Annotated in this window: 96 protein-coding genes, 1 tRNA gene and 17 pseudogenes (2 of these 114 running past the window's edge); 62 read left to right on the top strand and 52 right to left on the bottom strand. The window is 66.4% G+C overall.

Translation table 11 applies throughout. The features are described 5' to 3' along the window. Window positions 1-502 carry the final stretch of a CitMHS family transporter gene (locus QP164_RS02205; RefSeq protein WP_333921974.1) on the top strand. Its footprint begins 800 nt before the window's first position, so the window shows 502 of its 1,302 coding nt (coding positions 801-1,302); the start codon falls outside the window, past its left edge; it ends in the stop codon at window positions 500-502. A 40-nt stretch (window positions 503-542) separates the two neighbouring features. After that, window positions 543-1,202 carry an alpha/beta fold hydrolase gene (locus QP164_RS02200; protein ID WP_333921973.1) on the top strand — a complete coding sequence of 220 codons (660 nt, stop codon included), beginning with the start codon at window positions 543-545 and terminating at the stop codon, window positions 1,200-1,202. Window positions 1,203-1,211: 9 nt separating this feature from the next. Here QP164_RS02200 and QP164_RS02195 read toward each other — a convergent pair whose 3' ends face one another. Genes QP164_RS02195 through QP164_RS02185 form a run of 3 tightly spaced genes read right to left on the bottom strand, consistent with a single transcriptional unit; the run spans window position 1,212 to window position 3,698 of the window. Then, a complete protein-coding gene (locus QP164_RS02195) occupies window positions 1,212-2,225 on the bottom strand; it encodes an endonuclease/exonuclease/phosphatase family protein (RefSeq protein ID WP_333921972.1) in 1,014 nt (337 codons plus the stop codon). A gap of 40 nt (window positions 2,226-2,265) precedes the next feature. Next, the gene (locus QP164_RS02190) at window positions 2,266-2,772 is read right to left on the bottom strand and encodes a DUF2141 domain-containing protein (protein ID WP_333921971.1); all 507 of its coding nucleotides are present in this window, start codon (window positions 2,770-2,772) and stop codon (window positions 2,266-2,268) included. Further along, window positions 2,769-3,698, bottom strand: coding sequence for a hypothetical protein (locus QP164_RS02185; RefSeq protein WP_333921970.1), 930 nt, complete (start codon window positions 3,696-3,698; stop codon window positions 2,769-2,771). The genes QP164_RS02190 and QP164_RS02185 overlap by 4 nt, the downstream gene beginning before the upstream one ends. Window positions 3,699-3,937: 239 nt before the next feature. On the opposite strand from QP164_RS02185, the gene QP164_RS02180 reads away from it, so the two are divergent. From QP164_RS02180 to QP164_RS02170, 3 genes are read left to right on the top strand one after another with little or no spacing between them, the layout of a single operon-like run. After that, window positions 3,938-4,750: a polysaccharide deacetylase family protein gene (locus QP164_RS02180; protein ID WP_333921969.1), complete on the top strand. Its 813-nt coding sequence runs from the start codon at window positions 3,938-3,940 to the stop codon at window positions 4,748-4,750. Then, window positions 4,747-5,946 carry a glycosyltransferase gene (locus QP164_RS02175; RefSeq protein ID WP_333921968.1) on the top strand — a complete coding sequence of 400 codons (1,200 nt, stop codon included), beginning with the start codon at window positions 4,747-4,749 and terminating at the stop codon, window positions 5,944-5,946. The genes QP164_RS02180 and QP164_RS02175 overlap by 4 nt, the downstream gene beginning before the upstream one ends. Next, window positions 5,943-6,179 carry a hypothetical protein gene (locus QP164_RS02170; RefSeq protein WP_132897865.1) on the top strand — a complete coding sequence of 79 codons (237 nt, stop codon included), beginning with the start codon at window positions 5,943-5,945 and terminating at the stop codon, window positions 6,177-6,179. Before QP164_RS02175 ends, QP164_RS02170 begins: the two co-directional genes overlap by 4 nt. Here the strand turns inward: QP164_RS02170 and QP164_RS02165 are convergent. Then, window positions 6,157-6,921 carry a COG4705 family protein gene (locus tag QP164_RS02165; protein ID WP_333921967.1) on the bottom strand — a complete coding sequence of 255 codons (765 nt, stop codon included), beginning with the start codon at window positions 6,919-6,921 and terminating at the stop codon, window positions 6,157-6,159. The two genes, QP164_RS02170 and QP164_RS02165, sit on opposite strands and share 23 nt — an antisense overlap. Before the next feature lie 194 nt (window positions 6,922-7,115). On the opposite strand from QP164_RS02165, the pseudogene QP164_RS02160 reads away from it, so the two are divergent. The 9 genes and pseudogenes from QP164_RS02160 to QP164_RS02125 all read left to right on the top strand — a co-directional run. Next, window positions 7,116-7,322, top strand: a pseudogene (locus QP164_RS02160) (RNA polymerase sigma factor); the annotation flags it as partial. A gap of 227 nt (window positions 7,323-7,549) precedes the next feature. Further along, window positions 7,550-7,687, top strand: coding sequence for a sigma factor-like helix-turn-helix DNA-binding protein (locus tag QP164_RS02155; protein WP_333921966.1), 138 nt, complete (start codon window positions 7,550-7,552; stop codon window positions 7,685-7,687). Window positions 7,688-7,716: 29 nt separating this feature from the next. Beyond that, window positions 7,717-8,106, top strand: coding sequence for a FecR/PupR family sigma factor regulator (locus tag QP164_RS19695; RefSeq protein ID WP_443027407.1), 390 nt, complete (start codon window positions 7,717-7,719; stop codon window positions 8,104-8,106). Next, the gene (locus QP164_RS02150) at window positions 8,027-8,644 is read left to right on the top strand and encodes a FecR family protein (RefSeq protein WP_443027406.1); all 618 of its coding nucleotides are present in this window, start codon (window positions 8,027-8,029) and stop codon (window positions 8,642-8,644) included. Before QP164_RS19695 ends, QP164_RS02150 begins: the two co-directional genes overlap by 80 nt. Window positions 8,645-8,852: 208 nt before the next feature. After that, window positions 8,853-9,698 carry a TonB-dependent receptor plug domain-containing protein gene (locus QP164_RS02145; RefSeq protein ID WP_333921964.1) on the top strand — a complete coding sequence of 282 codons (846 nt, stop codon included), beginning with the start codon at window positions 8,853-8,855 and terminating at the stop codon, window positions 9,696-9,698. Next, complete coding sequence (locus tag QP164_RS02140; RefSeq protein WP_333921963.1) at window positions 9,695-11,014, top strand: TonB-dependent receptor; 1,320 nt, start codon at window positions 9,695-9,697, stop codon at window positions 11,012-11,014. The genes QP164_RS02145 and QP164_RS02140 overlap by 4 nt, the downstream gene beginning before the upstream one ends. 88 nt (window positions 11,015-11,102) lie before the next feature. Next, a complete protein-coding gene (locus QP164_RS02135) occupies window positions 11,103-11,930 on the top strand; it encodes a hypothetical protein (protein WP_333921962.1) in 828 nt (275 codons plus the stop codon). Then, the gene (locus tag QP164_RS02130; protein ID WP_333921961.1) at window positions 11,927-12,580 is read left to right on the top strand and encodes a hypothetical protein; all 654 of its coding nucleotides are present in this window, start codon (window positions 11,927-11,929) and stop codon (window positions 12,578-12,580) included. The genes QP164_RS02135 and QP164_RS02130 overlap by 4 nt, the downstream gene beginning before the upstream one ends. Before the next feature lie 2 nt (window positions 12,581-12,582). Further along, window positions 12,583-13,026: a glycosyltransferase gene (locus QP164_RS02125; RefSeq protein ID WP_333924164.1), complete on the top strand. Its 444-nt coding sequence runs from the start codon at window positions 12,583-12,585 to the stop codon at window positions 13,024-13,026. Between the two features lie 280 nt (window positions 13,027-13,306). On the opposite strand, the gene QP164_RS02120 is transcribed toward QP164_RS02125, so the two are convergent. Continuing rightward, entirely contained in the window at window positions 13,307-13,660 is a 354-nt protein-coding gene (locus tag QP164_RS02120) for a glycosyltransferase family 2 protein (protein WP_333924163.1), read from the bottom strand. A 92-nt stretch (window positions 13,661-13,752) separates the two neighbouring features. Here QP164_RS02120 and QP164_RS02115 point away from each other — a divergent pair, with 92 nt between their 5' ends. Then, entirely contained in the window at window positions 13,753-13,935 is a 183-nt protein-coding gene (locus QP164_RS02115) for a hypothetical protein (protein ID WP_333921960.1), read from the top strand. A gap of 224 nt (window positions 13,936-14,159) precedes the next feature. Here the strand turns inward: QP164_RS02115 and QP164_RS02110 are convergent, their stop codons facing one another. Then, window positions 14,160-16,262, bottom strand: coding sequence for an HAD-IIB family hydrolase (locus QP164_RS02110; protein WP_333921959.1), 2,103 nt, complete (start codon window positions 16,260-16,262; stop codon window positions 14,160-14,162). A gap of 97 nt (window positions 16,263-16,359) precedes the next feature. Between QP164_RS02110 and QP164_RS02105 the strand changes: the two genes are divergently transcribed. Further along, a complete protein-coding gene (locus tag QP164_RS02105) occupies window positions 16,360-17,634 on the top strand; it encodes a glycosyltransferase family 4 protein (RefSeq protein ID WP_333924162.1) in 1,275 nt (424 codons plus the stop codon). On the opposite strand, the gene QP164_RS02100 is transcribed toward QP164_RS02105, so the two are convergent. Together QP164_RS02100 and QP164_RS02095 are read right to left on the bottom strand one after the other, a co-directional pair. Continuing rightward, window positions 17,550-18,404 (bottom strand): hypothetical protein, encoded by an 855-nt coding sequence (locus tag QP164_RS02100; RefSeq protein WP_333921958.1) that lies wholly within the window; start codon window positions 18,402-18,404, stop codon window positions 17,550-17,552. The genes QP164_RS02105 and QP164_RS02100 overlap by 85 nt on opposite strands. A 266-nt stretch (window positions 18,405-18,670) precedes the next feature. Continuing rightward, a pseudogene (locus QP164_RS02095) lies at window positions 18,671-20,334 on the bottom strand (inorganic phosphate transporter). Between the two features lie 405 nt (window positions 20,335-20,739). Here QP164_RS02095 and QP164_RS02090 point away from each other — a divergent pair. Then, window positions 20,740-21,275, top strand: a pseudogene (locus QP164_RS02090) (superoxide dismutase family protein). A gap of 326 nt (window positions 21,276-21,601) precedes the next feature. Here the strand turns inward: QP164_RS02090 and QP164_RS02085 are convergent. The 3 genes from QP164_RS02085 to QP164_RS02075 form a co-directional block, all read right to left on the bottom strand. Continuing rightward, window positions 21,602-23,107: a spinster family MFS transporter gene (locus tag QP164_RS02085; RefSeq protein ID WP_333921957.1), complete on the bottom strand. Its 1,506-nt coding sequence runs from the start codon at window positions 23,105-23,107 to the stop codon at window positions 21,602-21,604. A 292-nt stretch (window positions 23,108-23,399) separates the two neighbouring features. Further along, the gene (locus tag QP164_RS02080; protein WP_333921956.1) at window positions 23,400-24,218 is read right to left on the bottom strand and encodes a hypothetical protein; all 819 of its coding nucleotides are present in this window, start codon (window positions 24,216-24,218) and stop codon (window positions 23,400-23,402) included. Then, window positions 24,215-25,426, bottom strand: coding sequence for a TIGR04063 family PEP-CTERM/XrtA system glycosyltransferase (locus QP164_RS02075; protein ID WP_333921955.1), 1,212 nt, complete (start codon window positions 25,424-25,426; stop codon window positions 24,215-24,217). Before QP164_RS02075 ends, QP164_RS02080 begins: the two co-directional genes overlap by 4 nt. 98 nt (window positions 25,427-25,524) lie before the next feature. On the opposite strand from QP164_RS02075, the gene QP164_RS02070 reads away from it, so the two are divergent. The 3 genes and pseudogenes from QP164_RS02070 to QP164_RS02060 form a co-directional block, all read left to right on the top strand. Then, window positions 25,525-25,680: a hypothetical protein gene (locus QP164_RS02070; RefSeq protein ID WP_165911482.1), complete on the top strand. Its 156-nt coding sequence runs from the start codon at window positions 25,525-25,527 to the stop codon at window positions 25,678-25,680. Further along, a pseudogene (locus tag QP164_RS02065) lies at window positions 25,673-27,036 on the top strand (putative O-glycosylation ligase, exosortase A system-associated). The gene QP164_RS02070 and the pseudogene QP164_RS02065 overlap by 8 nt, the downstream one beginning before the upstream one ends. After that, window positions 27,033-28,022 (top strand): annotated as a pseudogene (locus tag QP164_RS02060) (acyltransferase family protein); the annotation flags it as partial. The pseudogenes QP164_RS02065 and QP164_RS02060, both read left to right, overlap by 4 nt. A 146-nt stretch (window positions 28,023-28,168) precedes the next feature. On the opposite strand, the gene QP164_RS02055 reads toward QP164_RS02060, so the two are convergent. After that, window positions 28,169-28,732 carry a type 1 glutamine amidotransferase domain-containing protein gene (locus QP164_RS02055; RefSeq protein ID WP_333921954.1) on the bottom strand — a complete coding sequence of 188 codons (564 nt, stop codon included), beginning with the start codon at window positions 28,730-28,732 and terminating at the stop codon, window positions 28,169-28,171. Between the two features lie 161 nt (window positions 28,733-28,893). Here QP164_RS02055 and QP164_RS02050 point away from each other — a divergent pair, with 161 nt between their 5' ends. The 5 genes from QP164_RS02050 (at window position 28,894) to QP164_RS02030 (ending at window position 33,831) form a co-directional block, all read left to right on the top strand. Next, entirely contained in the window at window positions 28,894-29,862 is a 969-nt protein-coding gene (locus QP164_RS02050) for a DNA topoisomerase IB (protein ID WP_333924161.1), read from the top strand. A gap of 11 nt (window positions 29,863-29,873) precedes the next feature. Further along, complete coding sequence (locus tag QP164_RS02045; RefSeq protein ID WP_333921953.1) at window positions 29,874-31,040, top strand: mechanosensitive ion channel family protein; 1,167 nt, start codon at window positions 29,874-29,876, stop codon at window positions 31,038-31,040. 154 nt (window positions 31,041-31,194) lie between these two features. Next, window positions 31,195-31,629, top strand: coding sequence for a MaoC family dehydratase (locus tag QP164_RS02040; RefSeq protein WP_435368402.1), 435 nt, complete (start codon window positions 31,195-31,197; stop codon window positions 31,627-31,629). Window positions 31,630-31,768: 139 nt separating this feature from the next. Continuing rightward, the gene (locus tag QP164_RS02035; protein ID WP_333921951.1) at window positions 31,769-32,947 is read left to right on the top strand and encodes an acetyl-CoA C-acyltransferase; all 1,179 of its coding nucleotides are present in this window, start codon (window positions 31,769-31,771) and stop codon (window positions 32,945-32,947) included. Between the two features lie 401 nt (window positions 32,948-33,348). Next, a complete protein-coding gene (locus tag QP164_RS02030; protein WP_333921950.1) occupies window positions 33,349-33,831 on the top strand; it encodes a pyridoxamine 5'-phosphate oxidase family protein in 483 nt (160 codons plus the stop codon). Window positions 33,832-33,976: 145 nt separating this feature from the next. On the opposite strand, the pseudogene QP164_RS02025 reads toward QP164_RS02030, so the two are convergent. Further along, window positions 33,977-35,208: pseudogene (locus tag QP164_RS02025) on the bottom strand (polyhydroxyalkanoate depolymerase). A 151-nt stretch (window positions 35,209-35,359) separates the two neighbouring features. Here QP164_RS02025 and QP164_RS02020 point away from each other — a divergent pair. Next, window positions 35,360-37,135 carry an ABC transporter transmembrane domain-containing protein gene (locus QP164_RS02020; protein ID WP_333921949.1) on the top strand — a complete coding sequence of 592 codons (1,776 nt, stop codon included), beginning with the start codon at window positions 35,360-35,362 and terminating at the stop codon, window positions 37,133-37,135. A gap of 223 nt (window positions 37,136-37,358) precedes the next feature. On the opposite strand, the gene QP164_RS02015 is transcribed toward QP164_RS02020, so the two are convergent. Continuing rightward, entirely contained in the window at window positions 37,359-37,739 is a 381-nt protein-coding gene (locus tag QP164_RS02015) for a TfoX/Sxy family protein (RefSeq protein WP_333921948.1), read from the bottom strand. 66 nt (window positions 37,740-37,805) lie between these two features. Here QP164_RS02015 and QP164_RS02010 point away from each other — a divergent pair. Beyond that, a pseudogene (locus tag QP164_RS02010) lies at window positions 37,806-38,962 on the top strand (saccharopine dehydrogenase family protein). Between the two features lie 159 nt (window positions 38,963-39,121). On the opposite strand, the gene QP164_RS02005 reads toward QP164_RS02010, so the two are convergent. After that, window positions 39,122-39,418 (bottom strand): hypothetical protein, encoded by a 297-nt coding sequence (locus QP164_RS02005; RefSeq protein ID WP_132738725.1) that lies wholly within the window; start codon window positions 39,416-39,418, stop codon window positions 39,122-39,124. A 51-nt stretch (window positions 39,419-39,469) separates the two neighbouring features. Further along, a pseudogene (locus QP164_RS02000) lies at window positions 39,470-41,777 on the bottom strand (ribonuclease R family protein). A gap of 53 nt (window positions 41,778-41,830) precedes the next feature. On the opposite strand from QP164_RS02000, the gene glpD reads away from it, so the two are divergent. Both glpD and QP164_RS01990 read left to right on the top strand, forming a co-directional pair. Then, a complete protein-coding gene (gene glpD / locus QP164_RS01995) occupies window positions 41,831-43,306 on the top strand; it encodes a glycerol-3-phosphate dehydrogenase (RefSeq protein ID WP_333921947.1) in 1,476 nt (491 codons plus the stop codon). Between the two features lie 65 nt (window positions 43,307-43,371). Next, a complete protein-coding gene (locus QP164_RS01990) occupies window positions 43,372-43,641 on the top strand; it encodes a hypothetical protein (RefSeq protein ID WP_132738734.1) in 270 nt (89 codons plus the stop codon). Between the two features lie 604 nt (window positions 43,642-44,245). Here QP164_RS01990 and QP164_RS01985 read toward each other — a convergent pair. The 4 genes and pseudogenes from QP164_RS01985 to QP164_RS01970 all read right to left on the bottom strand — a co-directional run bounded on the left by QP164_RS01985 (window position 44,246) and on the right by QP164_RS01970 (window position 50,151). Continuing rightward, on the bottom strand, window positions 44,246-44,965 hold the full coding sequence (locus QP164_RS01985; RefSeq protein ID WP_132738737.1) for an SPOR domain-containing protein: 720 nt from the start codon (window positions 44,963-44,965) through the stop codon (window positions 44,246-44,248). Then, window positions 44,965-46,689 (bottom strand): arginine--tRNA ligase, encoded by a 1,725-nt coding sequence (gene argS, locus QP164_RS01980; RefSeq protein WP_333921946.1) that lies wholly within the window; start codon window positions 46,687-46,689, stop codon window positions 44,965-44,967. The genes QP164_RS01985 and argS overlap by 1 nt, the downstream gene beginning before the upstream one ends. A gap of 668 nt (window positions 46,690-47,357) precedes the next feature. After that, complete coding sequence (locus tag QP164_RS01975; RefSeq protein WP_333921945.1) at window positions 47,358-48,512, bottom strand: DUF1501 domain-containing protein; 1,155 nt, start codon at window positions 48,510-48,512, stop codon at window positions 47,358-47,360. Window positions 48,513-48,514: 2 nt separating this feature from the next. Then, window positions 48,515-50,151: pseudogene (locus QP164_RS01970) on the bottom strand (DUF1800 domain-containing protein). 143 nt (window positions 50,152-50,294) lie between these two features. Between QP164_RS01970 and QP164_RS01965 the strand changes: the two are divergent. Then, window positions 50,295-50,588: a hypothetical protein gene (locus QP164_RS01965; protein ID WP_333921944.1), complete on the top strand. Its 294-nt coding sequence runs from the start codon at window positions 50,295-50,297 to the stop codon at window positions 50,586-50,588. Window positions 50,589-50,781: 193 nt separating this feature from the next. Here QP164_RS01965 and QP164_RS01960 read toward each other — a convergent pair. The 20 genes and pseudogenes from QP164_RS01960 to QP164_RS01860 all read right to left on the bottom strand — a co-directional run bounded on the left by QP164_RS01960 (window position 50,782) and on the right by QP164_RS01860 (window position 75,927). Then, window positions 50,782-51,947: pseudogene (locus tag QP164_RS01960) on the bottom strand (deoxyguanosinetriphosphate triphosphohydrolase). Continuing rightward, window positions 51,944-54,145: an SPOR domain-containing protein gene (locus QP164_RS01955; RefSeq protein ID WP_333921943.1), complete on the bottom strand. Its 2,202-nt coding sequence runs from the start codon at window positions 54,143-54,145 to the stop codon at window positions 51,944-51,946. Before QP164_RS01955 ends, QP164_RS01960 begins: the two are co-directional and overlap by 4 nt. A 352-nt stretch (window positions 54,146-54,497) precedes the next feature. After that, complete coding sequence (gene ftsZ / locus QP164_RS01950; RefSeq protein WP_132897833.1) at window positions 54,498-56,093, bottom strand: cell division protein FtsZ; 1,596 nt, start codon at window positions 56,091-56,093, stop codon at window positions 54,498-54,500. A gap of 113 nt (window positions 56,094-56,206) precedes the next feature. After that, window positions 56,207-57,469 carry a cell division protein FtsA gene (gene ftsA, locus QP164_RS01945; protein WP_132738761.1) on the bottom strand — a complete coding sequence of 421 codons (1,263 nt, stop codon included), beginning with the start codon at window positions 57,467-57,469 and terminating at the stop codon, window positions 56,207-56,209. Between the two features lies 1 nt (window position 57,470). Next, window positions 57,471-58,437, bottom strand: a pseudogene (locus QP164_RS19690) (cell division protein FtsQ/DivIB). Further along, window positions 58,434-59,357 (bottom strand): D-alanine--D-alanine ligase, encoded by a 924-nt coding sequence (locus QP164_RS01930; protein WP_443027465.1) that lies wholly within the window; start codon window positions 59,355-59,357, stop codon window positions 58,434-58,436. Before QP164_RS01930 ends, QP164_RS19690 begins: the two are co-directional and overlap by 4 nt. Window positions 59,358-59,507: 150 nt before the next feature. After that, a pseudogene (gene murB / locus QP164_RS01925) lies at window positions 59,508-60,437 on the bottom strand (UDP-N-acetylmuramate dehydrogenase); the annotation flags it as partial. Between the two features lie 50 nt (window positions 60,438-60,487). Beyond that, complete coding sequence (murC, locus tag QP164_RS01920; RefSeq protein ID WP_133018789.1) at window positions 60,488-61,906, bottom strand: UDP-N-acetylmuramate--L-alanine ligase; 1,419 nt, start codon at window positions 61,904-61,906, stop codon at window positions 60,488-60,490. Then, the gene (gene murG, locus QP164_RS01915) at window positions 61,903-63,045 is read right to left on the bottom strand and encodes an undecaprenyldiphospho-muramoylpentapeptide beta-N-acetylglucosaminyltransferase (protein ID WP_056486645.1); all 1,143 of its coding nucleotides are present in this window, start codon (window positions 63,043-63,045) and stop codon (window positions 61,903-61,905) included. The genes murC and murG overlap by 4 nt, the downstream gene beginning before the upstream one ends. Beyond that, window positions 63,042-64,223, bottom strand: a complete 1,182-nt coding sequence (locus QP164_RS01910; protein WP_435368401.1) for an FtsW/RodA/SpoVE family cell cycle protein — start codon at window positions 64,221-64,223, stop codon at window positions 63,042-63,044. The genes murG and QP164_RS01910 overlap by 4 nt, the downstream gene beginning before the upstream one ends. Window positions 64,224-64,288: 65 nt before the next feature. Then, complete coding sequence (gene murD / locus QP164_RS01905; RefSeq protein ID WP_333924157.1) at window positions 64,289-65,416, bottom strand: UDP-N-acetylmuramoyl-L-alanine--D-glutamate ligase; 1,128 nt, start codon at window positions 65,414-65,416, stop codon at window positions 64,289-64,291. A 267-nt stretch (window positions 65,417-65,683) separates the two neighbouring features. Next, entirely contained in the window at window positions 65,684-66,754 is a 1,071-nt protein-coding gene (mraY, locus tag QP164_RS01900) for a phospho-N-acetylmuramoyl-pentapeptide-transferase (RefSeq protein ID WP_332797461.1), read from the bottom strand. After that, window positions 66,755-68,146, bottom strand: coding sequence for a UDP-N-acetylmuramoyl-tripeptide--D-alanyl-D-alanine ligase (locus QP164_RS01895; protein WP_333921942.1), 1,392 nt, complete (start codon window positions 68,144-68,146; stop codon window positions 66,755-66,757). 125 nt (window positions 68,147-68,271) lie between these two features. Beyond that, window positions 68,272-69,687: a UDP-N-acetylmuramoyl-L-alanyl-D-glutamate--2,6-diaminopimelate ligase gene (locus QP164_RS01890; RefSeq protein WP_333921941.1), complete on the bottom strand. Its 1,416-nt coding sequence runs from the start codon at window positions 69,685-69,687 to the stop codon at window positions 68,272-68,274. 10 nt (window positions 69,688-69,697) lie between these two features. Continuing rightward, entirely contained in the window at window positions 69,698-71,416 is a 1,719-nt protein-coding gene (locus QP164_RS01885; RefSeq protein ID WP_333921940.1) for a peptidoglycan D,D-transpeptidase FtsI family protein, read from the bottom strand. Continuing rightward, window positions 71,413-72,102 (bottom strand): hypothetical protein, encoded by a 690-nt coding sequence (locus QP164_RS01880; RefSeq protein ID WP_056060249.1) that lies wholly within the window; start codon window positions 72,100-72,102, stop codon window positions 71,413-71,415. The genes QP164_RS01885 and QP164_RS01880 overlap by 4 nt, the downstream gene beginning before the upstream one ends. Then, window positions 72,099-73,048, bottom strand: a pseudogene (gene rsmH, locus QP164_RS01875) (16S rRNA (cytosine(1402)-N(4))-methyltransferase RsmH). The gene QP164_RS01880 and the pseudogene rsmH overlap by 4 nt, the downstream one beginning before the upstream one ends. After that, a complete protein-coding gene (locus QP164_RS01870) occupies window positions 73,035-73,544 on the bottom strand; it encodes a division/cell wall cluster transcriptional repressor MraZ (RefSeq protein ID WP_333921939.1) in 510 nt (169 codons plus the stop codon). The pseudogene rsmH and the gene QP164_RS01870 overlap by 14 nt, the downstream one beginning before the upstream one ends. A 1,085-nt stretch (window positions 73,545-74,629) precedes the next feature. Further along, the gene (locus tag QP164_RS01865) at window positions 74,630-74,899 is read right to left on the bottom strand and encodes a hypothetical protein (RefSeq protein ID WP_243693430.1); all 270 of its coding nucleotides are present in this window, start codon (window positions 74,897-74,899) and stop codon (window positions 74,630-74,632) included. A gap of 59 nt (window positions 74,900-74,958) precedes the next feature. Then, window positions 74,959-75,927 carry a cysteine synthase A gene (locus QP164_RS01860; RefSeq protein WP_277982334.1) on the bottom strand — a complete coding sequence of 323 codons (969 nt, stop codon included), beginning with the start codon at window positions 75,925-75,927 and terminating at the stop codon, window positions 74,959-74,961. A 155-nt stretch (window positions 75,928-76,082) separates the two neighbouring features. Here QP164_RS01860 and QP164_RS01855 point away from each other — a divergent pair, with 155 nt between their 5' ends. The 4 genes from QP164_RS01855 to aat all read left to right on the top strand — a co-directional run bounded on the left by QP164_RS01855 (window position 76,083) and on the right by aat (window position 78,305). After that, a complete protein-coding gene (locus QP164_RS01855; protein WP_333921938.1) occupies window positions 76,083-76,334 on the top strand; it encodes a hypothetical protein in 252 nt (83 codons plus the stop codon). Window positions 76,335-76,354: 20 nt separating this feature from the next. Then, entirely contained in the window at window positions 76,355-76,759 is a 405-nt protein-coding gene (locus QP164_RS01850) for a hypothetical protein (RefSeq protein WP_333921937.1), read from the top strand. 107 nt (window positions 76,760-76,866) lie between these two features. Beyond that, complete coding sequence (locus QP164_RS01845; RefSeq protein ID WP_333921936.1) at window positions 76,867-77,577, top strand: ParA family protein; 711 nt, start codon at window positions 76,867-76,869, stop codon at window positions 77,575-77,577. Then, window positions 77,574-78,305 carry a leucyl/phenylalanyl-tRNA--protein transferase gene (gene aat / locus QP164_RS01840; RefSeq protein ID WP_333921935.1) on the top strand — a complete coding sequence of 244 codons (732 nt, stop codon included), beginning with the start codon at window positions 77,574-77,576 and terminating at the stop codon, window positions 78,303-78,305. The genes QP164_RS01845 and aat overlap by 4 nt, the downstream gene beginning before the upstream one ends. Before the next feature lie 35 nt (window positions 78,306-78,340). Here aat and QP164_RS01835 read toward each other — a convergent pair. The 5 genes and pseudogenes from QP164_RS01835 to QP164_RS01815 form a co-directional block, all read right to left on the bottom strand. After that, window positions 78,341-78,574: pseudogene (locus tag QP164_RS01835) on the bottom strand (DUF2155 domain-containing protein); the annotation flags it as partial. Between the two features lie 197 nt (window positions 78,575-78,771). Continuing rightward, on the bottom strand, window positions 78,772-79,164 hold the full coding sequence (locus QP164_RS01830) for an NADH:ubiquinone oxidoreductase subunit NDUFA12 (RefSeq protein ID WP_132738795.1): 393 nt from the start codon (window positions 79,162-79,164) through the stop codon (window positions 78,772-78,774). Between the two features lie 342 nt (window positions 79,165-79,506). Beyond that, window positions 79,507-79,932, bottom strand: coding sequence for a DUF192 domain-containing protein (locus tag QP164_RS01825; protein WP_332755404.1), 426 nt, complete (start codon window positions 79,930-79,932; stop codon window positions 79,507-79,509). After that, on the bottom strand, window positions 79,925-80,713 hold the full coding sequence (locus tag QP164_RS01820) for a cold-shock protein (RefSeq protein WP_333921934.1): 789 nt from the start codon (window positions 80,711-80,713) through the stop codon (window positions 79,925-79,927). The genes QP164_RS01825 and QP164_RS01820 overlap by 8 nt, the downstream gene beginning before the upstream one ends. Before the next feature lie 93 nt (window positions 80,714-80,806). Next, window positions 80,807-81,502: a regulatory protein RecX gene (locus QP164_RS01815; protein ID WP_333921933.1), complete on the bottom strand. Its 696-nt coding sequence runs from the start codon at window positions 81,500-81,502 to the stop codon at window positions 80,807-80,809. Between the two features lie 96 nt (window positions 81,503-81,598). Between QP164_RS01815 and QP164_RS01810 the strand changes: the two are divergent. Together QP164_RS01810 and QP164_RS01805 are read left to right on the top strand one after the other, a co-directional pair. Then, window positions 81,599-83,363, top strand: a pseudogene (locus QP164_RS01810) (fatty acyl-AMP ligase). Window positions 83,364-83,483: 120 nt separating this feature from the next. Beyond that, entirely contained in the window at window positions 83,484-85,841 is a 2,358-nt protein-coding gene (locus tag QP164_RS01805) for a putative bifunctional diguanylate cyclase/phosphodiesterase (protein ID WP_333921932.1), read from the top strand. Window positions 85,842-85,908: 67 nt separating this feature from the next. On the opposite strand, the pseudogene QP164_RS01800 reads toward QP164_RS01805, so the two are convergent. Beyond that, window positions 85,909-87,233, bottom strand: a pseudogene (locus QP164_RS01800) (M20/M25/M40 family metallo-hydrolase). Window positions 87,234-87,541: 308 nt separating this feature from the next. Between QP164_RS01800 and QP164_RS01795 the strand changes: the two are divergent. Further along, the gene (locus QP164_RS01795) at window positions 87,542-88,093 is read left to right on the top strand and encodes a hypothetical protein (RefSeq protein ID WP_333921931.1); all 552 of its coding nucleotides are present in this window, start codon (window positions 87,542-87,544) and stop codon (window positions 88,091-88,093) included. Between the two features lie 61 nt (window positions 88,094-88,154). Here the strand turns inward: QP164_RS01795 and QP164_RS01790 are convergent, their stop codons facing one another. After that, window positions 88,155-88,610, bottom strand: a complete 456-nt coding sequence (locus QP164_RS01790) for a universal stress protein (RefSeq protein ID WP_132738806.1) — start codon at window positions 88,608-88,610, stop codon at window positions 88,155-88,157. A gap of 122 nt (window positions 88,611-88,732) precedes the next feature. Between QP164_RS01790 and QP164_RS01785 the strand changes: the two genes are divergently transcribed. The 13 genes from QP164_RS01785 to QP164_RS01725 all read left to right on the top strand — a co-directional run bounded on the left by QP164_RS01785 (window position 88,733) and on the right by QP164_RS01725 (window position 100,244). Next, entirely contained in the window at window positions 88,733-90,076 is a 1,344-nt protein-coding gene (locus QP164_RS01785) for a pyruvate dehydrogenase complex dihydrolipoamide acetyltransferase (protein ID WP_333921930.1), read from the top strand. Window positions 90,077-90,191: 115 nt separating this feature from the next. Then, window positions 90,192-90,404, top strand: a complete 213-nt coding sequence (locus QP164_RS01780) for a hypothetical protein (RefSeq protein WP_333921929.1) — start codon at window positions 90,192-90,194, stop codon at window positions 90,402-90,404. Window positions 90,405-90,448: 44 nt separating this feature from the next. Next, window positions 90,449-90,790 carry an acyl-CoA thioesterase gene (locus QP164_RS01775; RefSeq protein WP_333924156.1) on the top strand — a complete coding sequence of 114 codons (342 nt, stop codon included), beginning with the start codon at window positions 90,449-90,451 and terminating at the stop codon, window positions 90,788-90,790. A 15-nt stretch (window positions 90,791-90,805) separates the two neighbouring features. Further along, window positions 90,806-92,200 (top strand): dihydrolipoyl dehydrogenase, encoded by a 1,395-nt coding sequence (gene lpdA, locus QP164_RS01770; protein ID WP_333921928.1) that lies wholly within the window; start codon window positions 90,806-90,808, stop codon window positions 92,198-92,200. A gap of 392 nt (window positions 92,201-92,592) precedes the next feature. Further along, entirely contained in the window at window positions 92,593-93,975 is a 1,383-nt protein-coding gene (locus QP164_RS01765; protein WP_333921927.1) for a hypothetical protein, read from the top strand. 249 nt (window positions 93,976-94,224) lie between these two features. Continuing rightward, on the top strand, window positions 94,225-94,383 hold the full coding sequence (locus QP164_RS01760) for a hypothetical protein (RefSeq protein ID WP_333921926.1): 159 nt from the start codon (window positions 94,225-94,227) through the stop codon (window positions 94,381-94,383). 300 nt (window positions 94,384-94,683) lie between these two features. Beyond that, window positions 94,684-95,856 (top strand): glycosyltransferase, encoded by a 1,173-nt coding sequence (locus QP164_RS01755; protein WP_333921925.1) that lies wholly within the window; start codon window positions 94,684-94,686, stop codon window positions 95,854-95,856. Between the two features lie 44 nt (window positions 95,857-95,900). Next, a complete protein-coding gene (locus QP164_RS01750; protein WP_333921924.1) occupies window positions 95,901-96,848 on the top strand; it encodes a glycosyltransferase family 2 protein in 948 nt (315 codons plus the stop codon). Next, entirely contained in the window at window positions 96,845-97,879 is a 1,035-nt protein-coding gene (locus QP164_RS01745; protein ID WP_333921923.1) for a glycosyltransferase, read from the top strand. The genes QP164_RS01750 and QP164_RS01745 overlap by 4 nt, the downstream gene beginning before the upstream one ends. Continuing rightward, window positions 97,876-98,454 (top strand): acyl-CoA dehydrogenase family protein, encoded by a 579-nt coding sequence (locus QP164_RS01740; protein ID WP_333921922.1) that lies wholly within the window; start codon window positions 97,876-97,878, stop codon window positions 98,452-98,454. Before QP164_RS01745 ends, QP164_RS01740 begins: the two co-directional genes overlap by 4 nt. Beyond that, window positions 98,451-98,975 carry an acyl-CoA dehydrogenase family protein gene (locus QP164_RS01735; protein WP_333921921.1) on the top strand — a complete coding sequence of 175 codons (525 nt, stop codon included), beginning with the start codon at window positions 98,451-98,453 and terminating at the stop codon, window positions 98,973-98,975. The genes QP164_RS01740 and QP164_RS01735 overlap by 4 nt, the downstream gene beginning before the upstream one ends. Next, window positions 98,969-99,655, top strand: a complete 687-nt coding sequence (locus QP164_RS01730) for a PIG-L deacetylase family protein (RefSeq protein ID WP_333921920.1) — start codon at window positions 98,969-98,971, stop codon at window positions 99,653-99,655. The genes QP164_RS01735 and QP164_RS01730 overlap by 7 nt, the downstream gene beginning before the upstream one ends. Continuing rightward, the gene (locus QP164_RS01725) at window positions 99,645-100,244 is read left to right on the top strand and encodes an SAM-dependent methyltransferase (RefSeq protein ID WP_333921919.1); all 600 of its coding nucleotides are present in this window, start codon (window positions 99,645-99,647) and stop codon (window positions 100,242-100,244) included. Before QP164_RS01730 ends, QP164_RS01725 begins: the two co-directional genes overlap by 11 nt. Window positions 100,245-100,357: 113 nt before the next feature. Here the strand turns inward: QP164_RS01725 and QP164_RS01720 are convergent. Next, window positions 100,358-100,442: transfer RNA gene (locus QP164_RS01720), tRNA-Leu, on the bottom strand. Window positions 100,443-100,508: 66 nt separating this feature from the next. Further along, complete coding sequence (locus QP164_RS01715) at window positions 100,509-102,017, bottom strand: YifB family Mg chelatase-like AAA ATPase (protein WP_277982351.1); 1,509 nt, start codon at window positions 102,015-102,017, stop codon at window positions 100,509-100,511. 180 nt (window positions 102,018-102,197) lie between these two features. Between QP164_RS01715 and QP164_RS01710 the strand changes: the two genes are divergently transcribed. The 9 genes and pseudogenes from QP164_RS01710 to dapE all read left to right on the top strand — a co-directional run bounded on the left by QP164_RS01710 (window position 102,198) and on the right by dapE (window position 109,328). After that, window positions 102,198-102,449, top strand: a complete 252-nt coding sequence (locus QP164_RS01710; RefSeq protein WP_333921918.1) for a hypothetical protein — start codon at window positions 102,198-102,200, stop codon at window positions 102,447-102,449. An 87-nt stretch (window positions 102,450-102,536) separates the two neighbouring features. Beyond that, window positions 102,537-102,671 (top strand): 50S ribosomal protein L34, encoded by a 135-nt coding sequence (gene rpmH / locus QP164_RS01705; protein ID WP_031393806.1) that lies wholly within the window; start codon window positions 102,537-102,539, stop codon window positions 102,669-102,671. Between the two features lie 56 nt (window positions 102,672-102,727). Next, complete coding sequence (gene rnpA, locus QP164_RS01700) at window positions 102,728-103,066, top strand: ribonuclease P protein component (RefSeq protein WP_435368393.1); 339 nt, start codon at window positions 102,728-102,730, stop codon at window positions 103,064-103,066. Between the two features lie 180 nt (window positions 103,067-103,246). Continuing rightward, window positions 103,247-103,494, top strand: a pseudogene (yidD, locus tag QP164_RS01695) (membrane protein insertion efficiency factor YidD). Further along, window positions 103,491-105,197 carry a membrane protein insertase YidC gene (gene yidC / locus QP164_RS01690; RefSeq protein WP_132738839.1) on the top strand — a complete coding sequence of 569 codons (1,707 nt, stop codon included), beginning with the start codon at window positions 103,491-103,493 and terminating at the stop codon, window positions 105,195-105,197. Before yidD ends, yidC begins: the two are co-directional and overlap by 4 nt. Window positions 105,198-105,256: 59 nt before the next feature. Continuing rightward, on the top strand, window positions 105,257-105,874 hold the full coding sequence (gene yihA / locus QP164_RS01685; protein WP_132739574.1) for a ribosome biogenesis GTP-binding protein YihA/YsxC: 618 nt from the start codon (window positions 105,257-105,259) through the stop codon (window positions 105,872-105,874). A 156-nt stretch (window positions 105,875-106,030) separates the two neighbouring features. After that, window positions 106,031-107,458, top strand: a complete 1,428-nt coding sequence (locus tag QP164_RS01680) for a S41 family peptidase (RefSeq protein ID WP_243643333.1) — start codon at window positions 106,031-106,033, stop codon at window positions 107,456-107,458. A gap of 69 nt (window positions 107,459-107,527) precedes the next feature. Next, window positions 107,528-108,199 carry a glutathione S-transferase gene (locus QP164_RS01675; protein WP_333921917.1) on the top strand — a complete coding sequence of 224 codons (672 nt, stop codon included), beginning with the start codon at window positions 107,528-107,530 and terminating at the stop codon, window positions 108,197-108,199. A 13-nt stretch (window positions 108,200-108,212) separates the two neighbouring features. Beyond that, a complete protein-coding gene (gene dapE, locus QP164_RS01670; protein WP_132738845.1) occupies window positions 108,213-109,328 on the top strand; it encodes a succinyl-diaminopimelate desuccinylase in 1,116 nt (371 codons plus the stop codon). Window positions 109,329-109,526: 198 nt separating this feature from the next. Here the strand turns inward: dapE and QP164_RS01665 are convergent, their stop codons facing one another. The 3 genes from QP164_RS01665 to QP164_RS01655 form a co-directional block, all read right to left on the bottom strand. Further along, on the bottom strand, window positions 109,527-110,171 hold the full coding sequence (locus QP164_RS01665; RefSeq protein ID WP_333921916.1) for a Smr/MutS family protein: 645 nt from the start codon (window positions 110,169-110,171) through the stop codon (window positions 109,527-109,529). After that, entirely contained in the window at window positions 110,146-111,318 is a 1,173-nt protein-coding gene (mltA, locus tag QP164_RS01660; RefSeq protein ID WP_443027464.1) for a murein transglycosylase A, read from the bottom strand. Before mltA ends, QP164_RS01665 begins: the two co-directional genes overlap by 26 nt. A gap of 202 nt (window positions 111,319-111,520) precedes the next feature. Then, window positions 111,521-112,165, bottom strand: a complete 645-nt coding sequence (locus QP164_RS01655; RefSeq protein ID WP_333921914.1) for a Tim44/TimA family putative adaptor protein — start codon at window positions 112,163-112,165, stop codon at window positions 111,521-111,523. Between the two features lie 164 nt (window positions 112,166-112,329). Here QP164_RS01655 and secB point away from each other — a divergent pair, with 164 nt between their 5' ends. The 3 genes in view from secB to trpS are tightly spaced (at most 25 nt apart) and all read left to right on the top strand, a layout consistent with a single transcriptional unit that may run on beyond the window. Continuing rightward, entirely contained in the window at window positions 112,330-112,842 is a 513-nt protein-coding gene (gene secB / locus QP164_RS01650) for a protein-export chaperone SecB (RefSeq protein ID WP_333921913.1), read from the top strand. 25 nt (window positions 112,843-112,867) lie between these two features. Further along, window positions 112,868-114,433 (top strand): murein biosynthesis integral membrane protein MurJ, encoded by a 1,566-nt coding sequence (murJ, locus tag QP164_RS01645; RefSeq protein ID WP_333921912.1) that lies wholly within the window; start codon window positions 112,868-112,870, stop codon window positions 114,431-114,433. An 8-nt stretch (window positions 114,434-114,441) separates the two neighbouring features. Next, window positions 114,442-115,343, top strand: partial view of a tryptophan--tRNA ligase gene (gene trpS, locus QP164_RS01640; RefSeq protein WP_333921911.1) — the 5' portion only. The gene runs 106 nt beyond the window's last position; only the first 902 of its 1,008 coding nucleotides appear in the window; it begins with the start codon at window positions 114,442-114,444; its stop codon lies beyond the right edge, outside the window.

Genomic DNA, 115,343 nt, shown 5'->3' with positions numbered 1-115,343 from the left:
CAACTATCCCGGCGTGGCCGACCAGAAGGAGCGCATCTCCGCGCATGCCGGCAACGTGCTGGCGGTGGTGTCGCTGATCTTTGCAGCTGGCATCTTCACCGGCATTCTCGGCGGCACCGGCATGGTCGAGGCGATGAGCAAGGCGGTGGTCGGCGTGATCCCGCCCGCGCTCGGGCCGTACATGGCACCGATCACCGCGGTGCTGAGCATGCCGTTCACCTTCTTCATCTCGAACGACGCGTTCTATTTCGGGATGCTGCCGATCCTTGCCGAGGCCGGCGCGCATTACGGCGTCGCGCCCGAGGCGATCGCGCGCGCGTCGCTGATGGGCCAGCCGGTCCATCTGCTCAGCCCGCTGGTGCCGTCGACCTATCTGCTGGTCAGCCTAGTCGGCATCGACCTCGCCGATCACCAGCGCTTCACCCTCGTGCCCGCGATCGCCGTCTGCGTTGTGATGACCATCGTTGGCATGATCGCGCTTGCCTTCCCGTTCGTCGCCTGAGGTGAGCATCCCCGCAACCCGCCGCTACCGGAGCTTCCGCATGATCCGACCGCGTACACCGTTGATGCTGCTCCCCGCGATGGGCTGCGACGGGCAGCTCTGGGCGCGCCAAATCGTCGACCTCGCCGGGATCGCACAAGTCGAGTTCGGCGACCTCTCCCGGGACGATACGCTCTCCGAAATGGCCGCGCGCGTGCTCGCCAGCGCACCGCCGCGGTTCGCGGTCGCCGGCGTCAGCCTCGGCGGCTACGTCGCGATGGAGATGGTCCGCCAGGCGCCCGATCGGATCGAGCGGATCGCGCTGTTCGGCACGCGCGCATCGATGGACGTCCGGCCTCGTACCGTCGCGGGACAGGGCATGCTCGCCACCGCCCCGCACGCCGATCCGCTGCTGAGCACGATCGTCAGTGGCCCCGCGCAGGCGATGGCGGACCGCGTCGGCCCGGTGGTGTTCGAACGCCAGCAGCGTGCGCTGCTCGCTCGGCCGGATATCAGCGAGGCGATCGCCGCGATCCATGTCCCGACCCTGGTCGCGGTTGGCGATCGTGACCGGATCTGCTCACCCGACGACGCACTCTCGCTCTCGCTGCAAATCCCCGAGGCGCGATTCCACCTGTTGCGTGCCTGCGGCCATCTTGCGCCGCTCGAACGCCCGGGCGAGGTCACCGCCGTACTGCGCCAGTGGCTCAGGGCCGGCTGATCCCTCAGCCTAGCGGCTCGCGGTGGTCATCACTGTGGCCTGCGGCACCAAGCGCCGTTCGATCCGGTATTGCGCGACGATGCCAATGTGATCGGACAGCATCGAGCCATCCGCACGACGGCCGAACGGCGCTGCCAAGGCGATCGGTGTAATCGCGACGGTTGGCGACGAGCGGTACATCAGCCAGTCCTTTGCGCGACCAAGCGACTCCGCCATCGCCAGCGGCTCGGCAATTGGACACGCAGGCGCGGTTCGGCATGTCACGGCGGCGGCCTGGAGCAAATCGTTCCCCCCGAACATCCGCAGGTCGAACTGCGCCCGCCGCGCCAGATCGCGCCCGACGTTGAAGTCCCCCGCGACGAGCACCGGCCGATCGCCCGCGCCCATCGAGGCGATGAAGCGCGAAAGCAGGTCGAGCTGCCGGCGATACGCGTAGATCGCCCTCGCGTTGGGGGCGCCCGATGCGCCGTTCGAATTCAGATGCGTGTCGACCACCAGGATCGGCGTGGCGATGCCGGGCACCGCGATCAGCGCCGCCAGCGCGCCCTTATTGGCGAGGCAGTCGTAACCGGCACATACCGGGTAGGCCATCCTCCGGACCGCGAGGATCGGATAGTCGGAGAAGATCGCCAGTCCGCTGTCGACATGCTTGCCGAGCCGCTCGCCGACCAGCCGGCTGCCGTCCGCGACGAAGCCGTCGTCGCCGGGGGCGCGTGCGCCATCCGCATCCTCGGCGGGGCCGAACGCGACGTAGCGATAGCCCGCGGTCCGGCCGATCGCCTTGGCCTCGGGCACGAAAGCCTCCTGCACCGCGACGATGCTAGGCTGGACATGCCGCTCGCGCATGACCTTCAATTGGTCGCCGATCGCCTGCAATTCGGTCGAGCGGTCCTCGACGATCGGCCAGGGCAGACCGTGCACGTTATAGGTCATCAGCGTGATGTCGTGCGCCGCCGGGATGGCGGCGGCGGGAGCGATGGTCAGCGTTACGGCGGCAGCGGCCACCATCAGATATCGAAGCATGATATCGTCCTCTTGAAGACAGGTAGAAAAAGCGGCGCGGCTAGCGCTTGAGCGGCGCGAACGAGAACAGCCCGCTGCGATAGTTCATCACGACATGCGTGGTGGTCAGGCCGTCATGGACGACGACCGTCGCCTGATCGGCATGCGGCTTCGAATGGCCGAGTCGGGGATTGCTCGCAAAGCCGATGCCGTCGTGCAGCAGGCTGAACCCGTGCCCGCCGTCACGCGCATGGACGACGCTCAGCGCATACGCGCCCGGCGTGGGCACGCGCAGGCACAGCGACACGCCTCCCGATGCCGGTACCGTCAAGACGGCGCGGCGGAATACCTTGCCCTGCCCGATCAGCACATTGTCGTCGGCGAGAAAATCGCCGTCCTTCGCCGGGTAGAGTTCGGCCCGCAGCACGCCGACGCGATCCTTCAGTCCATCGACGTCGACGATCAGCGCCGGGCCTTGTTCGTGCGGGCGACAGCGCGCGTCGGCGGTGCCGAGCGCCGGGGTCGAGGGCGGCGTAGCGGCCAGCGCCAGCAGGGCAAGCAGGATCACTTGGTACGCTCCATGGTCACGAGTTCGACGGCGGTCAGCGCAGCGCCGAGCAGCAGATGGGTGATGAGCCAGAGGCCGGCGATCATCGTCAGCACCGCGGTCACGTCCGACGTCCGCCCGACGGTGAACGCGACCAGCCCGGCGAACACGATGTCCTTGTTGGGCAGCAGCGGCAGCCGCGATACGAGCAGGCGCAGTGTCGCGAGCGCGAGCCACCAGGCGAGCGGCGCGGCGGGCATCACCGCCGCCCACAGCAATGCGGCGAGCAGCGTGGTCGCGACGATCCGAAGGAAATGGATGACCGCGATCCGGCTCAGTTCGGGACGCGGCAGGGTCAGCAGCTTCTTGCGCAGGACGAGCGTGACGAGCGACGGAATCGCCATGCTGGCCGCCGATATCGTCATCACCTTGGCGTCGGTGCCGAGGTGCAGCGCGCCCAGCGCCTGCCAACTGACCACGGCCAACGCCAAGGTGCAGACGTTGGCGACCACCGCGGACAGGATCGAGACGTCCTTGATCGCGCCGAACGGCGTGCCGACCATCGTCGCGTGTTTCCGCGCCCAGCCGTAGAAATACAGTTCGCCCGAATAGCCGAGCACGATCTCGTTGCTGATCCGCTTGCGTAGCAGCGCGAGGATTCCGCTGGGCGGGAGCTGCCAGAGGCGACGATAGATCACCCATTCGCTGAACGGCGTCACCAGATAGCCGAGCGCGAAGATCGTCCAGAACAGTGGCGAGTGCGGCACCATCCGCAGCATCTCGCGAACGTCGATCCCGCGCAGCTGCCACAAGGCGGCGATCAGGATCGCGGCGGACAATAACGGCGCGAGCCAGCGGCCGAGGAAATTCTTGCGGACGGTCGTCGGCGTCAACTGCGGCAGTTGCACGCGCGTCAACGGTGTCATCGTCAGCGGCATGTCGTTCATGCGGCGTTCCTTCGAACGATACGGGGTCTGGGAAGTCTCGCGAATCGCGCATCGGCGGGACGGGAGACGGGCAGGCAAACCATGATCATGGCCCAACGACGCCGCCGTGCGCGGCCCCCACAGCCCTGGCTGTCGCTGCAATGAAATAAATTTTTGACACACACGAGGTCAGGACTGCGGACGCAGATCCGCGGTGCCGTCCCGTCAACAGCGATGCCATGACGAACGAGAGCTATACGATGGTACAGACCCAATTCGCCGATCCGGCCCCATTGCGGGCGCCTCCTGCCGACAAGCGCCTGGTCGTGTCGATCCACGATGTCTCGCCAACTTTCGCGCTGCCGATCGCGATGCTCGCCGAACGGATCGAGGCGATCCTGGGCGGGCCGCGGTTCGCGATGCTGGTGGTGCCCGATCACTGGGGCAGCGCGCGGATCGATCAGTCGCCGGCGTTCGTCCGGCGGCTGCGCGACTGGGCGGATGCGGGCGTCGAGATGTTCCTCCACGGCTGGTTCCACCGCGATTCCAGCGCACACCGGGCCGGCGCCAACGCGTTGAAGGCGCGCTATATGACCGCGGGCGAAGGCGAATTTCTCGGGCTCGATGCGGTCGAGGCGGAACTCCGGATGCGCGCCGGCCGCGACATGGTCGAACAGGCGATCGGCCGGTCGGTCGCGGGGTTCATCGCCCCCGCCTGGCTCTATGGTCCGGACGCGCATGCCGCGTTGAAAGCCTGCGACTTCGCGCTCGCCGAGGATCATTTCCGCGTCTGGCAGCCGCGGACCGGCGCGATCGTCGCGCGCGGCCCTGTGGTGACCTGGGCCAGCCGCTCGCCGGCGCGTACCGCCAGTTCGCTCGCGGTCGCTGCGATCGCGCGCACAATGCCCGACTGGATGCCGACGATGCGCGTTGCGGTCCATCCCGGCGACGTCACCAAGGAATCGCTGCTGACCAGCATCGACCGCACGCTCCGCACGCTCGCCGAACGCCGCACCGTGTCGCGCTATGCCGATCTGGTCGCCGAGCCGGTCCCGTTGGCGATAGCGGCATGAAGATCGTCGACGTCTGCGCGTTCTACACCCCGACCGGCGGCGGGGTGCGGACCTATATCGACCGGAAACTCGTCGCGCTCGCCGATCGCGGTCACGAAATCGTCGTGATCGCGCCCGGCGAAGAGGATCGCGAGGAACAGCGCGGCCCCAATGCGCGGGTCCGCTGGCTGCGCTCGCCCCGCTTCCCGCTCGACCGCTCCTATCGCTATTTCGCCGATCGCGAGGCGCTGCACGCAATGCTCGACGAAGAGGATGCAGATGTCGTCGAAGTGTCGTCGCCGTGGCGCAGCGCCTCGATGGTCGCGGACTGGCGGACGCGGTCGGGATCGCGCGCGCGGCTATCGCTAATCGCGCATGCCGACCCGCTGTCCGCCTATGCCTATCGCTGGTTCGGCAACGTCGCCTCGACGCAGGCGATCGATCGCGCGTTCGACTGGTATTGGCGGCATCTGCGGCGGCTCGATGCGCAGTTCGATCATATCGTCAGCGCGAGCGAAAGCCTGACGCAACGCCTGCGCGACGGCGGTCTGCGCAAAGTGACGACCGATCCGATGGGGGTCGAGCCGGGCCAGTTCTCGCCACGGCTGCGCGATCCCGAGCTACGCCGCGAGATGCTCGCGCTGTGCGGACTCGGCGAGGATGCGCTGCTGCTGATCGGCGTCGGTCGCCATGCCCCCGAAAAGCGCTGGGACATGGTCGCGCAGGCCGCGGCGATCGCGGGCACGCAGGCGCCGGTCGGGCTGCTGATCATCGGCGGCGGTGCGCGGCAACGCCGGGTGATCGACGCGATCGGCGACAATCCGCACGTCCGCCTGCTCGAACCGGTCCGCGATCGCGGCGCGCTTGCCCGCCTGATGGCGAGCGCCGACGCGCTGATCCACGGCTGCGAGGCGGAGACGTTCTGCTTCGTCGCGGCGGAGGCGATCGCGTCGGGGCTGACGCTGATCGCCCCCGACCGCGGCGGGGCGGCCGATCTCGCCTGCGCGAACGACGGCGCCCTGTACCGGTCGGGCGATGCGCAGGATGCCGCCGAGGCGATCCTAGCGGTCGCCGGCACGATCGAGACCTCGCCACAGCGCCGCCGCCCGGTCCGGACGATGGACGATCATTTCGACGCACTGCTCGCGCTCTACGGGGCCGGCAACGACTCCGCGATCGATCACACACGACGGTATCAGCAAGGAACAGGACGATGACCGCGATTGCGCCACCTGCCTTCATCATCAACGAAACGTCCCGTTTCGTCGCACCGACCGCGCGAACGACGCGGATCGAGCAGGACCGCGTGCTCGACACGCCGCAGACCGTTGCGATGTCCCCGTGGCGCGCGCCGCTCTTTTATCTGTCGTTCGTGGCGGCGGCCTTGCTGTTGGTCGCGGTCGCGATCATCCTGGCGTGGCGGATGATCAGCGGGTTGCGCCGAGGCTGATACGCGCACGCTGCGACGGCAGGGCCAGCACCAGTACGACGATCGCCACCGCCAGGACTGCCGACGCCAGCGGCCGGCTGAACGCGAGCCCGCCATGATCGACCGGCTTGTCGAGGAAATCGCCGACCGCCGCGCCCAATGGGCGTGTCAGGATGAAGGCGCTCCAGAACAGCAGGACGCGGTCGACCGCGGTCCACGCATACAGCGCCGCGATCACCACCAGCATCGCGCCGAAGATCACCGCCGCACCGCCATAGCCCAGCCCGCTGGTATCCGCGGTCCAGTCGCCCAGCGCGGTACCGAGCGTCTGCGAAAAGGTGATCGTAATCCAGTAGAACAGTTCCGCGCGCGGTTCGTGCACGGTCTCGACCGCGACCGATCCCAGCACCGACCGCCACACCGCCAGCGCCGCGACCACGCAGGCGAACAGCAGCGCGGACCCACCTGCATAGCCGATCCCGAGCGAGCGCGTCGCGAAGTCCGCCATCGTCGTACCCGCGGTGGTCGAGGCGATGATCGTCGCCCAGTATAGCAGCGGGTGATAGCGGTGCGCGGCGATCTGTCGCCAGACCAGCACGATCAGGATCGCCAGGAAGATCGCGGTGCCGATCAGATAGCCGAGGTTCATCGACATGCTGACGGTGTCGCCCGCGGTCTCGCCGAACGTGGTGGCGAGGATCTTGACGATCCAGAACCCCAGCGTCACCGCGGGCACCTTCGCCAGCGCGTCCTTGTGCGTCATGTCCTGCTCCTCTTTGTGCCAGCGTATAGTGATTTTTGCCGGGTATCGCATGACTTTACGGTGCCGCAGTCTGACAACCCGCCCCTTCGCGGGGAGGACAGTTCGGTGCCGACCCCTGCGTCACCCACCATTTCAAACGCGACTTCCGATCCACCAAGGCGCTAGAGAGCAACCATGTTCGAACGGGGCATGACATTCGGAGCGACGTCGTAGCCGACGCGGATCCTCTTCAGCCTGCCGGTCTATCGGCGGTACTTGCGGCGCATCGCCCGCAGCTCGTCCGGTTCTTCACCGGGCGGACGGGTAGCGTCGCCGAAGCCGAGGACGTTGTGCAAGAAATCTGGCTGCATATCGCCCAGCTGACAACGGGGCCGGTCGCGGGCCCGATCGCCAACCCGCTCGCCTATCTGCACCGGATCGGCATGAACATCGTCCTCGACCGCGTGCGGGCGAGCGGCCGGCGAGCGCGACGCGACAGTGGCTATGTGGAATCGACCACGACGGTTACCGGGGGCTGGCCGCGGGCGCTGAGGCGATCGACGACGCGCCCTCGGCGTTCGACGCGGTCGCCGGACGCCAGCGAGTCGCGCAACTCGCCGCCGCGCTCGCCGGTCCGCCCGAGGGCGCGATGCGCGTGTTTCGCCGCCACAAGATCGTCGGTCTGTCGCATGCCGAAGTCGCCGCCGAGTTCGGGATCAGCCGCAGCGCAGTCGAGAAGCATATCGCGGTCGCGCTCCGCCATCTCAGAAAGGCGCTAAATGATTGATTTTCGCGCCGGACTGCGGTGGCTGGCGTATGGTGGCGTCTATGAGGCGAGCGGGGGCATCCGCTCGGAACGAGGGTGCCGTAATGGATGCAACGACCCAGGATCCGATCGACGCAGCGGCGACCTGGCACGCGCGGATCGATGCGCCCGACATGGACTGGGCAGGCTTCGGCGACTGGCTCGACGCCGATCCGTCGCACCGCGCCGCCTATGATCTCGATCGCGCTGCTCGATGCCGAGATCGCCGCCGCGGCCCCCGCGATCGCCGCGTTGCTGCCCGCGAACGACGACGGCGCTTCCGATCGTGCCCCGCCAGCGCGCTCGACCCGCTGGCGGTGGATGGCGACCGGTACCGGCGGCGCGCTCGCCGCAGGTCTGGCGTTGCTGCTCGTCGGGCCAACGTTAACCGACCCCGATAGCGGCGTGCAGACCTATGCGACCGACGCCGGTAACACCCGTGCAGTCACGCTCGCCGATGGCAGCGCGATGCGGCTCGATCGTGGGTCGCGCGTGTCGGTGTCGGGGGGCACGACCCCGCTGATCGAGATCGCGGACGGCGCGGCAAGCTTTTCCGTGCGCCACGATCCATCGCGGACGTTAATCGTCCGCGCGGGCGGTTATGACATCCGCGACGTCGGCACGCGCTTTGCGGTCGTCAATGCGCAGGGACGGATCTCGGTCGCGGTCGCCGAGGGCAGCGTCAGCGTCGCGCCGCACGTCGACGATGGCAGCGCGTCGACCACATTGACCGCAGGGCAGCGGCTCGACATCGATCCTGCCACCGGGATCGCCGCACGCCGGACGGTCGCACCGACGTCGGTCGCGGACTGGACCGATGGGCGGCTCGACTATGACGGCGTGCCGTTGCCGCTGGTTGTCGCCGATATATCGCGGTATGCACGCACCCCGCTGGTAGTCGATCCGTCCGCCGCGGGGCTAGTTTTTCCGGGGTTTTGACGATTGGCGACGGCTCGCGGCTTCTCGATCAGCTTCGCGCGGTGCTGCCGCTACGCCTGCACCGCGCTGATGGTGTCGTCCATATCGAGCGCGCCGGCCCACGCTGACCCCACGCGCACCGACCCGACACGCGCCATCGTCCTACCCGCCGGATCACTGCGCACCGCGCTCGATCTCGCTGGCCCGCCAGACCGGCATCTCGATCGGCATGGCCGGCGCGCTGCCCGATGCGCCGGCCCGCAAGATCACGCGCGCCAACGACGTCGCGCAGGCGCTGAAAAGACTGCTCGCGGGAACGCATCTACGCGCCGTCCGCGTCGATGCGACGACTTGGCGGATCGAGCCCCTGCCCCGCTCTCCCAAAACCGCGCATGCCGTGCCACCGCCGATCGTCGAGGGCGGCGACATCATCGTCACCGCCAGCAAGCGCGACGAACGCCTGTCCGACCTGCCCGCGTCGATCACGATCCTCGGCGGCCCCGCGCTCGACCGGCTCGCCGGCAAGCGCGGTTTGGTCGATCTGCTCGCGACCACCGATGGTGCCTTCTCGACCAATCTCGGCCCCGGCCGCGACCGCGTGTTCCTGCGCGGCGTCGCCGACAGTGCGTTCAACGGCACCAGCCAGTCGCTGGTCAGCCTGTATCTCGACGATGCGCGGATCGGCTATTCCTCGCCCGATCCCGATCTCCGGATGGTCGATATCGACCGTGTCGAGATTCTACGCGGACCGCAGGGCACGCTCTACGGCACCGGTGCGCTAGGCGGCGTGATCCGGATCGTCACGACCGCACCCGATCTCGACGAGGTCTCGGGCAATGTCGCGGGCGAGGTGACAGGTATCAACAATGGCGCATTCGGTGGTGCGCTCGACGCCACGCTCAACCTGCCGATCGTGACCGGGACGTTGGCGTTGCGTGCGTCGGGCTGGACCGAGACGATGCCCGGCTGGATCGACGACACCGGTCGCAACACGCGCAACGTCAACCGCACCGCGCGCAGCGGGGCCGCGCAGCGCTGCGGTGGGCGATCGGCGATGGTTGGACCGCCACGATGAGCGGCATCGGCCAACGGATTGATGCGCGCGACAGCCAATATGCGACCAGCGGGCTATCGCGCGCGACGGCGATCGCCGAGCCGCAGGACAATGATTTCCTGTCCGGGTCGCTCGATATCCACGGCCCGATCGGCAGCCTCGACGCGCAATCGACCACCTCGATCGTGTCGCATGAATTCGGCAGCACCTATGATGCGAGCGTCATGGCCGCTGCGCTCGGCACAACCGCACCGGTTGCCTATGTCGAGGATCGCGCGATCCGGCTGGTGACGCAGGAGGTTCGGTTGAGCGATCCGACCGCACGCCACCCCTGGATCGTCGGCGCGTCGATCCTGCATGCGACCACCCGCCTGAAAGGCCGCTTCGAATCCGACGCCAGCTCCGTAGTCGCGCGCGACGACAAGGAGGCGGTGTTCGAAGCGGCGGTGTTCGCCGAGGGCACGCAACGTCTGTCGTCAACGCTCGACCTGAAGATCGGTCTGCGCGGCTTTGTGACGGTCAACGACATCGAGCAGCAAGGTCCCGACGACCAGAGCACCACCAAGCTGGGCGTCACGCCGAGCGGCACACTCAGCTGGCACCGCGACGACGTCGGACTGATCTGGCTGCGCTATGCCAGCGCGATCCGTCCCGCCGGTGTCACCCGGGCATCGATCAGCACCGAGCAACGCATCCCCGGCGATGAGTTGCAGAGCATCGAGATGGGCTGGCGCATCCACGGCCTCGACGACCGGCTCAGCCTCAGCGGCGCGATCTTCGGATCTTTCTGGGAGCATCTTCGCAGCGACGTGGTCGGATCTGACGGGTTGTTCGGCACGGTCGATGCGGGGAACGCCACAAACTACGGCGTCGAGTTCGGCGGACGGTTCGACGCGCGGCCCTACACGATCGACTTCGGCACCACGATCCAGCGCGCGCGACTGACGTCACCCGCCAACGATCGCGCCTATGATCGCGCCGGGCAGGACGATCGCCGCCTGCCGGTCGTGCCCGATTATTCCGCGCGGCTGGGGATCACACGACGGTTCTCGCTGATCGGGATGCCGGCGAGCGGGTATGTCACGGCGCGGTATATCGGCCAGACGCGGTTGAGCTTCGATCCCCTGCTCGATCGGCCGGCGGGCGATTATGCCACGATCGGCGCGGGCGCGACGCTCGACGACGGACCACGACACTGGTCAATCGCGATCGACAATCTCCTCGATGGACGTGGCAACAGCTTCGGGTTCGGCAATCCCTTCACGCTGGCGACGACCACGCAGACCGTTCCGATCCGACCGCGGGCGATCACGCTGAGACTCGCGATCGGGCTTTAGCCACGGCGCCCCCGCGCGATGCATTCGCGCGCGGCGACTAAACGATGTCATTGTACGTTACCCGACGCGGGGCTAGCGGCATGCTGCCATGTCGATATCGCCCCCATCGCCCGCCAAGTCCTTTAACTGGTTGCAGCCCTTGCCGGGACTGCGAATCCTGCGGCGTGGCGACGTACCGATCACGCGCGTCCAGATCTATGGCCAGCGTTGCAGCGGGACCAACCTCGTCACGCGCGCGATCGAGGCGAATATGCCCGGCGTCGAGATCACCGAGGCGTTCGGGTTCAAGCATTGGTTCGTACCGCCGCAGACGCTGTTCGTGAAGGATACGCTGGTGCTGGTCGTGGCACGCGATGCGTATGACTGGGCGCGCAGTCTCCACCGCCAGCCCTGGCATGCGCACCCCGAGCTGAAGGCCAAGCCGTTCGACGCGTTCATCCGCAGCGACTGGCACAGCTATTGGGACGATCATTTCGGGCATATCGAGCCCGGCCATCCGATGCATGGCGACGAGATGCTGCACGAACGCGATCCGGAGACCGGCGAACGCTTTGCCAATTGCATTGCCAAGCGGACCGCCAAGCTGCGCCATTGGTCGTCGCTGAGCAACCGCGCGCACAACGTCGCGCTGCTCGGCTATGACGCGTTCGCGCGCGATCCGGCGGCATTCGTGAGCGCGTTGGCGGCGGCAGCAGGCTTGGCGCACCATCCACAGTTCGTGCCGATCACCAGCTACAAGGGACAAGGCTACGCGCCCTATGTGCCGACGGCGTATCCCGATCTTGCAGCAGCGGATGCGGCGCATATCGCCGCCGGGCTCGATCCCGAGATCGAGGCCGCGTTCGGCTTGAGCGCCGACTATGCTGATCGACATCAATCGCCTTCGCGCGTGGCTCCGGTACAGCAATCGGCATGAGCCAGCCGATCACGTTCTTCATCCATCACCAGGGCCGCGGCCATGCCAACCGCGCGATGGCGATCATCCGCGAACTGCCGCCCGAGCGCATGGTGACGATCCTGACCGCCAAACCGTCGTTGTTCGACGGGTTCGAGCGGCCGATCACGATCGCGGCGCTGCCCGACATGATCGGCGCGCCGGTGCCGACGCCGGGGCTGTTCGCACAGGCCACGCCCGAGGTGATGCACTGCGTCCCGCTCGGGGTGGCGAAGACGCGGGCGACGATGCGGACGATCATCGACCATCTCGACGACGTCGATCCGGCGCTGTTCGTGGTCGACGTCTCCGCAGAGATCGCGTTGCTCGCGCGGATCGCCAGCGTCCCGGCGATCAGCATCCGGATGCACGGCGACCGGCTCGATCCGGGGCATCTCGGCGCCTATCAGGCGAGCGTCGGCCTGCTCGCGCCCTTCGGCGAAGCGCTCGAGCAAGGCGACACACCAGGCTGGGTGCGCGCGAAGACATGCTACGCGGGGGCCTTTGCACGACCGTCGATCCGGTCCCGACCAAGGCCGAAGCGCGCGCGAAACTCGGGCTTGATCCGAACCAGGAGATTATCGTCGTACTCACCGGCGGCGGCGGCGCGGGCACGCCCTATGCGCCGCTGACGATGGCGGCGCGGGCGGTGCCGGACGCTCAATGGCTGGTGCTGGGGCCGGTCCACCGCGAGGGACACGAAACCGATTTCGGCAATCTCGTAGAGCTCGGCTGGGTACCGGGCGTGACCGACCACATCGCCGCGGCGGACGTCGTGATCGCATCGGCGGGCGACAACACGGTGCACGAGATCGCGCGCGTGGGGCGGCCTTATGTTTGCGCGCCCGAATGGCGGTATTTCGGTGAGCAGACGCGCAAGGCAGAGCGACTTGCGGAACTGGGTGCGGCGGTTGCGCTTCCAGCGTGGCCAGGCGCGCTGGCACCATGGCGCGGGATCCTCGATGCGGCCAAGGCACTCGATCCGGCGGCCCTTGCCGAACTTTACGACGACGACGCGGCGAAGGTGGCGGCGGAGTATCTGGAAGCGCTGGCGGTTTCTTTGTGGGCCGCGGGGTAAGCACGTTCCAGCCCGCCCCCCGGCGGGGGAGGATCGAAAGTGGGACGCCTTCTAGCCCCTCGCTTCACGCGTCATCCCAGCGAAAGCTGGGATCTCATCATGGGGCTCCCGCCGGCTGTCTCACGAGACTCCCCGGCGTTCGCTGGGGTAACGAAATTGGGGACATGCCGGAAAGCGGAAGATGCGTAGCGGGAACAGGGCAGGCAGAGGCAGCATAGGCTGATGTCGGCAAAGAGAGTATTCACGACCTACACGCGTAAAGTCGGGCAGGCACCCGGCCTCAACTGAACAGCGTCTCCGGTGACATCTTCGACGCAATCATTTCCGCGTCGTTCGGCTGGCGCAAGACCGTTATCGTATCCGCATCCCACGCGATCAAACCGTTCTCGGCGAACTGCCCGAGCCAATATTGCATGCACCACCGCCCCCATGTCGCCCGAAACAACCGCGCATTGCGGATGATCGCGTCGAAATGCTGGTAGGCCGGTGTGTGGACGATGTGGTGCTGATGATACGCGCGCGCGCCTCCAACCCACCACATCGCGACGCCCGCGCGCTCCAGTCGTGCGGCGAAGTCCGTCTCCTCCCCGCCATAGCCGACATAGCGTTCGTCCATCCCCCGGCTCGCGTCCAGTCCGCGGCGGAAATCCCAAACGACAAGCCCCAGAGTTCGCCATGCGTGGGTGTCGGACGGATCTCGTCGAGAGCGATCGGCGGCTTGTCGGGGTGGCGCTTGCCGATCCGGTCGAGCGCAGCGAAATCGATACCGTCCGCGATCGCGCCAGCGGGAAGATACAGAACCTCTCCCAACCGAATGCCGCCAGGCTCGGATCCCGTCTCGACATAGCGTTCAACCAGGGTCGAAGACGGCACGCAATCGACGTCGAGGAAGATAAGTTGCTTGCCTGATGCCGCCGCCGCGGCACGATTGCGTGCCGCGGCAAGCGGCATCGCGTCGCCTGATACGAACACCTCCCGGATCGGAAAGTCGGTGGAGGGTAGATCGATATGCGCCGCCGGCTGCATATACGCGATCACCAGTTCGTCGGGCTTGCGCCGCGACGCGTTCAACCCGGCAATCAGGTTCGCCAGATGCGCACGACGCCCGCGGACGAGCGTGAGGACGCTGACGCTCACGAGGCCCGCTTCCGTACGGCGGCGAGCGACTCCGACTGTTCGGCCGCGGCGCGGAAATACGCCACGCCTTCGATCACCCCGCGCGCATGATGGCCGACCGCGACATAGCCATGCGCGAGGTCGGCACGCGTGCCGAGGCCATCCGAATAATTGCCGACGATGATCGCGTGGCGCGACGAGCGCAGCATCTCGATATCGTTGCCGCTGTCGCCCGCGACGATCACCTGCCGCGGTTCGAGGCCGAGGCGGCGGCGGACATGCTCGACCGCCGTCCCCTTCGATGCAGCGTGCGGCAGGACGTCGAGATAGCGGCCGTGGCTCTGGATGATCGAACAGCTATGGCCGTGTTCCGCCAGTAGCGCGCGGACGCGTTCGGCCGCCGCCACGTCGCCGTCAGCGAAATAGCTGAGCTTGAACCGGCGTTGTTCGAGCGGGCTTTGCGGGGTCAGTCCGGCGTGCTGGCCGATCAGCGCGGCAACCGCGTCGCGATCCCATCCGGCGGCGATGATCCCGTCCCATTCGGTGTCGCGGTCGTACACCGCACCGCGCACCGTCCGGTAATAGATCTCCGAGCCGACCGACGTAATCAGGATCTCGGGGCGTGGCGCGTCGTGCTGGCCGAGCACCGCCATCGCGCTGTGAAAGCTGCGCCCGGTGGCGATCGCGAACGCAACGTCAGTCTGCGCCGCATGCCACGCTGCGAAATCGCCGACGCCTTGCGCGCAACCGATCAGCGTCCCGTCGATGTCCGAAACCAGCAACAACGCCGGGTCGCGCTCAGCGAGCGGAACCGCGGAGGCGCCGACGACCTCCTCGAGCAGGCCCACGTAAAGCTGTACGTGGCGGTCCCAGTCATACGCCCGGATCGCGACCGACCCCGCCGCTGAATAGCGCGACCAGAGTGCAGGATCGTCGAGGATTTTGAGGATCGCATCGGTAATCGCGGTCGACGAGCGCGGATCCACGAGGATGCCGTTGCCGCACGTCTCGACGATGTCGTTCGGACCACCGCTGTCGGTCGCAACCACCGGCAGCCCGCTGGCCGCCGCTTCGAGCAAGGTGAGCCCGAACGGTTCGTTGAGCGCCGGATTGACGAAGATGCCCCGTCTGGTCCGCGCATGCGCATAGACCGCAGCGATATCGTCGGGACGATGCTGTTTGGGATACGCGACCTTGCCGTACAGGTCGTAGCGATCGATCAACTGAAGCAGTTCGGCGATGTTGTCGCGGATCTCGGGCTCGAGCGTCGCGCTGTCGTCGCGCGTCCCGGCCAGGATCACGAGGTTCGCCGCAGCCTGCAACGCAGGCGACCGGCCATAAGCGTGAACGAGCGCGGCGAGGTTCTTCTTGGTGACAGGCCGCGCGATCGCGAGGATCACCGGTTTGGAAGGGTCGTCGAGGAACCGGTCGATCAACGCGTCGACGCGTGCGTCGGTGCGGCAGTTGGCAAACTGTTTCAGGTCGCTGCCGGGCGCGAATACGCGAATCCGACCGGGATCATAGGCAGCATAATCGGCATACTGGACCTCGGCCTCGTCGCGCGAGGAGGCAATGATCGCGGCGGCACCCGCGATCGCCTCTTCCTCGATCGCGATGCGCCGATCCAGCCCGGCGGTCTCCGCACAGTCGCGGTCGAACGCGGCCAGCTTTACGCGACCCAGCGAGTGCGCGGTGAAGACGTAAGGAATACCGGTCCGTGCCGAAACACGCGCCGCGACCAACCCTGCATCGGCGTAGTGCGCATGCATGACGTCGGGCGTGCGGTCGAGCGTGGCGATATGCGCGACCAGGGCCTCGACCAGGCTGTCATGCTCGGTCCACAGGTCTTCCTTGACCAGATACGCATCGGAGGCCGTCGGCAGGCGGACGATCCGCGTGGTGCCGTCGATCGTCTCGATCGGCTCGGCATAGCATTCGGCATAGGCCATGTGCCGGAAGGCGCGGGTGACGATTTCCATCCGGTCGATCGCCGGATTGCGACCGCTGGCAGAAACGAGATCGAGCAAATAGCGGATATGCCCCCCGGTATCCGCGGTGAGTCCGTATTCGACGTCGGTTGCGCGTAGACACCCCTGTAACGCGATATGTAGTACGAACACCCTTCCCCCGTTCATCTGGAATTCACACAAGGAACCCCCGCGGGGTTGCCGAGTTCCGGGCAGATGAAACGCGAAACCCTTGAATTGACGCAGATTAATACATTCTGTTTGGTACGCCGGTCGCCGTGCGACAACGCATCGTGAGGATTGCTCTACTTACCTGGGCGTATCCCCTGAAAAGAGCGGACTTACGCGCGCCGCGCGGGAGATTGCGCAGTCGCTCGCAGAAGCGGGTCATGACGTCACAGTATTTGCGATGGATAGGCGCGAAGACGGCCGCGACGGCCGGGTTTCGGTGTTCGGCTGCGGTTTGCGCGACAAATCCTTGGCGGCGCGCCTGCGCAAGATCGCCGGGATCGGGCATCTCGTGGCGCCTTTCATATTCCGCCGGGCGGTTGCGCGCGAGCACCGCCGCACACCGTTCGACATCGTCGAGGCGACCAACTGGTACGCGCCCGGTCTGGCGATCGCGCTTACCGGCCCCGCACCTCTGGTGACGCGCAACTCCACCCCGGCGGCAACTTCGGCGGAGACCGTGACGAGCCTGCGCGACCGGTTCGATCGCCGCGCCGCGATGCTGGCGGAACGCATCACCGCGCGCTTCAGCAAGGCGTTGATCTCGAACACGCAGCTTCACGGCGACAAGATCGCGGCTCTGTACGGCGTCGCGGCGCCCGGCGAAGGCGCGCGGCACGCGGTGATCGGCCTCAGCCTGCCGCCCGAGATCGTCGCGCGCGGCTCTGCGGCGACCTACCCGCTCGGCGAACCGATCGACCTGCTGTTCGTCGGCCGCGACGAGCACCGCAAGGGGTTCGACGCGCTGATCATGGCGTTGCGTATCCTGTCGCGCCGCGCGGATGCCGGGATGCGCGATTTCCGGCTGACGATCGTCGGCGTACGCGCGGAAGACGTCGGCGCGATCCCGGCGTCGGCGCGTGCGCGATTGACCTGCCACCACCGCGTCGACGAGGCCATGCTACACGATCTGATGGAGGCGGCGCACGTGATCGTCGCGCCGTCGCGGTACGAGAGCTTTGGGCTGGTGTATCAGGAGGCGATGATGTTCGGCCGCCCCGTCGTCGCCTGTGCGGAGGATCCAAGCGCGCGGCTGTTCATTGGGGAAAGCGGTGCCGGATTGCTCGCGAAGACCTGCACCGGGGACGATCTCGCGACGCAGATCCAGCGGCTGGTCGAAGACCCGGTGTTGCGCGCGCATTATGCCGCTGCGAGCCGCAGGGCCGCAGGGATGTTCACGCGCGACACGCTCGCCGCGCAGACAATCGCGGTCTACCGCACCGCCACGGGATCGAAGGGGGCGAGCAGCAACGCCTCGTCCTCGGGCCTGCCCGCGCCAGTCGACATCGCTTCGTAGATCCGCGTCCGCTCGCGCACCCGCTCGCCATCGAGCCGGTGGTCGAGCGCACCGGCCAGCGCCAGCGAACTTTCGACGAACGGTACGACCGGGCGCTCATGGACGCGTCCGGCAAAGCGGATGTCGCTGCGGTTGAGGCGGTACTGGATGTCCGGGTAGGACGCGGACTGCACGCCGTCGACGAGGTTGCGGCGTGGTAGTCCCAGCGAACGCAGCCCATCGCGATCCGCCGCCGCGACCAGCCAGCCGAGCGCATCGAGCAAGGCAGCGTCGGGGCGTTCGTCGGTGTCGATCTGCAACACCCAGCGGGTCTGCATCATGTCTTGGAGCCGATTGCGCTGGGCAGCAAAATCGCCGTCGAGCGGGTGGTGGGCGACCTCGATCCACGGAAGCCCTGCAGCAAGTTCGCGCGCCGCGTCTGCTGTAGCGTCGAGGAGGACGACGATCCGGCCAAACGCGCTGCGATAGTGTGTTGCGATGTCGACGAGATCGGCGGTGGCGGCGGCACGCGCGATGATGCCGAGGCCAACGGCGTGCGACACGGTCTGCGCAGGGACCGCCTCCGCCTGGGCAGGCCGGTAGTCGTGCGGGAAGCGGACTGCGTTTGGCGCGACGGCGGTCGGTTCTACCTCGAACCCGAACCGCCATGCCGCGTTGCGCAATCCCGCGGGGTCGAGCGTCCAGCGCTCGGCGGGCTCGCGCTCCAGATCGACAACACCGCTTTCGAGCCGGGCGACGATGTCGCGGGCCACTTCGCCGACCTCGCTCACGTCGCGCACCATCAGGCGGCAGTGGCTACACTCGGACCAGTCCTCACGCGGGAGCCAGTCCCAATTGCCACAGATCGAGCATCGCAATCGCATGGGTCCGGCAACCCTTAGGCCGGGCTAGGGGTTCCCGTGCCGCTCGCCGGCACCGGGCACCCGGTCCGTCCTAACTTACCGCCGTCATCCTGACGAAAGTCAGGATCCAGGGTAACGGGCGCTGCCTTGCTTGGCTCTGGATCCTGACTTTCGTCAGGATGACGGGAGTAGTTTCAATACCCCAGCGTATGCGCCAGCGTCAGCAGCAGCCAGTACAGCCCCCCGACAGCAGCATCGCCACCGGCAGCGTCATCACCCACGCCAGCGCCATGTTCATGACGGTCCTGCGCTGCAGCCCGGCGCCATTGGCAACGCTCGCACCCGCAACGCCCGACGACAGGATGTGCGTGGTCGACACCGGCATGCCGAAGTTCACCGCCAGCAGGATGGTCGACGCCGCAACCAGCTCGGCCGATGCGCCCATCCCATAGGTCAGATGCGTCTTGCCGATCCGCTCGCCCACCGTGACGACGATCCGCTTCCACCCGACCATCGTGCCCAGGCCCAGCGCCAGCGCGACGGTCACCTTCACCCAGGTCGGGATATAGCGCGTGCCCTGCTCGAGCCCACTGTCATAGCTCTTGAGCGTCGTGATCTCCTGCGCGGTAAACCGACCCTGCGCGGCCTTGTCGGCGGCGATCAGCTTGGTCGTGTCGAGCACCAGATACATGTCGTTGCGCAGGTTCGGCGTCGCCGCGGCGGGCACTTTCCCGAGCGAGCCATAGCCCGCGATCCGGCTCGACACGTCGTCCGACAACGTCGCCAGCGCGCCATAAACGACCGGGTCCGCGACATGCTTGCTCTTCAGCGCCTGCGTGACCTGTGCGCGCGCCGCGCCCACGTCGGTCGGTGCGCCATCGGCGTGCGCGCGGTACGCCGCCGACGCTGCCTGCGCGGTCTGGACGAACGCCGGCGTCGCGCTCTCGGGCATCGTCCGGTTGAGCGCATAGGCGGTCGGCGCGCAACCAATCAGGATGAGCATGATCAGCCCCATCCCCTTCTGCCCGTCGTTGCTGCCATGCGCGAAACTGACCGCGGTGCACGTGCCGATCAGCAGCGCGCGGATGCCGCGCGGCGGCGGCGTCTGGCCCTCGGGCGCCTCGTACAGCGCCTTGTCGCGGAGAAAGCGCTTCATCACCAGAAGCAGCAAGAGCGCGCCGACGAACCCGACGATCGGGCTGAACGCGAGCGCGGAAAGAACCTTCCAGACCTGCGCCATGTCGACGCCGGACGTGCCGTCCGCGCCGCCGTTCATGAGCTGGTTGGCGAGGCCGACGCCGAGAATCGAGCCGATCAGCGCATGGCTCGACGAATTGGGCAGCCCGACCGCCCAGGTCGCGAGGTTCCACACGATCGCCGCGAGCAGCAGCGCGAAGATCATCGCGAACCCGCCGACGCTACCGACGTTGAGGATCAGGTCGACCGGCAGCAGCGTGACGATCGAATACGCAACCGCGCCCGACGACAGCATCACGCCGAGGAAGTTGAAGAACCCCGACCAAACGACCGCAAGCGGCGCAGGCATCGAATGCGTGTAAATGACGGTGGCGACCGCGTTCGCGGTATCGTGGAAGCCGTTCACGAACTCGAACCCGAGCGCGATCAGCAGCGCGAGCGCGAGGAACGCGAACGCCCCGCCCGCCAGGCTCTCGCCGACCTGGGCTGTATCGAACGCGATGCTGAACCCGGCATAGGCAAGCCCGCCGATCAGGACGGCCAGGAAGATCCACCGCCCCGCCGGGTGCAGCGAATGATCGAGCTTGGGACCGGTGCGCGGCGGCGATGCAGCGCTCGAATCAGCCGTCAGCGTGTCGGGGGCGAATGTGGAGGTAGCCATGGGGGTGCAGTCGGCCCTTACGATGACATTCTTATGACAGATGTAGATCAAGCGACGGCGGGGCCTGATTTGGGACGGATCGGCGCGGGTATATTCCGCAAGGGAGGTCGCTGCATTCGCCTGGCGGAGTAGGCGGTTAGCGCCGTTCAGCTACGGGCCATTCCGCTCGAACCGCGCGGCTGCCTGCTACACATCCCAATCGGCCGGGGTCGGCTTTGCGATGGTGCTGCCCGTGCCGCACTCTCTAGCGCGCCCTTCCCGTCATGCGTTCTCATGCTGTACGAAGACCATCCCGGTCACGCCGGCGCGCTGGACGACCCCGTCGCGCGCGCGGCGCTCGATACCCGGGGGTGGAACCTGAGCGACAGCGAAGGGTTCGCCAAGAGATCAACAGGGAGAGACAACATGCGGATTGCGACACTGGCACTGCTCGGCGCGGCGACGATGGGCCTGAGCGCCTGCGATAAGAGCGGCATGGACACCGGCACGCCGGTTGCTGGCGGCCAGCGCGCCACCGCGATGCTCCAGACCGCGACCGGCACCGATGTCGGCCGCGCCACCGCCACCGAAGTCGCGGGCGGCCTCCGATTTACGCTCGACGCCAAGGCGATGCCCCCGGCACGCACGGCGCGCACATCCACATGGTCGGCCGCTGCGACGCCCCCGACTTCACGACCGCGGGCGGCCACTGGAACCCGACCGGTATGAAACACGGCAGCATGAACCCACAGGGGCCGCACGAAGGCGATCTGCCCAATTTGATCATCGGCACCGATGGTCGCGGCACGATCGGCATCACCATCCCCGGCGCGACGATGGCGGGGTTGATGGACACGGACGGCTCGGCGTTCGTGGTCCATGCGGGGCCGGACGATCTGATGACCGATCCGGCCGGCAACAGCGGCGGACGGATCGCCTGCGGGGTGTTCCAGGCGGGGTAACACCCTTCCCGTTCGTGCCGAGTAGCGACCGAGTAGCTTCGCAGAAGCGTATCGAGGGCGCGTATCGAAGCACAGGTCCCGCGCACCAACCTGTCCCCTCCCCGTTCGCCCTGAGCGAAGTCGAAGGGCCAGCCCCGCGCGCAGGTGCTTCGACTTCGCTCAGCACGAACGGAAAGCCACGCACCTCCAAACCGCTCGATCCTACCCGCCAGGGGAGGTGGCGCCGTAGGTGACGGAGGGGAGGACACGCAACAGAGGTTTCTCTTTCCTCCCCCTCCGTCTGGCAAAGGCCAGCCACCTCCCCCTGGCGGGGAGGATCGCAAAGCTCAGACCACCTCCCCCGCCGCCCTCGCGCGATCCTCCCGCGTAGCCTCCGCGCGCGGCGCCAACCGATACGCCGCAATCGCACACGCCAGCGTAATCGGCGTCACCACCAGCAACGACAGCATCCCGATCGACAGGCTCCCGGTTAGCGTCGACACCCGCCCCGCCATATATGGCCCGAGCGCCAGCCCGATCAGCGTCGTCCCGATAAAGAACGTCGCCGTCGCCGTCCCGCGCATCCGCGGCAAAACCATGTCCTGCGTGGTCGCCGCCGCCGCCCCCAGCGCACACGACGCGGTCAACTGCGCGAGAAATATCCCGGTATAAAACGCGGTCGGCGACGACGCGGTGAAGGCGAGCACCAGGAACGGCACCGGCACCACCGCGCCGAAGATCACCACCCAAAGTCGCCCCGCCGGATTGCCCCGCCGCAACCGATCCGACACCACCCCGCCGATCGTTAGCCCGAGGAACCCCGCGGTCGCGCCGAGACTGCCGATCATGAATCCCGCCGACGACGGCGTCGCGCCAAGCTCGCGCAACGCATAAGGCGCCGCCCAGAAACTCGCCGCATAGCTCAGGAACGCGTTCAGCCCATAGGCGACCACCGTGCACAGGAATGCCGGCGTGCCGACGATCAACGCGAAGGTCGGTGGATCGCGGCGCTTCAACGCCGACGCCCACGAAAACACCGCATACACGCCGATCCCGATCGCCACCCATTGCGGCCACGGCTCGCCCGCCGCGATCAGCCCCGACACCGCGGCGACCACCACCGCGAGCGCCAGCAGATTATAGCCAAGCGCCCGTGCACCGCCCATCGCCGCGCCGATCAGCGTCAGCGGCGGCACGATCGTCACCAGCTCGGCACCGAACGCGCGGAACGGCGCGGGATGCTTCTCCGGCTCGGGCAGACCCTCGACAAGCCCGCGGATCGGCTCCTTCAACGTCGCGATCCACAGCGCCAGCAACAGCCCCGGCACGCCGACCGCCATGAACGCCGCCTGCCAGCCAACCAGCCCGAGCGGCCCGCCGCCGGGATAGGCCTTGTTCCAGCTCTGCACGATCAGCCCGCCGATGAACAACGAACAGCCGCCGCCCACGTACAGCCCGGCGGAATAGATCGATAGCGCGGTCGCGCGCAGCCGCTTCGGGAAATAGTCGGAGATGATCGAATAGGCGGACGGACTGGCCGTCGCCTCGCCGATCCCCACGCCGATCCGCGCCGCCGCGAGGTGCCCGCCGGTCTTTGAAAATCCCGACAGCGCGGTCATCACCGACCACAGCGACAGCCCGATCGTCATCAGCCTTACGCGGTGCCAATTGTCCGCCAGCCGCCCGAGCGGGATGCCGAACAGCGAATAGAACACGCCGAACGCGGTGCCGTACAGGAAGCCGAGATCCTGGTCCTTCAACCCCAGGTCGCGCTTGATGTCCTCCGCCAGGATCGAGATGATCTGCCGGTCGACGAAGTTCAGCACATAGACGAGAAACAGGATCGACAGCACGTACCAGGCGTAGTGCGACGCGCCTTTTCCGGCTCGTCCCCGATGGTTTGCGCACCCGCCATGATCCCTCCTCAATGTTTTTCGAGCTATGGGTATCAGAGGGATTGAGAGAGAAACAGCGGTTTCGACTGGATCGGGTACGGCAGCGCCCCAACAATCCTCCCCCGCCAGGGGGAGGTGGCTGGCTGTTGCCAGACGGAGGGGGAGGCAAGCGAAACATCTGTTCCGTACCCTCCCCTCCGTCACCTTCGGCGACACCTCCCCCTGGCGGGGGAGGATTGAACGGTCACGCTCAGTGCGAGCCGATACGCCCCCGCTTCAGCGCACCCTGTTCGAGCCGCAGGAGCAGTGCCTCGATCGTCGGCGGTGTGGTCGGCTCGGCGGGCGGGCGACCGGGCCGCGCAATCGGGGTCGGCGCGATCATCTCGGGCGTAGGGTCGGGCATGGTTTCGGGCACCGGCTCGGGAGCATCCTCCTCCAACGCAATTTCGACCGGCCGCTCGACCGGCTTGGGCGCAGGCGCGGTCACGAACGTCGCCGGTTCCGCCGAACGCGGCATATCCACGACTGGCGCGATCATCGGCTGCGCAAGCGGCGCGACCGGGCGCACCGGCTCCATCGGCACCGGCAGGATCGCCTTCGGATCGAACGCAGCAAGCGGCAAATCGAGATCGGCCGGTATCGTCCGCTCGTCACGCGCGCCGTTGGCACCGATCCCCAGCTCCATCATCGGCGTGCCGAGATCCGCCGCCGACATGGGTTTACGCGGTGGCGCGTCGGGATGCGCGTCGGCGCGGCGCACCACCGGCACGCCGTCCTCGCGCGGCGCACGGCGGACGAGAAAGCCGCCCGGCCCGAACAGCAGGAACAGCGACGACCACAGCAACGCGCCCACCAGCAACCCGCTGCCGAGCGCCAGGAGGACGCGCGCGATCACCCCGAGCGGCGGCGCGGCGGCGGGTACCAGTGCGGCCACGCCGGTGGTCCACACCAGAGTCTCCAGCGTGTCGCTCGAGATCACCAGCACGCCGATGGCGGCGAGCAGCCCACCGGCCACCGCGCCGTAAAGCGGCAGCGCGCGGATCAGGGGTTGGCGGCCAAGCGCGATCATCGTTGTTCCCGTGCGGCGGCCGCGATCAGCCGTCCATAAAGAGGATCATAGCGCCGAATGTTTGACGACCAGTTACGTTCATCCTTAACGAACGCGCGCCCCCGCGCCCGCCGCTCGTCCCAACCCGACCGATCCGCGAACATGCCCGCCAGCGCGGTCGCGATCGCCGCCGGATCATCGGGCGGGAACAACGTCCCCGTCTCCCCGTCGCGGATCAGTTCACGGTGCCCGCCGACATCCGATGCCGCCACCAGCCGCCCCTGCGCCATCGCCTCGAGCGGCTTCAACGGCGTGACCAGATCGGTCAACCGCATCCGTTTGCGCGGATAGGCGAGGATATCGACGAGCCCGTAATAACGCTCGACCTCCTGGTGCGGCACGCGCCCGACGAAGCGGATTGCGTCCGCCACCGGCGATGCGTCGGCCTGCGCGCGCAACGCCGCCTCCATCGGTCCGCCACCGACCATCAAAAGCCGTGCCTTGGGGCGCATAGCTACCAAAGCCGGCATCGCCGCGATCAGGTCGTCGAGCCCCTCGTAATCGTAGAAGCTGCCGATGAACCCGACGACATCCGCGCCGTCGAGCCCCAGTTCCGCCCCCAATGCATCGTCGCGCGGCGGCGCGGTGCCGAACAGGTCGAGATCGACGCCATTGGGCGACACCGTGATCTTGTCCGCCGCGATCCCCCGCGCGACCAGATCGCTGCGCAGGCCTTCGCAGATCACCGCTACCGCGTCCGCGCGCCTGACGGCCCAGGTCTCCAGCGCCCGCGTCGCACGGTAGCGCAGCGACGTCGCGGTCCCCGTCCCGTTGCCGACTGCCGCATCCTCCCAGAACGCGCGGATCTCGTACACCAAGGGCAGCTTCCGCTTGCGTGCGACGATCAGCGCGGCGAGCGCATCGATCACCGGCGAATGCGCGTGGAGGATGTCGGGCTTGAAGGCATCGACCGCCGCCTCGATCCGCTTTGCGAACGCCGCGATCCCGACGACCTCGCCGACCGGACCCGGCTTCACCCCCGCCGCGGTGCGGTGAAAGGTCAGCCCGTCGACGGATTCGACCGACGCTGGTGCCACGCCGTGCCGCGGGCCGGTAACGGCTGCGACGGTCCACCCCAGCCCCTCCTGCGCCTTGAGGATCGCCCGGGTGCGGAACGTGTAGCCACTTTGCAGCGGCAGGCCATGATCGAGGATATGAAGGATACGCATCGTCGACGTCGTCTGCCACAGATCGCTTAACGGCGCGTCAACCGACTATGGCTACGCACGAATCTGATGAAGCGCTCAGAGGAAAGGAGGCCGAACCCATGATCGACAATCTCGCGCTCGGCCTCAGCCACGGGCTGATGATGCTCGCCGCGTTCCTCCTACTCAAGCGACCCGACCTCGATCGCGAGCCGAGCCCGCACGATGCGCCCGAGAAGAAACGCGCCCCCGTCGAGAAGCCGCGCCGCGATGCGTGATCTCGCGTTCATCGCCTTTCTGCTCGCGTTCTTCGCGATGGGCTTCAAGCGGCCGTTCCTGCTCGTGCTCGTCTATGTCTATATCGACATCGTCTCGCCGCAGCGGCTGACCTACCTGCTGCTCAACTCGGTGCCGATTTCGCTGATCGCGGTCGCGCTGGCGGTCGGCGGCTGGATCCTCGCCGACGACAAGCGCGACACGCGGGTCGGCGGCCGGCAGGTTCTGATCGTGCTGCTGCTGCTCTATTGCTGGGGCACGACGATCGCCGCCGATTTCCCCACCGAAGCCAAGGAGAAATGGGACTGGGTGTGGAAGGCGCTCGCCTTCGCCGCCTTCCTCCCCTGACCTTGCGGACGCGCGTCCGGATCGAGGCGTTGTTGCTGTTCATGATCCTCGCCGCGTCGTCGATCATCGTCGTCGGCGGGATCAAAACGATCGCCAGCGGCGGCGGCGGGTACGGTCAGCTGAACCTGATGGTCGACAATAATAGCGGGCTCTACGAGGGCAGCACGATCAGCGCGGTGGCGATCGCGATCATCCCGATCATCATCTGGTTCATGAGCCACGGGACGATCTTCAAACCCGACTGGCGCGTGAAAAGCTACTGCCTCGCGCTGGTCTTCGCGTGCCTGCTGATCCCGGTCGGCACTTCGACACGCACCGGGCTGCTCTGCATCGGCCTGCTCGCGCTGCTGTCGATCCGCAACGTAAAGCGCAAGGTCGCGTATCTGGCGATGCTCGGCGTGCTGGGGGTGGCGGCGATCCCGTTCCTGCCGTCGACCTTCACCAGCCGGATGAACACCATCAAGACCTATGACGCCGACGAGTCCGCCTCGACGCGGCTCGCAGTGTGGCAATGGACGATCGAATACGCGAAGACGCATCCGTTCGGCGGCGGCTTCAACGCGTATCTGGGCAACCGCATCCGCTATGATCTGAAGACCGCACCCGGCACGACCGGGCCCGCCTCCGCCGCCCCGGCAACGCCCAAAGTCGAGGTCGACAAGGCCCGCGCCTATCACAGCGCGTATTTCGAGATGCTCGGCGAACAGGGCTATCCCGGCCTCGCTTTGTGGCTCGCGATCAACCTGATCGGCATCGTCCGCATGGAGATCGTGCGCCGCCGCTACCGCGATCCGGACGGTGAGTTTGCCTGGGCCGGACCGCTCGCCGCGGCACTCCAGAGCGGTCACATCGTCTACCTGCTCGGCGCAGCGTTCATCGCGATCGCGTTCCAACCGTTCATCTACATGCTGATCGGCGCCCAGATCGGACTCGACACCTATCTGTCGCGCAAGCGCAGCGAACAGTCGTTCCGGCCGATGCGCCGCAGTGCCGCGCCATCTTCGGCGTGACGGATCGCGCTCCGGTGCACGAACTCCGCGCGTTGACGGGCGTGCGGGGGATCGCGGCGTGGTTCGTCGTGTTCTACCACATCCGCCTGTCGATCGCGGGTTTGCCGATCGGTCTGCGCGACGTCTTCGCGAAGGGCTATCTCGCGGTCGACTTCTTCTTCCTGCTGTCCGGGTTCGTGATCTGGCTGACATGGTCCGGCCGTATCCGTACCGGCGGCATGACGAGCATCCCCCGCTTCCTACAAAAACGCATCGCCCGCATCTGGCCGCTGCATCTGGTAACGCTCGGCGGCGCGGTCGCTTTGGCACTCGTGTTGCGCGCAACCGGCCGCAACGATCCCCAATTCGTGTTCCCCGAACTGCCGCTGCACATACTGCTGCTGCAGAACTGGGGCTTCACCCGGCATCTCGCCTGGAACGACCCCGCCTGGTCGATCAGTGCGGAACTGGGAGCGTATCTGCTGTTTCCGGCGCTGGTGATAGCGGTGGACTGGCGACGTCTGCCAAGCCTCGCGCTGCTGGCGATCGCGGCTGCGCTGCTGATCGGCCTGCATCTGGCGATGGGCGCCCCCACGCTGGGCACCGACATCCCGCGCTACGGCCTGCTGCGCTGCCTGATCGAGTTCACCACCGGCAGTATCGTCTGCGCGCTGTGGCTGCGCTGGCGAGACCTGACTTGGAGGCCGGTATGGGCAGGACTAGCAGCCGTACCGCTGGCCGCAGCTTGGGTTGCGGGCGCACCGGAGACGCTTGTCGTTCCGGCGGTATTCGCTACAACTCTGCTGCTGCTCGCGCTTACTGCCGGCAAGCGTGGCAATCCATTCGAATTACGATGGACGCATTATCTCGGCGAGATCAGCTACGCGACCTATCTCAGCCACTTCATCCTGTGGAAAGCGTTCAAGCTCGCCTTCGTCAGCGACGCGACCGCCGTGTCTCCAGTGAAGATCGCGCTGTACCTCGGCTTGGTCCTGCTGGCCTCGATCGTCCTCTACCACCTGATTGAACGCCCGGCCCAACGCTGGCTCAACAGGCTCCCCTCCCGCTTGCGGGAGGGGTTGGGGAGGGGCGGCCGTAAAGGTCAGCGCCCGTTCCCCTCCCTGGCCCCTCCCGCAAGCGGGAGGGGAACAGCTCAATCGACCGGTTCGTCGGCCAGTTCTTCCTCCAGCGCCGCAATGATCGCCTTGTTGAACGCGGGGATATCGTCCGGCTTGCGGCTGGTGATCAAATTGCCGTCGACCACGACCTCCTCGTCCACGACATCCGCGCCCGCATTCTCCAGGTCCGTCCGGATCGACGGGAAGCTCGTCACGCGGCGCCCGTCGATCACGTCAGCCTCGGCCAGCAACCACGGCGCATGGCAGATCGCGGCGACGATCTTGCCGTCCTCCATGAACTCGGTGATGATCTCGATTGCGCGCTCCTCCTGGCGCATCGTGTCGGGATTAGCGACGCCGCCCGGCAGCACCAGCGCGTCGTAATCGTCGGTGTCGACCTCGTCGAGCGTCAGGTCGGGCGTCGCGGTCTCGGCCTTGTTGATGTCGCCCTTCATGCCCTGGATCGGGTCGGTCTTGATCGACGCGAGCGTAACCTTCGCGCCCGCCGCCTCCAGCGCCTTCCTCGGTTCGAACAGTTCGACGGTCTCGAAACCGTCGGCAGCGAGCATCAATACGCGAGCTTGGGAAAGATCGGTCATGTCATGTCTCCAGTGAAATCCCGTGCCCCCTCAACCCCGCGCCGCGTGGGTCGTTCCGGAACGATGCGTCCTCCCGAACATTTCCAGACGAGAAGGACCCCGCATTGCCCATCAAGATCGTGTATTCCGACGACTCCAAGCCCGGCATCACCCGCAAGAAGATGCGGAACGGCTGGGGCTATTGGGATGCCAAGGGCGAGCGCATCACCGACCGCGACGAGATCGACCGGCTGAACGCGATCGGCCTGCCCCCCGCCTACCGCGACGCCTGGTTTTGCCCCAAGCCCAATGGCCATATCCAGGCGGTCGGCTGGGACGAGAAGGGGCGCAAGCAATACCGCTACCACCTCGGCTTCCGCGAAGCACAGGAAGCCGCCAAATACGAACGCTGCGCCGACTTCGGCCACGCCCTTCCCAAGCTGCGGAAAGCGGTCGAGGCCGACCTGCGCAAACGCTCGCTGACCCGCGAACGCGCAGTCGCCGCGGTCATCCGCCTGCTCGACGGCGGCCACATCCGCATCGGCAATGAAACCTATGCCGAGGCGAACGAGAGTTTCGGCGCCACAACGCTGCGCAAGCGCCACGGCGAAGTGAAGGGCTCGACGCTCAAGCTCCAGTACAAGGGCAAGTCCGGCAAGATGCGGACGCTCAGGATCACCGATCGCTCACTCAGCAGCTTCGTCAAAAAATGCCAGGACCTCGACGAACAGCATCTGTTCGCATGGCTCGACGACGCGGGCGTCGCGCATCCGGTCACCTCGACCGACGTGAATTGCTACATCCGCGACGTCACCGGCACCGACTTCACCGCCAAGAACTTCCGCACCTGGGCCGCGAGCGTCGCTGCGTTCGAGGCGCTCGCGTCGGCCGAACGCGACCTGAGCCTCAAGGCGATGCTCGAACCCGTCGTCGCCCGCCTTGGCAACACCCACGCGATCGCTCGAAAGAGTTATGTTCACCCATCGTTGATCGCGCTTGTGAAGACCGGTCAGTCGACCTTCCGCAAGGCACTCCGCCTCCCTCGCGCCAAGCGCCATCTCAGCCGGGAGGAATGCGGCCTGATCGCGTTCCTCGAGGCCGGCACGCCCGCGACCGCCACGATCGCATCCCCACGCGCCAAAGCGGCCTGACGAGTATTTCCATGTCCAATTCCACTGCCGCCGCCAAACAGCCGATCTTCGACGCGAGCGATGTCGGCGATCACGCCCAGGGCTTCGTCACCGCCAGCTTCGCCTGGATCCAGGCCTATTGGCTCCAGATCCTGATCGCGTTCGGGATCGGTGCGGTCATCGTCATCGTGCTCCACACCGCGCGCCGCTTCGGCAGCAAGCTCTGCGAACGGCCGCGCGCGCTCAACGGTTGGGGCATCGTCGTCGGCAAGGCGATCGCGCGCACCGTCAACTTTTTCATCGTCATGCTCGCGGCGAAACTGGTGTCGGGCTATTCCGCCGCGCCCGGCGAGGTATCGAAGACGATCGACTTCCTCTTCACCGTTGCCGCGGTGTTCCAGGCCGCCGTCTGGGTGCGCGAGATCATCCTCGGCGCGATCGAGCACCGCACGCAGTCCGAACATTATTCGGGTGAAGCGCTGCTTTCGGCGATGGGCCTGATCCGCCTGCTCGTCACCTTCGTGGTGTTCGCGGTCGCGCTGGTGGTGGTGCTCGACAATCTCGGGGTCAACGTCACCGGCCTCGTCGCAGGGCTCGGCGTCGGCGGCATCGCGATCGGTTTGGCGGCACAGGGCATCTTCGCCGACCTGTTCGCTGCGCTCGCGATTATCTTCGATCGCCCGTTCCGCCGCGGCGACTCGATCAGCTACGACACGGCGTCGGGCAGTGTCGAAGCGATCGGCCTGAAATCCACGCGCATCCGCGGGATCGACGGCGAGGAGCGTGTGATCTCGAACAAGAACCTCCTCAACAAGGAGATCCTCAACAACACGCAGCGCAACCACCGCCGCGCGAAATTCATCATCGGCGTCACCTATTCGACGCCGCCCGAAGTCTGCTCGCGTATCCCCGCGATGCTGAAGGAGATCGTCGAAGCCAACGACAAGATCTTCACGCGTGCCGGCTTCACCGGCTTCGGCGCGTCGAGCCTCGATTTCGAGGTCCAGTTCGACAGCAAGGGGCCAGATTATGCGAGCTTCTACGATGGCCGCACCGCAGTCGGCATTGCGATCCTGAAGCGCTTCAACGACGAAAAGATCGAGATCGCTTTCCCGACCCAGGTCAACATGATGGCCGCGCCGGATGGCTCGGTCGTGATGCCGTACCCCGAAGGCAGACCGGCGCACACCGAGGTTTAGAATATCGGGTTCGCACCCACACCTTAGCAAATACGGGTTTTTCCACTTTAAGGTTGGTCGAGGCTTGCAGGAGCCTTGCTGACGCGTTTAGAGACGCATTAGCGTTCAGCGCGAACCAGAGAGGAACCCCGTGGCAACGATCACCACCGCCCAGATGCAGGCCCGTATCGGCACGGAAACCGTCTCCGACTGGGTCGAGGTGACGCAGGCCATGATCGACAAGTTCGCCGACGCGACCGGCGACCACCAGTTCATCCACATCGATCCGGTCCGCGCGGCGCAGACCCCGTTCGGCGGCACGATCGCGCACGGCTTCCTGACGCTGTCGCTGATGCCGCTATTGTCGTCGAAGGTGCCCGATGCGCCGACCATCGAGGGTGCCAAGATGGGCGTCAATTACGGCGGCAACTCGGTTCGCTTCCTGACCCCCGTCCGCTCCGGATCGAAAGTCCGCGGACGTTTCAAGCTGCTCTCGTTCGACGAAAAGCGCCCCGGCCAATGGCAACAGACCAACGCCTTCTCCGTCGAGATCGAAGGCCAGGAAAAGCCCGCGCTGATCGCCGAATGGATCAGCCAGGTCTTCGTCTAACCACCAGCAACCAGACCCCATCAACCAAAGTCGTCATACCAGCGCACGCTGGTATCTCCCGGTTGGAGCCACAAGGCTCACCAACTGGAAGACCCCAGCTTTCGCTGGGGTGACGTGCAAAATCCTTAGGAGCCACTTCATGCGTTCAGCCGTCATCGTCTCCACCGCCCGCACGCCCATCGGCCGCGCCTATCGCGGCGGCTTCAACAACACCCCCGCCCCCACTTTGGCGGCGCATTCGATCAAGGCCGCGGTCGAGCGTGCCGGGATCGACGGCGCAGAAGTCGACGACGTCGTCTTCGGCTGCGCACTCCAGCAGGGTCACCAGGCCGGCAACATCGCCCGCACCTCGCTACTCCGAGCCGGCCTCCCCGTTACCGTTTCGGGCATGTCGGTCGACCGCCAGTGTGCGTCGGGCCTGATGGCGATCGCCACCGCCGCCAAGCAGATCATTACCGACAATATGGACATCACGATCGGCGGCGGCGTCGAGAGCATCAGCCTCGTCCAGACCCCGCAGATGCGCGTCGCCCCCGATCCCCAGCTGATCGCGATGCACAAGGACGTCTACATGCCGATGCTGCAGACCGCCGAGGTCGTCGCCAAGCGCTATGGCATCAGCCGCGACGCGATGGACGCCTACGCGCTCCAGTCGCAGCAGCGCACAGCCGCCGCGCAGGCCGCGGGCTATTTCGATGCGGAGATCATTCCCGTCGACTCCAACATGGCCATCGTCGACAAGGCGACCAAGGAAGTCACGTACAAGGACGTGACGATCACCAAGGATGAGGGCAACCGCGCCGACACCACGCTGGAAGGGCTCCAGTCGCTCAAACCCGTGATGGGCCCCGACTTCACGATCACCGCGGGCAACGCGTCGCAGCTTTCGGACGGCTCGTCGTCGTCGGTGCTGATGGAGGAGAAGATCGCCTCGCAGCGCGGTCTCCAGCCGCTTGGTCGCTATGTCGGCATGGCAGTCGGTGGCACCGAGCCCGACGAGATGGGCATCGGCCCCGTGGTGGCGATCCCCAAGCTGCTCAAGCGCTTCGGCCTGAAGATGGACGATATCGGCCTGTGGGAGCTGAACGAGGCGTTCGCGGTGCAGGTCCTGTATTGCCGCGACCATCTCGGCATCCCCGACGAACTCCTCAACGTCAGCGGCGGCGCGATCTCGATCGGCCACCCCTACGGCATGACCGGCGCCCGCGCGACCGGCCACGCGCTGATCGAGGGCAAGCGTCGCGGCGCAAAGTACGTCGTGGTAACGATGTGCGTCGGCGGCGGCATGGGCGCAGCCGGGTTGTTCGAAGTGCTGTGATCTTGAAATCCACACCGGTCTAGCGCATGTACTGTACCGGCGTTGCATACACCGCCTTTCGTGTCTGGGCCTCGGTCGTGCTAGCGGCCGGGGCTCAATACGTTTGGGACTCGACTGCTAGATCGAGCCCCTCCCGTGCACCTAGCCTTTGCGTGACACTTCGATAATCTTCACGACTAATGTCGCGAAGGCGAAGAGCATGCCGAGGATGAGGCACAGATCGGCAAGTTGCATACACCTTACCTTTCTTGGTTTGGCAGCAAGACTGCTGCCGCCGCCACCATGACGCGTCGCATGCGCAAGTACCAAGCGACATCTCGTGCGCCGATCGGACGCCCCCGCGCAACCAACCTCCGCCCCACCCGTTCTCACAGGCAATCCAAGCCCATAGGAGAATGACGATGGCCGACAAGGATACCCCGCAGGAAGTCGCAGCGAAGTTCATCGACAAGCTGAAGGCTAGCCCGTTCGTGATGATCGGCCTCAACGACGGCCAGCATTCCGAGCCCATGACCGCGCAGATCGACGACGATCAGCCCAACACGCTGTTCTTCTTCGCCGGTCGCGACAACCGCATCGCCAAGGGCGGCGCGGCGATGGCGCAGTTCGTCGGCAAAGGTCATGATTTCTTCGCGTGCATGTCGGGCGACGCCTCGACGTCGAACGACCGCACGCAGATCGACAAGCTCTGGAACAACCAGGTCGAGGCATGGTTTCCGGGCGGCAAGGAAGACCCGAACCTGACGCTGTTGCGCTTTGACATCGACAGCGCCGAGCTGTGGGAAACCGACATCTCGATCGGCGGCCGCCTCAAGATGCTGTTCGGCGGCACGATCCAGTCGGACGAGTCGAGCAGCCACGCCGTGGTCAACTCGATCGCATAAGACCGGCGGGGAGGGGGCATGAAACTTCCCTCCCCTCCGTCATCCCAGCGAAAGCTGGGATCTCCCGGTTTGAGACTCAACGCAAACCAACGAGGAGACCCCAGCTTTCGCTGGGGTGACGAACTATTAAAGAGAAATAAAAGCCTTATCCGTTCGCGGTGATGAACTCTTCAACCACCGGCGCGATCTTATCCCGCCAACGCGATCCATTGAAGATCCCGTAATGGCCGGCACCCTCAGCCATCAGATAGCGCTTCTTCTCGTCAGGTAGCGCGGTCGCCAGCGTCAGCGCAGCCTTGGTCTGCCCCAATCCCGAGATATCATCACGCTCCCCCTCGACCGCGAGCAGCCCGATATCGGTGATCGCCGCCGGATCAACCAACCGGCCACGATGAGTCATGATCCCCCGCGGCAAGGCATGGTTCTGGAACACCACATCGATCGTCTGGAGATAGAATTCCGCAGTCATGTCGCAGACCGAGCGGTATTCCTCGTAGAAATCCTGGCTCTGCGACGCGCTCGCGCCGTCGCCCTGGACGAGATGCTTATACATCTCCCAATGCGATACCATGTGGTTGCCAAGGTTCATCGACATGAACCCGGCGAGTTGTAGAAATCCCGGATACACCTTCCGCCCGGCACCCGGATAATTGCCCGGCACCGTGGCAATCACGTTCTGCTCGAACCACGCATGCGGCCGCTCGGTCGCCAGCGTGTTGACCGCGGTCGGCGCCTCGCGCGTATCGACCGGACCGCCCATCATCGTCAGCGTCTTGGGACGGCACGGGTTCTTGTCCGCACTCATCAGTGCGACGGCGGCATAACACGGCACCGAGGGCTGGCAAACGGCGAGCATGTGCGTGCCCCCTGCCCCTCATTCGCGCCGATCGTCTCCAGATATTCGATCAGATAATCGATATAGTCGTCGAGATCGAACCGCCCTGCCGAGACCGGCACGCTACGCGCATCACGCCAGTCGGTGATGTAGACGTCCGCGAACGGCAGCATCCGCTCGACCGTGCCGCGCAGCAACGTCGCGTAATGCCCCGACATCGGTGCCACGATCAGCAGCTTCGGACCGCCCTCGACACCCTCCCGCACGAAGCGCTTCAGCTGCCCGAAATCCTTCCGCAGCACGATCTCCTCGCGGACCGCGACCTCGCGGCCGTCGATCGTCGTCGAGTCGAGCCCGAAGGCAGGCTTTCCGCGAGTCGCATTCGCGTGTGCGAACACCTCCAACGCCGATCCGATGACTGAACCACCGCCCAAATAGGAGAACGGGTTTGCCGGATGACTGAGCATTTCCGCACCGAAACTCGCCATTTTGCTGGCGCCCGACAACATCGATCGTTGGAATTCGTAAGCATCGTAGAGCATGCGGTATCCTTTGCCCTAATATGGGCTGCCGAAGTGGTAACGCAAATCCGCTGCGGCGCAATGCGGCATTCCAAGGACCGCCACCATGCATCGAGCGCACGATCGCCCGGTTGTCGTTGAGCGCCACCCCCGCCACTGCTAGGTCCCGCGCATGGCCAAGCCGATACCCGAAGAAAAGACGTCCCGCCGGATTGGCGATCTCGCGATGGTGTGGCGTCACGCCGCGAACTATCCGCGCCAGATCGCGTTCGCCGGTCTCGCATTGCTGACGACGTCTGCGGCGACGATCGGCATCCCGTACGGGTTCAAGCGCGTGATCGATCGCGGCTTTGGTCCCGGTGAAGGCGGATCGGTCGCCAACTCGTTCCACTATCTGCTGATGATCGTCGTCGTGCTCGCACTCGCGACCGCGGTGCGCTTCTATTACGTTTCATGGCTCGGCGAGCGCGTCGTCGCGGATATCCGCACCAATGTGCAACGCCACCTGCTCCGCCTGACACCGCGCTTCTTCGAGGAGAACCGCCCGTCCGAGATCGCCTCGCGCCTCACCTCGGATACCGCGCTGATCGAACAGGTCGTCGGCAGCACGGTATCGATTGCGCTGCGCAACACCTTCACCGGGATCGGCGGGCTGATCTACCTGTTCGCGATCTCGCCCAAGCTCGCAGGCATGCTGATGATCGGCATCCCGCTGATCATCCTGCCGATCGCGCTGCTCGGCAAGCGCGTCCGCAACTACTCGCGCACGTCGCAGGACCGCGTCGCCGACGTCGGCTCGATCGCCACCGAGACACTCGGCGCGATGAAGGTGGTGCAGGCATTCGGCCAGGAAGACCGCGAGGCGATCCGGTTCTCGGACGCGGTTGCCGCGACCTTTGCCGCGGCGCGGGCACGGATCCTGTTGCGCGCAGTGATGACCGCGATCGTGATCGGACTGGTCTTCGGATCGATCACGCTCGTTCTGTGGGAAGGCGCGATCGACGTCGCCGCCGGCCGGATCAGCGGCGGCGCGATCGCCGCGTTCGTGCTGACCGGCGGGATCGTCGCGGGTGCATTCGGTGCGCTGACCGAAGTCTATGGCGACCTGTTGCGCGGAGCCGGTGCCGCCGGGCGTCTATCCGAGCTGCTCCGCGAAAAGCCCGAAATTGCCGCACCAGCCAACCCGGTCGCCTTGCCGCAGCCGCCGCGTGGCGCACTCGCGTTCGAAAACGTGCAGTTCCACTACCCAACGCGCCGCGACGTCGCCGCACTCAACGGCTTCTCGCTCGACGTGAGGCCAGGCGAGACGGTCGCCGTCGTCGGCCCATCGGGCGCGGGCAAGACGACTTTGTTCCAGCTGGTCCAGCGCTTCTACGATCCCGACGCCGGCCGTGTGACGCTCGACGGCATCGACCTGCGCGACGCCGATCCGGCGGAGGTCCGCGCGCGGATCGCGATGGTCCCGCAGGAGACGATCATCTTCGGCGCCTCGGCCCGCGACAATCTCCGCTACGGCGACTGGTCCGCGACCGACGACCAACTCTGGGCCGCCGCCGAAGCCGCCAACGCCGCCGAGTTCCTGCGCAAACTCCCCGAGGGCCTCGACACGTTCCTCGGCGAAGGCGGCGCACGGCTGTCGGGTGGCCAGCGCCAGCGCGTCACGATCGCGCGCGCGCTCCTCCGCGATGCGCCGATCCTGCTGCTCGACGAGGCCACCAGCGCGCTCGATGCCGAGAGCGAGCGGCTGGTCCAAGAAGCGCTCGAGCGACTGATGGCGAACCGCACCACGCTGGTCATCGCGCACCGCCTCGCCACCGTGCGCGCGGCGGAACGGATCATCGTGATGAACGACGGGCAGATCGTCGAGGAAGGCTCGCACGGGTCGCTGATGACCAACAGCGGGTTGTATGCCCGGCTGGCGAGCCTGCAGTTCAACGAGGCGGCGTAGAACCGATCGCCGGCAGGCCGTTTTAGGTCGCGACAGGCCCCAAGCGCTCCGTCTCCCCGGACTGGGTAGGTAACCTTACCAGACCGACAAGCACCTCCCCGGTGGAGGCCGGGGTCCAGTTGGGAAACGTCGATGCCGACGGCTGCGCTCCGTTACCACGACCTCACCACCTGGGCCCCCGCCTTTGTCGGGGAGGTGCACGCGTTTGAAAAGGAGCGGCGTCCTAGCCCTTCTTGGCCTTCGCCTTCTTCGGCTTCGGCACAGGCAATTCCGCGGTCGAGGTCCGGACAAGGTCCGCCAGCCATTCAGCGTCGTCCCAGCGATCCGCGTCGACCAGCAGGCACGGCTTCGCGCCCGGATAGGGCGGCGCTTCGTCGATCGCCCCCGCAAACGCGCGTCCGCCTGCGGTCGGCTTCACGAACAGCTGGTCGTCGCAGATCAGGCCGACCATTTTGCCATCGCAATATAGCCCATATTCGCCGAACATCGGCTTTGCGGAGACCTCCCCCGCCGCTGCGAGCTGGTCGACGATGAATGCGACGGTTTTGCGATCGGATGCCATCTGCCGATGCTGGCAGATCGGCGCGCCGATGGCGAGGCGCATCGACGACGGTGTTTAGCTTGCGACGCCACGCCCACGCGCGCAAACTCGGCGAAACAGGAGATGGACATGCGCGACTTCGACATCATCGTGTACGGCGCGACCGGGTTCACCGGGCGGCTGGTGGCCGAATATCTCGTCCAGACCTACCCGACCGGCGTCCGCTGGGCGATGGCAGGCCGCTCGCTGGCGAAGCTCCAGCAAGTCCGCGACCTGATCGGTGCGCCCGCCGATACAGCGCTCATCACCGCCGACTCGGACGATTCCGCGAGCCTTCGCGCGATGGCGGAGCGCGGCACTGTCGTCATCTCGACGGTCGGCCCGTACCAGCTCTACGGCTCCGACCTCGTCGCCGCCTGTGCCGCGACCGGCACCGGCTATGTTGACCTCTGCGGTGAGCCGGCCTGGATGCGCCACATGATCGACGCGCATGAGGGCGAAGCCACGCGAACCGGCGCGCGGATCGTGTTCTCGTGCGGATTCGACTCCATCCCGTTCGATCTCGGCGTGTTGACGTTGCAAGACGCCGCCAAGGCGAAATACGGCATCCCTGCACCCCGCATAAAGGTCGTGTGCGGAAAATGCAGGGGACGTTCTCGGGCGGCACCGCGGCGAGCCTCAAGGCGACGCTCGCCGCCGCCGCGCGCGATCCCGGCATCGTCAAGCTGCTCACCAGCCCGTTCGCGCTCACCCCCGGCTTCCAGGGACCGCACCAGCCAACCGGGCTGATCCCCGAATACGACACGACCATCTCCGCGTGGGTGGCACCCTTCGTGATGGCGCCGATCAACACCAAGAACGTCCACCGCACCAATTTCCTGCTCGGCGAGGCGTATGGCGCGGACTTCGTCTATGACGAGATGATGGTCGCGGGGCTCGGCGATCTCGGCAAGGTCGCCGCGGAGGCGATCGCGAAGTTCAATCCGTTCTCAGGCGACAAGGGGCCCAAACCAGGCGAGGGACCCTCGAAGGAAGAACGCGACGCCGGGCACTACGATCTGTTGTTCGTGGGCATCATGCCCGACGGTGAGCGGATCGATACGGTCGTCACGGGGGATCGCGACCCGGGGTATGGCTCGACCAGCAAGATGATCGCGGAGGCGGCGCTGTGCCTCGTGCAGGACGTGCAGGGCGATGGCGGCATCTGGACGCCGGGCGCCCTAATGGGGGCCAAACTGCGTGATCGGCTGGTGGCGAAGGCGGGGCTGAGCTTTACGGTCGGGTGAGAGGCCGGGATCTTGGTCCAGCGACAGCACCCGCTTCCTTGTTCTCCCGCGAAGGCGGGAGCACAGTCTGGGTCCCCGCCTTCGCGGGGAAACACTCTTTTGATTACGCGTGATCGTCGGGCGCTGCCCGTATCGGACTATCGGCTTAAATTGCCGGCCTTACTCGGCCAGCGCGAACACCGTCGCTGCGGCGGCCGCGCTGGCAACGACTCCCGACGTCGCAGCAATCGCCGCGGCCCGCCGGCGCACCGCACCGCGAAACGCGCCGAGCCTGCCGGCGTCGAGATGATAGCGCCCCGCGCCGTCGTCGACGATCGCGCCATAGCCGCACAATCGCCGAAACGTCCCGGCGTCTTTAGCCTCATAGGCGATCGCACGGTCCGCCACGGTCGCCTTCGCCGCGACGAAATCGTTGACGATCCGTCGCCGCGATCGGCCTAGACCCAATCCGAACATGCCAGTCTCCCCCGCATGGGTGTCGCATACCGCGAGGGGTTTGCGCAAATCCTAACGCCGCTTGCCCTGATGGCGGATGTTCGCCGGGCGCCCCCGCCGCTTGATCTCACGCACCGGCTTCCGCCCGCCGCGCATGGGGGAGCAGCCCCTTCCCCTCGGGCATCTCGAAGCGCAGCGCGCCCGACACCGGGTTCGCCTCCGCCAACCGCAGTTCCAGCGTCTGGCCCTGCGCGAAGACGTCGCCGCTATGTTCGCCGGTCAGCGTCCGCGCACCCTCGTCGAAGCGGAAATACTCGCCGCCCAGATCACGCACCGGCATCAGGCCATCGCCGCCGATCCCCTCGACCGTCGCGAAGAAGCCGAAATTGGTCACGCCGGTGATCCGTACGTCCATCACCTGGCCGACGCGCTCTGAGAGGAACGCCGCGACATAGCGATCGGTGGTGTCGCGCTCGGCCTCCATCGCACGGCGTTCGAGCCGGCTGATGATCTCGCCGACCGACTCCATGTTCGCCGCGTCGTCCGCAGGCAACCCGCCCTCGCCGAGCCCGTACGCCGAGACCAGCGAGCGGTGGACGAGCAGATCGGCATAGCGCCGGATCGGCGAGGTGAAGTGCGCGTAACTGCCAAGGCTCAGCCCGAAATGCCCGTGATTGCCGGGCGCGTAATAGGCCTGGGTCTGCGTACGGAGGATCTGCTCCATGACCTGAGGCCGGAAGTCCGCATCGCCGATCCGCTCGATGATATGGTTGAACGTTGCTGGCCGCACGACCTGCCCGAGCGCGAACGGCACGTCGAACGTCTCGAGATATTCCTTCAGCGCCGCCAACTTCTCGCGGCTCGGCGGCTCGTGGATACGGTACATCACCGGCGCCTTCTTCGCCTCTAGCGCCTTGGCGGCGGCGACGTTGGCAGCGATCATGTAATCCTCGATCAACCGGTGCGCATCGAGCCGTTCACGCGGCGACACCGACATGATCCGCCCCTGCTCGTCGAGCACGACGCGGCGCTCGGGGAGATCGAGATCTAGCGGTGCGCGGGCGTCACGCGCCTTGGCCAGCGCATGCCAGCAGGCCCAGAGTGGCTGCAACACGGCGAGCATATCCCCCTCCCGTCTACGGGAGGGGTCGGGGAGGGGCTTCCTGACTCACAGTCGGATCGAGCGGAGCACCGCCCTCCCCGACCCCTCCCGCAAGACGGGAGGGGAGGACGCGTCGATGATCGCCTGCGCCTCTTCATACGCCAGGTTCGCCGCGATCCGCACCACAGCGCGCGTAAACCGCCACGACTTCAGCGAACCATCCTTGCCGATCCGCAAATGGCACGCGAGCGCCGCGCGATCCGCGCCTTCCTTCAGCGAACACACCTCCGCCGACAGGATCTCGGGCAACATCGGCACGACGCGATCGGGGAAATACACCGAGTTCCCACGCCGCCGCGCCTCGCGGTCGACCTCCGACTTAGGCCGCACGTAGAAGCTGACATCGGCGATCGCGACGATCGCCTTCCACCCGCCCGCATTCGAAGGGTCGTCGTCCGCCTCCGCCCACACCGCATCGTCGTGATCGCGCGCATCCTCAGGATCGATGGCGACGATCGGCAGGTCGCGCAAATCCTCGCGGCCCTCCCCAAGCGGCAGTTTCGACACACGCTCAGCCTCGTCGAGCGCCTCCTGCGAGAACACGTCCGGAATGCCAAGCTTATGGATCGCGATCAGCGAGAAGCTCCGCGCGGCAAACGGATCCCCCAGCTTCGACACGACTCGCGCAGCGATCTTCGGCGGCTTGCCCGCAAGTTCGGCCAGCACCAGATCGCCCGGGGCCGCACCGCCCGCGTCCGCCACCGCGAACTCACGACGCTCGCGCTTGTCGACACCGGTCAGCCACAGCCGCCCCGCCTCCTCGCGCAGCACGCCCAGCACCTGCTCGGACGCAGGCGCGAGCACCTTCATCGGATGCGCGATCCAGCCGTTTCCAGCTTCCTCGGTCCGCGCGAGGATGCGCTCGCCGACGCCCAGCGCACCGCGTTTCCGCTCTCGCACCCGCAACCGCGGCGGTGGGACGCCTTCCGCTTCCCAACGCTCGGGCACCGCCCAGACGTTACCGCCGTCATCGACATCCGCGATCCGCAGCACCGTCACCTTGGGGATACCGCCCATCTTGTGAAACGCGCGACCGGGGGCACTGTCGATCAGCCCCTCGTCGGCCATGTCCTTGAGCAGTGCTTTCAGCCCGATCTTGTCCTGCGCGCTGAGCCCGAAGCCCTTGGCGATCTCGCGTTTGCCCGCGGGCACGTCGGAAGTGGCGATGAAGTCGAGGATCTGCTCGCGCGTCGGAAGACCGGCTTTTGGTTTGTACATGGGACAGAGATAGTCGGTAGGCCCAGCATTACCAAACGGCTAAAGCTCTGCACATGACGCAAAGTTACGACATTCTCATCGTCGGCGGTGGCATCAACGGTGCCGCGATCGCCCGCGAAGCGGCGCTCAACGGGCTCGCCGTCCTGCTCGTCGAAAAGGGCGACCTTGCGGGTGCGACCTCGTCCGCCTCGACCAAGCTGATCCACGGCGGACTGCGCTATCTCGAATATTACGACTTCAAGCTGGTCGCCGAAGCGTTGCGCGAACGCGAACGCCTGGTGAAGGCCGCGCCGCACATCATCCGCCCGATGCGCTTCGTCCTGCCGCACGAGAACGCGGTGCGCCCGTGGTGGATGGTCCGGCTCGGCCTGTACCTCTACGATTGGCTCGGCGGCCGGATGACGCTGAAGCGGTCCCGTGGCCTGCGCAAGAGCGACATCGCCTATACCGCCCCGCTCAAGAACGGCGCACGCGGCTTCGTCTATTCCGATGCGTTCGTCGATGATTCCCGCCTCACCGTGCTGAATGCGATCGATGCGCAGGACAATGGTGCCGAAATCGCAGTCCGCACCGAACTCGTCACCGCCCGCCGCGACGGCGCATTGTGGCGCGCAACGCTGTCCGACGGACGCGACGTCACGGCGCGCGCGCTCGTCAATGCCGCCGGCCCGTGGGTCGCAGAGCTGCTCGGTCGCCTCGGCATCAACGCCAGCGCCGGCGTCCGACTGGTCAAGGGCAGCCACATCGTCGTGCCTAAGCTCTACGAGGGCGACCACGCCTATATCCTGCAATTGGCCGACCGCCGCATCGTCTTCGCGATCCCCTATCAGGGCCAGACCGAGATCGGCACCACCGACATTCCCGTCGACCGCCCCGAAGACGCGGTGATCGATGCGGGCGAGATCGCGTATCTCTGCGACGCTGCGAACCAGCATTTCACGCGCCAGATTACACCCGCCGACGTCACCTCGACCTGGTCCGGCGTCCGCCCGCTCTACGACGACGGCGCCAGCGAGGCGAAGGCGGTGACGCGCGACTATGTCCTCGAACTCGACACGCTTGGGGAGGCCGGCGGAGCGCCTTTGCTGTCGGTATTCGGCGGCAAGATCACGACGGCACGCCATCTCGCCGAGGAAGCGCTCGACAAGATCGCCCCCGCGCTCGGTGAGACCGTCCACCCGATGACCCGTACCCGTGCCTTTCCCGGCGGCACGATCCCTCCGTTCGCGACCTATCTCACGCAGGTCCGCGCGCGCTGGCCGTTCCTCGGCGACGCGCGCAGCGAACGGATGGCGCATGCTTACGGCGCATTGCTCGACGAGATGCTTGCAGGGGTGAACGACGCAGCGGGTCTCGGCGCAGACCTTGGCGGTGGCCTGACGGAGATCGAAGCGCGCTGGATGCACGACCGGGAATGGGCAAGGATACCCGAAGATGCAATTATGCGTCGCAGCAAGATCGGGCTTGGCCTGAACGCGGAACAAACCGCCGCGTTCGAAGCATGGTGGACCACCGCTTACCCTGCGTAAATCTTACACCTTGCTTGTTGCGACATTCGGCATATCCTCTTTCCGATCAAAAGAGGAAAACCATGATGGCAACGTACCCGGACCTCCAAACCGATCCCGAAGACAAGAATCTGGTGATCCTGCAAAGCCTGATCTGCTTGCTTCGCGAGAAGAATGTGCTGTCGCGCGCCGACATCGAAGAGCTCTGTGACACGGTCAAGCGACGCGCGAACGACCATGCCAGCGATCCGCTCCCCTGCCAGATCAGCGGTGCCAAAGCCGCCGCCACCGAAGTGGCGCAGATCGGCGACTATATCGGCCGCAAATATGGCGGAAAGCACCGTCGCTCGATCTGAGTGCGGGTCGGGAGCGGCACGGCTTTGTGCTGCGTAACGGATCGCGCTGCTAGCATGCGTGATCTCAATGCGCGAACCTATCGCGTTCGCGGACCCGAGGGAGCACTAATGCGCTAGCGTAGCGCCCGCGAGATCCGCGTACCTGCGGCGCTTACAACCATGCCGTCGGAAGGGCTGGATGTGCCTGCCGACCGACTAAGGCACAGTGACAGACGCAGGGTACTGGGCGCGCAGCTTTTCGCGCCTTGCCAACCCAATGCGGGTGGCAGAAGCGCGCAGTAACCCGTGGTCTCAGACATTCGAACAAGGCGCGTTCCGCACGCGCGATCCCGAGACGCTGAATTATCGGCATCGCGCGACCGTGCTCCGGACGAAGGCGACCCCCACCTTCTCTTCAAGGTCGGTTCGGGCGCCTCGCTGGATGGGCACCTGCAACCGACAAACGCGGGCGCGTTAGCGAAGCACGACGCTTAGAATCTACAGCGTTTCATCGGCTTTGGGACGTAGCCCTATCCGGAACCGTTCCCCGCGAACGCCAGCCATAACTCCAGCCGACGCCCCGAACAGGCGATTGCAGGACGACGCCCCCGATCGTACCGCGCGATCAGCTTGCGACGAAGCAGGTTTCGCCAGCGACACGCAACCGGCCGCAGATATCCGCCGCCTGGTTCGCGCTGCCCGCATTGACGCGCAGACGGTACAGCGTGCGACCGCCCGTCGCGACCGGCTGGACCGACTTGCCCAGCGCGCCGATATAGGCGAACCGCTTGGAGAAGGTCGTCCAGGCCGCGTTCGCGACCGCCTCGCTCGGATACGCGCCCAGCTGGACCAGCGAACCACCGGAGGCCGTTCCGGCACCGTTCGGCTTCGACGGCGCCAAGGGGGTTGCGGCGACCAGGCGGCCACCCGATGCGGGCACCTGCGCGACGGCATTGCGACCGGCCACGTCGGACGTCTTGGTCGCGACTGCCCGCTTGCCGTCGACAGGCGCTTCCGGCACCCCGCGAAGATCGATCGCGCCGTTGCCCGATTTGCCCGCGCTGGTCGCGATCGCCGAGTCGCCCTCGCCCTTGACCTTCAGGCCGCCGGCGTCGTCAGGCTTGACCTTGTAGTCGCCCTCCTGCGCGGCGATCATCTGGCCATCACCGGTCGGCGCGCGCTGCTGCAGCTTGTAAATGCCAAAGATGATCGCCGCGAGCACCGCCAGACCGAGCACGACCAACGCGATCACGCGACCGATCCCAACCGTATCCTGCTCGTCCGGCTCGACGGTTTCGAGCCAGGGGAGCCGGTCTTCCTCGCGCAGATCCATGTCTTCGGCCATCACTTCATCTCCGAAACCGCTTCGACACCCATGATGGCGAGGCCGTTATGAATAATCTGCCCTATAGCGGACGCCAAGAAAAGCCGTGCCGCAGTCGCCTGCGGATCCTCGATCACTAGGAAACGGCGATCGGGACGGTCGTTGCCGACGTTCCACAGCGCATGAAACGCGGCGGCCAAGTCATAGAGATAGAACGCGATTCTATGCGGTTCGCGCGCCGTCGAGGCGATCTCGACCAGCCGCGGAAACTGTGCCGCGAGCTGCACAAGTGCCAGTTCGTCCGTATCAAGCCGGGACAAGTCCGCAGAAATAGGCGTAATTCCCGCCTCTTCCGCGCGCCGATGCAGCGATGCGATCCGCGCATGGGCGTACTGGACGTAGAAAACCGGATTGTCCTTCGACGCCTCGACCACCTTGGCGAAGTCGAAATCCATCTGCGCATCCGAGCGCCGCGTCAGCATCGTGAAGCGCACGACGTCCTTGCCAACTTCACGGACGACGTCCGCCAGCGTGACGAAATTGCCCGAGCGCTTCGACATCTTGACCGGCTCGCCATTGCGCAACAGCCGGACCATCTGGACCAGCTTCACGTCGAACCGCGTCTTGCCGCCGGTCAGCGCCGCGACCGCCGCCACGATCCGCTTGACCGTACCACCATGATCCGCGCCCCAAATATCGATAAGCTGATCGGCGCTCTGGCTCTTCTGGAAATGATAGGCGAGATCGGCGCCGAAATAGGTCCAGGACCCGTTCGACTTCTTGATCGGGCGATCCTGGTCGTCGCCGAACTGCGACGAGCGGAACAACGGCAGCTCGACCGGCTCCCAATCGTCGGGCGTCTCGCCCTTCGGCGCTTCGAGCACGCCGTCATAGACGAGATCGCGCGACCGCAGTTCCGCCTCGGCCGCTTCCGGCTTCTTCGCGGCCTGGAGTTCGGCTTCGGACGAGAACACCTCGTGCTCGATCCCGAGCAGCGCGAGATCGGCGCGGATCATCACCATCATCGCGGCGACCGCCTGCGTGCGGAAGGTCACCAGCCATTCGCTCTCGGGTGCGCCGACATAGCGGTCGCCGAACTCCTTCGCGAGCGACTGGCCGACGGGGACGAGATAGTCGCCGGGGTACAGGCCCTCGGGGATTTCGACAGTCTCGCCGAGCGCCTCGCGGTAGCGGAGGTGGACCGAGCGCGCGAGCACGTCGACCTGGCCGCCGGCATCGTTGACGTAATATTCGCGGATCACCTTGTGCCCGGCGAATTCGAGCAGGCTGGCAAGCGCATCGCCGACCACCGCGCCGCGGCAATGCCCCATGTGCATCGGACCGGTCGGGTTGGCCGAGACATACTCGATGTTGACCGTGATCCCATCGCCCTGCTTCGAGCGGCCGTAATCGGCTCCCGCCGCCGGGATCGCCGCCAGTTCGGCGCGCCAAGCGTCGTCGGTCAGCTTCATGTTGATGAAGCCGGGGCCAGCAACGCTTGCCGATGCGACGTCTTCCAGCTTCGACAGCTCGGCGACCAGCGCATCGGCCAGCACGCGCGGATTGGTCTTGGCGGGCTTGGCAAGCACCATCGCGGCGTTTGTCGCGAGGTCGCCATGACTCGTGTCGCGCGGCGGCTCGACCGTGACGTTCTTGCGGTCGAGCCCCGCCGGCAGCGTGCCCGCCGCGGTCAGCGTGTCGAGCGCCGCATCGATATGCGCGGCAAAACGGGTGTAGAGCGTCATGGCAGTCCCGGTACGTCAAGGAAACGCGCGCTCTAGACCATCGCGGCGCGGCGCTCAATTTTAATCCCGTCGCTGGGTGGCCGTCCGCGCCGCCCAGCGCAATCTGCCACATGGGCAAGCGATAACGGTTCCCCCGCGGACGCGGGGGCCCAGCTAAACCACATCCTCCGCCCGAGATCCTGGCCCCCGCGTTCGCGAGGGAACAGAAGGCCGGGATAGATCTCGCGCTCAGCCCGCCACGCCCCGTCATGCTGACAGCAGCCGGGACTCAAGGTTGCGGAGGGCAGCGCTTGGTACCCTGGGTCCTGACTTTCGTCAGGATGACGGGTTTGGGTGCGGGTTGGTGTTGGACAGCGTCAACAAGGACGGGCGCAGCGACGAAGGACATGGGCGAGCGGTACTGCTGCCGAGAATGATGCCTGGCTGTTCACTGTCATCCGTACTCACCGTTATCCCTTCCCCCATCATCCATCGTCATCCTGACGAAAGTCAGGATCCAGGGTTACTGGGGGCAGCGCTTGGTACTCTGTGTCCTGACTTTCGTCAGGATGACGGATGTGGTTGGGATTACGCGGCGTCATTATGAAGTCGCGCAGCACCGCGCGGTCAGCGGACGACAATGCCTTCAGGTGCACGAGTCGCTGGCACATCGGCAAACCGGGCTTCCCTCAAACCCGCATCAGTCCCTCGATCGCTGCGGTCCTCGCGCTCGCCGGGAACAGCGCGGCCATCGCCCGCTCCGGCTCGACGCCAAAATGCGAGGATACCGCGCCGCCGATAAACGCATCGAGCTGCATCGTCGGTTTCAGGTCGCGGGCCTCGTACAGGGCGGCGGGGGCTAGGCCGGGCCAGTCGGACACCACCCTGCCCCCCTTCACGGCACCGCCAAACAGCATCGCAGACGTGCCCGTGCCATGATCCGTCCCCCCGGTGCCATTGACCGCGACGGTCCGTCCGAACTCGGTCGCGACCAGCACCATCGTGTCCGCCCATAACGGCCCCAGCCCCGCCTGCAGCGACGCGACCATCGCGTCGAGGCCCTTCAACTGCGCGGTCAGTCGGCTGCGCTGGCCAGTGTGCGTATCCCAGCCGCCGGTCTCGATCATCGCGATCCGGGCGCCGGTGTCGGGCTTGAGCAGCCGCGCGGCGAGCGCACCGGTCGCCGCGGCATTGCGCCCGCCGTCCTGCGCGAGATCGCTGGTGAGTTGCCGCGTCGCCATCGCCTCGCTCCACAGGCCGTGCAGTTGCTGGTCGCCGTCGTACAGCATCGCCACGCGTTGCAGCAGGTCGTCGGACGCGTCCGGCAGGCTCGACGGCGCATAAGACGCCACCTCGCGCCGCCCCCGCAGCGCCATCGGCACGGTCGCAGCGACTGCGATAGCGCGCGCCTCTTCCGCAGGCAGCACCCCCAGTAGCCGGTTGAGCCAGCCGTCGCGCACCTGGTACGCGCTGACGCCGCCGGTCTCGAGCACGTTCTGGCCGTCGAAATGCGAGCGATCGCGGTAGGGCGAGGCGATCGCGTGTGCGAACAAAGCCTGGCCTTGTTTGTAGAGACCGGCGCTGGCCGTCATCGCAGGGTGGAGCGTGAACATGCCGTCGAGCTTGGTCCCCGTGGCAAAGTCCGCCGCGAGATCGCCGCGTACGCCGGCAAAGGCCGGATCGCCGACCGCGCCGATCGTGCCGAGACCATCGGCGGCGCCGCGCTGGATGATGAACACGAACCGCTTGTCGGTCGCCGCGCGCGCAAACGCGATGCGCGGGGCGAAGGCGGACGCCAGCACGCCGAGCGTACCGGTCGAGAGGAAGGAACGGCGGTCGAGCATGACTATCTCCGCAGCGATTCGGGGGCGACGAGCAACAGCGCGAGCGCCTGTGCCGGGCTTTCCGCGCGCGACAGGCCCTGCGCGGTGGTGGGGCTGAGCGCGGCGGGGAACAACGTCGGCGCCAACGCCCGCGCATCGACGGGGCCGGCGCGCGCCGCGAATCGCTCCGCCGCCTCGACCCGTCGCATGATCGCGTCGGGCCCGGCCCAGGCTGCGGCGACGTCGTCGTAACCGATCGGCTGCCCCGGTTGCCAGATCGGCTGGCCGAGCTGGTTCATCATCCCCACCGTGACACCGGGCTGGACCGTCGTCGTGCCGAGCGCGCGCTGGGTCGAGACATACCATTCCCATGGCGACTTGAACTTCACGGGTTGCACCACCCATGCCTCGGGCGAGGCGACCAGCGCGCGATAGACCGTCGGCAGGTCGCCCCCGATTTCAGGAACGCCGTCTTCAGCCGCGCGACCATCGCTGGAGGCGGCGTATCGCCCGCGAAATGCCGCGCGAGCTTGGTCGCGATGTGGGTCGCGGTCGCGGGGTGAACGGCGAGATCGGAGAGCACCGCCTGCGCCTGTGCCTCCCCCGCCGCGGGATAGAGCTTACCCATCACCGTCCGATCGCCGGGCTGGTGGACGTCGTCGAGAAACAGGAATGCGCCCGCTCGCGAATCGTCCTGGATGCGCGCGCCGGGACCGCGGCCGATGCCCGCGACCGTCCAGCCGGTCATCGCGCGCGCGAACTCGGTGACGTCGGCCTGGCTGTAGCCGCTGCGGACGCCGAGTGTGTGCAACTCCATGATCTCGCGCGCGAGGTTTTCGTTCAGCCCGGTGCGCCGCCTGGTCTTGCGCACCGCGAATGGACTGTCGGGGCCGATCGACACCGCCTGGTCGAGATACAGCAACATCGCCGGATGCCGCTCGACCGCGTTCAGCATGTCGGCGAAACTGCCGAGCACATGCGGACGGATCGCCTCGAACTCCATTGGCCCCGCGAGCGCCATCACCTCGAACTTCTCAGTCGAAACCGCAAAATGGTTCGCCCAGAAATGCACGAGGCGCTCGACGAACGACGCGTCGCCGGTAAGCGCGGCCATCGTCCGTGCCGCGACCGCCGCGCCGTAATCGTTGCGGCTCTGCTTGCCGATGACTTGTCGCGCCTCCTGCCGTGCGGCCGTGCCCGGGTCGATCCCGCCCGACATAACCGGCGGCATAGCGGGAGCCTGCGTCATTGCCGGGGGCGCAGCGCCTGGCAACTGCGGCGCGGAGCTCATCGCACCGGACATCGTTGAGGCAGCGACGGCGGGTTTAGGGTCGATGCCACCCATCGCTTTCGGCATGCGCGGCCCGAACTGCGCGCGGATCGCCTTTTCCTGCGCATAATAGGCGACGAGGCCGACCGCGATGCCGGCCGTCGAGGGGGCGCTGGCGATCACGGCCGGGCGTGGCTCGAAACGTTCGCACTGCGCCATCACCCACTTCGCCGGATCGCCGGATATGGTATCACCTGGGCCATCCCCCGGCCTTGCGCCGAGACCGAACCGATTGAGCGCGATACTGGAAGCAGACACGACACTCTCCTTCGGCGTCCGAATTAGGCGCCAAATGTCGTGGAAGTATGTCGCCTCCGCCGCTCGTCGCATCGGCGGCGCGGTTCATCGTTGCACGCCGTGCAATCGCGACGGATAGGTTTGCAATTGCAACCCATGCTGCATCGCAATATCTCGCTGACTCGAGAGTTGGGTGAAGACCTGATCCGGCTCGACGCACTTCGGGAGATACGATCATGCGCACGACCATCAAGATCATCGCAGCAGTCGCCGCCGCCCTCACCTCGACGATCGGCATCGCCGCCGACGCGAAGCAGAGCTTCGTCCACGAGGGCAGCACGTATGTCTATACCTCGACGCAGGACGGTGGCCGCCAGGTCATCGACGGCCGTCGCTATCCGTCGGGCCAGAAGTTCCACCTGATCGTCCGCGGCGACCGCGTATCGGGTGTGTCGGGCGGCGTACCGGTCGCGTTCAAGACCGCAGAGGCCAATGGCGCTGCCGGCGGGATCGCTTCGGTCACGCGCTGAGCCGACCGGCTTTTAGGTAGTTGCAGCGGCGGTCGGGCCTCGGTCCGGCCGCCGTTTTTGCGTGTGGCTTCGACCTACCACATCACGTCCGTCATCCTGACGAAAGTCAGGATCCAGAGCCACTGAGGACGTCGTTTGTTACCCTGGGTCCTGACTTTCGTCAGGATGACGGAGGGAGCCGGCTACGCCTCCCTCAGAACCCTTCGGGCAGGTCGATCGGGCCGACCAGGTCGCGGTAGCGTGACACCGCGTACCGGTCCGTCATCCCGGCGATGAAATCCGCGATATGCCGGCTGCGGTCGGGGTCCTCCGATGGCAGGCGCTCGCGCCATTCCTCTGGGATCGTTGCGGGATCGTCGCGATAGACCGCGAACAGCCCGGACACGATCCCGTGCGCCGCATCCGCCGCCGCCAGCTGCCGCGGATGATGATAAAGATTGGCGTACATGAAGCGCTTCAGGTCACGCTCCGCCTCGCGCATCTCGGGCGAGAAGCCGACCAGGCACTGCCCGGCGGCGCGGACGTCGTCGACGCTGGTGACGCCGCTCGCCGCGATCCGCTGGCGGGTTTGGGCGATCAGGTCGTTGACCATCGTCCCGATCTGCGTGCGGACCAGTTCGCCGACCAGCCGCTTCGGTGCGACATCAGGAAAGCGGCGGCGCACGTCGTCCCAGCCGCGTGCGACCAAGGGCACCGCGAGCAGCTGGTCGAGCGTCAGCAGCCCCGCGCGCAGGCCGTCGTCGATGTCGTGGTTATCGTAGGCGATATCGTCGGCAATTGCCGCGACCTGCGCTTCGAGGCTCGAAAAGCTGGTGAGCGCGAGCGGGTATTCCGCGTCAGCCACCGCGAGTGCCCAGCCCGGATGCCGCACCGGGCCGTTATGCTTGGCCAGCCCCTCGAGCGTTTCCCATGTCAGGTTCAGGCCGTTCCACATCGGATAGGGCCGCTCGATCGTCATGAGCGTGCGCAGCGTGTGGCCATTGTGATCGAACCCGCCCTGCCCGGTCAGCGCCGCCTTCAGCGCATCCTCGCCGGCATGGCCGAACGGGGGTGGCCGATGTCGTGCGCGAGGCACAGCGCTTCGGTCAGATCCTCGTTCAGCGCCAGCGTCCGCGCGATCGTCCGGCCGATTTGCGCGACCTCCAGGCTATGCGTCAGGCGGACACGGAAATGATCGCCGTCGGGCGCCATGAACACCTGCGTCTTGTGACGCAGGCGCCGGAAGCTGATCGAGTGGATGATCCGGTCGCGGTCGCGTTGAAAGGCGTCGCGAGGCCCCCGGACGGACCCGTTCTGTTCCTCTTGAAGCCGTCCTTTGCTGCGCGCCGGGTCCGATGCCCATGGCGCGCGGTAACTCACTTCGCCGGCAACTTCGTGATGATTTCGCCCGGATCGCTGGTGAAGGTGAAGGTCGAGACGCCTTCCTTGGCGAGCTGATTGACGAAGGTGCGCGCTTCCGAATCGGTCTTGAACGGCCCGGCGAGCACGCGATTGGTCGCCTTCCACGGCGCGGTCCAGCCGGCGCGGGAGCCGAACACGGTCGGCGCCTTGGCCTTCGCCTTCTTCCACGCCTTGGGCAGATCACCCTCAGTCGCGCCGGTCGACACCTGCACCCAGGTCCGCGCGGGATTGGCACGCGCGATCCGCTTCTCCTCCGCCGCAGCCTTGTCGGCGGCAAGCTTCTCGGCGGCGGCGGCCTTCTTCTCGGCCAGCGCCTTCTTGTCGGCGATCGTCTTTTTCGCTGCGGCTTTCTTGTCGAGTGCTGCCTTCTTGTCGGCTGCGAGCTTGTCCGCAGCCAGCGTCTTGGCAGCAACCGCCTTGGCCGCTGCGTCGCGTTCGGTCTTTGCCTTCGCCTCGGCCAGCACGCGATCGGCGTCATCCGAAACCGGTATGGCGGCTGGAGTCACGACCGGTGCCGGACGCATCGGCGCGACGTCGAGTTCGGACGCCGGGATCGACAGGCCCGCGACGATCCGCGCGAGGATCGAATCCTCGCTCGCCGCCACCGCGTGGGTCCGCGGCGACACTGCGCCCACCGTCGTCGATGCCGCGGGGGCTGGCGTTGACGAATTGGAGAAGCCGGGGGTTGGCGTGCTGGCGCTCTGGACGGGCGAGGACTGCGGCAGGGCAGCCTGCTGGATGGGCGTCGGCAGGGTCGAAACCGATGGCGCCGCCGCTGCGGACGCGGCGAGCGCATTCGCCGCACTGGTCGGATCGGGCCGTGCTTGTCCCACCGGGATCGCTGCCATCTGCGTCGCTACACGCGACGGAAGTGTGCCGGCCGTCGATGGCGCCGGTACCACGCGCGCTACCGGTGCGGTCGTTGCCGAAGCCACGGGCGACGTGCGGGGCTGGATGTTGGCCGCGACCACGGAGTTCGTCTCCGCGGCTGGAGTGGAACGGGCACCCTGAACCGCGACGCCCGGCGTCGAATAACCCGGCTGCGGAACCGGCTGAACCGTGCGCGCCGGAAGCGGCTGCACCATCTGCATCGGGGCGGCGGCAAGCTGGGTGGGCGCTGGGTAGGTCGTCGGAGCGGGGGCAATAGGAGCCGTACGCACCGCGGTGGTCGCCATCGGGATCGAGGCCGACGTCGTTGGGGGGACCGCGGTCGACGATGGTCGCGTCGCCGCTGCCATCTCGACTCGGCCGGGCTTGGCGCGCCGATCACGCTTGTCCTTCTTGCCGGTGGTCGCGGCGACTGCGGGCTGCGGCGTCACTGCGGCCATCAGCACCGGCGCGGTCGGGTCCGCCGCGAGCATGCCGAGCGGCGGCGCCATCCGTGCATCCGCGAGCCGTGCCGGCGTCGCATGGACTTCGCCGAAATGGACCGCGAAGGCGCGGTCGCTCGCGGGCAGGTTCGGGAGACGCTGGAAGAAGGGTTGCAGGCCTTGCGCGGTACCTGCGGGCATCATCGTGGTCGCGATCTTCTCGGCACCGGCGACATCACCGTTCATCGCGAGGATAAACGCGCGGGATCGCCATGCGCCACGATCGCTCTTGAGCAGGAGCGGATTGAGCTGCTGGACCGCGAGCTCGGGCTTGCCCGAAATACCAAGCGACAGCGCATAGCGCCGCGTCGTCTCGTCGTCCGGGGCGTCGCGGAGTGCCACGCGGTAGTCGCGCTGCGCCCGGTCCTGCTGGCCGATCAGGTCGTAGGCGAGGCCGCGGTCGGCGGCGAAATTGCGTGGGTCGAGGCCGAGGGCTTCGGCTTGCGCATAATAGCGTAGCGCTTCGCCCGGACGCTCGGATCGGACGAGGATCGAAGCCATCCCCGCTTTTGCCCGACCATCGCGCGGGTTCACCTTTTCAGCGCGCGCGAACAGGGCGGCGGCACCGCTGAGATCGCCGAGGCCCATCGACAGGTCGCCGGCCTTGATCAGCGCGTCGATGTTGCGGGGGTTGCTTGCGAGCTGACGCATCACGTCGCCGAGCTTGTCCGCATCGGTCGAGCCGGGAATCGCCTGGACGACGGCTTGCGCGGACGCGGCGCAGGGCACGGCTGCGAGGACGAGTGCCAGCGCGGCGGTCAGGAGATGATGGGGCGAGCGGGTCATGAGGATCATCTGTCTAGACGCCAGCCCGACCGAACCGGCAATGTCTGCAACGCATGCGCGCGGCGAACTGGGCTGGGGCGGCGACGAGTGAAGCGCCGAGGAGTGAGCAACGGGTGAGGGCTACGATCTGCGGAGACTACATCTGTGATCTTGGAAAAGCGTTCGTTCCGAAACGCCGCCTCCCCGGCGGAGGCCGGGGTCCAGTTGGGAGACGGAGTTAACGATGGAAAGCGCTCCGTTACATCAACCTTGCCAACTGGGCCCCAGCCTCCGCCGGGGAGGTGAAGGTGTTGGAGACCAATCCATCTCGTACCGCCGTTCTCCCGCCAAACCGAGAGAACGGCGCCCAGACTTACTGGTTGTTCTGCCGGTGCAGGAAGCGCGGGATATCGAGCGGATCCTGGGGAGCCGCCTCGCCGTCTTCCTTCGCCGCGCCGCGTGCCGCATTCGACATGCGTTCGAACAGCGTACCACCCAGCTTCACGCGCGGTGCGGCCGGAACCGCCTCGGGCGCTGCCTCGGCCCCGGGAGCGAGCCAGCGGCGACGTGCACCACCCTCATCGGCAGCCGGGGTCGGTACCGGAATAGCCGGCGCGATCGGCGCACGCGCCGGCGGCACGGCCGATGCCGAGGCCGGACGCGCGATCGGACCACGACCATAGGGCTCGTCGCCATAGGTGCGCGGTGCCTGTGCCGCGTAGGTCGGCGAGGTATGCGTATGCGGCGTAGGCGCGGGCGCCGGTGCCGGAGCAGCCTGCGGAACGATCGTCTCGGCGCCGAGCACGAGTTCGTCATCGGACTTCGACGGCTCGACTTCCGACGACGCGTTCAGGTCGAGCGGCTCTTCGTCGGCGGACGAAGCAGCGGGCGCGGCCGACGAGGCGGCAGGCTCGCTCGGGCGGAACGAGGTGTTCTCGTCGGTCTTGCGCGCACCGAAGCTGAACGAACGGGTCGGCTCGGGTGCAACTTCCGGAGGACGCGCATCGGCATCGATACCGGTCGCGACGACCGAGACGCGGATCTTGCCTTCGAGCTCCTGGTTGAACGCCGAGCCCCAGATGATGTTCGCATCGGGATCGACCAGGTCGCGGATGTGATTCGCGGCTTCGTCGACTTCGAGCAAGCGCATGTCGTCGCCGCCGGTGATCGAGATGATGACGCCCTTCGCGCCGCGCATGCTGACGCCTTCGAGCAGCGGGTTCGAGATCGCCTTCTGCGCAGCCTCGAGCGCGCGGTTGTCGCCGCTTGCCTCGCCGGTGCCCATCATCGCCTTGCCCATCTCCTGCATCACCGAGCGGACGTCGGCGAAATCGAGGTTGATGAGGCCCGGCATCACCATCAGGTCGGTGATGCTGCGGACGCCCTGCTGGAGCACCTCGTCCGCCATCGTGAACGCTTCCTTGAAGGTCGTGTTCGCGTTGGCGATGAGGAACAGATTCTGGTTCGGGATGACGATCAGCGTGTCGACATACTTCTGCAGCTCGTCGATGCCGCCTTCGGCCGACTTGGCGCGACGGTTGCCCTCGAACGCGAACGGCTTGGTCACGACGCCGACGGTCAGGATGCCCATGTCGCGCGCCGCCTTGGCGATGACCGGCGCTGCGCCCGTACCCGTACCGCCGCCCATGCCGGCGGTGATGAAGCACATGTGCGCGCCTTCGAGCATCTTGGCGAGCTGGTCGATCGTCTCTTCGGCGGCCGCGCGACCGATCTCTGGACGCGAGCCGGCGCCGAGACCTTGCGTGATCTTGGTGCCGAGCTGGATCCGCTGCGGTGCGGTCGACTGCTTCAACGCCTGCGCGTCGGTGTTCGCCACGAGGAAGTCGACGCCCTGGACGTCGGCCCGCATCATGTTGGCGATCGCGTTGCCGCCTGCGCCGCCGACGCCGATCACCGCGATGCGGGGGGCCAGATCGTCCACTTCGGGACTAAGGAATTCGATGCTCATCGCCGTTCTCCGCACAACCCGGTAGATACGCTACGGCCGGGCCCCTGATTAATCTGTGTGCACCAACGTCACGGCCTGTTCCAGCCGAAATAACGCCAGACGCTTCGAAACTCTTAATAATTCGCGCGCGCCGCCTGAATCAACTTGCGCATCATGCCCATACCCTTTGGCCGATGCACCGTCGTCCGCTGCGGCGCGAGCCCGCGAAGGTCGATCGGGTTGGTCGCCGCATAGAAGGCCAACCCCGCTAGCGTCGCGAACGCTGGTCCGCCATGCGCTTCCGGCAACGCGGTCAGACCACGCGGTCGACCGATCCGCACCGACCGGCCAAGCGCCTGTTGCGCGTAATCGGCGATACCCTTCAGCTCGGCACCGCCACCGGTCAACACGACCTGACGCCCGACCGGCCCCTCGAACTTCAGCTTGGTCAGCGCATTGCGCACCTCGCCCATCTGATGCTCGAGCCGCTGGCGGATCACGCCGATCAGTTGCGCCTTGGTGATCTGCGCGCCCTCGCCCGCGCCGTCCTCAGCGGAGATCGGCATGACCGGGATCATGTCGTGATTATCGCGAGGGCTGGCATTGGCCGAGCCGTGGAAGCACTTCATCCGCTCGGCGTTCTGACGCCGCGTGCCGAATGCGCTGGCGATATCATCCGTAATGTCCGCCGCGCCCATCGGGATCGACGTCAGCCCCACCAGCATGCCGCCCGCGAACAGCGACACGTTGGTGATCCCGGCACCCATCTCGACCAGCGCGACGCCGAGCTCACGCTCTTCCTCGCTGAGACAAGCAAGACCGGTCGCGACCGGTGAGGCGATGATCGACTTCACCTCCAGATGCGCCGACCGCACGCAGAGATCGAGATTGCGCACCGGCGAACCGTCCGCAGCAACGACATGGATATGCACGCCGAGCCGATCGGCATGAAGCCCGAGCGGTGTCTTCACCCCCGTCAGCCCGTCGAGCGTATAGAGCGCCGGCTGCGCGTGCAGCACCATGCGCCCCTGCGGATCGATCGAGTTGCGCCCGGCGGCGAGCAAAGCATCGATATCCTGCTGCTCGACGCGGTGGCCGCCAAGCTCGAACTCGACCTCGGCGACATCGGACACGAGTCCGCCGGCCGAGAACCCGACCCAGACATTCTCGATGTTGATCCCGGCGATCCGCTCGGCCTGCTCGACCGCCTCGCGCACCGCCGCCTCGGTCGTCGCCATGTCGGCAATATAGCCGCGCTTGACGCCGCGGCTCTCGCGCTGGCCGGTGCCAAGCACGATCAGCTCGCCCCCGTCCCCCTTCTGCGCGATCATCGCCGAAACCTTCGACGACCCGATATCGAGCGCCGTGATCAGCCCTTCCGGTGCCACCTTCGCCATGTCATCCCTCCCCGCCCGTTACGTTCGCGCCCGCCGTTTGCGACGGAGTATTCGTCTCTGACGTGCCCGTTGTAGTCGTGCTGGCTGGTGCCGGCACGTCGACGCTGTGCGCCAGGCTCGCGCCCGGTTTGCGCGCGACCAGCTTGGTCGGATCGCGCATGTCGAACCGGATCCAGCCGCGCCCCAGCAACGGCCGCGCCCCATCCAGTTCGGCGAACTTCACCAGCGCACGCGGCGCACCGTCTTCCGGCAGCGCCAACGTTTCGCCACTCTCGAACGTCAGGTCCCAGCGTCGATTGCCGACCCAGGTCGCTGCCTTCACGCGCGGCTTCAGCGCCGGCGCGGCGGCGAGCAGCGTCTGGTACGACGCCTCCTGCCGATCCGCGCCCGGCCCGATGACCAGCGGCAAATTCGGGATCGCATCGGGCTGGACCGGCTCCAGCAGCACGCCCGACGAGATCGATCAGCGTGAGTTGGCCATTGTCCTGCCACACCGCGGCCGGCGTGCGCTCGACGATATCGACCAGCATCGTGTTGGGCAGCCGTCGCGAGACGTGCGCGTCCGCGATCCAGCCATAGCGCAGCAGTTTCTGCCGCACCGCCTCCAGATCGACCGACAGCATCGACGTCTGGTTCTGCTTGTCCTCCAGCGCCACCGCATAGACCGACATCCGGTCCATCCGCTTGAGGCCGGTCACCTCGATCTGCTCGACCTTGAAGCCTGCGCGCCCAGCGCCCTCGGCCAGCGCCGCGCCGATCATGCCAGGGATGCCGACCCACGTCGCCGCCGCGATCGCCACCGCGCCGCCCGCACCGAGGATCGACCAGGTCGCGATTTTCTTCAGCGTCTCCTCGCTGACCGGGAGCATCCCGACCAGCCGGTCCATCACCGACACCTTCTTGACCGCGACCTTACGCCGCGGGGCGGGCCGCTTGGGCGGCGGACCGCGCTTGATCGTGCGGCTCATGGCGCCCCGCTTTGCGCAAGCAGATGATCCGCGAGCGCCTCGTCGACGATCGCCTGGACCAGTTCGGCATAGCTCATGCCGATGTGCCGCGCCTGTTCGGGGACGAGGCTCAGCGGCGTCATCCCCGGCTGCGTATTCACCTCGAGCAGGAACAGCCCGTCGACCCCGCGCTCGTCATCCCAACGGAAGTCCGACCGCGACGCGCCCTTGCAGCCAAGCAACCGGTGCGCTTCGAGCGCAAGGCTCTTGCACGCGTCGGTGATCTCGTCGGGAATCTCCGCCGGGCAGACGTGAACGGTCATTCCATCAGTGTATTTCGCGTCGTAATCATACCAGCCGCTCTTGGGCTTCAACTCGGTCACACCGAGTGCCTTGCCGCCAAGCACCGCGGTCGTCAGCTCGCGCCCACGGATATACGGCTCGGCGAGCAGTTCCTCGAATTCGCCCCACGGGCCCACGCTATCGCGCGCGATCGGATTGCCGTAATTGCCGCTGTCCGTGACGATCGCCACGCCGACCGAGGAACCCTCGTTGACCGGCTTCAGCACGTACGGCCGCGCCATCGGATCACTCTCGAACAAGTCCGCCGACTTGACGATCCGCCCACCCGGCATCGGCACGCCCGCGGGAACGAGCAGCAGCTTGGTGAGCACCTTGTCGATCGCGATCACCGACGTCGCAAGCCCGGAATGCGTATACCGCAGACCCATCAGGTCGAGCAGCCCCTGTACCGAGCCGTCCTCGCCAGGCGTCCCATGCAGCGCATTAAACACGAGATCAGGCTTCGCGTCAGCGAGCCGAGCGGCAACATCACGCCCCATGTCGATCCGCGTAACCCGGTGCCCGAGCGACTCCAGCGCGTCCGCACAGCCATTACCCGACATCAGCGAAACCTCACGCTCCGCCGACCAGCCGCCCATCAGCACTGCGATATGAAGAGGCGCACTCACTGCTCCCCTCCCGCCTGCGGGAGGGGTCGAGGAGGGGTTGATGCAAGATGCCGGTATCTGGACCGCCCTCCCCGCCCCATCCCGCAAGCGGGCGGGGAGGTATTCACCAACCCGCTGGATTTCCCATTCCAACGTCACCCCCGAATGCGCCTTCACTCTGTCCCGTACCTCTTCACCCAGCGCCTCGATCTCCGCGCTCGACGCGGACCCGAGGTTCAGCAGGAAATTGCAATGTTTCTCACTGACCTGCGCGTCGCCGCGAGTCAGCCCCCGACACCCGGCCGCGTCGATCAACGCCCAAGCCTTGTGCCCCTCGGGGTTCTTGAACGTCGACCCGCCGGTGCGCGAGCGGAGCGGCTGCGAAGCCTCGCGCTCGGCCGCGATCCGATCCATCTCCGCACCGATCACGGCTGGCTCGCCGGGCGTGCCGGAGAATACGGCTTCGACCACGACCGCGCCTGCCGGCAGGTCCGAATGACGATAGGTGAACCCGAGCTTCTCGGCGGACCAGACTTCGACCGAACCCTCCCGCGTAACCACGGTAGCCTCGACCAGAATATCGCTGACATCCCGTCCATAAGCGCCCGCGTTCATCCGCACCGCGCCACCAACGGTGCCCGGTATCCCACGCAGAAACTCCAACCCGGCAATCCCTGCATCCCGCGCGGCGCTGGCAACGGTAATCCCCATAGCCCCGGCGCCTGCGCGAACCCGGCCATCCTGTACCGAAACCTTCGCCATAGCCTTGGGAAGTCGCACCACGACCCCAGGCACGCCACCGTCACGCACGATCAGGTTCGAGCCGACGCCGACCGGCAGCACCGGAGTCGAAGGATCCAGCGCTTTCAACAACCCCGCCAGATCCTCAACGTCCGCAGGCCGCACCAGCCACTCCGCCGGGCCACCGGTACGAAACCAGATGAAGTCCGCCAGACTGCCATTAGCCGTCAGAGACCCGCGCAAATCCTCCCCGGCACGGGGAGGGGACCGCCGAAGGTGGTGGAGGGGGCCCGCCCAAAGCGTTACGCTCGCGGAAAGCCCCTCCACCATGCTTTGCATGGTCCCCCTCCCCGTCCCGGGGAGGATCTGCGACGCACCACTCACGCCAGCACCTTCGCGCGCTCAGCGGCGATCGCGTCGGCCAGACCGGCAGCCCACTTCGTGATGTCGCCAGCGCCGAGGCACACGACCATGTCGTCAGCCTCGATCGTCGCCGCCAGTTCCACCGCCAAAGCATCCGCGTCCGCGACCACACCCGCGAACCGGTGCCCGCGCCGCTTCAACCCCTCGACCAAAGCCGCCGCATCGACACCTTCGACAGGCGCCTCGCCGGCCGCGTAGACCGGCGTCACCAGCACGCGATCCGCGTCGTTGAACGCAGTCTGGAAATCCTCCATCAGATTGCCAAGCCGCGAGTATCGATGCGGCTGCACGACCGCGATCACGCGACCCTTCACGCCCTCGCGCGCGGCCGCCAGCACGGCGCGGATCTCGACCGGGTGATGGCCGTAATCGTCGATGATCGTCACGCCAGCCACTTCGCCTACCTTGGTGAACCGCCGCTTCACGCCCCCGAACTTGGCAAACCCCTGCTGGATCGTCGCATCCGCGATCCCCAGTTCCAGCGCCACGCCGATCGCCGCCAGCGCGTTCTGCACATTGTGCCGCCCCGGCATCGGCATCTCGATCCCCGCAATCGTTCGCGTCGCGCCATCCCGCTCGCGCACCACGCAATCGAACCGGTTGCCGCCCGGGATCGGCGTAACCTCCACCCCGCGCACGTCTGCCTGCGCCGAGAAACCGTACGTTACGACCCTACGATCGCGCACCCGCGGCAGGATCCCCTGCACCTCCGGATGATCGAGGCACAGCAGCGCCGCACCATAGAACGGCACGTTCTCAACGAACTCGACGAAGGCATCTTTCACCGCGTCGAACGAGCCGTAATGGTCGAGATGCTCGGGATCGATGTTGGTGACGACTGCGATCGTGCCGTCGAGCCGCAGGAAGCTGCCGTCGCTCTCGTCCGCCTCGACCACCATCCAGTCGCTCGCGCCCAGCCGCGCGTTCGAGCCGTACGAATTGATGATCCCGCCATTGATGACCGTCGGATCGACCCCGCCCGCATCGAGCAAAGCCGCCACCATCGACGTCGTCGTGGTCTTCCCATGCGTGCCGGCGACCGCGACGGTCGACTTCAACCGCATCAGTTCGGCGAGCATTTCCGCGCGCCGCACTACCGGTACGCGCGCGTTGAGCGCCGCCTCCACCTCAGGGTTCGAGCGCACGATCGCGGTCGAGACGACCACCACCGCGGCGTCGCCGATGTTCGACGCCGCGTGACCGATCGCGACCGGGATGCCCTTGTCGCGCAACCCCTGCACGACATAGCCCTCGGCCACGTCCGACCCCTGCACGCGGTAGCCGAGGTTCTTCATCACCTCGGCGATGCCCGACATGCCGATCCCGCCGATGCCGACGAAGTGGATGGTGCCGATATCCGTTGCGACGCCCTTCATGCGAACTGCGCCTTGGGCTTGGAGGGCGCGCCGACCGGAATCCGCGACAACGGTGCATCCAGGCTCTCGACCAGATCCGCCAGATCGCTCGCCGCATTCGGCCGCCCGCAACTGCGCGCACGCCCCGCCGCATTCTGCAACGCCGCCGGATCGAGCCCGAGTTTCTGCATCTGCTTGGCCAGTTCCACTGCGGTAAAGTCTCCCTGCGCGATCGTCCGCGCGCCGCCCGCCCGCGTGATCTCGCGCGCGTTCACGGTCTGATGATCGTCGGTCGCACCCGGCAGCGGCACCAGGATCGCCGGGCGCCCCGCCGCGGTCAGTTCCGAAATCGTCGAAGCACCCGCGCGAGCGATCACCAGATGCGCCCACGCCAGCTGTTCGGGCATATCGGGCAGATACGTCGCCAGTTCGGCCGGAATATGATGCTCGGCGTACTTCGCACGCACTGCGTCGATGTCCTCAATCCGCGCCTGATGCGTCACCTGCAACCGCCGCCGGAACGTCACCGGGAGCATCGCCAGACCGTCGGGCACGACCTGCGACAATATGCTCGCCCCCTGGCTCCCACCCGTCACGAGCACGCGAAAAATCCCATCTTCCTCCAGCAGCGGATACGGTCGCGAGCGCAGCGCCAGCACCGCCTCGCGCACCGGGTTGCCGACCAGGTGCGCCTTGCCCAGCAGCTTCGGCGCTAACCGCTCGGTCGGCTCGGACGACGTCGCGATCGCATCCACGCGTCCCGCGACGAAACGGTTCACGCGCCCCAGCACCGCGTTCTGCTCATGCACCGCGGTCGGAATCTTGTCCGCGAACGCCGCCAGCAACGCCGGCAACGCAGGATAGCCGCCAAACCCGATCACCGCAGCGGGCTTGAACGTCCGGTACAGCTCGCGCGCCATCGCCCGCCCGCGCCACATCTCCCGCGTCGCTCGCGCCCACCCAAGCGGCCCGCCGGTAAAGCGTCCAGCCGGCAGGACATGCGTCTGGATGTCCTCGAACAGCCCCGGAAAGCGCACGCCGCGCGCGTCGCTGACCAGCGCGACGCGGTGGCCACGCTTGGTCAGTTCGGCCGCGAGCGCCGCTGCCGGGACCATGTGTCCGCCCGTGCCACCGGCTGCGAGGACGTAATGCTTACTCATTCACCACTCCAGCGGACGACATAGGGGCTCCGCGTGAGAAACGGATTGCGCCGGGTAAACGCCAGCAGCAACCCCATGCCGACCGACAAAGCGATCATCGACGACCCGCCATAGCTGATGAACGGCAGCGTCATACCCTTTGATGGCGCGAGACCGGTGTTCACCGCCATGCTCACCAGAGCCTGCGCGCCGAACTGCGTCGCGAGCCCGGCGGAGGCCAGCAGCTTGAACTCATCCTGCTCGTCCAGCAGCTTGACGAACACGCGCACGACGATCGCGAGAAAGATCACCGCGATCACCGAACACGCGATCAGCCCGAATTCCTCGCCGATCACCGAGAAGATATAGTCGGTATGCGCCTCGGGCAGCCCGAACTTCGCCGCGCCAGCACCCGGCCCGGTCCCGGTCCAGCCGCCCGCGGTCAGCGTATTATGCGCGGCATTCGTCTGGAAATGGTCGCCCGCGCCCTCGCCCTCGACACCGGGAAACAGGAACGCATCGATCCGCGACCGTGCCACGCCGTAGAACACATACGCGGCGATCAGTCCCGCCGGCGCCATCGCCATCAGCCCGAACAGCACCTTGGCCGGCGTCCCCGCGATCATTAGCAGCGTCATCCACACCGTGCAGAAGATGATCGTCTGGCCGAAATCGGGTTGCAGCATCAGCAGCACCGCGACGCCTGCGGTCATCGCGCCGGTGATCAGCACGGTCGGCAGTTCGGCATCCTTCGCACGCAGCGACAACAGCCACGCGACCGTGACGATAAATAGCGGCTTCAGGAACTCCGACGGCTGAAACTGCGCGAACCCGACGCCGAGCCAACGCCGCGCGCCGTTCGCCTCGACCCCGATGAACGGCGTCACCATCAGCATCAGCACGAACAGCGCACACCCGCCGATCGCCATCCGCCGTGCCATCGAGACGGGCATCATCGACACGCCGAACAGCACCGGCAGCGACACGCCGACCCACATCAACTGCCGCCAGAAATAATAAAGCGGCGCGATCTTGTGATGCTCGCCCGAATAGCGGACCGCGCTCGCCGGGGACGCCGCCGCGACCGCGATCAGCCCGATCGCGATCAGGAACAGCGTCAGCAGCAGCAGCATCCGGTCGATATCCCAGAACCACGTGCCGAGCGGCGACTGGTCGCCGCGCCCGCCGCGTCGCTTCATCTTCGCGACGATCCCGTTCTTCTGTCCGGACACACCCATATCCATGGTCCCAGCGCGCATATCGGTCATGCCAGCGACTCCACCGCAGCGCGGAACGCCGCCCCGCGTGCTTCGTAATCGCGAAACTGGTCGAAGCTAGCACAAGCGGGGGATAACAACACCGTGTCGCCGGGCTTGGCGTTTGCGGCGGCGGCTCGGACGGCAGCGTCGAGCGTGCCGACGTTCTCGACGGGCATAGAATCTTTCAAAATCTCGGCGAACTTCGGGCCAGCCTCGCCGATCGTGTAGGCGTGGACGACGTGGCCGAAGGCGGGCTTGCAGGCGTCGAGGTCGTCGCCCTTCGCGCGGCCGCCGACGATCCAGTGGACCCGGTCGAACGCAGCCAAAGCCGGCGCGGTGCTCTCGGGATTGGTCGCCTTGCTGTCGTCGACATAGGCGACGCCGCCATACGAGGCGATCTGCTGCATGCGGTGCGGCAGGCCGGTGAAACTGGTGAGGCCACGATCGATATCGACCTCGCTCACGCTCAGCGCCTTCACGACGGCAATCGCGGCGAGCGCGTTCTGCGCGTTGTGCGGCCCCTGGAGCGCGGGCCAATTGCCTTGGAACAGGCATACGCCCGGCGCGATCTTGGTGAGATGCTCGCTCTTCGCCGACAGCCCGCGCGCGATCTGCGCAGACGGCGCATCGCCGATGCCGATGACCGCGTCATGCTCGGCCGACTGCATCGCGAACAGCCGCGCCTTGGACGCCGCATAGCCTTCGAACCCGTCATACCGATCGAGATGATCCGGCGTGATGTTGAGCAGCACCGCGACGTCGCAATCGAGCGTCTGCGTCAGGTCGATCTGGTAGCTCGACAGTTCGAGCACGTAGACGCCGCCCTCGGGGAGCGCTTCCTGTTCGAGGATCGGCAGGCCGATATTGCCGCCCATCAGCGTGGGGATGCCGGCGGTCTTGAGGATGTGGTGGACGAGCGCGGTGGTAGTCGACTTGCCGTTGGTGCCGGTGATGCCGACGACCTTGTGCGGGGGAAGGTCGGCTCGGGCCTGCGCGAAGAGTTCGATGTCGCCGACGACGGGGACGCCTGCCGCGCGCGCCGCGGCGGCAAGCGGATGCGTGTTAAGCGGCACCCCCGGCGACACGACCAAAGCGTCGAACCCCGAAAGGTCCTCCAGCGGTGCGACGATCAAATCCTCCCCGGCACGGGGAGGGGGACCGCCAGCCTCAGGCTGGGGGTGGAGGGGGCCATCCGCAAGCGTAACGCCCGGAACAGCCCCCTCCACCAGCAGAGCTGGTCCCCCTCCCCGTACCGGGGAGGATTTCGTCACGCCGAGCCTCATCCGAATCCCAAGCAACAACGCTCGCCTCACCAGCAACAAGCGCCCGCACAGTCGCAGCCCCAGACCGCGCCAGCCCCAGCACCGCATAGCGTTTCCCGCGCCAGGCCTTCGCAATAATCACCGCAACTTCAACGTCGAGAGGCCGACCAGCGCCAGCACCAGCGCGATGATCCAGAACCGGATCACGACGGTCGCCTCGGCCCAGCCAAGCTGTTCGAAATGATGGTGGATCGGCGCCATCCGGAACACGCGCTTGCCGGTCCGCTTGTAGAAGAACACCTGGATGATCACCGACAGCGCCTCGATAACGAACAGCCCGCCGATGATCCCCAGGACGATCTCGTGATGCGCGACGACCGCGATCGTCCCCAGCGCACCGCCGAGCGCGAGGCTCCCGGTATCGCCCATGAACACTGCGGCCGGCGGCGCATTGAACCACAGGAACGCGAGCCCCGCGCCGACGATCGCTCCGCAGAATATCGCCAGTTCACCCGCGCGAGGGACATGCGGAATGCCGAGGTAATCCGCGAACTTCACGTTCCCGACCAGGTACACGATCACCATGAACGCGACGCTGGCGATGATCACCGGCATCGTCGCCAGCCCGTCGAGCCCATCGGTCAGGTTCACCGCATTGCCGAACGACACGATCGTGAACGCCGCGAACACCGGGAAGAACCAGCCGAGATCCAGGTACATGCGCGATGTAAACGGCAGATACAGATGCGGGCCGTTCTGCGACATGATGATCGTCGCGGCGATCCCGGCGATCGCGAACTCGAGCAGCAGACGCGTCCGCCCGCTGATCCCCGCGGTGCTGGCTTTGCGCACCTTGTCGTAGTCGTCGAGGAACCCGATTGTCCCGAAGCCGAGCGTCACGAACACGCACGCCCACACATACGGGTTGCTCAGGTCCATCCACAGGAAGATCGCGAGGCACATCGAGGTCAGAATCATCAGCCCGCCCATCGTCGGCGTGCCGCGCTTCGACAGATGCGTCTGCGGACCGTCAGCGCGGATCGGCTGCCCCTTGCCCTGCCGCACGCGCAACCAGCCGATGAACTTCGGCCCGATGATAAGGCCGATGATCAGCGCGGTCGCGACGGCACCGCCGGTCCGCACCGTCTGGTAACGGATGAGGTTCAGCAGGCCGGGAAACCCCAGATGCTCGGCGAGCCAGTACAACATTCAGTTAATCCCGCCTTTGAGGCCAGCCTGGAGACCCGCTACGACGCGCGTGAGGCCAACCCCGTTCGATCCCTTGACGAGCACGACATCGCCCGGCGCCAGGATCGTCCGTAACGACGCGAGCGCGGCCGCAGCGTCGCCCACATGGACGGTTTCAATCTGTCCCTCAAGCACCTGCGCTAACGGTGCCATCGCTTCACCGACGAGCAGCGCCATTTCGACGCGCGCGGCGAGAATGGGCTCGGCCAGGGCGGAGTGATAGTCGTCCGAGCCCTCGCCCAGCTCGCGCATCTCGCCGAGCACTGCGATGTGCCGGCCCGGCTCGTGACCGAGCACGCTGAGCGTCGCGCGCATCGAGGCCGGGTTGGCATTATAGCTCTCGTCGATCACCACCGCCTGGCCTTCGCCGACCTCGACGAGCGACCGCGCGCCGCGACCTTGCAGCCCACCAAGCTCGGCCAGCGCGAGCCCGGCCAGCCCGAGGTCGCCCCCGGCTGCCTGCACGCACGCCAGCACGCCAAGCGCATTGGACACCCAGTGCGCGCCGGGGTGCGCGATCGTGAAGCTCAGCTCATGCTCCGCCCCCTGCCCCATCCGCGCAGTGACGAACGTCCCGCCGGTCGGCAGCCGCATCGCTTCAATCGCGCGGACATCGGCGCCCTTCTCGCTGCCGAACGTGACGATGTGCGCGGCATGTGGCGCAGCATGGCCGAGCAGCCGATCGCGGTGAGGGCTGTCATAAGGCACGATCGCCGTTCCGCCCGGTTCGAGTCCGGCAAAGATCTCCCCCTTCGCATCGGCGATCGCGCTTTCGTCGGGGAAGAACGCGGTATGCGCGGGCGCGATCGCGGTGATCATCGCGATGTGCGGCCGGACGAGCTGGGTCAACTCGGCGAGTTCGCCGGCATGGTTCATCCCCATCTCGAACACGCCGAACTTCGCGTCGCGCGGCATGCGGGCGAGGCTGAGCGGGACGCCGGTGTGGTTGTTGTAGCTCTTGACCGACCGATGGACCTCGCCGGGGGCTGCGCGGTCGAGGCAGGCGAACAGCGCTTCCTTGGCGCTGGTCTTCCCGACCGAACCAGTCACGCCGATGATCTTCGCGGACGAGCGCGCGCGGCTGGCGGCGCCAAGCGCGTTTAATGCGGCAAAACTGTCCGCCACGAGCACGTGCGGGTGGTCGCAGGGTTCGGAGACGATCGCGCCCGCCGCGCCTTGTGCGAAGGCCTGATCGAGGAACAGGTGTCCGTCGCTGGCCTCGCCCTTCATCGCAACAAAGAGATCGCCGGGCCCAACTTCGCGCGAGTCGAACGCAACGCCAGTGACGGCGAAGTCACCAGACGCCACACCACCGGTAGCCGCTGCGATCTCGGCCGAGGTCCAGAGACTCACTGCTCCCCTCCCGCCTGCGGGAGGGGTCGGGGAGGGGCTGACAAAACAGACCGGACGCCAGTACGTACGTCGTGCCCTCCCTAGCCCCTCCCGCAAGCGGGAGGGGAATGACGACGTCGTACCCCTCACGCCGCACACTCCCGCGCCACCGTCACGTCGTCGAACGGCAGCACCATGTCCCCGACGATCTGCCCCTGCTCATGCCCCTTGCCCGCGATCAGCACGATATCCTCCGGCCCGGCCTCCCGCACCGCAGCGCCGATCGCCGCGCGCCGGTCGCCAATCTCTTCAGCCCCGCGCGCGCCCTTCAGGACGTCGCAGCGGATCGCGCGCGCGTCCTCGGTCCGGGGGTTGTCGTCGGTGACGATCACGCGGTCGGCGTGTTGCACCGCGACCTGCCCCATCGTTTCGCGCTTGCCGGTGTCGCGGTCGCCGCCCGCACCGAACACCACGATCAGCTTTCCGCCAGCATGCGGTTTGAGCGCGGCGATCGCGGCTTCCAACGCGTCCGGGGTGTGGGCATAGTCGACGTAGACCGGGGCACCCGACTTCGCGATTACTGCCCGCTCCAGCCGCCCACGCACCGGCTGCAACCGCGCGAGGTTGGCGATCGTCGCGGCCACGTCACCACCGGTCGCAATCACCAGCCCGGCCGACACCAACGCGTTCGCCGCCTGGTAGGCGCCAATCAGCGGCAAGGTGACCTTGTACGTCTGGCCATCAGCCTCGATCGTCAGCCCCTGCCCCAGCAAAGTAGGATCGCGCCCGACCAGCCGCAACGTCTCGCCCTGCGTCCCAACCGTGATCAGCCGGTTGCCACGCTCCCGCGCCAGATCGATCACCCGCGCCGATTGCGGATCATCCGCCCACACCACCGCAGCGCCGTCCGTCGACAGCACTTCGGAGAACAACCGGATCTTGGCGGTGAAGTACGCCGCCATGTCGCCGTGATAGTCGAGATGGTCGCGGCTGAGGTTCGTGAACGCCGCCGCGGCCACCTTGAGCCCCTCGGTCCGATACTGCGTCAGCCCGTGGCTCGACGCCTCGAACGCCAGATGCGTGACGCCCTCCCGCGCGAGCCCCGCCACGTTCGACAGGAACGTCACCACGTCCGGGGTCGTCAGTCCGGTCGTGACGCGCTCATCGGCGGTCGTAACGCCAAGAGTGCCGATCGAGGCCGCGTGGAATCCCGCCATCCGCCAAAGCTGCCGGGTCATCTCAACGCAGGACGTCTTCCCGTTGGTCCCGGTAATCGCCACCGAAGTCTCGGGAAACGGCGCGAAGAACTTTGCGGCCAATTGCGCGAACCGCTCCCGAGGATTCCAGTCGGCGATGTACGTCGCACCCTCGACCGTCAGCCCAGGCCGCGCCACCACGGCAATGGCTCCAGACCGGACCGCGTCGGCGATGAAATCCTCGCCATTCACGCGCGCGCCTTCGAATGCGCCGAACACCGTGCCCGGCGCGACCTTGCGGTGATCGATCGCGAACCCCGTCACCTGCGCTTCTTCCGTCCCGTCGGTCAGCGCTGCGAGTTTCATGCAATAGTCCTCATTGCCCGGTCGGCTGTGTACGCGACGGGTCCTGCCACAAAGTCGGCAGGATGTCAGACTCGTCGATGTCGCGGTGCGCGTCGGGCACCACGCCCAGGATCGCCCCGACGCGCGAGATCGTCCGTCCGACGACTGGTGCGGTGTTGTACGCCGCAGTCTTCCACCCGCCTGTCTCCTTGGTGCCGAGCGGAGAATCGAGCATCGCGAGCACGACATACCGTGGTCCATCCATCGGAAACGCCGCGGCAAACGTCGCGACGTTGCGCGAATGATCATACCCGCCCGACACAGCGGCCTCGGCCGTCCCGGTCTTGCCACCGACGCGGTAGCCGGGCGCATCGCCCTTGCGACCCGTGCCGCGCTGCACGATCAGCCGCAGCATCTGCCGCATCCGCGCGCTGGTCTGCTCGCTGATGACGCGACGACCGGCAACCGCATGCCCCGGCGCGACCTTCAGCAACGTCGCCGGCCGCCAGATCCCGCCATTGACCAGCGCCGCATACGCGCTCGCCAGATGCAGCGGTGTCACCGCGATGCCGTGGCCATAGGCGGTGGTCATCGTCGTCGTCCGCGCCCAGTATTTCGGCCACAACGGACGGCCCTTCTCGCGCAGTTCGATATCGGGCTTGGTATCGAAGCCAAGTTTCTTGAACATCGCCTGCATCTTCGCAGGCCCGACCTCGTCGGCGACACGCGCAGTGGCGATGTTCGACGAGTAGATCAGTGTCTCGGCCATGTTCAGCCAGCGCTTCGGATCGCCGCGCTCGTCGTGGATCGTGAAGCGCCCGACCTGAAGCGGATGGGTCGCATCGAAGCGCCGCGCGAACGACGTCACCACGCCGGTATCCATCGCGGTCGCCATCGTGATCGGCTTGAACGTCGAGCCAAGCTCGAACACGCTCTGCGTCGTGATGTTGCGGAGCTGTTCGCTGCCCGACATGCCAACGCGGTTGGGGTTGAACGTGGGCAACGAGACCATCGCGATCACTTCGCCGGTCGCGACGTCGAGGACGATGCCGCCTGCACCACGCGCGGAAAACGTCGTCATCGCGCGGCCGAGTTCGCTCTCCATCGCCGCCTGGACGCGGTTGTCGAGCGACAGCGCGACCGGCGTACCGTTGAGCGCCGGGTTGGTCAGCCGCTCGTCGAGCACGCGCTCCATCCCGCTCATGCCGTGGCCCGCGGTCGACAGGAAGCCGAGCGCATGCGCCGCCATCGTCGACTGCGGGTACAGCCGCTGCGTGTCGCGGTCGAACACGATCGCGGGCTCGCCGATCGCGTTGACCTGCTCGACCAGCGCCGGCGACGCGCGTCGCTGGAGATAGATGAAGCTCTTCCCCGACGTCAGCAGCGCATAATAATGCGCTTGGTCGCCCGCCTCGGGCATCAGCGCGGCAAGCTTGCTGGCGATCTCGGTCGGGTCGCCGATCAGTTTCTTGGGATGCACCGCGATCGTCCAAGCGTCGATCGTCCGCGCCAAGGGCGCGCCGTTGCGATCGACGATGTCGCCGCGTGCCGCAATCGCCGCCGAGCGCGCCTGCGGATCGGCGAGCGACGCCTGCACCGCCAGCATCCCGAGCCGCCCGACCACCACCAGCACCGCCGCTCCGAACAGGAACATCAGCATCATCAGGCGCGTATGCGCCGTCGCCACCAGTGCATGACGCTGGTTGGCGCTACGTTGCTGCGAGACGGGCCGGGCGACCAAGGCGGTCACCGCCGCTTACGGCTCTCGGAGCGAGCGCCGCTCATGATGTCGCCCAGCGTCGTGTCGGACAGGAGCTTGCGGTCGAGCATCGCAACCGCCTGCGGGCGGACCTTCGCGACGGCGGCGAGGCGTTCGGTCTTGGCGGCGCGGACCAGCGCGGCCTCGGCCGAGCGCGGCGTCGACACCGACGCGCGGATCACGACCGGCTTGAGCGCGGTCTTCGAAGCAGCCTGGATCGCGACGTTCATCGCGCGCGGTGCGCTAACCTGCGCCATCTGCACCGGAGCAAGCTTCACCACGGCAGGAGCAGCGGTGACCGGCACGATCGACGTGGAGACGACGGACCCCGCCCCCGACGGCACGAGCAGCGCGGCGGTCTGGACCCCGTCGGCGCGCAGGCTGTTGACGTCGAGCGCCGCGAGCGCGGCCTCGCTCACGACGAACTGCCCCGCGGTCGGCGCCGACAGCGCCAGCGTGTCGCCGTTCCAGCGCTCGAGCTGCGCGAGGTTGCCCCGCGTGTCGAACTCGGTCTCGAGCGCACGGATGTCGCGCTGCGCGGAGCGTATCTGACCATTGACCGCCTCCAGCTTCTTGCGCTCGGCGGCGACCTGCAGCGACACGAGGTAGAAACCGAGCACGACGGCCACGCAGCCCCCGAACCAGCCCACACCCTTCATCCGATACGCCGCCGTCATGTCGTCACCTCTTCCGTCCAGGGTTGCGCGGAGGTCCGCCGCGCCGTCCGTAATGTCGCCGAGCGCGCACGCGGGTTGCGTGCGATCTCGGCCTCGCCGGCGCGAACACCGCGGCCGACATGAGAAAAACTAGGTTCCGCAACGGCTTTCACCTGCGGAAGATGACGCGAACCTGAAGGAGAGCCCCGGACCGCGTGCGCAGGAAGCGCTTCACCATCCGGTCCTCGAGGCTGTGGAACGTCACGATGGCCAGGCGCCCGCCGGGCTTCAGCACGCGCTCGGCCGCCAGCAATCCGTCGGCGAGTTCGCCCAGCTCACGGTTCACATGGATCCGGATCGCCTGGAACGCCCGCGTCGCTGGATCCTTCTTGTCGTGCGCCTTGTAGCCGAGCGCACGGCGGACGATGTGCGCCAGCTCGCCGGTGCGGGTCAGCGGACGCGCGGCGACGATCGCACGCGCGACACGCCGCGACTTCGGCTCGTCGCCATATTGGTACAGCACGTCGGCGATCTCGTTCTCGTCCGCCTCGTTGACGAAATCCGCCGCCGACATGCCGGCCTGCGCCATCCGCATGTCGAGCGGGCCATCCGACTGGAACGAGAAGCCGCGCTCGGCCTGGTCGAGCTGCATCGACGACACGCCGATATCGAGCGTCACGCCGTCCACCGGCGCGAGGCCACGCGCTTCGAGTTCGGATGCCATCGCCGAGAAGTCCGCGGCGATCAGCGTCAGGCCTTCCTCGGCCTCTTCCATCGCGCGACCATTGGCGATCGCGTCTGGATCGCGGTCGAACGCGACGATCCGCGCGCCCGACTTGAGCAACGCCAGCGTGTAGCCGCCTGCGCCGAACGTGCCGTCGACCATCGTCTCGCCGGGCTCAGGGGAAAGCGCGGCCAGGACTTCGTCGAGCAGGACGGGGATATGCGGAGCATCAGGGCCGCTCACAGCTGCACCCCTTCTCGGCCATGTAAAAGCGCGCCATCTCCTTGACGACGGGGGGCATGCCGTCGGTGGCGATCAGCGTCGCGGGGTCCCAGATCTCGATATAGTCGAGCACGCCATAGAAGAACGCATGGCCCTTGATGCCGGCGTAGAAGCGCGGGAACGCCGGCATGATGAAGCGACCGGAGCCATCGAACGGCACCGCTTCGCCCGACGCGGCGGCGCGCTTGATGTTGTAGTCGTATTCACCGTTCTCGGACGTGTTCTCGGATTCGCGGCGATCGAGGCGCTCGGCGAGGATGTCGACGTAACCGGGATCATACGCGACCAGGCAGCGATTCTTCTGATGCGCGCCGATGATGATGGTCCCGCCGTCCTTGCCGTTCGCCTTGGGCGCATTTGCCGAGAGCATCGTGCGGAGTGCCGAGGGGATGGCTACCCGGCCCTTGTCGTCGACAAGGCCGATACCGTCTCCTTGATAGCGACCCCGTACCGACACGCCAAAACCCTTCGAAATGGCGCACACGCTTCACCATCTCGAAACGCGGCCATCGCCGCGTCCCGACCGCGCTTTCAGCTAACGGTGAACGTGCCCCTGTATTAACCTCCATCTACCATAGAGCTTCGGGGACGCAACGGGATTTTTGGGGATTGTAGGGATTTGCGACGAGTTTCGCGCGTCGGTTTGGAGGAATTCCGTGCAGATCGGATTCCATCGGCGTGGTGGTGGCGATCTGAGCGGGGGATTTTCGGGGATAGGGTTATATCGGTGCGTGCAAGCCAGCGTACCCCGTCGCCCAGGTCCGCCCTCACCCAGCCACCATCACCCAAAAATCCGTCACCCCAGCGAAAGCTGGGGTCTCATCGCAAGGCGTGCGCCATCTGCCCCGCGGGAGACCCCAGCTTTCGCTGGAGTGACGAGCTAGGCCTAGGTGACGAGCTAGGTCGAGGTGACGAACCGGGCCGCGACGTCACCCGGCCATGCCCTCACCCAGCCATGTCTCACCCGGCCATGCCGCCACCCGGCCACGCCGTCACCCAACCACGCCACCACCCCGCCATCCGTCACCCCAACCATCCGTCACCCCAGCGAAAGCTGGGGTCGCATCGTAAGGCGTGCGTCGTCTGCCTCGCGGGAGACCCCAGCTTTCGCTGGGGTGACGAGCTAGGCCTAGGTGACGAGCCGGGCTGCGACGTCACCCGGCCATCACTTACTTAGCCAGGTCTCACCCGGCCATGGCCTCACCCATCCATCCGTCACCCAACCACCCGTCACTCAACCACGCCGTCACCCAACCACCCGTCACCCCAGCGAAAGCTGGGGTCTCCTCGTGAGGCGCGCATCATTTGCCCCACGGGATACCCCAGCTTTCGCTGGGGTGACGGATGGTGGGTGACGTGACAAGACGGGCCGTGGCGACGAACCGGGCCAAGGCCGCGGGCTGGATCGGGGCACTGGGCTGATCGAGCGACGAGTCAGCGTCAGATCTGGCGCAACCGTTCACCAACGGATCGAGAAGGCGTTTCAAATCGATCGCGAGGCCCGCTAAACCGAAATTGCGGTCACAACATCAGGCGCAAACCCTATGGCGCAGGCGCCTGGGCGTTCGCGCTCGGGGCCACGCCCATCTCGGCCAAAGGCTCCCCCGCGCTCTTCGTATCGATCACGTTCGAGACCGCCATGTTCGCCACCACATCCGCTTGCGCCGTCCCCGCGGTCGCGACCGGACGCTCGCGGCTGGCCGATCCGATGATCGCACTCGCAAGGCCGATCAGAAGCACGACCGCAGCCAGGCCGATCATCCCGACCTTGATGCGCTGCATGCTCTGCGAGGGTTCATGGTTTAGCTTCATCTTGCCGCGCCAGGATACCCGACCACCGCGCCGCTGTCGATTCCCGCGCGTGCCGTCGCTCATCCGAGCCCCTTCGCTTCACGCCACGCCGGGTCGTACAAGGTCGACAGGTAGCGGAATCCGGTGTCGCACAAAATCGTCGCGATCCGCTTGCCTGGTCCCAGATGCCGCGCCAGCGCCACCGCACCCGCGACGTTGATCCCTGACGACAGCCCGAGGCACAGCCCCTCCTCGTCGAGCAGACGGCGGACCCAGGCATAGCCCTCCTGATCCGAAATCCGGAACTGCGTGTCGATCGGCGCGCCTTCGAGATTGGCGGTGATCCGCCCCTGCCCGATCCCTTCGGCGACCGACGATCCCTCGGACTTCAGCTCGCCATGCGCATAATAGTTATAGAGCGCCGCGCCGTGCGGGTCGGTCAGCGCGATGCAGACATTCTCGTCCTTCGCCTTCAACCCGAGCCCGACGCCGGCGATCGTCCCGCCGGTTCCTGCAGCGCAGGTGAAGCCGTCGATGCGGCCTTCCATCTGCGCCCAGATCTCCTCCGCGGTGCCGACGATATGCGCGCGGCGGTTGGCGGTGTTGTCGAACTGGTTCGCCCACACCGCCCCCGGCGTCTCCTCGGCGATCCGCCGCGAGGTGTGGACGAAATGGCAGGGCGAGGAGAAGGCCGCGGCCGGGACGAGCACGAGTTCGGCATTCAACGCACGCAGGGTGTCCATCTTCTCGCGGCTCTGCGTCTCGGGCATGACGATGATCGTCTTGTAGCCCTTCGCATTGGCGACCAGCGCGAGCCCGATCCCGGTATTGCCCGCCGTTCCCTCGACGATCGTGCCGCCGGGCTGGAGCAAGCCGCGCTGCTCGGCGTCCTCGACGATGAACAGCGCCGCGCGATCCTTCACCGACGCACCGGGATTGGCGTATTCGCACTTGCCGAAGATGTCGCAGCCGGTGGCGTCGCTGGGTCCCTTCAGCCGGACGAGCGGGGTGTTGCCGATAAGGGCGAGCGTGTCGGGTGTCGTTTGCATGGAGCATATGTGGCGTCCCGAGCGACACCGGGCAAGCGAGCGAAACTTTGTCGTATCAAACCGCCGACCGCATGAACCCATCGACCGCCGAATTTAGGTCTCCCGCTTGATCTATGTTACATCGGCGCCTCATCTCTGGGCGGAGGCAAAGCATCGTGGAACCGTATCTGAACGTCCGCGCGCTTCTCGACGAAGCGCTGCACCTCCTCGACGGACTTGGCGAGACGTTGATCGCCGCGCATCTGATGACGCCGATCGCGGTGCTCGACGACCGGATCGATTCTGTTTGGCGACACGCCGGATTTCGTGCCGCCCCATATCCGGTGACGCCGCCGTCGCGAAAACGCCACGGCTCGTCGTCAGGCAAAATCGGCGCGGCGAACGTCTGGGCGAACGAAAGGCCATAAGCCTTGACGCTCCATGCTGCATGCGCGAAGCGAGGTTCCGCTATGAAAATCCTCCCCTCTCCGCCGTCGCCGCGCTGCTCGTGCTGGCCGCCTGCAACTCCAAGCCCGCTACGCCCGAGGTGCTGGACAGCAATCCCGATCCGATGGCCAACACGCTCGCCAACGCCGCGCCGGTCGAGCTGCCGCCGGCGATCAAGTCCGAGGCGACGCTGCGCTGCAAGGACAACAGCCTGCTCTACGTGACGTTCTTCCAGGGCGACAAGCAGGCGGTGGTGCGTACCAAGAAGGACGGCACCCCGACGACGCTGAAGTCGGATGTCGCCGGCGCGCCGAAGACCGCCGAGGGCGGCTGGTCGATGACCGGCAGCGAGACCAACGTCACGCTGACCGCGCCGGGCAAGTCGGCCCAGATCTGCCACGCGTAAATCGGCGCGTTCTTGACTCTTGAGACGGCCGGCGGATCATCCGCCGGCCGTTTTTCTTTGTGCCGCGCACTCTTGCCCTCGCCGCCGCGGACCGGCACGCTGCCGCCATGGCAACAGTCGCGATCTACAGCCTCAAGGGTGGCGTCGGGAAGACGACGCTTTCGGTGAACCTGGCGTGGTGCGCCGCGACCTTGTCCGCACGCCGCACGCTGCTGTGGGACCTTGATCCGCAGGCCGCCTCGACCTGGGTGCTCGGCGGTGCGGGTAAGGTCGATCAGGCGCAGGCGATGTTCTCGAAGGACGTGCCGGTCGCCAAACAGGCGCGGCCGACCGCCTACCGCCACCTCGACCTGATCGCCGCAGACGCGTCGTTGCGCGGGCTCGATCAGCTGTTCCACGATCTCGACAAGAAGAAGCGGCTCGCCAAGCTCCTGTCCGAGCTCGCCGACTATGACCGCGTGATCCTCGACTGCCCGCCCGGCCTGACCGAGACCGCGGACCAGGTGATGCGCGCCGCCGACCTGATCGTCATCCCGGTGATCCCGTCCCCGCTCTCGACCCGCGCCTATGACGCGGTCGTCGACCATCTCGGTGGCCGGACGGCGTTGCTCCCGGTCCACGTCATGGTCGACAAGCGCCGCGCGCTGCATGCCGAGGCGCTCGCCCGCCATCCCGACTGGCCGGTCATCCCGATGGCGAGCGGGATCGAGTCGATGGCGGTCAAGCGTGCGCCGGTCGGCGTCTTCGCACCGAAATCGGCCGCCGCGCAGGCGTTTGCAGACCTCTGGCGCCGGATCGAACACCGGCTCGCCGCATGAGCGACATACTGGACCCGCAACTCGTGCTCGGCGCCTATTCGGTCGGCGTGTTTCCGATGGCCGACAGCCGCGACGCCGCCAGCGTGTACTGGGTCGAGCCCCGCCGCCGCGCGGTGCTCCCGCTCGACGGCTTCCAGCTCTCACGCTCGCTGCGGAAAACGATCGTCGCCGACCGCTTCCAGGTCACCGTCGACACCGCCTTCGACCGCGTCGTGCAACTCTGCGCCGAGAGCGTCGAGGGCCGACCCGAGACGTGGATCAACGACGGCATCGAACGCGTCTTCCAGACGCTCCACGCGATGGGGTTCGCGCATTCGGTCGAATGCTGGGACGGCGGTAAGCTGGTCGGCGGGCTCTACGGCCTGTCGCTCGGCCGCGCGTTCTTCGGCGAAAGCATGGTAAGCCGCGCCACCGACGCGTCGAAGGTCGCGCTCGCGCATCTCGTCGCCCGGCTCCGCGCGGGCGGGTTCACGCTGCTCGATTGCCAGTTCCAGACCTCGCACCTCGCCTCGCTCGGCGCGATCGAGATCGACCGCGCGGATTACGTCGCGTTGCTGGGCGCGTCGCTCGACGGTGCGCTCAAGCCCTCGTCCGCCGCCGGGGTCTCGGCAGCCGCCGGCGATTTCCGCGCGCTCGATCGCTTGGCGGGCAAGGCCTCGGCCGGCGGCGCGGTATCCGGCCCGGTCGCCGGGAAGGTCATCGCACAGCTCTTGGTCCACACGTCGTAGATCGGATGCTGCACCGCGTTCAGCGCGGGGCGTTCCTTGTACAGCCACCCCGAAAACGTCCGCCGCCAATGCCGGTCGACGCCGCGCACCAGCACTTGCACGAACGCACCGGTCAGCTGCTCCTGCTCCCACGGCGCGGTCTGCTCGCACGCGCGCAGCCGTAGCACGACATCGCCCATCCGCGTCGCCTGGCCGGGCTTGAGCGTCACTTCGCGGGTCTCGCCGTTACGCTTGTTGAGCAGGCCGAGCACCGCCACGCGCTGCGCCATCGGCGTGCCGCCATTGGCGATCGCGGCAGCGCCGGTATCGATCGTCTCGATCGAGGAATTACCGGCGTCGTCCGCGCCGGGCAGGTCCTGCTGGACCGCGGCAGCCGGAGTCGCAGGCTTGGTCAGCGCGCGGTATCCGAACCAGCCGCCCACCGCCAACGCCACGACCAACACGGCCGCGGCGAGCCAGCGCATGATCACCCTTCGGGCGTCCAGGCTTCGTAATCGCCCGTCGCGGCGGCACGCTTGCCGCCCTTTTCAAGCGCACCCGAGGGGCGATAGGCAAGCGCGGTGCCGGTCATGTTGGGTACGGCCGGCTTCTGCCAGGCACGGATCGGCGGCAGCGCGCGATCGGGCACGTCGTCGACCTGGTGATGCAGCCAGCTGAACCACGCCGGCGGCACGCGGCTCGCGTCGGTCGCGCCCTGATAGATCACCCAGCGGCGCGGGTTGCCAGCAGTGTCCTTGCCACCCTGGTAATAGACGTTGCCGAGCGCGTCCTCGCCCATCTTCGCCATGCTGCGCAGGCCGAATTTGGTGCCGAGGGTGGCGCCGTTCCACCACGTGAATGTCGATGCGAGAAAGCCCATGACGGGCGCTTAACCCGAGTGGGGGCGGGCTTCAACCTCGATGATAGGGGAATACAGCCACCGATGCCGTCAGGATTGATCCTCCCCCGCAAAGGGAGGGGGCTGGCGAAGCCAGACGGACGGGTGACGCCCCCTCGATAACGAACTCCCCCTCCGTCAGCCCAAGCGTCCTTAGACCGTAATCACTCACCCCCATTATTCCGTCACCCCCACTATTCCGTCACCCCAGCGAAAGCTGGGGTATCCCCGTTGGCGAGCGCTGGCTTGGAACGGGGAGATCCCAGCTTTCGCTGGGATGACGAGCTTGTGGGGGAGCGTTTTAGTCCACCCCGGAGGAAGCGCCTACTTCGCCTTGTCCCACGTCACCAGATCCCCCTCGGCGATCCCCAGTTCCGCAGCCCGGCCGCCCATCAATTCCAGCACCGCCCCGACCGGCTCCCCCGACGGAATCGGCGTTTCCGAGAACGGCACCGTATTCTCGGCGATCCGCGCGATCGTGCCGTCGGCGCGGATGTAGATGATATCGAGCGAACTCGGCGTGTTCTTCATCCAGAAATTCGCGACCACAGGCGCGCCACCGGCCGGCGGATAGGGCCAGAACAGCATGCCGCCATCGGGCTTCAGGTCGGTACGGAACATCAGCCCCCGCGCCTGCGCGTCGAGCGTCTTCGCGCTCTCGACCGTGAACGCATGCGTCCCGTTCGTGCTCTTGATCGTGAGTGCGAGTGTGCCGTCCTTGGTCACCTCGGTATCAGCGCCGCTATTCATATACGCGACACCCCCGGCGCCGGCGCCCAGCGCCAGCACCGCCGCCAACGCGGCCTTGGCAGTGAAACTCATCCCAGATCCTTTTCGACCGCAACGGCCAGCGGCCCCTGCGCCCGTCGACGACGCGCACGCGCAGCGGTTGATCGGGTTCGACCGATTCGATTCCGGCGCGGCGCAGCGTTTCCATATGCACGAAGATATCGCTGCCATCGCTGCCGCGTATCAGAAAACCATAGCCCTTCAAACGGTTGAACCATTTGACGGACGCCGCTTCGAACGGTCCGGCGGCGTCGATCATCGCGATCGGATCGATCCGGTCGGGTGACGACGGGGCACGGACCGTCTCCTCGACCGCGTTGGTCATGTCGATCGAGACGATTTCGCGCGCCTGGAACCCGCGGCCGCGTTGCACCGACAATGTCTCGACTCGCGCGCCTTCGGGAAGGCTGCGGCGGCCATGCGGTTGCAGGACGGAAAAATGCACCAGGATATCGCCAACGGTCTCGTCGTCCGCGACCGCGAACCCGAAGCCGCGAGTCACGTCGAACCATTTGATGACCCCGCCGATGGCACGGGCCTCTGGCGCGACACCGCCGACGATCACGGCACTCACGCGCTCGCCGCCCCCCACGAGGCTACTACTAGCTACGCCGTCCCCCACGAGGCTACCGCTCGCGAGGCCGCCGCTCGTCAGGCCGCCGCCCACAAGACCACCGGTCGCGAGCCCACCGCCCGCAAGCGTCGTCGTTCCCGCCTCCACTGGCCCCATTTCTACCGGCATGTCAGCACCTGCTGCGTGTCGTTACGCATTGTTACACCCCTGAGCGCCTTGCTAGCACGGTTCGTCGCAGCCGCAATGAATCCGTTGTGGTGTTCACTCGAAATCGAGCAACTCGGGGGTGTCGGACGGCGGTGTAGCAACAATTTTGCGTGCAAGATCGAATTTGTGCCCCGCGCGCAGCATTCCCGCGAGCTGCTTTTCGTGCAGCTTCCGATCGCCCTCGCCGCTGCCATATGGTCCGATTCGTTTGCGCCGTGCATAGGCCAGTGCCGATTCGACCGCGCGGTCCGCGATCGCCGGCGCCACCGACTCCGCGTCGCCTTCGTCGATGCCGGCCTCACGAAATGCGCCGGCAACCCGCCGCGCCCCCAAGCCACGTCGCTGCATCGCAGCAGCCCGTTGTTCGGCGAAGGCGCGGTCATCGACATAGCCGAGATCGGCCATCCGCTGTGCAAGGTCGCCAGGCTCCGCCAGCGCCGCGCCGGTGCCCCCGTCCCAGCCACGCTCGCGGATTTTGCGCATAAGGTAATCGGTGAGCCGCCCCCGCGTCGTCGCGAATCGCTCGACATAGCGTAGCGCCATCTGCTCCAGCGCCGCAGCATCGAGCGGTTTCGGCGCGGGACGCTCGCGGGATCGCTCCTTGCTGCCGCCTTTCCCGCCGCCTTTGCCCCAGCTCTTGCCGCCGCGCCGCTTCGTGGTGCCGCTATCGTCGAACGCGCCGTTTTCCGGGTCGCCGGCATCCAGCGACGAGGGAAACGCGTTGCTTTCGCTGTGGCTATCATCGGTCACGCCATCATTGTGCCACACTGGCACCCGAAGTTGAACGGCTAGACTGAAGATAGGTGTGGTGTGCGAGCACCGCGACCAACCAAGGCAGGAACTGCGATGACGACCGACACGGCCAACAAGGGCGGCACGACCGTAGCGACGATCGTTGCGACGCCGACCCAAGACGCCCTGCCGCGCCGCTTCGCCGATTTCGGCACGCTGGGCGAAGCCCTCGATTACGCGGCAAGCGGTAACCGCGGGCTTAATTTTCACGACGCACGCGGGACATTGTCGCAGCCCTACCCGTATTCGCAACTTCGCACCGACGCCCGCGCGATGGCCGATCGCCTGATCGCCGCCGGCGTCGCCCCTGCCGACCGTATCGCGCTCGTCGCGGAGACCGGCCCCGAGTTCGCCGCGCTGTTCTTTGGCGTCGTCTATGCCGGCGCATGGCCGGTGCCGCTGCCGCTGCCGACCTCGTTCGGCGGCCGCGATCTCGTACATTGAGCAGCTTCGCGTCCAGCTTGCGAGCTGCGATCCGAAGATGCTGATCTTTCCGCCCGAACTCGCGCAGATGGCCGGCGAGGCCGCGCGCCTGTCTGGCACCGTCGGGATCGACTGGTCCGAGTTCGCGACGAGAGAGGCGCCCGCGGCAACGCTACCCGAGGCCAAGCCGGACGACATCGCGTACCTGCAATATTCGAGCGGCTCGACACGCTTCCCGCATGGCGTCGTCATCACCCACGCCGCGCTGCTCAACAATCTTGCCGCGCACAGCCACGGCATGGAAGTCTGCGACACCGATCGCTGCGTTTCCTGGCTGCCCTGGTATCACGACATGGGGCTGGTCGGCTGCTTCCTGTCGCCGATCGCCAACCAGGTCTCGACCGATTACCTCAAGACCGAGGATTTCGCGCGCCGTCCGCTCGCGTGGCTCGATCTCATCAGCCGCAACGAAGGCACGACGCTCAGCTACTCCCCGACCTTCGGCTACGATATCTGCGCGCGCCGCATGTCGTCGCAGACCAAGGCAAGCGACCGCTTCGACCTGTCGCGCTGGCGGGTTGCGGGCAACGGCGCCGACATGATCCGCCCGGACGTGATGCAGTCGTTCGTCGACGCGTTCGCCGATGCGGGCTTCATGGCCAGCGCGTTCCTGCCGAGCTACGGCCTTGCCGAGGCGACTTTGGCGGTCTCGCTGATGCCGCCTGGCGAAGGCATCCGCGTCGAACTGGTCGAGGAAACCCAGCTTTCGGGTGGCTCGCGCGGCGGGGACCGTCCCCAGCGCTACCGGGCGATCGTCAACTGCGGCAAGCCGGTCCGCGACATGCGAATCGAGATCCGCGAGGAGGACGGCACGCCGCTTCCCGATCGCGCGATCGGCAAGGTCTGGTGCAGCGGCAAGTCGGTGATGGTCGGCTATTTCCGCGACGACGCCGCGACCGAGGCGTGCATGGCGGATGGTTGGCTCGATACCGGCGACATGGGCTATATGTCGGACGGCTACATCTACATCGTCGGCCGCGCCAAGGACATGATCATCGTCAACGGCAAGAACCACTGGCCGCAGGATATCGAATGGGCGGTGGAACAGCTTCCCGGCTTCAAGGCGGGCGACATCGCCGCGTTCGCGATCACCACGCCCGGCGGCGAGGAGACGCCCGCGGTGCTGGTCCAGTGCCGCAGCTCGGACGAGGCCGAACGCCTGCGCCTGCGCGACGAAATCCGCGAGCGCGTGCGGTCGGTGACGGGCATGAACTGCCTGATCGAACTGATCCCGCCGCGCACTTTGCCGCGCACGTCGTCGGGCAAGCTCAGCCGTGCCAAGGCGCGCAACCTGTATCTCAGCGGTGACATCAAACCGTATGATATTGCCGCCTGACAGGCCGACCGCGTTAAAAATGATCGTGTTCTGGTTAGATTTGACCAAAACGACAGCAATTAGATCCAGTTTGGTGTGATGCATACGTTCCGCTAACCAACGCGTGGTTATGCCATTCGCGTGACCAAGACCCCGCCTTCCGCGTCGAGCCGCATCGTCGTCGACCTCGCCACGCTATTGGCGATCCGCGAAGGCGGCGATCCGGTCGTCTGGGGCCGGATCCGCGCGGCGCAGTTGTTCGCGGGGCGCCGCGTGGCGCTGTTCCTGCTCACCAGCAACATCGTCGCGATGCTGGCGATCGCGTTCCTGCTGCGAGGCGTCGTGCCGCACTGGCAGATCGCGGCGTGGGCGGCGCTGGTCGCCGCTGCGGCGGTGTGGGTGGGGTTTCGCCGGCTCGCTACCGATCATCGCGGCGACGGCTATGCGAGCCTGCGCCAGCTTCGTCACACGATCTGGGACGGCTTCGTTCTTGCGCTCGTCTGGTCTGCGGTGCCGGTCTTCTTCTGTACGCATGCACCGACCGGGACGACCGCGGGGCTGGGTCTCACGCTTGCGGTGCTGATGGCGGCGGCGGCCCTGGCGATGGCGCCGCTCGCACTCGCGACGCTCGTATTCCTGGGTTATCTTGGTGTGGCAATGGCCATCCAACTCGCCTTCGCCAGCAGTTTCGCCGCCGCGCTCGGCCTGTTGCTGTTCACCGGGTTGCTTATGGTGGCGTGCATCCATCGCGCGCGCGCGCTGATTATGCTCCGCGCAAGCGAGATCGTTCTAGACGACCGCAACGAGACGGTCAGTCTGTTGCTCGGCGAGTTCGACGGCACCGGCGCTGACTGGCTCTGGGAAACCGACGCGACCCGCCGCGTCGTCAAGGCCAGCCCACGGTTTGCCTTTGCGTGCGGCCTCGATCCGGCCAGTATCAATGGCCTGCCGCTGTTGCAGCTGCTGGCCGGCCCGAGCTGGGAAACCGGCGAGTTCGATACCGCATTGCGCACTTTGGCTGAGCGGCTGAAACGGCGGGAAAGCTTCCGCGATCTACGCCTTCCCGTCCAGATTGGCGGGGAGGATCGCTGGTGGAGCATGGCCGCCTCGCCACGTTTCGACGATCACGGCGAGTTCTACGGCTTTCGCGGCGTCGGCTCCGATGTGACCGAACAGCGTGCGTCGGCGGACAAGATCAACCGGATGGCGCGCTTCGACACCCTGACCGGCCTGCCGAATCGACTGATGGTGAATGAGACGCTCGTGAAGGCGATGGCGGATGCCGATCGCTGGGGCGGCCGCTATGCGTTCATGATGCTCGATCTCGATCGCTTCAAAGCGGTCAACGATACGCTTGGCCACCCGATCGGCGATCGACTGCTTGGCCGTGTGTCGGAGCGGATCCACGCGCTGATGGGCGTCAACGAGACCTGCGGACGTTTGGGCGGGGACGAATTCGCGGTGGTGGTCCGCGACGCGAGCGACGCCGCCGCGGTCGAGCGGCTTGCCGAGCGGATCATCGCCTCGCTGTCGCGTCCCTACGAGATCGACGCCCATACACTCCATATCGGTGCCAGCATCGGCCTTGCGATCGGTCCGCGTGACGGCCGCACCGCCGACATGCTGATCCGCTCGGCCGACCTCGCACTCTATCGCGCCAAGGACGCCGGACGCGGCGTGTTCCGCCGGTACGAACCGGAACTCCACGTTCAGGCGGAAGAGCGGCGGATACTCGAAATGGCTTTGCGCGACGCCATCGAGAAGGGCGAGATGCACCTCGTCTACCAGCCGATCGTCGAGACCGACAGCGCGCTGCCCTGCGGTTTCGAGGCGTTGCTGCGCTGGACCAGCGCCGAATTCGGCTGCGTATCGCCGGCCAAGTTCATTCCGCTTGCCGAGGAAACCCGGCTGATCGGTCCAATCGGCGCGTGGGTGGTCAGGACCGCCTGCGAAGAAGCCGCGCGCTGGCCATCGGACATGCGGATCGCGGTCAACGTGTCTGCAGACCAACTCCGCAATCCTAGTTTCGTGACCACGATCGCGTCGGCGCTCGCGAGCACGGGCGTGTCACCCGAACGGCTCGAGCTCGAAGTGACCGAAGGCGTCTTCATGCATGAAGGCCTTGGTGCGACGCAAATTCTCGATCGTGTGGCCGAGCTCGGTGTTCGCCTCAGCCTCGACGATTTCGGCACCGGTCATTCCTCGCTCGGCTATCTCAGCCGAACGCGCTTTTCCTCGCTCAAGATCGATCGCAATTTCGTGCGCGACGCGGCTTGCGGCGTGCGCGAGGCCGTGGCGATCGTCCGCGCCGGGATCGCCCTTGCGACGAGCCTCGGCATGGCCACCACGGCCGAGGGTATCGAGACCGAAGCCGAACTCAGAGCCCTTCGCGATCTCGGCTGCACCAATGCGCAAGGGTTCTATTTCGGGCGGCCGATGTCGGCCGAGAACGCCCGCTCGCTCGCCAACCGCGGTTGGAAAGACGCGGTCGCCGCCTGATCGCTACCTGGCTATCGGACGATAGCAGGCCCGGCGTGCGCCAGGCCCACCTGCTGGATACGCGCGATCAGCGGCGGCGTTCGCGTCCCGCAAAACTTACCAGGCTTTCCGCGCCATCGGCCGAAACCGCCGAGATGCCGACGAAATTGTCGTCGACCGGCACCTGCGACAGCACCGTCTGCGGATTTGGCCCGGTCGCTACCACCTCGCGCACATCGGTCCAGTCCTGGACATCGTTGCGACGCCAACGAACCCTGTACTTCACGGCGCCCGGCACCGCGTTCCACTTGATCGTCGTGTCGCGCGACAATGCTCCGGCCATCGACACGTCTTCGGGAGCCGCGGGTGCCGCCGCGATCCGAGCCAAGGTCGCGACGTTGATCGCCGTCACCTTGGCCAGATACGGAAAGTCCATGCCCTCGATCGTGTCGCCGTAGACGACGCCCTTTTCGGTGCGGAGGTCCTGGTGCTGGCGGTCCCAATTCTCGGCGGCGACCGAGAAGCGCACGGCGGGATAGCCGAGTTTCAGAAATGGCTCGTGATCGCCGCCGCGCCCGAACCGGTCCGGGCGGCGATCGAGCATCACGTCGAGCCCGCCCGGCACATCGCCTGCGACTCCGTCGATCATTTTCGCCAGCGACCGACTGGGGCCATCATCCTCGCCACCGTCCGCACGACGCCCCTGTTGCGCGGCCAGATCCTCCGAGGCGCGGATACCTTCGGAAAAGACCCGGACCTTGTCGGCAACGCGAACTCCGCCCTGCCCGACGGTGTTGCCGACGATATCGTTGTTCAGCATCGCCGAGACCGACCAGCCACGCGCCTTTGCAGTGTCGGCGAGCAATTCGGCACCCCAAAGGCCCTGTTCCTCGCCTGAGAACACCGCGTAGACGATGGTCGCGTCGAACTGCCGTTGCGACAGCAACCGTGCCGCCTCCAGCGCCAGCGCGACGCCGGACGCGTTGTCATTGGCGCCGGGCGCGTCGGAGGTGGCGTTCATCACGTCGGTCACGCGGCTATCGATATGCGCGCCGACGATCACCACGCGGTTCGGATTGCGGCCTTTCTGGATGCCCAGCACATCCTCGACCACGACCCCGGCCGGTGCACGCGGCCCGGTGAACGAGCGGGCGATCCGGTCGACGACGATACAGCCGCCACACGATGCGCCGATCTGCGTGAAACGTTCTGCGGCCCAGGTCCGAGCCGCGCCGATCCCCGCCTCGGATCGGTCGTCGTCGACGCAGTATGCCGGGTACCGAAACCGACCATCGTCGTGACGTCCGCCTGCAACCGTTTCACAGACGGTGCGGGCAATGGCGTTGGAGCAGGAAGCGGGGCGGCGGCAGCGGCAGCGGCGGCTAGCCACGACGGAAGAGCGTATATCGACATTGGCAGACCGTGCCGCGATCGGCACCGCTGCTCAAGCCAATAGTAAGGCACCGGTCGATCAGCGATAGCGACAGGGGGACCAAGCTCCGCTTTGATGTCAGACCCTTACAAAAACTCGAACTGGTCGAAAACTGATCGAAGTATGATAAATTTTTCATATATATGCTAAACATATGATTGTCTTGAGAGGACGATCGATGATCATCGGGCATTCAGTATCGAACAGCGAGGGCGTCATACAGGCTATCGACGGCCCCGTCGCAACATTGCTGCAGCGCGGGCGAGATCAACTTATCGGTATTTCGTATATGTCGATCACACATCCCGACGATCTTGCGCTAAACTTGGCGAAGGTCTCCGCACTCCAGGCCAACGGACAATCCGCAAAAATCCGCAAACGCTATATCGGTGGCAGGGGAGACATCATCGCGGTGGACGTTCAGGTTTCCCGGGTGATGGGATCCGATGGCGGCCATCTGGTTGGAACCTTGTCGACGATCGACGACATCCTCGATCAAGACCCCGCGCCCTATCGACTGTGGCGTCGCGCTCGGGAACTCCTAGATATCATGCGCGCGCGTGACGACATCCTCGGGGCGGACCTGTTCGCCGATCACGCCTGGACGATCCTGCTGCTGACCTATGTCGCCGAAGCCGAGGGCCGGATCGCGTCGATCGCGACCGTCGCCAGCCATATACCGCTATCGCAGACCACGATCGTGCGTTGGCTGCGCGTGCTGCAGTCCAAGGCGCTCTTCGAACCGACGCTTCCCGGCATCGATGCGCTGCAACTGACGCAGACCGGTATCGACAAGGTGGAAATGTTGCTGGATCAGAAGGTCGCACTACCCGTCGGCTGATCGATCTTCTTGACGGCATCAACGACACTGGCCGCTGTCGCAAACGGCCCGCTCCGGACGCTCAGCTCAACCGGTCGATCGCCTCGCGCGTCAGTGAGCCTGGGATGATCATCACCGGCACCGGCAGCGCGCCCGCATCGGCGCCGGTGAAATGCGCGATCAGTTCGCCCGGCGCGCCGGTTGCCGCGGCGCCCAGCACCAACGCGGCGATTTCCGGGTTCGCCTCGATCATCTCGCGGATGATCTTCGGCCCCTCGCCTTCGCGCACCGTGATCGACGGACGCAAGCCTGATTCCTCCAGCAACGTCCCCGCCGCACCCGCGACCAGACCCTGTGCGTGAAGGTGCGCCTCCTCCTCGATCGTCGCCTGGACGCCTCCGAACGCGATGAACTCCTGTGGCGGGATCACAGTCAGGATCTCGACGCCGCCGCCGGTCTTCACCGCGCGCCGTGCAGCAAAGCGCAACGCGATGCCCGCTTCCGGACTGTCGTCGATCACCACCAGATAAATGCGCATTTTCGCCCCCGTTATTGCCGGTAATTGGGCCGATGCGTGGCCGTTCGCAAGTGCGGCGGGGTTGACCCGAGCGGACGAGGGCGCGAGTAGGCATGCCGTTACGTCACGCCCTGGGGAAATCCATGTCGATCGAGATCAAGATGCCTGCGCTGTCCCCGACCATGGAGGAGGGTACCCTCGCCAAATGGTTGATCAAGGAGGGCGACGTCGTGAAATCCGGCGACCTGATGGCCGAGATCGAAACCGACAAGGCAACGATGGAATTCGAAGCCGTCGACGAAGGCACCGTGGTCAAGATCCTCGTCGCCGAGGGTACCGACAACGTGAAGGTCGGCACCGTCATCGCGATCATCGCCGAAGAGGGCGAGGATGCGTCGTCGGTTTCGTCGGCGCCGGCGAAGAGCGAGACGCCCGAGCCCGCCGCCAAGGAATCGGAAGCCAAGCCCGACCCGAAGGATCCCAACGACACCGGTAGCGAGGCCAAGCCCGCCCCGCGTACCGAAGCGTCCGCCGAGGATCACGGTCGTCCCGTAGATGCCGGCCCGGCCTCGTCGGGTGACCGCGTAAAGGCGAGCCCGCTCGCGCGCCGCCTTGCCGCCGACAAGGGCATCGATCTCGGCGCCGTGTCGGGTTCGGGGCCGAAGGGTCGCATCGTCAAGGCCGACGTCGAAAGCGCGAAGCCGGGTGCGGCTCCCGTTGCCGCGAAGACCGAAGCGGCTCCGACCGCCGCCGCGGCTACTCCGGCACCTGCTGCGAAGCCTGCGACCGTGCCGGACATTCCGCACGAGGCGACCAAGCTCAGTAACGTGCGGAAGACGATCGCGCGTCGCCTGACCGAGTCGAAGCAGACCGTTCCGCACATCTATCTGACCGTGAACATCCGCCTCGATGCGCTGCTCAAGCTGCGCGGCGAACTGAACAAGAGCCTCGAATCGCGCGGCGTGAAGCTTTCCGTCAACGACCTGCTGATCAAGGCGCAGGCCGTCGCGCTGATGCAGGTGCCGACCTGCAACGTGATGTTCACGCCCGACCAGCTGATCACCTTCCAGCGTGCCGACATCTCGGTCGCGGTGAGCACGCCGTCGGGGCTGATCACGCCGATCATCGTCGGTGCGGACACCGCCTCGCTGTCGTCGATCTCGACGCAGATGAAGGACCTCGCCGCCCGCGCCCGCGACGGCAAGCTGAAGCCCGAGGAATATCAGGGCGGCACCGCCTCGATCAGCAACATGGGCATGTTCGGCATCACGCAGTTCGATGCAGTCATCAACCCGCCCCAGGCGATGATCCTGGCGGTCGGCGCGGGCGAAAAGCGTCCGTACGTCGTCGGCGACGAGCTCACCGTGGCGACCGTCATGTCGGCGACCGGCAGCTTCGATCACCGCGCGATCGACGGTGCCGACGGCGCGCAGTTCATGAAGGCGTTCAAGCATCTGGTCGAGAACCCGCTGGGCATGCTGGCGTAGTCTGACGGACATGGACTTCACCTCCCCCACTCCGTTCGCCCTGAGCGAAGTCGAAGGGCATGAGACTCATGTACCTCGACTGCGCTCGGCACGAACGGTTTAGGGGGTGTTCGACATGAAGAAGACGACCATCGAAATCCTGCACATCCTCGCAGGTCTCGCCGTTGCCGTCGCGATCACCTGGGCGGCAGCATGGTCCTACCCGCTCGGGCAGGACGTGATCTGGTCTTGCGGGGCCGCAGCCATGGTCGCGACCGTGCTGATGGGCGTGGGACCGTTGCGCCGCGCCCGCCGTCTCGACAGAACTACCCGCAGGAGTGAAGCGTGACCGAATTGCCGCCTGAAAAGGCTCCGACGATCCGCGTCACCGCGATGCCCGCCGACGCGAACCCGTATGGCGACATCTTCGGCGGCTGGCTGATGGGTCAGATGGATCTTGCCGCCGGCTCGGTCGCGTCCCGGCGTAGCGGCGGTCGCGCCGTTACGATCGCGGCGGACGCGATGAAGTTCCACATGCCGGTCGTCGTCGGTGACGAGGTGTCGGTCTACGCAGAGCTTATCGCGGTCGGCCGCACCTCGATGACGATCGAGGTCGAGGCGTGGCGCCGCGCTCGTCACAGCAACGACAGCTGCAAGGTGACCCAGGCGCGCTTCATCTTCGTGGCGGTCGGCGACGACCGCAAACCGCGGCCTGTGCCGCCCGAAATCAACTGAATCGAAGGACTTACCGTGGCTGATACCTATGATCTCGTCATCCTCGGCTCGGGCCCCGGCGGCTACGTCGCCGCGATCCGCGCGTCGCAGCTCGGCCTAAAGGTCGCGATCGTCGAGCGTGAGCGCTTGGGCGGCATCTGCCTCAACTGGGGCTGCATCCCGACCAAGGCGCTTCTGCGGACGTCGGAAATCTATCACTACATGCAGAACGCCGAGAGCTACGGCCTCAAGGCGGACAATGTCGGCTTCGACCTCGCCAAGATCGTTGACCGCTCGCGGAAAGTCGCGGGCCAGCTGAATGCGGGCGTCAAGGGCCTGATGAAGAAGAACAAGGTGACCGTCGTCGAAGGCGTCGGCACCGTGACGGCCAAGGGCAAGCTGTCGGTCAAGCAGGGCGACAAGACGGTCGAGCTCGAAGCCAAGAACATCATCGTCGCGACCGGCGCCCGCGCCCGCGACCTGCCGTTCGCGAAGGCTGACGGCGAGCGGATCTGGACCTATCGCCACGCGATGGTACCGACCGAGATGCCGACCAAGCTGCTGGTCATCGGCTCGGGCGCGATCGGCGTCGAGTTCGCCAGCTTCTACAACGACATGGGCGCCGACGTGACGATCGTCGAGATGCTCCCGCGGATCCTCCCCGTTGAGGACGAGGAAGTCTCCGCGTTCATGGACAAGGCGCTCAGCAATCAGGGCATCAAGCTGCTGACCCAGACCGGGCTCGAAGGGCTTGTCCCCTCGGCGAACGGCGTCACCGCCAAGATCAAGGCGAAGGACGGCAAGCTTTCGGAGGAGACCTTCAGCCACGCGATCATCGCGATCGGCATCGTTCCCAACACCGAGAATATCGGGCTGGAGGCGCTCGGCGTCGAGACCGACCGCGGCCATATCAAGACCGACGGCTATGGCCGCACTAACGTCGACGGCATCTGGGCGATCGGCGACGTCACCGGCGCGCCGTGGCTCGCGCACAAGGCCAGCCACGAGGGCATCATCGCGGTCGAGAAGATCGCCGGCGGCTCGCCGCACCAGATGGACAAGGCCAACATTCCCGGCTGCACCTATTCGCGCCCGCAGGTCGCATCGGTCGGCATGACCGAGGCGAAGGCGAAGGAAGCCGGCTACGAGCTGAAGGTCGGCAAATTCCCCTTCATCGGCAACGGCAAGGCGATCGCGCTGGGCGAGGCCGAGGGCTTCGTGAAGACGGTGTTCGACGCGAAGACCGGCGAACTGCTCGGCGCGCACATGGTCGGCGCGGAAGTGACCGAGCTGATCCAGGGCTATGTCGTCGCGCGCCAGCTCGAGACCACCGAGGCCGAGCTGATGGAAACGGTGTTCGCGCATCCGACACTGTCCGAGATGATGCACGAGAGCGTCCTCGCCGCCTATGGCCGCGCGATCCACTACTAATGCCGGTATCCTCCCCCGCCAGGGGGAGGTGGCAGGCGCTTGCCTGACAGAGGGGGCGGAAAGGGAAACCTCTGTGCCGTGCCCTCCCCTCCGACGCCTTCGGCGCAACCTCCCCCTGGCGGGGGAGGATCAGAGTTGGAGCATGCCCCTTCCCGTCATCCCGACGAAAGTCGGGGCCCAGGGCACCACCCGCAACGCTTTTGGCTCCGACTCCTGACGATCGTCAGGATGACGTTGCGTGATACCCAACCAACCGACCAGACCGGGCAAGCCATCCCGTTTCGGCCCTAACTCTCTTGACCCTCGCGCACGAGCCTCCGAAAGGTCGCCCTGCCCCGACGTCCGGCTCTCAGGATGTCGCGGCGCATGAGCCACCGGTGCAGGACCCGCGAATGTCGATCGACCCTGCCTCCCGCCTCACCCCGCGCCACATCGCGCTCGTCGCGACGGCGCTGTGCGTGGCCTCGCTCGCGCTCTTCTGGCCGGGCACCGCGATGTACGACGCCGTCGCGCAATATAAGCAGGTCCTGTCGGGGGTGTACGACGACTGGCATCCGCCCGCGATGGCACGCATCTGGGCGCTGCTTGCACCGCTCGGCGCCGGTGCGACGCCGATGCTGGTCCTGCAGCTCGGCACCTACTGGCTCGGCCTCGGCCTGATCGCCGCCGCGCTGGCGCGAGCGGGGCGCAGCCGCAGCGCGGTGGCGATCATCGTCATCGGCCTGTTGCCACCGTTTCTCGGGTGGCAAGGCGTCGTCCTCAAGGACGCGCAACTGACCGGCGCGATGCTCGGGGCATGCGGACTCGTCGGCTGGTACAGACTCTCGCACCGCCCCATGCCACGCGCACTCTGGGTCCCGACCGCATTGCTGCTGGCCTATGCGGTCCTCGTTCGCGCAAACGCCGTCTTCATCGTCGTGCCATTGGTGGTGACGCTCGCTCCCCGCCCCGCCGGAACCGTCGCCAAGATCATCACCGGCCTGATTGCGGTAGTCGTCGTCCTAGCCGTAGCGCCGGTCGTCAATCACCAGATCCTGCGCGCGCAACGTAGCGGCGTGGAATCGACGCAGGCGTTGTTCGATCTGGCCGGCATCGCCGCGCGCGTACCCGACGGGACCGCGATCGGCCTGACCCGCGCCGAAGCGGACGCCGTGGTCGCGCGCCACTGCGCCTCGCCGTTCTTCTGGGATCCGCTCGGCGACGACGCGCATTGCGGAACGACGATGGCGCGCCTTCGGGCGCTACCCGTCGGTACGCTCTACCTGACACTCGCCGGATCGGCGCTGCATCATCCGATCGCCTATGCGGCGCACCGCTTTGCGCATCTGAACTCGACCGATCGCTGGCTGGTCCCGTTCCACTGGCCGAGCGCAGCCCCCGACCATGTCGGAGCCCAACACGGTCGGTCTCGCCAGCCCGAACGCCGCCGCCAGGCACTGGGAAAGCCTGACCGCCATGATCGTCGAGACGCCGCTGGGCTGGCCGATCAGCTGGATCGTGATCGCGATCACCGCGCTGGCGACAGGCCTGTCGCGTCCCGCCGATCCGGCCCCCGATCCGGCCCACGATCCAGTCCGCGATCTTGCCACGGCGCTACTCGTCTCCGCGCTCGCCCTGGAAGCCAGCTTCGCGGTCCTCAGCATCGCGTCGGACCTGCGCTATCACCTGTGGCCGATGATCGCGACCGCGGTGGCGGTGGTTTTGCTGGCCGATCGCGCGCCGCCGCGACACATCGCCCGCGCCGGTATCGTCGTACTTCTGCTGGTACTGGCTAGCGGCGGCGCCGCGCGGGTTCTGTCGCCGCCGCCGCCGCAGACCTATGCGGGTATGCTGGGTTGATTGCCGGTGCCCAAGACAGGTGCGTGACGCTGTAAGTCAGGGCGATCGGCATGGCGTCGTGCGGGCGAGAACACACCGTGCCGTCGCATCCAAACCGGACGAAACACGCCGCTTTCGCTTGCCTCCTCAAACCAGCCATCCTAACTTAGATCATGCTAACACGTTCTCAAACCGCTGTTTCGCTGATGAAGATGGCGCTCGCGTTGCTCGACCGTGACCGGCCCGATCTCGCCTCCTGTCATCTTCACCATGCGATCGAAGTCGCCGAGGACGATGTCGAGATCGGCAGCATTGCCACCAGGGATGCCGCCGCAACGGAGCCAGTCGACAAGTCGATCCGCTGACTCGTCCCAAGCGTGTGATCCCGTTACCCCATCGCTGACATCCTGCCTAAAAGGTCCGCATCGGCCGTGCGGTGATCATCGCACACCCTCGGATGACTGTTTTGCTGAACACAGATTTCGCGCGAACAACCCGTATAGTCTCCACGGCGCGCTGTGCGTATTCGAGCGCACTAGCCGGTTAAACTATAGTATACCGGGTCTATTGATCCCCATCAGCACGATTCACGATCTGTATATGGGTCTAATATCGATGCACGCTCGTTACGACGCTGAACCATAAAGGGGACGCTCGGCTCGATCATGCGTATCGCGATTATTTCTCATCTGAAGCATGCGATCGTCGAGCCGTTTGCCGGTGGACTCGAGATGCACACGCATCTTCTTGCCACCCGGCTTCGCGCACGTGGCCATGATGTCGTGCTGTTCGCGTCGACGCGGTCCGATCCCGCGACCGGGCTGACCGCGATCTGCGACGAGACCGCGCTGATGGCGACCGGCGTCGCGGAAGCGACCGACATCGCGTTCTTCCGCGAACATCACGCCTATCTGCGGCTGATGTCTGAGCTACGGCGCGGCGGCTTCGATATCGTCCACAACAATTCACTGCATTATCTGCCGGTTGCGATGGCGGATACGTTGCCGATGCCGATGGTCACGACGCTGCATACCCCGCCATTCTGCTGGCTAGAGAGCGGCATTCGGTTGTGCCGCGCCGAAGCGACCCGGTTCGTCGCCGTATCGGAGGCGATCCGCACGATGTGGTCGCCGATCGTCCCGATCGACCGGGTCGTCGGCAACGGTATCGATCTCGACCGCTTCCCCTATCAGGCCGTCCCCGACGCCGATCCCTATCTGGTCTGGTATGGCCGCATCGTCCCCGAAAAGGGTCTTCATCTGGCGATCGCGGCGGCACAGAAGGTCGGCCTGCCGCTGCGTATTGCCGGTCCGATCTCCGACCCGGACTATTATGCCGAGGAGGTGGCCCCGCATCTCGGCGATGCCGTGCGCTATGTCGGCCATCTCGATCACGCCGCGCTATCGTTGCTGATCGGAGGTGCCCGGGTATTCCTGTGCACGCCGTGCTGGGACGAACCGTACGGGCTGGTCGTTGCCGAGGCACTGGCGTGCGGCACACCGGTCGCGGCATTCGCGCGCGGTGCGATCCCGACCTTGCTCGATGACGGTAGTGGCGTGCTGGCGACGCCCGACGATGTCGACTCGCTTGCCACCGCAGCCGTACGGGCGATGCACCTCGCCCGATCGGACAGCCGCGCGCGCGCCGTTGCGATCTGCGATGCCGAAACGATGATCGACGGTTACGAGGCGTTGTATGCCGAGATGTGCGCGGAAATGCGCGCGAAGACTGCTGCTCCGCCCATGCCCGTGCCGATCCCGGAACCGCTGGCGTCGGCGATGTGGCCTGCCCTGGCCGCCAGCAGACCCGCGCCTGCCAACCGCGCGCTGCGCCGATGATGCCGTTCTGCGTCTGCGTACCTGCCCGCAACGAAAGCCTGCGCTTGCCGATATTGTTTGAGGCACTTGCCGCGCAAACGATCGGCGGGCGTATCCCGATTGCGCTGTGTATCAACAATAGCGACGACGACAGCGTCGGGGTCATGAGCAATGTCGCGATACGGTACGCCGGTCGGCTGGACATCGTGGTCGAGTCTCGCACCTTTGAACCCGCGTTAGCACATGCCGGGAGCGCGCGTGGCCACGCCATGGAGATGGGATATCGCCATGTCGTTGACGGTGGGATTGGCGGCGGCGGCGGTATCGGCGGCGACGACCGCGGCGGCGTGCTGATTTCCACGGACGCGGATTGTCGTCCTCCCGCTGGCTGGCTCGCGGCCAACCTCGCCGCGATCAACGCAGGTGCGGATATCGTTGGTGGACGGATCGTCCTCGACGACGCGGAGCCGATCGATGCGGCGATCACCGCGATGCGCGAACGGTTCGATCGATATTGGGCCGCGGTCCGCGCGATCGAGGACGCGATCGACCCATCCCCGCACGATCCGCCCCCGCGTCACGGCGACCATACAGGGGCAAGCATCGCGATCGACGCAGCCTTGTACCGCATGATCGGCGGGGTCCCGCCAATCGCATCGGGCGAGGATCGATCGATGGTCATCGACGCGGTCGCAGCGGGCGGGCGGCTGGTCCATCCGCCTTCGGTCTGGACCCGCGTGTCGGCGCGCACCGAGGGGCGTGCCGCGGGGGGCATGGCGCTCGCGATGGCCGAACTCGCAGCAACGCTCGATCGGGGCGCGGATCCCTGGGTACCTGCGTTCGAGCATTGGCGGACCCGTGCCAATTGGCGGCGTGCAACCCGCCACGCACACGGCGTCGCGGCGATGCTGGCACGCGAGGCGGACCTGCCGCCAATGCCCGGCGACATGCCCCTGCCCCAATATCCCGGCGCGATCTCGATCGAGCCCGTCACGCCCTTGCTTGCTTCATGAGCCGACGTCCGATCGGCTATTACGTCCATCACCACGGCGCCGGACACCGCATGCGAGCGTCGGCGATCGCGGATCATGCCGACGGGCGAATCACTTTAATCGGCACGAACATCGCCGGGCGGAGCGGTGCCCACCGCTATGTCGACATTCCCGACGACCGGCTTGCTTGCGGGTTCGACGGTCGCGACGATGCCGCGGATCGCCCCGCGGCGCTGCACTATGCGCCGCTTGATCATGACGGAATACGTCGCCGGGTCGCGGCGATCACGCACTGGATCGCCGAACAGCAACCCGCGCTGATGATCGTCGACGTGTCGTGCGAGATCGCGATGCTGGCGCGGCTGGCGTCGGTACCGACCGTGTACGTCAGGCTAGGCGGCCGGCGTGACGACGCCCCGCATCACGAGGCGTTTCGCGCCGCGACCACGATCGTCGCGCCATTTGCCGAAGCACTCGACGATCCGGCCACCCCCGATTGGGTCCGACGAAAGACCGTCTATGCCCCCGGCCTGGTCGACCGTGTCGGGACGACATCGATCGAACCCCGATCGATCCTTGTCGTTAGCGGCAGGGGCGGCTCGGCAATCGATGCCGCGGTCTGGGTCCGCGCGGCGCGTGCCACGCCCGACCGTATGTGGCGAATCATCGGCGATTGCCCGCCACTTGTCGACGCGCCAACCAATCTCGAGCAATCAGGCTGGGTCGACGACGCCGCGGCGTGGATCGCACGCGCCGCGATCGTCATCGGTAGCGCAGGGGACGGCGTGGTCGGTGCGGTGCTGGCGGCACGCCGACCCTTTATTTGCCTGCCGGAGGATCGACCGTTCGACGAACAGCGATCGAAGGCCGAGCGACTGGTCGCGGTGGGTGCGGCGTTGATGTGCGACGATGCCGCCGCGGCGGACTGGCCGATGCTGCTGACGCATGCGGAGCGGCTCGATCCCGCCGCACAGGCGGCGCTCGACGACCCGGATGGTGCAGCCCGTCTGGCAAATTATGTGATGGCCCTGGCCGATGGAGAGCGCGGATGAGCGAACGAATGACGACGGTGCTCGACGATCCGCTGGTCGCTGCGCTCGCCAAGCTGGGCGAACGCTATGATGCGGAGCGCGCGCATCCCGCCGACAGCATCGCGCTGCTCGCGGAGGCGGGTTTGCTGCGCCGGTTCGCCCCGGTCGAATCGGGTGGCGAGACGTTTGCCGACGCCGACGCCCGCCATCGCGCAATGTTCGACGCACTGCGTCGGGTCGGTCGCGGCGACCTGAGTGTCGGCCGGTTGTTCGAAGGTCATATCAACGCGATGGCGCTGTTCGGCTGGTATGCAACCGCCAGCCAGAAGGACTGGCTGCGCCGCGTGCTCGATCATGGCGCCGCGTTCGGCGTATGGGCGACCGAGCCGGCGCCGGGGGTCGCGTTGATCGAGAATTTGGGCGGGCGAACATTGCAGGGCGCAAAGAGCTTCGCCAGCGGCGCAGGGGGATCGCCTATGCGATCGTCACGATCCAGCCCGATAGCGGCGACCGCCGACTGGCCATCGTCGGCGCCGACGATCCCGACCGGACCGATGCCAGTGGCTGGCGTGTCCGGGGCATGCGCGCGAGCATGAGCGGCGCCTATGATCTGACCGGCTATCCGATCGACGAGGATGCGCTGCTGGGCCAGGCCGGCGACTATGATCGCGAACCGCGCTTCACCGCGGGTGCGTGGCGGTTCACCGCGGTCCAACTCGGCGGGATCGAGGCGCTGCTGGCGGAGACCCGCGCGACACTCTCGGGGACAGCACGCGCCGATCCGCTGGTGCGTGCGGCATTCGGGCACGCGGTCGTCGCAACCCGTACCGCCGGGCTTTGGGTGCGCGAGGCGGCGGTGCGCGCGGCGCGCGAGGTTGCCGACGCGGCGGCGTTCGCACGGATGACCCGCGGCGTCGTCGAGCGCGCCGGGCTCGACGTGATGGAGCATGCGGCACGGCTTGTTGGCACCCGCAGCACGTTCGAGGGGCAGCGTATCGACAAGATCATCCGCGATCTCAGCCTGTACCTGCGTCAGGCAGGGCCCGACCAGGTCCGCGACGCCGCCGTGCGCGACTGGATCGATCATGATTGCTGGGGCGAGGATCGCCTGTGGTAGGCATTGCCCGCCTGCTCGCGACGAGCAGGTTCGCACGCGCGCGCTGGCTGGTGCTGGCGCCGCATGCCGATGACGAGACGCTGGGCGCAGGTGCGCTGGTTGCCGAGGCGGCGGCCGCACGTCGCCTTGCGGGGATCGTCTACCTGACCGATGGCGCCGGATCGCACGACGTGGGCGGCGCCTGGCTGGCACGGGTGCGGCGGCGTGAGGCGGCGTTGGCGGTCCGGCGGCTGGCCGGACGCGATGCGGCGTTGCCCGTGTTCCTCGACTGGCCCGACGCGCATCCCCATCGCCCCGACAGCGCGGCATGGCGCGCGACGGTCCGGCGCCTTGCAGCACTGATCCGCTCACGTGGCGTCGATGCGATCGCGGTCACCGGCGCCGACGAACCGCATTGCGATCATACCGCGTTCCGGACGATCGCGCTCGCCGCAATCCGTGCCGCCCGGCGCACGGTGACGATATTCGACTACCGCGTATGGACCGATTCCGCCGTGCCCCCTGCGCGTACGACATTTCGCACGCGCCCAATGCCGGTCGGCCAGCGTCGCCGGGCACTGCTGGCGCATCGCAGCCAGACGGGTGCAGCCTATGGCGCGGGCTTTCGCCTTGCGCGGACCGCCTGGCGGATGCCGGCGGAGGACGTCCTTCATCTGAACGGAATTGCCGATGCCCGATAAGCCGCCCCAAAGCGGGGGCAGCCTGACTGCCGCCTATTTCGAGGACATTTTTGCCGGTGACGACGATCCGTGGTCGCTCGCCAGCAGCCCGTATGAAGCGGCCAAGTTTGCGCGCACCATCGCCGTGCTGGACGATCGTCGCTATGCCGCCGCGCTCGAGATCGGCTGCGCTCACGGTGTGCTCACACGGCAATTGGCGCCTCTATGCGACGATCTCCTCGCCATCGACATCGCCGCGCAGGCGATCGATTATGCACGCAAGCGGTGCGAAGCCCTGCCACAGGTTCGCTTCGAGAAGGTCGTTTTCCCCGATCAGGTTCCCGCGACCAACGCCTTCGATCTCGTCCTACTCTCCGAGGTCGTGTATTATTGGAGCGATGACGACATCACCACCGCGGGGGCGTGGTTACGGGCTCATGTCGTCCCCGGCGGACGGATATTGCTGGTGCACTGGATCGGCGACACCGACTATCCGCAGACCGGAGACGCGGCCGTCGACAAAATATCCGCGGCGATCGGCGACGCTATCACGGTCGAGTGTGCGGAGCGGACGGCATCGTACCGACTGGATCTGTGGACCCGGCGATAGGGAAGCCAACGGGCTATGGTCGACAGCGATCGGTCACATCGCCGCGTGGAATGTGCGAGCCGACGCGGATGGTAGATCGGCCTCGCCTTGCACAAATGTGCGGCTATTTGCGGTGGTGCCCCTGGCCGGAATCGAACCAGCATGCCTTGCGGCAACCGATTTTGAGTCGGTCGCGTCTACCAATTTCGCCACAGGGGCAGCGGCGGGTTGGCTAGACGAAGCTTTCGTTTGCCGCAAGCTGTCTTGATCGGAAAACGTATCGGTTCAGTTTCTCGGCGGTTGGCGACGATAGCTGAGCGCTTCGGCGATGTGGATGCGGCCGACGGTGTCGCTGCCGGCGAGATCGGCGATCGTGCGACCGACGCGGAGGATGCGGGTGTAGCCGCGCGCGGTCAGGCGCATCGCCTCGGCCGCTTGGGCGAGCAGTTTCCGGCCGGCTTCGTCGGGCGTGGCGACCGCATCGAGTAGTGCCCCATCCGCCTCGGCATTCGTGCGCACCGGGTGATCGCGGTAGCGGTCGGACTGGATCGCGCGGGCGGCAGCGACGCGGACGGAAACCTCTGCCGAGCCTTCGGTTGGTGGCGGTAGGATCAGGTCTGCGGCACTGACCGCCTGGACGTCGATGTGGAGGTCGATCCGATCGAGTAGCGGCCCCGAGACCTTGGCCTGATAGTCTGCTGCGCATTTCGGGGCTCTCGCGCAGGCCAGGCTCGCATCGCCAAGGTGCCCGCACCGACACGGGTTCATTGCGGCGATCAGTTGCACGCGGGCCGGGAAGGTTACGTGTGCGTTGGCGCGGGCGACGCTGACCGTGCCGGTCTCCAGCGGCTGTCGAAGCGAATCGAGGACGGCGCGCTGGAATTCGGGGAGTTCGTCGAGGAACAGCACGCCGAGATGCGCGAGGCTCACCTCCCCCGGCTTCACCTTCAGGCCACCGCCGGTGAGCGCCGCCATCGATGCGGAGTGATGCGGCGCGCGGAAAGGGCGCGTGCGGGTCAGGCGACCGCCGGAGAGCGTGCCCGCAACCGACTGGACCATCGACACTTCGAGCGCCTCGGTAGGGTCGAGCGGCGGAAGGATGCCGGGCAGGCAGGAGGCCATAAGAGACTTTCCAGACCCAGGCGGACCTACCATCAATAAATTATGTGATCCCGCGGCGGCGATCTCCAGCGCGCGCTTGGCCGTCTCCTGCCCTTTGACCTGCCGCAAGTCCGGACCGTGATCGGCCTGCTCGGCGATGCCTGGCTTGGGCGGGCTAAGCAGACCGTGGCCTTTGAAGTGATTTAGCAGCGACAGCAGGTCGGGCGCGGCGATCACTTCGATCTCTCCAGCCCAAGCCGCCTCCGAGCCTTGCGCGGCGGGGCAGACAAGCCCCTTCCCCACTTCCGAGGCATGCAGTGCGGCCAGCAGCACGCCCGGCGACGCTGTGATCCGCGCGTCGAGACCGAGTTCGCCGACGATCACGTAATCCGCCAGCGCCTCGGCATCGACCACCCCCATCGCAGCCAGCAACGCGAGCGCGATGGGTAGATCGAAATGCGATCCTTCTTTCGGCAGATCGGCGGGCGACAGGTTCACCGCGATGCGTTTCGGCGGCAGCGACAGCCCCATGCCCGCGATCGCACCACGCACGCGTTCGCGACTTTCGCCGACCGCCTTGTCCGCCAGCCCGACCACGTTGAACGCAGGAAGTCCTGGAATCAGTTGGACTTGCACCTCGACCGCGCGCGCTTCGAGTCCCAGATACGCCACCGTCGCCACGATCGCCGCCATGCCCGCTCCCCCGCGACACGACGTCACGCCTTATTCATACCCGATTTGCCATGTCTGCAAGGACGCGCGGCCCAACGCCGTCGATCCGCGCCGTCTTGCCATCCTAATACACCGGACCCACATGCCTTCCGTGAAAGCAGTCCGCTCCCCGTCCTCCGCTTCGGCCAGTTGGTGCTCGGGATGCTGTTGATCGTCGCAGCGCCGCTCCTTGCGCCGTTGCCGGGACCGGCGGGCATCTTCCTGTTTGCGGGCGGGATGGTTCTGGTCCTGCGCAATTCGCGCTGGGCGCGGTTGAAATGGGCGCGGCTCAAGCGGCGCTGGCCGCGGACCGGGCATTTCGTCGACCGGATGATGCGGCGACAGAGCGCGATGCGGCGCCACGAGCGAGCGAAGGCGTCGAAAAGCGCTGCTGCCAAGGCCGGTGCGAATTGACTTACTGCCGCCCTTTCCGTAAGCGCCCAGCCATCAAGGCCGTCCCTGTGGCGGCCGTTTTCTATTTGATGACCTAGGGAATGACCAATGAAGCGGACCTTTCAGCCGAGCAACCTGGTACGCGCACGCCGTCACGGCTTCCGCGCACGGATGGCGACGGTCGGCGGCCGGGCAGTGATCCATGCACGCCGCGCTCGCGGTCGCAAGAAGCTGTCGGCCTAACCATACTCGACAAGCGCCGCGATTTTCTCGCGGCGAATGCGGGGAAGCGTGCACCGATGCCGGGATTCGTCCTGCTCATGCGCCCCCGCGATGACGGTGACGCGACGATGCGAATCGGCTTCACCGTCACCAAGAAGATCGGCAACGCCGTCGTCCGGAACCGCATGAAACGGCGGTTGCGGGCGTTGGCGCGCGAGCTGTTGGCGGAACGCGGCGTTGCGGGGGCCGATCATGTTTTGATCGGGCGGAATGGCGGTGTCGAACGCGATTTCGCTTTGCTGCGGACCGAGTTGGGCAAGGCGTTCCGCAAGGTCACGCCACAGGCCACTGATACCGCATCGGCGCAAGCCACCACCCCGGCGAAGGCCGGGGCCCAGGTGGGAAAGCGGCCGTGATTCAGCACCGCCATTCGTTAGCGACGTCCCCCAGCTGGGCCCCGGCCTTCGCCGGGGTGGAAATGCCTCACTCGAAGCGGTCCTCTTGGCCCTTGTTCTCCCGCGAAGGCGGGAGCCCAGTCTGGGTCCCCGCCTTCGCGGGGAAACAATATTGTGGTGTCGGCGAACGTCGGTTTTGACATGCTAGCCCGCCTCCTCATCCTCATCGCCCGCGCGTGGCAACTCGGCCCCTCGCTCGTCCTGCCGTCGAGTTGCCGCTACGATCCTTCCTGTTCAGCCTATGCAATAGAGGCCGTTGGGCGCTATGGCGCGCTCAAGGGGGCTGGGTGGCGGCGAAGCGTATTGCGCGGTGCCATCCGTGGGGCGGGTACGGCCCCGATCCGGTCCCAGAGCTGAAGCCTAAAAAATTGAAAGACGCCGCCCTGTGAAAGACGACAAGCAGAATTTCGTGCTGTTCGCGGTGATCGCGGCGCTGATCCTGTTCGGATGGCCGCTGATCCAGGGCAAGTTCTTCCCGACCGCGAATCCGCCGGTCACGAAGATCGAGGGTGGCAAGACCAAAGCGATCGCCAACCCCGCCGCCGATCCGGCTGCGGACGGTGCCGCCGCGATCGGCGATCGTAACGCCGTGATCGCCAGCACCCCGCGCATCCGCATCGAGACGCCGCGCGTGTCTGGCTCGATCAACCTCAAGGGCGCGCGGATCGATGATCTCGTGCTCAAGGGCTATGACGAGACCGTCGCGAAGAACTCGCCGCCGATCCGCCTGCTGTCGCCCGCCGGCGCGCCCGACGCGTATTTCGCAAGCTTCGGCTGGCGCGCGCAGGGCCTGACCCCGCCTGCTGCCGATGCCGTCTGGACGTCGTCGGGCGCGACCACGCTGACCCCGACCACGCCGGTCACGCTCGACGCGACCAACGCCACCGGCCAGCGCTTCCGAATCCAGATCGCGGTCGACCAGGATTACATGTTCACGGTCCGCCAGACCGTTCTGAACGCGGGCACCGCGCCCGTCCCCGTCGCCACCTATGGCCTCGTCAACCGTGTCGGCATCTCGAAGGATCCGTCGTCGATGACGATCCATGTCGGGCCGATGTCGGTCGACAATGGCGGCGCGCATTACCGTCCGAACTACAAGGACATCGACGAGGCTACGCAGAAGTTCACGACCACCGGCGGCTGGCTCGGCTTCACCGACAAATACTGGCTGACCGCGATCATCCCCGACCAAGGTCAGGCGTTCGACGGCCAGTTCCGCGCCGGCGCCAACAAGGCCTATCAGGCCGATTACGCGCTCCAGCCCAAGCAAGTCGCACCGGGCCAGGCGATCACGCAGACCTCGCGCTTCTTCGCGGGCGCGAAAGAAGTCCGCCTGCTCGATCGCTACACCGATCAGCAGGGCGTCGCGAAACTCGATTACGCGATCGACTGGGGCTGGTTCCGGATCGTCGAGAAGCCGATCTTCTACTATCTCGACTGGCTGTTCCGGATGATCGGCAATTTCGGTGTCGCGATCATTCTGCTGACCGTGACGATCCGCGGCCTGCTGTTCCCGATCGCACAGCGTCAGTTCAAGTCGATGGCCGCGATGCGCGCCGTGCAGCCGAAGATGAAGCTGCTGCAGGAGAAGTATAAGGACGACAAGGTCCGCATGCAGCAGGAAGTGATGGCGCTGTACAAGACCGAGGGCGTCAATCCGCTCGCCGGTTGCGCGCCGACGCTGTTGCAGATCCCGATCATGTACGCGCTGTACAAGGTGCTGATGCTGACGATCGAGATGCGTCACCAGCCATTCGTCGCGTGGATCAAGGATCTGTCGGCGCCCGATCCGCTGACGCCGCTCAACCTGTTCGGCCTGCTGCCGTTCACGCCGCCGCACATGATCGCGATCGGTGTCGTGCCGATCATCCTGGGCATCAGCATGTACTTCCAGTTCAAGCTGAACCCGACGCCGATGGACGACACGCAGAAGCAGGTCTTCAAGCTGCTGCCATGGGTGCTGATGTTCGTGATGGCACCCTTCGCGGTCGGCCTCCAGGTGTACTGGATCACGTCGAACTGCCTGACCATCATCCAGCAGAAGCTGCTGTACGCCCGCCATCCGGGCCTGAAAGTGCCGGTGACCAAGTGAACGACGTCCCTAACTTAGGTCCCGACCTCGAACAGACCGACGCGCCGTTCACGCCCGAGATGCTCGAGCATGCGCGGAAGCTATTCGCGGGGCATGTCGGCTTCCTGAAGTCCGCGCCGACGCTCGAATTCCTGCCCGATGCGTTGGTGCCGGAAGTGGCGTTCGCCGGCCGCTCGAACGTCGGCAAATCGTCGCTGTTGAACGCGCTCACCGGGCGCAACTCGATGGCACGCACGTCGAACACGCCGGGCCGTACGCAGGAGCTGAACTTCTTCGACGTGGGCGCGCCGCTCGCATTCCGCCTCGTCGACATGCCGGGCTATGGGTTTGCCAAGGCACCCAAGGACGTCGTCAAGAAATGGCGCTTCCTGATCAACGACTTCCTGCGCGGGCGTGATGTTCTCAAGCGTGCGCTCGTGCTGATCGACTCGCGCCACGGAATCAAGGACGTCGACCGCGAGATCCTCGAGATGCTCGACAAGGCCGCGGTCAGCTACCGCATGGTCTTGACCAAGGCGGACAAGATCAAGGCGTCCGAGCTCGTCGAGGTCACCGAGCGCACCGCGATCGAGGCGCGCAAGCGTCCGGCCGCGCATCCCGACATCCTCGTCACGTCGAGCGAATACGGCATGGGCATTCCCGAACTGCGTGCGGCGGTCGTCGAAGCGGTCAGCTAAGCGATTCGGTCCTCATCGATCCTCCTCCGCGAGCGGGAGGATCGAAGGTCGGCATGACCGGCGCACCGAGAAAGAACCGACTTTCGATCAATCTGATATTTCCGCCTGACACGGTCCGTCAAACTTCGTAGCCTCTCGTCAAAGGGGATCGTGGGTATGCGTAGGACATTGGTGGGGCTGTTGGCGATGACGGCGATGCTGTCGGGCTGTGGCGGCAGCGATAACGGTTCGATCTCGACGGGCGGCAGCACGCCTTCGCCAACGCCTACAAGTACCGCGGGCTGTTCGCTCCGCGAACGCCAGGACTGGGCCGCGGCACAGCTTCGCGAATGGTATCTGTTCCCCGATACGCTGCCCGCCAGCCTCAGCCCGGCGGCGTACACGACGGTCGACGACTATATCGACGCGCTGACCGCCACCGCGCGAGCGCAGCGCAAGGATCGGTATTTCACCTATCTGACGTCGATCAAGGAAGAGACCGCCTATTATAACTCTGGGTCCAGCGCCGGGTTTGGATTCCGACTCGCACTGGATCAAACCGGCCAACGCCTGTTCTCGGCGGAGTCGTTCGAGGGCGCGCCCGCTCTTGCCGCCGGGATCGATCGCGGGACGGAGATTTTGGCGATCGGGACGACGGCTGCCAATCTGCGCACCGTCAGCGCGATCGTCGCCGCGGAGGGTACCGCCGGACTGACCGCCGCGCTTGGCCCCGATACCGTCGGAACCTCGCGAGTCCTCCAGATCAACGACGCCGCGGGTACGCGTACCGTCACCGTCGCCAAGGCGGACTTCTCGCTGTTGCCGGTGTCGACTCGCTATGGTGCGAAAGTCATCCAGGATGGTGGGCAGAGCGTCGGCTACATCAATCTTCGCACGTTCATCAAAACCGCGGAACCCGCGCTGAAGACGGCGTTTGCCGATTTCCGTGCGAAGGGCGTGACCAAGGTCATCATCGATCTGCGCTACAATGGCGGCGGCCTGATCGAGACGGCGGAGTATCTGGGGGATCTGCTCGGCGGTGCGCGATCGACATCGGAGGTCTTCGATTACGTCACGTTCCGTACCGAAAAGGCCTCGAACAACACGACGCGGTTCTTCGCACCGCAGCCCGAATCGATCGCGCCAACGCGGATCGCGTTCATCGGCACCGGCGGAACGGCGTCGGCGAGCGAGCTCGTGATCAACGCGTTCACGCCGTATCTGCACACCAACGCGGGGCTGATCGGCACCAACACCTATGGCAAGCCGGTCGGACAGATCGCGCTCGACAAGGAAGCGTGCGACGATCGCCTCCGCGTGGTGGCACTGGCGACGCAGAATGCCGCGCGCACCGGTGATTACTATGATGGGCTCGCCACCAAGGTCGAGGCGTCCTGTCAGGCCTCGGACGATATCGGCTATCAACTCGGCGATCCGCTCGAATCGTCGACGCGTCAGGCGTTGAACTTCCTGGCGGGCCGCAGTTGCACACCGATTACCGGCGACGCCAGCGCACGGTCGTTGCGCACGTCGGAGCCACGGCGCGACCTGCTGATGCCGGATCGGCCCGGCACCGCGCAGCGTGAGGTTCCCGGCCTGTTCTGACCGCTGGAGCCCCAAGAGGGGTCGGCGAGCGAGTTGCCTCTCGCCGCCCCCTCGCCTAGCACCGCGCGCATGAAACTCATCATCGGCAACAAGGCCTATTCCTCCTGGTCGCTTCGCGGCTGGCTCGCCTGCAAGCAATCCGGTCTTCCCTTCGAGGAGGTGGTCGTGCCGATGTACGACGCCGACTGGGAAAAGCGTCGCTCGGGCGACGAGTTCGCGCCGTCGTCGGGCAAGGTGCCGATCCTGTGGGACGGCGACGCGGTGGTGTGGGACAGCTTGGCGATCGTCGACTATCTCGCCGACAAGGTCGGACGCGAGCGCTTCTGGCCCGAGGACAATGCCGCACGTGCAATGGCGCGGTCGATGGCCGCCGAGATGCATTCGAGCTTTGCCGCGCTGCGTCGCAAGCACAGCATGAACGTGCGCCAGGTGTTCCCCGCGCAGCAACCCGACGATGACGTCCTGATCGAGTTGCAGCGAATCATGGAATTATGGGCCCAGGCGCGCGCGCGCTTCGGTGGCGGGGGCGATTTCCTGTTCGGCCAGTTCGGCGCGGCGGACATCATGTTCGCGCCGCTCGTCACCCGGATCGTCACCTATCAGCTGCCGATCGCCCGTTTTGCAACAGGCTATATGCAGGCGATGTTCGAACATCCCTTCATGCAGGACTGGATCGCCGCCGCGCAGGAAGAGGAATGGGTCCTCGAACAATTCGAACAGCCGGTGGCGACGCCCGCTTGATCGGGAGGACAAGATGATCGACCCCGTCCAACTGACCCAGGCGCTGTTGCGCGCGGATAGCGTAACGCCCGCGCGGGGAACCGTGTTCGACGTGCTGGAGGCGGCGCTCGTGCCAATCGGCTTCGCGGTCGACCGGTTCGTCGTCGGTAAAGCGCCTGACGGCCCGGTAGAGAATTTGCTCGCCACACGCGGCGCGGGGCCGCGTCATCTGGCGTTTGCCGGGCATGTCGACGTTGTTCCGCCCGGTGAGGGCTGGACCGGATCGCCCTGGTCCGGCGAGGTCCGCGGCGGACTGCTGTACGGACGCGGTGCGGTCGACATGAAGGGCGCGGTCGCCGCATTCGCCGCCGCCGCCAGCCGCAGCGATGCGGGAACGCTGTCGCTGATCATTACCGGCGACGAAGAGGGCCCTGCGACCTATGGCACCGTCGCGCTAATGGAGCGGATGGCCGCGCGCGGGATCGTCCCCGACCTGTGCCTCGTTGGCGAACCGACCTCGACCGCACGGCTTGGCGACATGGTAAAGATCGGGCGGCGCGGCTCGGTGAACATCTGGATCGACGTCCCGGGGCGCCAAGGCCATGTCGCCTATCCGCATCTCGCCGACAACCCGATCCCGCGGCTGATCGCGATCCTCGCGGAGATTGACGCCGTGGTGCTCGACCAGGGTACCGACTGGTTCCAACCATCGAACATCGAAGTCACCGACATCACCGTCGGCAACCCAGCGCACAACGTCATCCCGGCCAAGGCGATGGCGCGGCTGAGCATCCGGTTCAACGACCGCCACCGTGGCGCGGATCTGATCGACCGCATCCGCGCAATCGCCGAGCGTCATGCGCCGGGTACGGTCGTGACAGGCAAGGTATCCGGCGAGGCGTTCCTGACCGAGCCGGGTGCGTTCTCGACGCTGCTGTCGGATGCGATTGCGGATGCCACCGGCATCACACCAGAGCTGTCGACAACCGGGGGCACCTCCGACGCGCGCTTTTTGTCGAAGCTGTGCCCGGTGGTCGAGTTCGGCTTGGTCAACGCGACGATGCACAAGGTCGACGAAGCGGTCGCGGTCGAGGATCTGCGGACGCTGACGGATATCTATGCAGGTGTGATCACACGGGCGCTGCGGTAGATCGGCGAACGGGACCCGTATCGCTAGCTTCGCAACGCCCCCAGGAACCCGTCACCCCAGCGAAAGCTGGGGTATCCCCGTTTGGCATGCGACGCGCGTATCGTGAAATATCCCAGCTTTCGCTGGGATGACGAGGGTATGTAGGTCAGCGTTCCCTTACGCTCTCTATCCCCCGTTCCGAGTAGCGAGAAAGAACGCCTACTCCCGCCCGCGGCGCAGGACGATATACAACGCCCCCTGCCCGCCGTGTCGCGGATGCGCGCCGCGGACCGCAGCGATCGAGTCCGCGTGGCGCGACCCTGCCAGCCAGTCCGCCACCGCCGACCGGATCGCGCCACGCGCGTGCGGGCGTTCGCTTTCGGGGCGCGGTGGCTTGCCGGTCACCAGCAGCAGCACACGGTCGCCCCGCGCGATCGCCCGGCCCAGCCCGACGTCGAGCATCGCATGCGCCGACGCTAGCGTATGCCCGTGCAGATCGATCGAACTGTCGGGACTGACCACGCCGCGCGTCAGCCTCTTGTCCCAGCCGCCATCGAGCGTGTTCGCGGTGATCGGCTTCGCAACCGGCCGCGGTGCCGCCACCGGCTTCGCACCCGGTCGGCTAGCGAACGGCGTGACGACGGTGCGGACGAGCGGCTTTACCCGCCCCATCGGCGCGGGCGGCGGCGGCACGACTTTGCCATTGGGGCCAATCACCGGTTTTGGTGGAGGCGGCAGCGGCGGGGCGCGCTCTGGAATGCGGATTGCGACCGTGCGCATCGGCCGGACGCTCGCCATCACGCGCGCCCAGAGCTGCGCCTCCTCCGGGGTGAGGGGGTCAGGGTTGAGGGGTCGACCCGCCATCTTGCGCCCCATTCGCTAGACCGTTGAACCGCTGGCTGTTGAGACGTTGTACGGTACCGATGGGCAGCAATAGATACGCGGTGCCACGCCCCGCCATCCCACCCGCGGTCGACTCCGCCGCTGGGCCAGCGCCCCAGAACGTGTCGAAGCGATTGCTCCCCTTGATCGCGCCGCCGGTGTCCTGTGCGACCCACAAACCACTCGCATCCTGCCGATCGAGCGACAGGAACACCGGTGCGCCCAGCGGCACGAACTTGACGTCCGCCGCCGCGCTCACCTGACCGGTGACCGGCAATCCAAGCGCCCCCAAAGGCGCGCCCTCCAACTCGCGGAAGAACACGAAGCTCTTGTTCTCGCGCATGATCGCCTGCCCCTCGGCCGGATGCGCGTGCAACCAAGCGACGATCCCCTGCATCGAGGTCTGTCCCGGTTGCAGAAGCCCGCGTGACTTCATCAGCGCACCGATGCCGGTGTAATCGCGGCCATTCTGCGTCGCGTAGCCGATCCGCAGGATCTCGCCATCGGGCAGCCGAAGCCGCCCCGACCCCTGGATCTGGAGGAAGAACAACTCCACCGGATCGCGCGCCCAGGCGAGGATCGGCGCACGCCCCGAAATCGCGCCCTGCTCGATCGCGGTGCGGTCGTAATAGGGCACCAGATTGCTGCGATCGACACGACCGCGAATTTTCTTGCCCTTCAAGCTTGTCGAGAACGCGCCAAGATCGACATCGATCAGATCGTTCGGCCGCCCGTAAATCGGCGCATAGCCATCGCGACGCTCTATCGAACCGGCAATCTCGGGCTCGTAATAGCCTGTCGCGAACGCCTTGCCGTCGCCGACCTGGACCGCCTCGAACCACTGCGTGAAGAAATTCCGCGCGCCACCGCGGGGGACGGACGCCGCCGCCGCACAGCCCGGCTGCCAATCGGCACCGCGCGTCAGCCCCGACGCATCGTTGCGGCGCATCAGCGACGGGCAACTCGTCACGAATGCCGCGAGCGCGGACTGCGCCTGCGTTTCGTCGATCGGCAGGCTCGCGATCGCCGGACCAGCGGTGACGCCGGCAGTCGCCGCGTTGACGGGGGCCGCGGGTGCAAGGACGGGAGCCGGTAACAGTGGCACAGCGCCGACGATCCGCGCGGGCATCTGAATGCCACGGATGTTAGGCGAAGCACCGGTATCGCGCGACGGGTGGACGCGGACCGGCTCGCGCGAAGGCTCTCGGTCGGAATTGCCGCCGCGATCGACCGGCGCGGGGCCTGCGCGCGGTGGCTCGACGCCGCCGACGCACGCGCTAAGTGCCAGAGCTAGACCCAGTGCGCTAAGCCCCGCCCCCTGAAACGCACGGTCACGCCTCGTCGGTGTCGGCAAGCTTCCAGTTCGGATCGCTGCTCTTCAGCGTCCGTGCGAAGGTCCAGACGTCGTGCGTCTCGACCGCGTCGGTCAGCGAGCCGGCCAGGACATTACCCTCGCCATCACGCGTAACGGCAGCAATATCCGCGTCGAACCGCACCGTGATCCGCGCGTCGCGACCCGACACGCTCGCATCCGAAATTACCGCACGCTCGATCGAGACAAGACGGTTGTCGAGCACTTCGCCTGCCGCAATCCGGGCCGCAATCGCCTCGGCAAAGGCCGTCCGGACATCGTCTTCAGCAAGATAGCCAAGCTCGTCCTCGTCGCCCTTCCAGAACGCCTCGAGCACCATGCGGTACGCAGCCTGTGCGCCTTCGAGGAACTGGTTGACGTCGAACCCGGGTTCGGCGGCGACGATCGAACGCAGGCCAGCTTCGGCGCGCGGCTCGATGTTGCGGCTGACGATCTCGCGCGGCTCAGGCGTCGCATCGACCGTTCGCGGAACTGCGGCAAGCGCAGGCCGGTCTTCGGCTGCGCGCGGCAAGGGCTGTTCATGCCCTGTCCGCTTACCGAGCACGCTGTACAGTCGCATCGCTAAAAAGCCTGCAACCATCGCGAGAAGTACTACGTAAAACAACCGTGCCTCCGATCTTCGGGCTAACATAGGCCAAAGCTGCGGTTATTCAAACCCGCGCCCGTTGAAACGCCCCTCGGGCACTGCTAATCGCACCGCCTCGACCCAATGGAACGCACGAGCATTCCGCTTCGGTCCCATCTTTGCGCATTTCAAGGACATGACGAATGGACGATCAGGACAACGGCATCACCATGCCGGACCAGGCTATCGCGAATGGCGAGGACACGATCCCAGCCGCCGGGCTGATCTCGCAGTACGTCAAGGATCTGTCGTTCGAGAACCCGAACGCTCCCGCGGTCTACCAGAACCAGACCCCGCCGGCGATCGACGTGCAGTTCAACATCGGCGCGGCGCAGGTCGGCGACGAGGTGCATGAGGTCGTGCTGAAGATCGACGTCCGCGCCGAGAGCGAAGGCCAGGTCGCGTTCATCGTCGACCTTTCGTACGCAGGGCTGTTCGGACTCCGCAACATCCCGGCCGAGCATGTCCAGCCGTTCCTACTCGGCGAGGCGCCCCGCCTGCTGTTCCCGTTCGCCCGCCGCGTGCTGTCGGATGCGGTGCGTGACGGTGGTTTCCCGCCGCTGCTGCTCGAGCCGATCGACTTCGGCCAGCTGTACCTGACGCAGTCGGAGCAGCAGGGCATCCAGCCGAACGTCGGCGATTTCGGCCAGGCCTGATCGACCGGAGGCGGAGCGGTATTAGATGAACCTGACCAAGGCGCTGGGATCGGTCGGCGGGCTGACGCTCGCCAGCCGTGTCCTGGGGTTGGTGCGCGACTCGCTGTTCGCGCGGTTCGTCGGCGCCGGGTTCGCGTCGGACGCGTTCCTGATCGCGTTCCGCCTCCCCAACATGTTCCGCGCGCTGTTCGCGGAGGGCGCGTTCTCGGCCGCGTTCATTCCGATGTTCAATCGGAAGGTCGGCGACAAGGATGGCCGCGGGCTGCCCGACGGGATCGCGTTCGCCGAGGACGCGCTGTCGGTGCTGCTGCCGACGCTGATCCTAATGACGGTGCTGTTCGAACTCGCGGCGTGGCCGATGACGTGGCTGCTGACCTTCGGGTTCAATGGCGCGAGCGCTGAGCGGTTCGACTATGTCGTCCACCTGTCGCGGATCATGCTGCCCTACCTGCCGCTGATCAGCCTTGTCTCGCTGCTTGGCGGCATCCTCAATTCGCTGCACAAATTCTGGATCAACGCGGCCGCGCCAATCCTGCTTAACGCGACGCTGATCGCCGCGCTGTTGCTGTTCCACGAGCACCAGCCACTGCTGACCGCGCGCAACCAGGCGATCGCGGTGACGATATCAGGCGCGTTGCAGCTCGGATGGCTGATCTACGCGTGCCGGGCGTCGGGCGTGAAGCTCCGGCTGAAGCGTCCGCAGCTTAACCCCGACGTGAAGAAGCTCATGTCGCTGATCTGGCCTGCCGCGGCGGGTGCCGGTGCGGTGCAGATCAACCTCGTCGTCTCGACCGCTCTGGCCGCCGCCCTGCTGCCGGCGGGATCGGTCTCGTACATCTATTTCGCCGACCGCCTGAACCAGCTTCCGTTAGGCCTGATCGGCATCGGTCTTGGCACCGTCCTGCTCCCCACCATCTCGCGCCAACTCGGCCGCGGCGAGGATGCGGAGGCGATGGCGACGCAGAACCGCGGCATGGAGCTGGCGCTGTTCCTCACGCTGCCCGCGACGGTCGCGCTGATCGTCTGCGGCGTGCCGATCGTCGGCGCGCTGTTCCAGCACGGCAAGTTCGCGCTCGACGACAGCGTGCTGACCGCGCAGGCGCTCGCCGCGTTCTCGATCGGACTGCCGTCGTATATCCTCGTGAAGGTCCTCACGCCGGGCTATTACGCGCGCTCCGACACGCGCACCCCAGTTCGCTATGCGACGATGTCGATGGTCGTGAACCTCGTCCTCAACCTCGCCTTCATCAAGCCGCTCGGGCATATGGGCCCGCCGCTCGCCACCGCGATCGCGAGCACGGTCAACGTCGCGATGCTCTACCGCACGCTCGTCCGCCGGGGGCATTTCACGCCTGACGCACGACTTCGTCGGCGGACGTGGCGGCTGTTGGTCGCCGCGCTGATCATGGGCGTCGTGATGTTTTTCCTCAACGACCTGTTCCAGCCGTTCGTGACCGCCACCAGCATCCAGCGCTGGGGTGCCATGCTGGTGCTGGTTACCACCGGCGGGGTGGTCTATGCGATCGCGACATTGCTCACCGGCGCGTTCCGGCTGGGCGACATCTCCACGCTTCTGCGTCGTTCCAGATAGGTTTCACTATGCGCGTCGTCTCCGGCATCAAGCCCACCGGTAATCTCCATCTCGGCAATTACCTGGGGGCGGTGAAGCAGTGGGTGACGCTGCAGGACGATGTCGCGGCACAGGGCGGCGAGTCGATGTTCTTCATCGCCGATCTCCACGCGCCGACCGAATGGATCGCGCCCGCCGAGCTCTCGTTGCACACGATCGAGGTCGCCGCGACGATGATCGCCGCGGGGATAGATCCGGCCAAGTCGATCCTGTTCAACCAGGCGCGCGTGCCCGCGCACAGCGAGATGGCGTGGCTGCTCAACACCGTCGCGCGCGTCGGCTGGCTGAACCGAATGACGCAGTTCAAGGACAAGGCGGGCAAGAACCGCGAGGGCGCGAGCGTCGGGCTGTACGACTACCCGGTGCTGATGGCCGCCGACGTGCTGCTCTACAACGCGACCCATGTGCCGGTCGGCGAGGACCAGAAGCAGCATCTCGAACTCGCGCGCGACATCGCCACCAAATTTAACGGTGATTACAAGGTGGACCTGTTCACGCTCCCCGCCCCGCTGATCAGCAAGGCCGCGCCGCGGATCATGAGCTTGCGCGATGCGTCGGCGAAGATGTCGAAGTCGAACCCTTCCGAGCAGTCGGTGGTCAAGCTGATCGACAGCGACGACACGATTGCGGACAAGTTCCGCAAGGCGAAGACCGATCCGGACGTGTTGCCGGCGACGGTCGAGGAACTGGGAGATCGCGCCGAGGCTCGCAACCTGCTGACGATCTATGCGGCGCTGGCGGATAGCGATGTCGCGACCGTGCTCGCCGAGTTCGGTGGCAAGGGCTTCGGCGCGTTCAAGCCGGCGCTGGCGGATCTGGCGGTGGCGAAGCTCGGGCCGATCCGTGACGATATGGTGCGGTTGCTGGACGA

The sequence above is a fragment of the Sphingomonas sp. LR59 genome (assembly GCF_036855945.1).
Lineage (GTDB): Bacteria > Pseudomonadota > Alphaproteobacteria > Sphingomonadales > Sphingomonadaceae > Sphingomonas.
The sequence above is the reverse complement of the archived record's forward strand: the minus strand, read 5'-3'. Positions and strand labels throughout refer to the sequence as shown.

Coding starts and splice junctions, on each gene's coding strand:
- QP164_RS01780 (WP_333921929.1), top strand. CDS start 90,192: ATGAAGAAGACGACCATCGAAATCCTGCACATCCTCGCAGGTCTCGCC.
- QP164_RS02185 (WP_333921970.1), bottom strand. CDS start 3,698: ATGAACGACATGCCGCTGACGATGACACCGTTGACGCGCGTGCAACTG.
- QP164_RS01955 (WP_333921943.1), bottom strand. CDS start 54,145: ATGACCCGCTCGCCCCATCATCTCCTGACCGCCGCGCTGGCACTCGTC.
- QP164_RS02165 (WP_333921967.1), bottom strand. CDS start 6,921: ATGACGCACAAGGACGCGCTGGCGAAGGTGCCCGCGGTGACGCTGGGG.
- QP164_RS02040 (WP_435368402.1), top strand. CDS start 31,195: ATGCAGGCCCGTATCGGCACGGAAACCGTCTCCGACTGGGTCGAGGTG.
- argS (WP_333921946.1), bottom strand. CDS start 46,689: ATGACGCTCTACACCCGTTTTGCCGCGCATATCGATGCGGCGCTCGAC.
- QP164_RS01930 (WP_443027465.1), bottom strand. CDS start 59,357: ATGGGCGGCTGGTCGGCGGAGCGTGAGGTTTCGCTGATGTCGGGTAAT.
- QP164_RS02050 (WP_333924161.1), top strand. CDS start 28,894: ATGCGGAACGGCTGGGGCTATTGGGATGCCAAGGGCGAGCGCATCACC.
- QP164_RS01850 (WP_333921937.1), top strand. CDS start 76,355: ATGCGCGAAGCGAGGTTCCGCTATGAAAATCCTCCCCTCTCCGCCGTC.
- QP164_RS01820 (WP_333921934.1), bottom strand. CDS start 80,713: ATGCCGGTAGAAATGGGGCCAGTGGAGGCGGGAACGACGACGCTTGCG.
- QP164_RS01760 (WP_333921926.1), top strand. CDS start 94,225: ATGAAGATGGCGCTCGCGTTGCTCGACCGTGACCGGCCCGATCTCGCC.
- QP164_RS19695 (WP_443027407.1), top strand. CDS start 7,717: ATGGTGGCGTCTATGAGGCGAGCGGGGGCATCCGCTCGGAACGAGGGT.
- QP164_RS01680 (WP_243643333.1), top strand. CDS start 106,031: ATGCGTAGGACATTGGTGGGGCTGTTGGCGATGACGGCGATGCTGTCG.
- murG (WP_056486645.1), bottom strand. CDS start 63,045: ATGAGTAAGCATTACGTCCTCGCAGCCGGTGGCACGGGCGGACACATG.
- ftsA (WP_132738761.1), bottom strand. CDS start 57,469: ATGGCGAAGGTGGCACCGGAAGGGCTGATCACGGCGCTCGATATCGGG.
- murC (WP_133018789.1), bottom strand. CDS start 61,906: ATGAAGGGCGTCGCAACGGATATCGGCACCATCCACTTCGTCGGCATC.
- ftsZ (WP_132897833.1), bottom strand. CDS start 56,093: ATGAGCATCGAATTCCTTAGTCCCGAAGTGGACGATCTGGCCCCCCGC.
- QP164_RS01735 (WP_333921921.1), top strand. CDS start 98,451: ATGAGCGGCGCCTATGATCTGACCGGCTATCCGATCGACGAGGATGCG.
- QP164_RS02075 (WP_333921955.1), bottom strand. CDS start 25,426: ATGCGTATCCTTCATATCCTCGATCATGGCCTGCCGCTGCAAAGTGGC.
- QP164_RS02150 (WP_443027406.1), top strand. CDS start 8,027: ATGGCGACCGGTACCGGCGGCGCGCTCGCCGCAGGTCTGGCGTTGCTG.
- QP164_RS01985 (WP_132738737.1), bottom strand. CDS start 44,965: ATGGCCGAAGACATGGATCTGCGCGAGGAAGACCGGCTCCCCTGGCTC.
- QP164_RS02005 (WP_132738725.1), bottom strand. CDS start 39,418: ATGTTCGGATTGGGTCTAGGCCGATCGCGGCGACGGATCGTCAACGAT.
- QP164_RS01775 (WP_333924156.1), top strand. CDS start 90,449: ATGCCCGCCGACGCGAACCCGTATGGCGACATCTTCGGCGGCTGGCTG.
- QP164_RS01830 (WP_132738795.1), bottom strand. CDS start 79,164: ATGGGCTTTCTCGCATCGACATTCACGTGGTGGAACGGCGCCACCCTC.
- QP164_RS01990 (WP_132738734.1), top strand. CDS start 43,372: ATGGCAACGTACCCGGACCTCCAAACCGATCCCGAAGACAAGAATCTG.
- dapE (WP_132738845.1), top strand. CDS start 108,213: ATGATCGACCCCGTCCAACTGACCCAGGCGCTGTTGCGCGCGGATAGC.
- QP164_RS01765 (WP_333921927.1), top strand. CDS start 92,593: ATGTCGATCGACCCTGCCTCCCGCCTCACCCCGCGCCACATCGCGCTC.
- QP164_RS02195 (WP_333921972.1), bottom strand. CDS start 2,225: ATGCTTCGATATCTGATGGTGGCCGCTGCCGCCGTAACGCTGACCATC.
- QP164_RS02045 (WP_333921953.1), top strand. CDS start 29,874: ATGTCCAATTCCACTGCCGCCGCCAAACAGCCGATCTTCGACGCGAGC.
- QP164_RS01725 (WP_333921919.1), top strand. CDS start 99,645: ATGCCCGATAAGCCGCCCCAAAGCGGGGGCAGCCTGACTGCCGCCTAT.
- QP164_RS02145 (WP_333921964.1), top strand. CDS start 8,853: ATGGCCGGCGCGCTGCCCGATGCGCCGGCCCGCAAGATCACGCGCGCC.
- QP164_RS01965 (WP_333921944.1), top strand. CDS start 50,295: ATGCGCACGACCATCAAGATCATCGCAGCAGTCGCCGCCGCCCTCACC.
- QP164_RS02070 (WP_165911482.1), top strand. CDS start 25,525: ATGATCGACAATCTCGCGCTCGGCCTCAGCCACGGGCTGATGATGCTC.
- QP164_RS02175 (WP_333921968.1), top strand. CDS start 4,747: ATGAAGATCGTCGACGTCTGCGCGTTCTACACCCCGACCGGCGGCGGG.
- rnpA (WP_435368393.1), top strand. CDS start 102,728: ATGCCGGGATTCGTCCTGCTCATGCGCCCCCGCGATGACGGTGACGCG.
- QP164_RS02170 (WP_132897865.1), top strand. CDS start 5,943: ATGACCGCGATTGCGCCACCTGCCTTCATCATCAACGAAACGTCCCGT.
- QP164_RS01910 (WP_435368401.1), bottom strand. CDS start 64,223: ATGAAGCGACGCGGCGGGCGCGGCGACCAGTCGCCGCTCGGCACGTGG.
- QP164_RS01675 (WP_333921917.1), top strand. CDS start 107,528: ATGAAACTCATCATCGGCAACAAGGCCTATTCCTCCTGGTCGCTTCGC.
- QP164_RS01665 (WP_333921916.1), bottom strand. CDS start 110,171: ATGGCGGGTCGACCCCTCAACCCTGACCCCCTCACCCCGGAGGAGGCG.
- QP164_RS02200 (WP_333921973.1), top strand. CDS start 543: ATGATCCGACCGCGTACACCGTTGATGCTGCTCCCCGCGATGGGCTGC.
- QP164_RS01715 (WP_277982351.1), bottom strand. CDS start 102,017: ATGGCGGCGATCGTGGCGACGGTGGCGTATCTGGGACTCGAAGCGCGC.
- QP164_RS02055 (WP_333921954.1), bottom strand. CDS start 28,732: ATGACCGATCTTTCCCAAGCTCGCGTATTGATGCTCGCTGCCGACGGT.
- QP164_RS01710 (WP_333921918.1), top strand. CDS start 102,198: ATGCTGTTGATCGTCGCAGCGCCGCTCCTTGCGCCGTTGCCGGGACCG.
- QP164_RS01755 (WP_333921925.1), top strand. CDS start 94,684: ATGCGTATCGCGATTATTTCTCATCTGAAGCATGCGATCGTCGAGCCG.
- QP164_RS02135 (WP_333921962.1), top strand. CDS start 11,103: ATGTCGATATCGCCCCCATCGCCCGCCAAGTCCTTTAACTGGTTGCAG.
- aat (WP_333921935.1), top strand. CDS start 77,574: ATGAGCGACATACTGGACCCGCAACTCGTGCTCGGCGCCTATTCGGTC.
- yihA (WP_132739574.1), top strand. CDS start 105,257: ATGCTCGAGCATGCGCGGAAGCTATTCGCGGGGCATGTCGGCTTCCTG.
- QP164_RS01865 (WP_243693430.1), bottom strand. CDS start 74,899: ATGAAGCTAAACCATGAACCCTCGCAGAGCATGCAGCGCATCAAGGTC.
- QP164_RS02130 (WP_333921961.1), top strand. CDS start 11,927: ATGAGCCAGCCGATCACGTTCTTCATCCATCACCAGGGCCGCGGCCAT.
- QP164_RS01880 (WP_056060249.1), bottom strand. CDS start 72,102: ATGACGGCGGCGTATCGGATGAAGGGTGTGGGCTGGTTCGGGGGCTGC.
- rpmH (WP_031393806.1), top strand. CDS start 102,537: ATGAAGCGGACCTTTCAGCCGAGCAACCTGGTACGCGCACGCCGTCAC.
- QP164_RS02035 (WP_333921951.1), top strand. CDS start 31,769: ATGCGTTCAGCCGTCATCGTCTCCACCGCCCGCACGCCCATCGGCCGC.
- mraY (WP_332797461.1), bottom strand. CDS start 66,754: ATGTTGTACTGGCTCGCCGAGCATCTGGGGTTTCCCGGCCTGCTGAAC.
- mltA (WP_443027464.1), bottom strand. CDS start 111,318: ATGCCCGCGCGGATCGTCGGCGCTGTGCCACTGTTACCGGCTCCCGTC.
- QP164_RS02155 (WP_333921966.1), top strand. CDS start 7,550: ATGCGCGTGTTTCGCCGCCACAAGATCGTCGGTCTGTCGCATGCCGAA.
- QP164_RS01745 (WP_333921923.1), top strand. CDS start 96,845: ATGAGCCGACGTCCGATCGGCTATTACGTCCATCACCACGGCGCCGGA.
- glpD (WP_333921947.1), top strand. CDS start 41,831: ATGACGCAAAGTTACGACATTCTCATCGTCGGCGGTGGCATCAACGGT.
- murJ (WP_333921912.1), top strand. CDS start 112,868: ATGAACCTGACCAAGGCGCTGGGATCGGTCGGCGGGCTGACGCTCGCC.
- QP164_RS01740 (WP_333921922.1), top strand. CDS start 97,876: ATGAGCGAACGAATGACGACGGTGCTCGACGATCCGCTGGTCGCTGCG.
- QP164_RS01790 (WP_132738806.1), bottom strand. CDS start 88,610: ATGCGCATTTATCTGGTGGTGATCGACGACAGTCCGGAAGCGGGCATC.
- QP164_RS02030 (WP_333921950.1), top strand. CDS start 33,349: ATGGCCGACAAGGATACCCCGCAGGAAGTCGCAGCGAAGTTCATCGAC.
- QP164_RS02015 (WP_333921948.1), bottom strand. CDS start 37,739: ATGCGCCTCGCCATCGGCGCGCCGATCTGCCAGCATCGGCAGATGGCA.
- QP164_RS02180 (WP_333921969.1), top strand. CDS start 3,938: ATGGTACAGACCCAATTCGCCGATCCGGCCCCATTGCGGGCGCCTCCT.
- QP164_RS02080 (WP_333921956.1), bottom strand. CDS start 24,218: ATGATCGCGCTTGGCCGCCAACCCCTGATCCGCGCGCTGCCGCTTTAC.
- secB (WP_333921913.1), top strand. CDS start 112,330: ATGGACGATCAGGACAACGGCATCACCATGCCGGACCAGGCTATCGCG.
- QP164_RS02020 (WP_333921949.1), top strand. CDS start 35,360: ATGGCCAAGCCGATACCCGAAGAAAAGACGTCCCGCCGGATTGGCGAT.
- QP164_RS02125 (WP_333924164.1), top strand. CDS start 12,583: ATGGCGGCGCGGGCGGTGCCGGACGCTCAATGGCTGGTGCTGGGGCCG.
- QP164_RS01785 (WP_333921930.1), top strand. CDS start 88,733: ATGTCGATCGAGATCAAGATGCCTGCGCTGTCCCCGACCATGGAGGAG.
- QP164_RS01825 (WP_332755404.1), bottom strand. CDS start 79,932: ATGAATAGCGGCGCTGATACCGAGGTGACCAAGGACGGCACACTCGCA.
- QP164_RS01860 (WP_277982334.1), bottom strand. CDS start 75,927: ATGCAAACGACACCCGACACGCTCGCCCTTATCGGCAACACCCCGCTC.
- QP164_RS01890 (WP_333921941.1), bottom strand. CDS start 69,687: ATGAAACTCGCAGCGCTGACCGACGGGACGGAAGAAGCGCAGGTGACG.
- QP164_RS02140 (WP_333921963.1), top strand. CDS start 9,695: ATGAGCGGCATCGGCCAACGGATTGATGCGCGCGACAGCCAATATGCG.
- QP164_RS01845 (WP_333921936.1), top strand. CDS start 76,867: ATGGCAACAGTCGCGATCTACAGCCTCAAGGGTGGCGTCGGGAAGACG.
- QP164_RS01975 (WP_333921945.1), bottom strand. CDS start 48,512: ATGCTCGACCGCCGTTCCTTCCTCTCGACCGGTACGCTCGGCGTGCTG.
- QP164_RS01795 (WP_333921931.1), top strand. CDS start 87,542: ATGTCGATCACACATCCCGACGATCTTGCGCTAAACTTGGCGAAGGTC.